The sequence below is a fragment of the Paenibacillus sp. 37 genome, assembly GCF_008386395.1.
Classification (GTDB): domain Bacteria; phylum Bacillota; class Bacilli; order Paenibacillales; family Paenibacillaceae; genus Paenibacillus; species Paenibacillus amylolyticus_B.
Window position 1 is genome coordinate 1,326,445 of record NZ_CP043761.1, and the last position, 115,343, is coordinate 1,441,787.

Consider the following 115,343-nt stretch of genomic DNA (forward strand, 5'->3'; position numbering starts at 1 on the left):
CTAAAAGCGTACTTATGCAAAATGGTTACGAACCGTTGTCTGGATTACTTGAAATCAACACGTAAAAAAAGAGAGGTATATATCGGACCATGGCTGCCCGAACCTCTAGTGCAAGACTACATGGTTGCTCCAGGATCGGCTTCAGCAGCGGGGCAGGATCCACTCCAAACGATTGAACTGGAAGATACGATCTCGTACGCCTTTCTTGTCATGCTTGATCGGCTAACTCCAATTGAGCGCGCGGTATTTGTTCTACGAGAAGCCTTCGAATTTGATTATTGCGATATTGCAAACTTCGTGAACAAGACGGAGCTGGGATGCCGCAAGATTTACAGTCGTCTCAAACGTAAAATCCAAGACGAGCCGGAAGTCGAGTTGACCCCCAGCGCACAGTCCGAGCAGCTTGCACTTCGTTTCCTCCAGGCCACCTCTACTGGTGATATGGAAGAGCTCTTCAGAATGCTTTCGGACGATATCGTGCTGTATAGTGATGGTGGCGGTAAAGTCATGGCAGCAATTAAACCCGTTACATCAAGCCAGCGAGTTCTTGCGTTCATTCAAGGGCTTGTATCCAAAAGTGACAGTAAGGGGGCTGTGCGGCTCGTCAAGATCAACGGACAACTTGGATTTGTATTAAGCAGCCCCTCCGAGGCATTCCCAACTGTTGTCAGTCTTGCGTTCAGAAACGACCGCGTTCAACGGATTTATCTCATGCGTAATCCAGATAAGCTGCGGCATTTGAATTTAGGGTAAGGTTCATTTGGGAGAGATGGCATTAGACAAACAAAACCCGGAGGATCGCCAATCTCTGGCGATTCTCCGGGTTATTTTATTGGAGTGAGTTTGCAACATGCTTATTTCATAAACCTGGAGAACAGACGATTGGCTTTCTTGGCGAGGTCGTCCATTTTGACGTTGGCATGATCAAGTTGATTGTACCCCCATTTGATCGTCTGCAGCATGCGCGGAGATATGGGCGTTCCTTTAATCCGCGGATAGATATTGTGATAAGCCCAGACGAGATGCTCCCAGCGATTGTCATTGCCGTCCTGAATATACTCGGATACGTCAATCACTTTCCCGCGCCCGTTCTGGAGAATTACATTTTTCAGATGAATGTCGCGAGGGTTCAGCCCACGGCTGCGAACGGCTTCTCGCGCTGCGTCCACATCAAGCATCACCTGCTCGGGGACGGGGATTCCCTTTTCCAAACATTCCAGCAAGGTATCCCCGGGTTCAAAACTGATCACAAGCACATTCCGGCCGCTGCCATAATAGGTAGGGAAGTATGGGAGACCTTTGAGCTGCTCGTATACCTGTTTTTCATTTTCGAGTTTGTCCAAGGCATGATCCGAGTACATCTTGAAGGCATACTGCGGCAAGCCGTCATACGTAAATACAGCCGCATCCGTACCGGTGCCAATGCAATTCAATCCTTCTACATCGCCGATGATGTTCACGAGCTCATTCCGGTCGCTTCCGATGACTTGGATCTGTTGTAGTGCTTCTTCCGCCTGGAACCAATCCGGTCGATTCATGGGTGGTGCCTCCTTTTAGGATATGCCTGTACAATTTTTTTTCATATAATCTTTTTCTAATTAGCTTGTCTGGGGTTCGTTAGATTCCGTAAAACCTCGTGATCCACGTGATAAGGTGTGTGAGATTCGTTAGCACTGGCCCCGGGCTATACCCGTACTAGCATCCAGGTCCCGGATTCGCTGCCCTCTATGAAGTATATTAAGCGTTCTGCTCCGCAATTTCATCTTTTGGTGATGTTACTATATAAACGATACGGATCGAATCGGAAACGGTTGCGTCTGAAGAAAATAACGGAAGCGCGCTTGCGGCAATGTTGCCCTGGCTTTATACTGTGAGCATTAAGGATCTCATGCGGATCCGGCATACAGAAAGGCAGATTTTTTATGGCACAATACCCGCAGTGGTCTTATTCGCAGTCGCGGGCGAGTATGTTCGATGAGTGCCTGCGCAAATATTATTATCATTATTACGGTGCCCATAACGGCTGGAAGACAGACTCTGCTGATGAGATGCAGGTTCGTCTGTACCGTTTGAAGCAGCTCAGCAATCTGTACCTTGTCTTCGGGGACCTCGCGCATCGGATGTGTGAGTCGGCAGTACGCAGCAGGGAAGAGGGCAAAGATAAACCGCGTGAACATTTCCTGGAACAGACGATACGCAAGCTGCTGAATCAGGCGTATGTGGAATCCATGGACACGGATCAGTGGCGGCTTAACCCCAAGAATCGCACGATGCTGTCCGAGATCTATTACGGCGATGATACGTTGAATGACCGGATCGCCACGATTAAGGAACGGGCTTCGGCCTGTGTCAGTAACCTGTACCAGACGCTTACATGGGAGGACTTGTCCCGGGCAAGTACGGACATTCTGGAGATTGAGAAATGGGATACCATGATGCTGCACGATACACGCGTTTATGTGAAGATGGACTTATTGTATCGGCGCAGTAACGGCAATATTGTCATTGTGGACTGGAAGACAGGCAAGGAAGATGACTTCTCGGATCAGCTAATGCTGTACGCATCCTATGTGAGAGAGCACTACCGGGTTCCTTTGGAGCAGATTGAGCTGCGAGTGGAGTACCTGTTAACCGGGAAGCACCGAGAGTTTACCGCAACGGAAGAGGATATACAGAAGGTAGAAGAGAACGTAGGGCGTTACATCGAGGAGATGCGATCCTGCGTGGAGGATGAGTATTATAACCGCCCCAAGGAGGTCACCTACTTCACAGCGATGCCATCGCACCGGTCTTGCCGGGATTGTAACTTCCGCGAAGTATGCAGTGAGCGAGCAGTCTGAAGCACCAAAACCGGAGACCAAAAGGCCTTATGCCAACCAACAAGCTATCCTATATGTGAAAAAAATCAAGAAGCGCCAGCCGGGTACATCATCTGCCCGACTCGCGCTTCTATTGCGTTCCACAGGCCTGGCGACTATACGCCGGGTGGAACGATCAGTTCAAGATTACTGGACGGCGGCGGCATTCTCCAGCGCCTGACCCGCAGGAACATAGGCATGCCCGAGATCCCGGGCAACCGCCTCATAAGTGATGTGTCCATTCAGCGCATTGACCGCGCTGCGAATGGACGAACTGCCGCGAATCGCGGCGGCTGCACCGTGGTTGGCCAGCTGCAGCGCATAAGGCATGGTGGCGTTGGTCAGCGCCACCGTAGATGTACGCGGCACAGCGCCTGGCATGTTCGCCACCGCGTAATGCACGACACCATGTTTCACATAGGTCGGTTCATCGTGGGTTGTGATATGATCAATGGTCTCAACGATCCCACCCTGATCAATCGCCACATCCACAATGACCGAACCCGGTGCCATCGTCTTAACCACTTGCTCGCTGACAAGTGTTGGCGCCTTGGCGCCCGGAATCAGCACCGCACAAATCAACAGATCTGCCGCCGCAACAGCTGTTGCAATGTTGGACGGGCTGGATACCAGCGTGTGGATCTGATTGCCAAAGATATCATCCAACTGGCGCAGACGATTCAGATTCAGATCAAGGATGGTTACATCCGCTCCAAGGCCAATGGCAATCTTGGCTGCATTTGTTCCCACCGTACCGCCGCCAATAATGACCACTTTCCCCCGACTGACACCGGGTACACCGGACAACAGAATACCCTTCCCACCTTCGGTCTTCTCCAGTAACTGTGCTCCGATCTGGGAGGCCATGCGGCCTGCAACTTCACTCATAGGGGTTAGCAGGGGAAGAGCACTGTTGACCTCCAACGTCTCATACGCAATAGCCGTTACCCGACTTTTAATAAGGGCTTTGGCAAGCTCCGGTTCCGCTGCGAGGTGCAGGTAGGTGAACAGAATCAGTCCCGGACGAAAATATCCATATTCACTGGCAAGTGGTTCTTTCACCTTGATGATCATATCGGCTTCGGTCCACACGGACTTGGCATCAATCCGAATCTCGGCGCCCGCAGTTTGATATTCATGATCCGTGAATCCACTGCCGATCCCGGCGCCTTGTTCAATCAGTACCTGGTGACCGGCTCTGATGAAATCAGCAGCCCCGGCTGGAGTCATTGCTACACGATTCTCATTATTCTTGATTTCTTTGGGAATTCCGATTCTCATCACCATGCACCTCGTCCATTTATTGGTTGTTAGCTTATACTACAAGTTTATGACTTGAATAATCGTTTTGCACCTTACTTGATGTCTAATTTTTAGGGATTGAACTCAACATATTGTCGAAAAAGACTGTCCAGGACATTTGTCCATGGATTATAATGTAAGAAAAAATAACACGAAGAGGGATCGCCATTGCGAAATGACCGTGTGTTTACGATCAAAGATATCCTTGCACGTCCGGTATTTGGCCGAGCACGACTAGCGGCAGGGAAGGATGGAGTGAACCGTCAGGTTGGCTGGGTTCATGTATTGGAGATTACGAATGTATCTCCATTCGTAAGCCCCCATGATCTTATTTTATCCACTGGACTGTGGCTTCAATCGGAAGAAGGGCGTGAAGAGTATCTGCTTCAGCTCATTGGCAGTGAGGCAGCGGGGTTATGTGTGGAGTTTGGTACCAGCATATACGGGATCCCGGAAGAACTGATTGAACTGGCGGACAGACACCAGTTTCCGCTGATCGTATTTGAGCAACCGGTCCGTTTTGTCGAGATTACACAGGATATTCACTCTCTGCTCATTAATCATCAACATCAACTGCTGAAAAGTCTCGAAGCATACTCCCGTCAGCTTCAGCAACGAACATTACAGAGTACGGATATGTCTGCTGTGCTGAACCTGCTACATGAGTATGCCGCCAAACCGGTGGTGTACATTTCGTCCATGGAGCCGGGCAGTTTTGTGCCCGAACTTCTTCCGGAGATGGAACAGGCCATCTATACCTGGTATGAGCAGGAGGTAGAACATCTGGATTTGAATGATTCAGATACCGAATTATGGTTCCACATAGACGAAGAGAAGGCTCTGTTGTGTCATCCGGTCGTCTGTTTTGGCCAGGTATTTTCGGCTGTAGGCATGATTGTACATCCCGCAGCTCCAGTAGAATATCTCAAGCTGTTGCTCGATTATACGGCGAAGGCGGCGGCAGCGCTCACGCTTCGTTCCCAGTTTCTTGAGGAGAAGATGGTCCGCAATCAGAATGAACTGATCCAGGATCTGATGAATGGCAACATCCATCAGGAGGAACAGGCTCAGACTCGAATGGGGCTTCGTTTGCTGGTGAAGGGGCAGTACTGGTTTGCAGGAGGGGTCATCGAGATTGAGCATCGATTGAAGGGTACAGGCCGGGAGCGAATGGAAGCGAATCATCAGGATGTTCTTGTCCTGCTGCGTTCCCTGCTCAAGAAGAATAATCTGCCTAGCTTGATTATGCTGAAGAACAACCTGGTATATCTGTGCTGTGCGAAGGAAGCGGTAACGGCCGCTGCACGTCATCAACTGCTGCGATTACTGGAAGGGATTGCCCAGGATGTAAAACGGTTTGCCAATCGTAACTTGAAACAGGTTATGATTCATGTGGGATTTGGCAAGTTACGCAACCGTTTGACCAGCCTGCCGGAGAGCCTTCAGGAGGCCTACCAGGTGATCGAAGTTTCGAGATCGGTAGATTCAATGGAACATGTTCACTTTTACGAACGTATGGGTATATATCAAATGTTAAAGGCGTTACCCCAATCCTTCCTGCAACCCTTTGTCCAGGATCACCTGGGTATGTTGATTGAACATGACCAAACGCATCACCTGCGATTGGTAGAGACGTTAGATGCTTACCTGCAGAACTTTGGTTCCAAGCGGGATGCGGCCGCCCAGTTATTTATTCATCGGCAAACGTTGTACAACAGACTGGAGAAGCTGGAAGAACTGATGGGTCCAGGTTACATGGATCAAGGGAGAAGAATCTGTCTGGAGATGGCGCTGCTCGCGCACGCGATGATTGAGAATGGACAGTGGCAATCCTCTTGATGAGGTGAAAGGGATGCAGGACAGACTGTGCATCGATCTTACACTACCTTGAGCACAGTCTAGCAGTTTTTACTAATTCGCCGGGTATGTCGTAATGAAGCAGGCAGGCGTTGCAGAGTGGAAGTGGAGCGTCGGCCCCGAAAAAGCTTCGTTTGACCGGAGGAAGGTGCCAGTGATAATGAAGAAGGAGCAGCCAGCCGATACGGGGGTGACGACCGGTCGGGACGTCCTTCCTGTTCTGCTTCATTGTCCTCCATTGAAATGCCACTTTGGTGCAGCCATTCATTAAGTCGTTTGGGATTGATTCCAAGTTGTCCGCTCAGATTACAGATATCGAGGTTTATTCTCACACAAATCCGCCTTTCCTGGAATATCGGGCTGGTAGTAGGGAATGAAAGGGAAGCATGAATTCGAGATCAGTAAATGCTCATATGCATGTTGGCTGTGTTTGATCGGCGGAATGATTCATTACGTTGAGAAGAAGCGTGGAGGCGTCTATATACCGTGTTAAACGTTTCCATGTCCGCTGTTTTGAATATTTCCTATAAATTGGCTTTTAACAAGATTCTATCACTTCACATGCAATTGCGCGTCTCAATATAGTCTCAATTTTGTGAGAAAAAAAAGTATATTAAAAGTACCAGTATCTAGTACGGAGGACATATATGGGAAACAGTACTGAGGCTCAATACGACAAATATGTTGAGGATGGCAAACGTTTCATTGGTCGAACCAAAGAACTGACGACACTGGAGCGGTGGTTCAATCATCCGGAAGCCCCATTAACCATATTTTCAATTACGGGCATGGGAGGCATTGGTAAATCTTCCTTGCTTTCAGAGATGTTATCTGTCTCTCGGGATCGAGGTGCGACGGCAATCTGGATGGATGGTCGATCATGTGGGGCGACTCCTTCCGTTTTTATGGATTATTTGTCCTCTACATTAGGCTTGGAAACAATGGATAGTGAAGGATACCCGCGACCACTCAGCTTGCTGAAAGACACTTCGGTCGATAAACGATTGGTTCTGGCCGTGGATAATTATGAAGAACTCGCACTGCTGGAAAGTTGGTTCATGGAAGTCTTTATATCCAAACTTCCGTTAAGAGGCATACTTGTCATTCTTGCATCACGCCCGGAACTGGCATCCACCTGGCGGACACATCCCCGATTACATCAGAGGTTTATACAGATGCGGCTTCAACATTTCACAATTGATGAGATTACGGAATATATCACGGTGGCAGGCTTTCTGAATCAGGGGATGGCAGGTACCATTACGAGAATGACCGATGGACATCCGCTGGGACTGGCCCTTGCTGTAGAAGCTGCGGATCAGAGGAGGAATCTTCCACAGTCCGAATGGGCTGAACTGTCGCATATGATCAGTGCTCGATTATTATTGGAGCTTACGACGCCCCGTCTGCATCCCGTAGTGGAGGTACTGACACTGCTTGAGACAGCCAATCAGGAATTATTATCATCCGTATTGGATATGACCGTGACAAAAGAAGAGTATCATATGTTGAGACAGATGTCGTTTATCCGTTCCGGCCCGGATGGTCTTGCCCTGCATGATATGGCCAGGGTGCATCTGTTGCGGGATTTCCGTCAACGTGAGCCACATCGGTTGCAGAGCATGCGTATCAAAATTGCGAAGTTACTGAAACAGCTGCATGAACAGGCAGGGTGCCATGAGCGTCGGCAAATAGCCCGTAAAATGCTGTTGCTCTGTCAGGAATCGATGCTTCAACACCGTAAATACGCGGATGTGTCTCGTGATTCCTTGTTCTCGCCTCTTGAACCGATGAGAAGCGAGGACCTGCCAGTTTTACAGAGTTTGTTACAGCAATGGTGCGATTACAGCGTGGAACCATGGCAGGCATTATCCTATGGCCCCTTCCTGGATGAACTGGCACAACGTTATCCCGAAGGGATCGTATTGATGCGTGACAAGCTCGGCGAGACGATCGCCATGTTTATCACAGTACTTGTACATAGGGATAGCAGTGAGCTGCTCCTGAAATATTTTCCAAATGAGATACATGAATGCTTCACACCACAGGAGCTTGAGAGTGATCCGGATCAGAGTGATACGCACTTTGCTTTGCTGGCTGCGGCAAGAGATGACGTGCCGGGTTATACACGAGAAGAACTGGTAGGATACATGGCACTAGACCGACTGTCTCTGCTGGGTGATGGTGCGCGAGCCATGCTCGTTGCAACGAACCCTCACCTAAAACTATTTTTGCAAAGTATTGGATTCCGGATGCGAAGAACCCGCACTCGTGTCTGTGACAGATATGAAGACCAAGCGGACGTACTTGATTTGGATTTGCGTAGTGGACAATTCGGAGAGTGGGTCATGTCTCTGCTTGATCCGGAATCAACAGAGAATCGGATACAGCCGGAAACAACGGAATTGGATGGTGTAATCTGGACTGAACAGGATGTTCGCAAGATGTTGGGGGATCTTCGTTCCCCGGGAGAATTGCATGAATATGCTGGCAGGGTTAGAGGAGTAAAGGATGGAATCCAGTTACAGCTGTATGTCATGGATCTGTTGGAAGGCAGAGTACATGGCCTTTCTCCACAGGATCAGATGCTGTTATACGCGGCCTACTGGACGCATGCTGGCAATCCAACTGCCGCAGCCCAGACGTGTTCCATGAGTCGGGCGACATTCTATCGCCATATCAGAACAGCGCTGACTCGCTTGGCGCGGATTTTGTAGGGTTCTATTCATTCATATACTTATAATAAAGACAAGAAGAGGCTGGTCATAGACCAAGCCTCTTCATGCGATTATAGAGCGTTGCCCTGGAGATGCCAAGTTGCTTGGCGAGTGTTCGTTTGTTGCCACCTGCTGCTTTCAGATATTGAATTAGAAGTTGGGCCTCATGGGTGTCCAATTTTTGCTGGTAGGTAACACCGGAGACAAGTTCGGAATCATCGGAGTGATCTAATTCGTCCACATTTGCAACCGCTCGAGGTTCTTTTTCTGCTCTTGCTCCCACCGAATCCTGACGTTGCTGATTTTCGCTCTTGGCATGTGAATGAAATCCAGATGTCAGTTGAACTTCGGACTGTTCTTGCATCGTGAGGGAAGTGAGGGTATCAGGCAGATATTCCTGCTTCACCTCACCATCTGTCGTCAGAATGGTCAGGCGTTCGATCACATTTCGTAATTCACGTACATTGCCTGGCCAATCATATTGGAACAGCAACTTGAACACTTCAGGTGGAACCAACTCAATATGACGGTTATAGAGCAATGAGAATTCTTGAAGGAACGTCTGGGTTAATTCATATATATCTTCCTTGCGCATACGCAGAGGAGGGATGACAAGGTTAATGACATTCAGTCGATAGTAGAGATCTTCTCGGAATTGATTGCGGGCAATCATACGCAGTAGATTCTGGTTGGTCGCAGCGATAATCCGGCAGTCGGCCTGTTTCACTCGTGTTCCCCCCACAGGAAAGTAACTCTTCTCCTGTAACACCCGAAGCAGCTTCACTTGCAATTCCAATGGCATCTCACCGATCTCATCCAGAAAAAGAGTACCCCCTTCGGCAAGCTCAATCTTGCCCTTTTTCCCTTTGGGATCCGCTCCGGAAAATGCACCTTTCTCGTAGCCGAATAATTCACTTTCAAACAATGATGCAGGGATTGCCCCGCAGTTAATAGCGATGAACGGTGCAGTCTGCAATTCACGGAGATCATGAATGGCTTTGGCGAATAACTCCTTGCCTGTGCCGCTCTCCCCGAGAATAAGTACGGTTGCTGAGGTGGTACTGATCTTGCGAATGGTCTCCATGCACTGCTTGATGACCGGGCTGCTGCCCTTGATTCTGGCAAATGGATCTAATTCGGGACGTAGCCGAGCAACGGCTTTCTCCAGATGCTGGACTTTGGAGGTCATATGTAATAGTTCCTGATGTAGTCGGATTTCAGTTGTTATATCCACTTCGGCAGCAACTGCACCCACAATATGTCCATCCAGTTGGACCGGACGAGCATTAATCAGGGCGAAGAGGTCGGGCCGTGGCTGATGCTGTTTGCGATAGACCGTTTCGCCGGTATACAACGTCTTGAGAGATTGTAACCGATCTGGAGGGAAAAAGTCCGCTGCGGGTTGTCCAATGATGTCTTTTTTGCTGATCGAAAAAACATGCTCCGCGCCAGTTGTCCAGTAGGCCACTTTGGCATCTTCATTAATTAATGTCAGAGCTGAACCCGCTGTCTCCAGTGTGGTCTCAAAATAAGCTTCTATCAGGCGATGCGCATGCATCATGGCATGCAAAACATCGGATACGGCGATATATCCCAATAGGGGTCCATCATCCTGAATGAATAAATAAGAAGATGTGTCGAATAAGCAGAAGGCATCTATCAACGATGTTGAGGACGGTATGGTAAGTGTGGAGAGGTCTGTATCCAGAACATCCATATCCGTACGCAGTAAAGACATTAAATCTGGAAGTAAATGTTTCATCGATATCACCTCAGTTAGGGCATAACTTTCAGAACTGTACCTATTACAAGGAACTCTTATGATCTGAGTAGATGGAAATATTTGAGTGAGATAGTTATCCATATTATAGCTTTCAAAGTGAAGTGTGTATAGATTTTTTGACATGAATCATACATAAGACAATCGGAAATAGTGGTTAATTTTGTTTTTGTAATGCTGAACTACGCGGTGTTTTTCATCGTGGCAGGTGTACAGGCGAACCAATTCACCCTTTATCAAAACGGAGCCCATTCATTACGGAATCATTCACTGCATCGGCAGTTGATCTGCAGACCCTAGCAGGCGGAATACAGATCAATGCGAATGCCTCTATCCTAATGCTACAATTAGGTTAACTTTTGAATAATAAATGGGTGTGTCCAGAAAATTAGACATTTAAAATTGTGGTTCTCTCTCTTTTAATTAGTGGTTGACAGTCTTCGGACGTAAATCATGGGAAGTTCTTAACTTTTCCTTATCTCATGTATGACTTGGTTACAGCCTCGGTTTAAATGTATCTTGATGCTCTCTCAGGAATGCATCGAGCGAGCGCGGCACTCTGCCAAGCAAGCGTTGAACGGTATCCGTCGGCTTCTCTGGCACAACTGTAGACATCGTCTGAATTTCCACAACGTGGTCTGCAAGCCAAGGAGGCATCTGTCCATGTTCGATCAGATCCGTTCGAAGCTCCTCGGGTTTGAGGTTGAGGAATCCGATCGGTCGATTGAACAGGGTGGACATTTTATCTGCAATCTGTGCATAAGTGAATGCTTCGGAACCCGTCAGCGTATAGATGCGGTTCGCTGGTTTGGCTCTAGTCAGCACTTCTGTGGCAATATCTGCGATGTCTCGGCAATCAATGAAGTTGCATGGGGAATCTCCAATGCAGCCGAAGAATACATCTTGGGTTGTAATGGTTGGTGCGAGTCGGAGCAGATTTTGCATAAAAGCATAGGGCCGCAGCATCGTATATGTCATCCCGGATTTCACTAGAGCTTGCTCGATTTGTTCATGCCAGCCTGCTACAGCTACTGGTGAACGTTCGTCATATGCTGGGCTGGATATTTTGACGACATGCTCCACTCCTTCTTGCACAGCCATCTGAATAATGGATGTCTCTAGTTCCACTTGTTTAGGGTCGTTGGATAATGCTAGAAATAGTTGACTGGTACCCGCCAAAGCTCTGCGCATCGATTCGGAATCATTTGCATCGGCAGCACAGGTTTCAATCCCGGACAATGCCAAGTCCGCCATTTGTTGACGAAGCTTATCCGGCTTTCTACTTACTGCCCGTACGGGAATACCTCTTTCCAGCAAACGTCTCAAAAGTGCATTTCCAATCATGCCTGTTGCTCCAATAATAGTAATCATGTTTCAATCTCTCCTTATAATGAACTTGTTTATTTGGTAATGTAAGTTCGCCAGCGCCATGACATGATCGTACAAGCTATTGCACCGGACAATGGAAAATCGAACCCAATATGATCCAACCAAGCCCATGAAGAACTCGGGTTTACGATCTGCAATACATTAGAAATCCCCCATGCCGCCACAAAGCCAAACCCCGCGCCTGCAAGTGCCAAGCAACCCACCACAATGACTCGGGGTGCTTTCGTCACCCACCGTGTGCGGTTCTCACGGTTGCGAAGCCAGAGTCCGGCCCATAGAGCCATAAGCAGAGACGCCCCTCCAATCGTTGTTAAAGCTCGTAACTGAAGGACTTTATCAGCGGTAACGATTCCCCCGATGCTTGCCATGATGGCAGGAGACAAGTAGGCCGGGATTAATTCACGCCACAGCACAAAAGGTTTTTGGGGAGGATTAGCGGCTTGGTTTGGATAAGCTTCCTCGGAATGAACGGGGTCATTAAGGTTAACCATATCACTACTCCTTTTTTTGTATAGAAATCACTAATTTGCTTTCATCTATATATAATTAGGTACCTAACTATATGGGGTGAAAATGGGCTAGTTGAACTAGCCCGGTTCCCTTTCTTCGTTATGCTCCTAGGATTTTGGTTCGAAGAAGTCACGTGACTCATCTGTAAGTGCAGCAATACCTTGTGTAACACGCCCCAGCAGGTTGAGAAACACACTCCTTTCCTCGATCGTAAGTAATCCGACCATCGCTTCCAGTCTGGCAAAATGTTCCGCAGCCATATCCGTTAGCTTCTTTGCACCTTTGGCGGTCAAAATGACTGACTTCTGACGACCATCAACGGAACTCGTCCGACGAGCAACCAGTCCGTCTCGTTCTAAAATCTCGATTAGACCAGTTACAGTAGCACGGGTTACACCCAGATTTTCCGCCAGTTGGGAGGGCAGTTCTTCCCCTTCGTGATCTTCAAGATCTGCCAACAGACGATATCGACCTGTAGATAAACCGAATCTGGAGAAATGGATTTCCGCAGCATGCCCAAGTTTGGCTCCTGCTACCATCAGTCTGGATGCGACAAGCACGGCTTGTGCATCCACGTCTAATTGATAGCGATCAACCTGACGCTTCGTTTGTACTAACGAAGGGATGAGGTACATATCAGTTGTTGATTTGTTTTGATTGTCCATAAATATAGTATGGTACCTAACTATATAGTTGTCAACTTTTGTTTAGACCATTCTATCCAGAAGCCAGGGATATATGAAGAAGCTTTATTTTGTTGATTTGGTCGATTTTCAGAATTTGGAGCCATTTTATGACGGAATAACGTTACTGAGGTTCCTAGGTTGGATGCTCTGGTAAAGTGTTCTTACTGAAAAAACCATGTGCCCAGAAAAAAAGAGGCAACATGGTTTTCTTTTGTCTTTTTTCATATATTGATCCAGATGGAGAATAATTATCGGAACATATTCTTAACGACCATCCAGAGATTAGCCGGTTTTTCGGCCAAACGGCGGGTATAGTACGGATACCACATGGTGCCATAAGGTACGTAACAGCGAATGCGATAACCTTCTTTGGCGAGACGTTCCTGTTCGCTCATGCGCAGACCATATAACATCTGGAATTCAAAGGCATCCGGCGAGATTCCCCGATCCTTGGCGTATTGTTTCGTCCAGTTAATGATGTGATCATCATGCGAGGCAACCGCAGTGTATACACCCTGATCGAGGTGATTACGAATCATCGTTTTGAATTGATGAATGACTTCAGAAGTATTCTGATAGGCGACTGATCCGGGTTCTTTGTAAGCACCTTTAACCAGTCGAAGCCGGATGCCTTCCCGAATCATATCGCGTGTATCTTCTTCGGTGCGATGCAGGTAGGCTTGCAATACTGTGCCCGTATTGTGCAGTCCTTCCGAGTGCAGTCTTCGAACAATATCCAGCGTTGCTTGAGTAAATGGACTATCCTCCATATCAATTCGGACAAATAGATCATGCAATTTGGCTTGTGCGGCAACGGCCCGGATATTTCGATAGCCCTCTTCCGGGTCCAGTGCGAGGCCCATCTGGGTTGGTTTCAGTGAGACGTTGGAGTCTACACCTTCACGTGCGATGCCTTCTACCAGTCGTACATACTCATCCCTGTACAATGCCGCTTCGCTCAGGCGGGTGATGCCTTCGCCAAGATGATCGAGCGTAGCCATAATGCCTTTATTATTGAGTATGCGGATCTCTTCGAGAGCTTCTTCCAAGGTGTTTCCTGCAATAAATTTGCCTGCCAGCTTCTTACCATATCTAATGGACAGGTTCTCTACAGCTTTGTTGCCTGCCACGGTTAATAAGGTTTTGCGATATATTTCCGTTCCCACACTCATTTTCGTCTCCTCCTTCAGCATTGTGCATCCTTAATTCAAGCAAGAAACGTGCCAGATTTGGCGATGGTCTACTATTTTTCATGGAGATTTTAACTTTATAAAAAGGAATCAAAAAATCTGGGGATAACAGCGATTGGAAGGTTGTTCTGTCATCGGAGTGGGCAGTGTGAACTTTCTTTAGTTAAATTTAATAAGAAAAATATTTCAGTTCCAACCGGAGTTGGCACGGATTTTGCTACATATATTTGGTGATGAGTACCATGCAAAAAAATTCAGGCGAGCAGCCAGCGAACCCCACATCCTGAAGGAGGAATCATTGATGAATATCCCTTTTGTTAACGAACCATTCACACCCTTTGCGGTCCAGGCGAACCAGGAAGCATTTGAAGACGCACTTCGTCAGGTAGAAGCTGAACTTGGGCAGGAATACCCGATTATTATTGGTGGGCAAAAAATAACAAGCAGCCGCACGTTAACGTCCGTGAACCCCGCGGCCAAGAATCAAGTTGTCGGTACGATCCATCAGGCAGATCAGGAATTGGCCGAAAAGGCCATTCAGACAGCAGCGGAGACATTCCACACTTGGAAATATACCGATCCGAATGAACGGGCTCGTTATCTGTACAAAGCAGCTGCCATTATGCGCCGTCGCAAGCATGAATTCTCCGCATGGATGGTCTATGAAGCCGGCAAGACCTGGCCTGAAGCCGATGCGGATACAGCGGAAGCCATTGATTTTATGGAATTCTATGCACGGGATATGCAGCGACTGAGTGAACCCCAGCCCCTCGTGCGGATTGCAGGGGAAGATAATGAACTGAGTTATATACCGCTGGGTGTTGGCATTGTTATTCCACCTTGGAATTTCCCGCTGGCGATTATGGCAGGCATGACCTCTGCTGCACTGGTCTCCGGCAACACGGTGGTGTTAAAGCCAGCAAGTACAACTCCTGTGATTGCGGCGAAGTTTATGGAACTGCTCGCAGAAGTGGGCTTGCCAGATGGCGTCGTCAACTTTTTACCAGGGCCAGGTAGTGAAGTTGGTGATTATCTCGTGGATCATGCGCTCACCCGGTTTATCAGTTTCACCGGTTCGAGAGATGTAGGACTGCGAATTAATGAACGTGCAGCACGTACAGCTCCAGGCCAGAAATGGATCAAACGGGTCATTGCAGAGATGGGCGGCAAGGATTCCATCGTTGTAGACAGTGACAGTGATCTGGAGCTTGCGGCAGAGTCCATTACCACTTCGGCATTTGGTTTCTCAGGACAGAAATGTTCGGCGTGTTCCCGTGCCATTATTCATAAGGATGTATATGATGAAGTATTGCAAAAAGTGATTGAACGGACACAGAAACTGACGATGGGCAGTCCACTTGAAGTTGGCAGTCAGGTCGGGCCGGTTATTGATGACAAGGCATATGCAAAGATCACGGAATATATTGAAATCGGCAAGGGTGAGGGGCGTCTTGTGCACGGTGGCGGGACAGGGAATGTTGAAGGTTATTTCATTGAACCAACCATAATTGCCGATGTTGACCCGAAAGCCCGGATTGCTCAAGATGAGATTTTTGGACCTGTGCTTGCGTTCATCAAAGCAGAATCTTTCCAGGATGCTTTGGATATCGCCAATAATACAGACTATGGTCTGACCGGCGCGGTGATCTCACGTAATCGTGAACATCTGGAACAGGCAAGACGCAAATACTTTGCGGGTAATCTGTATTTCAACCGGAAATGTACCGGAGCACTGGTGGGCACGCATCCATTTGGTGGATTTAACATGTCAGGTACGGATTCCAAGGCAGGTGGAAGAGACTATCTACTGCTGTTTACACAGGCGAAGCTGGTATCGGAGAAATACTAAACAGATTATCCATGATCCGACTGAAATCTGCTTACAATCGTTTGAATAGTATGCTATTATCCCTGCAAATCCTTTTGTTCGTATAAGAAACACAGATGCTTATTGCCGAAGGCATAAGGAGGGTAACGGATGTTAGGTGTTCAGTTGGTACAGGAACAACGTATTCGGCTGTCCATCACGCCGGAGATGAAACAATCCTTTCATTTGCTAACGATGTCCGGACAGGATCTGACTCGTTACTTGCTGGATGCGACGGAAGAAAATCCAGTTCTTGAACTGGAAGAACAAGCTGCGCCCCTCGCCCGGATTCCACGGCGAATGGACCAGCGCAGGTATGATTCCTACGATCCGCTGCTTCAGGTCAGAGGTGCAGAACCTACACTGGAAAAGTTGCTGATTGCCCAAATTCGAGTGATGACACTTCCAGTCGAAATGGAAAATATGGCAGTATATTTGGCAGGGTGCGTTAATGATGATGGTTATCTGACAGTTGAACTGGCAGAGGTGCAAGCAGCAATTGAGCAACCGATGAGCAAAATTGCAGCGGGACTGGAGGTTCTCCAATCACTGGACCCTGCTGGTGTAGGGGCCCGGAATTTGCAGGAATGTCTGTTGCTCCAGATTAGACGTGATTCATCGGCTGCGCTGTATGCGGAGTGGATGGTGGAAGCGGGATTGGAAGCGCTGGTTCCTTTTCACCCAGGTAAAACAGGGAGTCGATTAGGCATGACTTCACGGGAAGCTCAGACTGCCTATGACTATATTACACGTCTTGACCCCAAGCCCTGTCGATCCATCGGATGTACAGAAAGACCACATTACATTATTCCAGATGCCATCGTAGGGTTGCGTAACGGTGAGGCCCATTTTAGCCTGCATGTGGCAGGTAACCCTCGTGTATCGATGAATGAAGCGTGCATCCGCTGGATCAGGGAAGAGGCTCCGGACACAATCTGGTCTACCCGCGTGGCAGAGGCGAGGGCGATCATTCGGAGTGTACACCTGCGGCGCAGGACTTTAGTGCGTGTGCTGGCGGCAGTGATGGAAGAGCAGAAGCACTTTTTGGTCAAAGGCCCATCCGCGCTAAAACCACTTAATCTGGCTGTTATTGCAGAGAAGATTGGCATGCATGAATCAACGGTAAGTCGTGCGGTGAACGGTAAATACATTGAGACCCCGCACGGTGTATATGAACTCAGAGCTTTTTTTGCCTCGGGAATCCGTACAACGTCAGGGGATAAAACATCAGCATCAGCGGTGAAACGTAGATTAAAAGAAATCATTCGCACGGAACAGGCTCAGCGTCCATACTCGGATAGTCATTTAGCCACAGTGCTCGCCGAGGAGGGGATTGTCATCTCCCGCAGAACGGTTGCCAAGTACAGGGAGGAACTTCAGATTCTGCCTTCCCTTGAGCGTAAACAGTGGGCTTAATCGAATAGCTGGCGTCCTATCTTCTCTGAATAAAAGAACCCCCGCAAACCGGATGAACGGTCTGCGGGGGTTCTTGGTAATTATTCGTGTTTGGGTTGCTGCATCAGTTTTCCTGATTACCTACATACGTTCCATATTACGCAGGAAGTGTTCTCCGGCAATTCCTGGTGTAGTCATCTGTTCCGGATGAAGAATCTCTTCCAGTTCTTCCGGTGTCAGCAGTCCGCGTTCCAGAATGATTTCTTGCAAGGTAAGTCCAGTTTTGAGCGCTTCCTTCACAATGGAAGCCGCCACATTATAACCTAAGTGTGGGTTTAACGCCGTAACCACACTGAAACTTTGTTTCATGATTAATTCGCAGCGCTCTCGGTTAGCTTCCATCTCTTCAACCGCATAACGTGTGAAAACATCGATACCGTTATTCATAATTTTCAGGGATTGCAGCAAGTTGAACGCAATAACTGGGCCCATGACATTCAGCTCGAATTGACCGGCTTCACACGCCATACAGATCGTATGGTCGTTCCCCATCACCTGGAAGGATACCTGGTTAATGACTTCCGCCATAACCGGGTTGACTTTGCCTGGCATAATGGACGAACCTGGCTGACGCGGTGGCAAGAGCAATTCATTGAATCCTGCACGCGGACCTGAAGCCATCAAGCGAATATCATTACAGATTTTGGAAAGGCTAACCGCACATACCTTCAGCGCCGCTGAAAGTTCCAGATAGGCATCTGTGTTCTGCGTTGCATCCACGAGATCCTCAGCTGTTTGTAGTGGTAGTCCGGTAACATCAGACAGGTGCTCTGTAACCTTGACGATATATTCGGGTTTGGCATTGAGTCCTGTACCTACCGCAGTTGCACCCATGTTAATGGTAAGCAAGCGGCGATTGGCGAATTCAAGACGCTCAATATCCCGTCCGATTACACGGGCATAAGCTCCGAATTCTTGTCCAAGGCGAATAGGTACGGCATCCTGAAGATGGGTACGGCCAACCTTGACCACATCGTTGAATTCCACTTCTTTTTTACGGAACGCATCCTGTAGTCTCTTCATGGTAGCGAGTAACGTCTCCGACAGTTGGTACGCCGCAATGCGCAATGCTGTAGGTACCACGTCATTGGTGGACTGGGACATGTTCACATGATTATTGGGATTGCAATGGAAGTAGTCTCCCTTGCTTTTGGTTAACAGTTCCAGTCCGCGGTTGGCTAAAATTTCGTTCATATTCATATTCATGGAGGTGCCTGCACCGCCCTGAATGGAGTCTACAATAAAATGATCCAGATGATGGCCTTTCATCATTTCTTCAGCGGCCATGACAATCACATCGCCAATCTTGCTTGGCAGCATCTTCAACTCCATGTTGGTAATGGCTGCCGCCTTCTTCACCGCAGCCAGAGCCGTGATCAGCTCCCGGTGTACCGGAACGCCGGTAATCGGGAAGTTTTCCACGGCCCGTACCGTCTGAATTCCATAATAAGCATAAGCCGGGATTTCTTTTTCACCGATAAAATCTTTCTCCGTCCGTGTGGACATAGTAGACATCTCGTTCGCCTCCAGTGGCATCAATAAAAATAGTTCGGCTTCAGCATTGCTGAAGCGCACTCAGTATATCATTTAAGCAAAATGGATGCCAATCTAAATCATTTGGCCTCTTGTGCCGATAATAAATAAAATTAGGGATATTAAATGGAATATTATTCAATTTTCAAGAAAGGGGAGGAGTGTCCAAGCTTGTCTTATACATTATGCGCTTTATGGTAGAGAAGTCATGCATGAACGGCAAGTATGGGGGGAATAGAACGTTTTCAGTGATGTATATCACATGATATTTGGTACTTGATTGGTAAAATAGGAAAAAAGGACTACGGGGTGTGCACATGAAATGGACTTTAGGAGCAAAGACTGTCGCAGGTTTGGTACTGATTTCGATTATTACCTACGGAACTAGCGGCTTTTTTATATTTTTTGTCAAAGACTGGATTACATTTGATATTCCGAATTGGGTATACATATCGATCATTTTAATCATGGGAGTATGCTGGAACGGGATTCTGGGATGGTTTGCATCACGCTGGCTGACTCGTCCAATCGTTCATCTGTCCCGGGCTGCACAGCAGGTTTCAGCGGGGGATCTGACAACCGAAATTCCGCAGCGACGCACGCAGGATGAACTTACCGTATTATATGATGCTTTTCGCGCAATGGTTTCTAACCTTCGAAGCATTGTAAATGATATTGCAGACAGTACAAGAACGACTTCACAGAACGCACAGTCTCTGAGTGAAGCGATTACCCAGGCCGCTGAACAGATCGAAATGATGTCGGATGCGGTAGATCATATTGCGGTAGGCGTAGAAGAGCAGAAGGTCACTTCCCATCAATCTCTGATCACTGCGGATGAGATGCTGAACGATTTCCAGCGTATGCATAGCCAGTCCATGGACATGACAGAGATGTCGGGTCAGATGGAACGATCTGTGGATCATACAAAACAGACTTTCTCATCGTTGATGAAAGGGATGGACGAGCTGGCCGAGTCGCACAATCGTTCCCGCGATATTATGTTGCTGCTGGAGAAGGAAGCCTCCGATATCGAAGTAATTACCCAGTCTGTGAAAAACATCGCAGAGGAAACAGGGTTACTTGCCCTGAATGCTTCCATTGAGGCTGCACGAGCTGGCGAAGAAGGTTCTGGTTTTGCAGTCGTGGCGCAGCAGATCCGCAAGCTGGCAGACGAAAGTAAGGAATCGGTACACCGTATTAATGAGCTGATTAGTCGTGTGCAGCAGCGGATCAGGGAGACAGCCCAACTGTCTCATGAGCAGCATGGTCTCGTGGTTAATGAATCGGAGCGGACCGTCTCTGTGGATCAGACGTTGCATGAACTGACAGGAACAGTGGAAGTATTTATGAAGGGTGCGCATGATATCGGTTCCAAGATTGCAGAACAGACCGGTCGCGTGGAGCAAACGCATGGTCATGTGAAGAAGATCCAGGGGAAAGCCGGATCGTTCTCGGATGAGGCGAGACGAATTATGGATGCCGCACACGAAGAGACAGCCATTATGGAGGAGATTTCATCTTCGGCTGAAGAACTGAGACAATTAACCGATCGGTTATTGGACAAAACCAAAGCATTCCGGATGCAGCCTTAAGCTGTGTTCGGAATTTTTTTTGTTTTTGGAGAACAGTTTTGGCATGATAATTTGCTTATTCTGGTTAAAGCCGAACGTTCTTTCGTGAAAACGAAAATTTGTAAAGATTATTTTATGAAAGATTAACAAATTCGCAACTTGCAGGCGATAAATGAAGATATAATAGGATTATCACAACAGATAAAGGAGCCCAGTATATTGAAAACTTGGACAGGTATCCTGCTGATGATTATTTTGGCGGTAGCTACGATTAGTACAACTTCGGCTGCCAGAACCATGAATGAATCGCAAAAACAGCTTAACATAGATGATCAATCCAGCCAGACTGAAACGGTCGAGGCTTCCAATATAGATAAACTGCATGACACAGCGAAGACAACACAGGAATCCATTCCCGTGAAAGAGGAATACGTTTCGGTAGCTCCAGAGAATGAGAACGTCAGATTATACCCTATGAAAGTTGAGGGTTCAGGATATATATACAACGGAATGATTTTGGAAGTGGACGGCAAAGTGCAAGAATTTAGTGATTGGCAGGGAGAAGGTGGGTCTTACAAACCCGAAGTGCACGAGCTGGATCTGAATGGAGACGGCCAGAAAGAAATTATTGTTTTGTACACAGAAGGTCATGGAACAGGTATTTATTTGGGACAAGCACGTATCATTAATCCGGTAACGCTGGAAGAGATGAAGATGCAATCTCTGGATGAGATTGCGAAACAGCATGTGAAGTCAAAAGTTACGGTTAGATCAGACCGTGTGGATGTTGATGTCGCCGTTGATGGTGTTCAAGCAGAACCTTTACGGATCGAGGAAGATACGAGTGACGGCGTGTATAACAAAGAGTTGGGATTCGGTGGAGTAACCTATTACAGTGTGGAGGATGGCCAACTTGTCGTATCAGCAGCAGGATCTTACGGTGCGGCTTTGTATGCGGGTGATCTGACGTTCACTTATGAGTATCAAGATGGCGAGTGGAAGGCCGTAGATTTGAAGTACAGCATGGAAGTGTATGAAGAAGAATATTATGAATCTTTTGATTGATATCATCATGGTGATATCGTAGTGCAGCAGGATTTGGAAGTTCTCGAATGTGAAATGTAGTGAGCATCTGAACAGAATATCTCCTTATCTGCGTTTGCAGACAGTGGGAAACAGGGCGAGGCTGAAAAAAAATCGGGACATACAGCCTCGTTTTGTGCTGCCCACAGATAGGAACTATGTCCTAAAAATGCAGTAAACAATTGACATTATCACTTTAGTCGTTTAAATGTATAAAGGACAAATCATTTTACGTTCAGGAGGGATTTTGATGAAGAAAAAGGTTGTACTGGGTTTGATGGTAGGTACATTAACGCTTGGGATCGGGACGGGTGCGCTCGCAGCAACAGGGTTGGAGCAGATCAAAGCCTATCTAAACAGCAAAATTACGTTGAAACTGAATGGCGAGACCGTAACAGCGAAGGATGCTAACGGCAAGACCGTATTGCCGATCACGTATAACGGAACAACGTATTTGCCAGTTCGTGCGGTTGGAACACTGCTTGGAACTGAAATCAATTATGACGGTGCAACTTCTTCCGTCCTGATTGGCGGAACGAATGGATCTGCACCCGTAACCAACGGAAAAGTAACGCTGAGTGCACTTGGAACATCCGTACTGGGATCTACCGCTTGGCACACCAAAGATCCTAAGGATACCACATATAAAGGCAAGGATTACAAGGATGTTTATCTGCATAATGATCCTACGAAACAGGGGGATGATATTCAGATTAATACGGGTAAAAAGTATTCTTCTCTGCACTTGGAACTTGCCGCGCTGAAAGGGAATCAGGAGATTCATATCTATGATCAGGATCTCGCGACACTCAAAAAGTTCAATATCACTCCAGAAAGCGGTATGATGAGTCTGGATGTGGATGTTAAAGGTACAGACGCTGTCTATGTCGAGATTGTATCTGAAGATCCAGGTTCATCGCTGTTTGTGCCTCTTACCACATCTTACTTGGTTAAATAAAATAGACGTAATAAAAAAACGATTATCAACAATGAGGTAGCTGGATCAAGTCCAGAATACACATGGTGATAATCGTTTTTGGGTTTAACGAATGACGGTATCCAGCGGTTTGAGATTGGCTTCAATCTCGGCGCGGCGACCTTCGAGGAATGGAGGCAAAGCAAGCGATTCACCCAGATGCTCCATTTCTTCATCTGTATCAAATCCCGGACCATCGGTTGCAAGTTCGAACAGAATACCGTTTGCTTCACGGAAATACAGGGAGCGGAAGTAGAAGCGATCTACAAAACCGGAGTTAGGGAATTGGAAGTTACGACCCCGTTCCACCCATTGTTTCAGTTCTTCTTCGTTATCCACACGGAACGCAACATGGTGTACGCTGCCACGTCCAGGACGCTCTTGGGCAAGGTCATTCCGTTCCTCAACATGCACCTCGGAGCCGCTGCCACCTTCGCCGGATTCAAAAACGAGTACATCAGGTTGACCTGGAGTAAAGGCAGGGTAACTTCCTTTCGCTCTGAAACCGAGCAGTTCGGTAAGAACCGGAGCGGTAAGGGAAGCATCTTTTACCGTAAGATGGATAGGGCCAAGGCCAACAATGCCATACTCGGCAGGCACAGGGCTTTGATCCCAAGGTTTACCACCAGCGACACCTGTGTTGTTTTCATCCGAGACCAGAATCAGACGTTGTCCTTCAAAGTCTGTGAATGAGAGCGTCGCACGACCACCCCGTTCAACAATCTCTCCATGTGAGACATCGAATTCGTCAAAGCGCTGCTGCCAGTACGTAAGTGCCGCATCACTTGGAACGCGCAGTGACGTTGCCGAGATGCTGTTCACACCTTCACGAGTCTGTCCAGCCATCGGAATCTCGAAGAAGGTAAGTTCGGTACCCGGATTGCCTTTTTCATCGCCATAGAAGAGATGGTAGACGGATACGTCGTCCTGGTTGACCGTTTTTTTAATGAGGCGCAGACCCATGATGTTGGTGTAGAAACGATAGTTCTGATCGGCATGTGCTGTTAGAGCTGATACGTGGTGAAGACCTTTGATTTGCATAATAATTCCTCCTAGATGAAGTGGGATAGTGTAAATGTTCAGTTGAACATTTGTTGAGTGCTGTATTTGTATCATTTCGTTTAAGAAAGTTACTAACTTTTCGTTTGTTTTGGTTCTGAATTTATCTTAACATAAAGATATTTAAATTACAATGCTTATTTAGAATTCCAACTGGACAGCAATTTCATTCAATGGCAAAATGAAAAAGTTAACATTAAAGAGAGATACTGTTGGTGAGATCCTTGTAAAGGAGAGAAGAGATGCATGGCGTATCCACCATGGCTGGACCCTTATGATGCAGAGCCGTTTATCCTGTTCTCCACTTCACATATCGTTTCAATTAGCGTAATTACAGCATTGATTGTACTGATGTTTTTGCTTCGACACCATCTTCGATCATGGTCAGAGAGGGCACGCCGCATACTGCGAATTGTTCTGGCTTGTATGATGTTTGCCTGCGAAATCGTGCTGCAACTCTGGTATGTGTATGGAGGGATATGGAGTCTGCAGACGTCACTGCCACTCGAACTATGCAGTCTGTCTCTGCTATTATCGGCGTTGTTACTACTGACACGCAGTCGACTGTTACATTCTGCGCTGCTGTTTGCAGGCATTGCTGGAGCCCTTATGGCGATTCTGACTCCTAATCTGGGTTATGGTTATGCACATTTTCGATTTATTCAATTTTTCGTTGCTCATGTCTGTATCATTCTGGCTTTACTCTACATGACCTGGGTGGAACAGCTGCGACCTAGCTGGAGATCTGTAGCAGGTTCCATGATATTTGTGAATGTGGCGGCATTAATCGTATACGTTGTAGATGTCATGCTTGACGCGAATTACATGTTTCTAAGATATAAACCAAGTACACCCTCGGTGCTAGATATGTTAGGTCCGTATCCCATGTACATCCTTGGGGAAGAGATCCTGGCGCTAGTTTTGTTCTCGCTAATGTACGTTTTGCTCTTTGCCATTCCAGACTGGTTGAACCATCGTGTGAAAAAAGGTAAAAGCAATGCAGTTTAGCGGTAATCCTTGCATGCGCCCGCCCGTATTATAATTCTCAGCATTTTGCATAAATTCGAATCCTACCGCTCACTGGATTTATGCGAAATGCTCTTCACTATATATAAAACATCCCGCAGTAATCTGAACGGATCAGATCGCTTGCGGGATATTCGGGCGTTGTCCCTGAATGAGGCCGGGCCAACTTTTATTTATATGTTATCCACGGAGCAGAGATTCCGCACCATCCACATAGATTCGTGTACCTGTAACATGGGAGGCTTCATCGGAAGCGAGGAACAGAACGAGGTTTGCCACTTGCTTCGACGTTCCAGGTTCGCCCTTGAGCGGATGTTCGTGACCCTCAGGGAATTCAACAGGAATCTGTACTTCTTTCAGATCATCCGACGGGTAGGTGTTATCATCAATGTTGGTATCGATAGCTCCTGGGCAGACGGCGTTTACGCGAATCTTATAACGAGCCAGCTCCAGTGCAGCCATCTTTGTAAACGCAGTTTGTCCCGCTTTGCTGGAAGCGTATGCAGAGAATCCGATTCCTGAGAAGACCCGGTTACCGTTGATAGAACTGGTGATTATGATGCTGCCACCATGTTCTTTTAGATGGGGGATGGCATATTTGACGGTTGCAAAGGTTCCGCGCATGTTGATCTCCATCGTCTGGTCCCAGTCCTCCATTTCCATCGTTTCAATCGGCGCCATCGTTCCGTTAATGCCTGCATTTGCAAAAATGATATCCAGTTTACCCGCTTCAGCCGCAGCCTGATTGATCGCCTTCTGCACATTATCCGGTTTGGAGATATCACATTCGATCACATACGCTTCTCCGCCAGCCTTTTCAATAATCTGCTTTGTTTCCTCTGCAGTTTCGGGTGTACGATCCAGCATGTACACTTTGGCCCCATGCTCGGCGAAACGAATAGCCGTAGCCTGACCAATACCCGATCCACCTCCAGTTACTATTGCGACTTTGCCTTCCAAACGTTGTTCAGTCATCTCTGATCCCTCCGTATGGTTAGATTATCGTTGTACGCTCTACTTCTACATACCCGGCTCAAGACGGATGAATCATATGTATCTATATCAAAAAGAACAGGACCGCAATGCGGCCCTGTTCTGTGAGCAGATCAGCTTCATAATCTGTCTGCTGTAATATTATTTTGGCTTGTGTGATAGAAGACACCCTTAGGTCATGCCTTTGTTTACTTATGTTTCTTCCAGTCCATAGCGCTGTTATTCAGCAGATATTCGAAGTCGTTATCCCGGCGCTTCTGCTCCGCTTGGCGAGCTTCTTCTGCTTGCTGACGTTCCTGCTCCTTAAGTGCCGCTTCGGCAGCCTTCGCCTCATCTGCCTGAGCTTTCAGTTTCTCCAGCACATCACTGCTTAGCAGATCTTTCAGTGTTGTAGGTTTATCCTGTGCTGCTACTTTGGGAGCAGGGGGGCGTTTTTTGGATTTTGCCATAGGAAAATCTCCTTTCCAAACATGAATCAGGTTCCATTTATCGTACAGTAGTCATAGTATATCAGGTTCCCGTAAAGCATTCCATGAATCTGCGGAACAAAAGCAGGAAAACGAGGGTTGCGTGACGAATGAAAACGGGTATAAAATCATATACTATTACCGATACTGCGACTATTCCCTGGAGAAAGGAGTCGTTGTTCGTGGAAGTAAACCGTGGTTTACTGAAAGGGCTTGCATGGGGTGTTGCCTTTAGCTGCCCGTTATGGATTGCGATTATCGGCTGGTTACGTTTGATGGGATGGATGTATTGAGGATGATGCCGGAAGAGGTCATTTTTTATAAAGTCATATATGTAACCGTTATCATTAAAATCAATAAATAAAGCTCTGCCTTGCGTTTTCGCGCAGGACAGAGCTTTTGTTTGTTTAGACTTCATTAAGGCATTTTTACCGGTTCTGGATATTCCAGACCGTGGGTGTCTACCGTGACTTTTTTCATAACTTGATCCTTAACGGGTTTGTCACCTTCACCTATTTCCTGAGCAGCAATGTTATCCACAGTTTCTATGCCTTCCGTTACTTTACCAAAGGAAGCATAGGAATTATCCAAGTGATCGGCATCCGCGAGCATGATGAAGAACTGGGATCCGGCTGAATCCAGATTATCCCCACGCGCCATGGAGATAACTCCACGAGTATGCTTCAGGTGATTTTTGTGACCATTAGATGTAAATTCACCCTTAATCGCATATCCCGGGCCACCTCGACCATTGCCCTCTGGATCTCCACCCTGAATCATGAAACCTGGAATAACACGGTGAAAGATTGTGCCATCATAGAAACCCTGATTCGCTAGTGAAATAAAATTGTTCACCGTATTGGGTGCAATTTCGGGATATAGCTCAATGACGATCTTCTGTCCATCGGCCATTTCAATGGTAGCTATCGGATTTGGACCCGTTGGTTCAACTGGAGCTGGTGTTTCTGTAGCGCCACTCGAAGGGCGTCCACAACCACTAATGACGATAAGCAGCATCGCGAGAACCAGCGAAACTACTGTGTTTTTTTTCCACTGTAAAGACATGAAAACGTTCCTCCTTGCATCTCTGCATTATATATTTTCTCCAAATCATATTTGGATATTTACCCAACTATCATACCGTTTTTGTGGACAGGATGGCAATGTAATACATGTGTTTGTGGTAAACAAGGGATGGTCTTCGTGGAATGATGGGTGTAAAATAAGGAAAATGCTTCCGCATCGGGACGTACGGGTCTGTTCCGTCCGCTCCAATACACGGCAGTCCCGGCGTCAGTAACGGAAAGGGCGTGCGGGTATATGAACTTCTCGTGGAAGCGCAATCTGGTCATATTGTGGATTGGTGTATTTTTTTGTAGCACCGCGTATTCGATCTCGATTCCATTTCTGCCCCTGTTTCTAAGTGCTGACTTGGGGGTTCGTGATCACCTGGAGTTATGGTCAGGACTGGCATTTGGCATTACGTTTCTCGCGAGTGCACTCGTGTCTCCGTTCTGGGGATCCCTGGCTGATAAATACGGACGCAAGCCCATGCTGATCCGGTCGGGATACAGCCTTGCCGTCTTGTATTTAATCAATTATTTCGTGCAGGACCCGTATTCGCTGATTGTTGTTCGATTGTTTCAGGGTCTGCTTGCAGGGTTTGTTCCGGCAGCGATTGCTCTGGTAGGTACGAATACACCTGAAGAGAAGACTGGTTATGCCCTTGGTATTATGTCCACTGCAGGAGCCACTGGTGGTATTATTGGACCGTTAATTGGTGGCGTGGTAAGTCATTATTATGGCAACCGGAATGCATTTTTGTTTTCAGCTATTGTTGTGTTAGTATCAGCAATCATCGCAACCTTCTGGGTAAAAGAAGAGAACTTCAACCGGAACAAAGCTCGTTCCCACGTCATGGATGACATTCGTGAAGCGAGAGCGAATCGTTTGTTTATGACGGTGCTTGGCATGATGGGTATATGTACGTTCTCCGTCATGATTCTGGAGCCACTATTGACGGTATATGTGATGGAGATGGGCGTTCAGCCGGATCGTGCCTCACTCAGCTCGGGTATTATTTTCTCAGCGGTGGGGGTAGCAACCGTTATTATGGCGCCGCGGTGGGGCAAGATTGGTTCAAGGATTGGATACGGTAAAGTGTTGATTATTGGACTGGTTGGTGGGGCTGTAGGGAATCTTCTGCAGTTCTTTACAACAGGTTATATCGCATTCGGCATTTTACGATTTGTGTATGGTTTATTCTTTGCGGCTGTATTTCCGGCAATTAACGCCATGATTGTGCAGGCTACCGCATCGAGTTTCCGGGGCAGGGCCTTTAGCCTGAATCAGTCCGCTGCCCAGATCGGGACGATGGCAGGGCCGATCATTGGTGGTGTACTTGGGGGCTGGCTGCCGATACGCTGGATATTTATTATTAATGGAGTGGCATTGATCATCACTGCGATTGTAGCGAAGTGGTCAGGATTGGATCACAAACTGCCCGTGGCAAGTAAGGTTCCCGCTAAGCGATGATGCTGAATCACTAAGAGTAAGTGAACTTACAGGTAACAAAAAAGATGACGCTGTGAAATTACAGACGTCATCTTTTTTAAGTCTACTACGGATCTATATAAGTTAGTCATCCGTAGAGGGCTTACGAGAAGCCTTCTCTTTGGGAATGGCATGCTCGACCGCATCACGTTGATCCTCATCCTCAAGTGCTTCGGGGAAGGAGTCCTCAGTGAATAGTCCGAAGTCCGGGTCAATATCTCGTTCGGTCACGAGATTATCCGGTTCATGCACATGCTTTTGGCGATCTTCCTTCATCGTGTATGCACCTCCTCATTCAGGATGTCATAACAGCCGTTAATGGCGTGGTGGAATGTCGTTCTCTGGTTTGGCATCTGCACCAGCACCATTAAGCAAATCGGTACCATGCAACGCATCCGGATCGGGTGCAGCAGGATCAACCGGACTGTTCGGTTGCAGAAGATCTGCATCAGGTACAGATTCCAGCGGTGTCTCAGCCAAACGTGAATCCAATTCCGGCTCGTCCACAGCGGCTGCGGCTACGGGTGCCAGATCCGAATCTTCCGTTACAATCCGTCTGCCGGAAACTTCATCAAAGGTATCCATATCGCCTTCCGGGACTTCCGTCTCTGGGGGAATATCGCGGGACCTCTGATAACGGTCATAATAGCGGTCGCTCTCTTCGTTACTAATTGGTTTGTCAGACATGAGTAACACTTCCTTTCATTGTCGGTTGTCCAAAACTTCTTACCCCGTAGTTACCCAAAGCGCTAGTGTTGTAATCTTGCACAGGTTATTATCTCCGGGTGTTCACTACGATATGAATGCCTTAGAATTTGGGGAATACATATTTAACCAAGAAGTATAAGAATCCAAAAAAGATAATGATATATGCGGCATATTTAATAAATGTGGAAGCGACCATACTTGAATCCGATTTATGCTGAACATCCTTATGTTCCACCTCAACCGTACGATGTGGCTCATTCATTGTAATCATCTCCTTAGCGTGTTTGTTTGCTTTGAGAAACCATTACACCCGGAGCAAAGGATTGAATCGCAGCCACCGTTTTTACAGCTTTTCCTGTTTTGCCTATGTTATGATTAAGCTTGAATATGTAAGGGAGGAATTTCATGTGGACTGGTTCACACTGGGCAATATGATCACACGCATCCGTATCGGACAAAAGGCGTCCACACCCGGGTTCTCCCGTACCGTCATCCGTCGTCCGGATGGTTTGTTTTGGGTAGGCGGTATATGGTCCGGGCAAGTTGTACAGTTACGGGATTTCCTTTTTTCCGACATATGGACCATCTATGATGATGAGGAGACAGAGCAGTGGCTTGAATTTCGCAGTCAAGTTGAACAGAAAGAACGGGAAATGATAGTGAACCAGTTCGAAGACTTGCGTGATTAACCAGACAACTTTAACAATAAAATGGAAATAAGACTATAAATCGACTTAAATGTGAAATTTCATTTTATCTCAAGAAGGTGACGTGACAAACGGTGGCGAATGATAAATGAGAGAATCTAAGATAGGGAAAATTAGAACTTTGAGGTGCTGTGAATGAAAAATGTGCCCAAAGCTATCGTCATCTTATGGATGAGTGTATTGATTATTCTAGGCATGCCACATGGGATAGTCTTTGCAACTACAGGAGCGGTTCAGCAACCTGTATCCATTACAGGGTGGGAAGTAAAATGGGGGAACGTTGACGATCAAGGGTTCATCAGTGAGGTTAAGGGAGCAGACGAGATATGGGAAAAGCAAGGCAGCGATAAGTTAGAGTATAGCAATACGGATCGATCGAATTCTTTATGGACTCGCCTGACCATCCCTGAGTTGAGTGAGGAAAGTTCAGCCATTCGATTTGAGAACATTAAAGGCAATCATATTGTTGTTTATCTGGAAGACCGCAAGGTCTACGAAAACTATCATTACAATTATGATAATAATGCTGTGTTGCTGCCCTTATCCAGCGAAAATTCAGGTGACACGCTTTATGTATGGTCACAAAATGAAAAAGGCCGTCTGGGTATACAAGGTACTGTTCAGGTTGGACCTTATGCCGCGTTACAGGAGAAATATATTCATAACGGACTTATTGATGTGATTTTGGGCGCGACCTTTGTTTTCACAGCGATTACGATGCTGAGTTGTACGTTCTTCCTTGGCAAATTCCATAAGGGATTATGGATCTCGCTATGCATCGTGATGGGTTCCATCGGCACGATGATCATCACGTACTCGCAATTTTTGTATACGTTCTATCAGGTATATGGTGACTTGTATTCCGTAGTCTTTGATCTGGCGATGCTGCTGGGTATGCCAGCGCTATGTTATTTTTTTGAACAGATTATCGGGCCAGGACTGCATGGAATCTTCACCAAACTGCGAAAAATACTATTCATATATTCAGTTATCGCTGTGTTCTCTCTATTTATCTATGTTACTTCAGGTGGGCAATGGGAGATCCTATACAATCTGCTCGTGCAGCGTGTGGTTGGCATTGTGCTGGTCATTCTACTGACGATCCTGCTGGTTGGTACCATCGCCAAAGCGCTGCAACGAAATCGGGAAGCTATGCTGCTTGCGACGGGATTTGGTACATTTGCCTTGATCAGTGTGGCTGAACTGTTGTGGTATTATCAGCGGAGTGGGACGTATCATCTGTTATGGTGGAAATGGTCCATGGTTGCATTTGTGATCTCGTTGATTGCCATTCTCGGAAGTCGTTTTGCCGAAAAACATACTAAAGTTCTAGAGTATTCCAAGGAACTGGAGTTGTTCAACAATGAGTTGCAGCGATCCGAAAAGATGGAGATTATTAGCGAACTGGCTGCTTCCGTTGCCCATGAAGTACGTAATCCACTTCAGGTGACAAGAGGGTTCCTGCAACTTATGACGGAACAGGAAGACAACAAAAATAAGGGGTATGTGCGAATTGCACTGGAAGAACTTGATCGGGCTTCGGGCATCATAACGGATTTTCTTACCTTTGCCAAACCTGAGTTTGACCATATTATCTCGCTCAATATCTCGGATGAATTCAATCATATTGAAGGCATTCTTGTACCGATGGCTAATCTGGAGGGTGGTAAAATCACCACCGACATTCCGCCAGATCTATATATTCGAGGCAATTCCTCGAAGTTCAAGCAGGCTTTTATCAATATTATCAAGAACAGTATTGAAGCTTTTCAGGGACAAGGCCAGATTGATATCTGGGCGTACAAGCAGGATGGACTGATTAAGGTGCATGTCAGGGATAACGGAGAAGGGATGGACGAGGAAGCACTCTCCCGGTTGGGCGAGCCTTATTTCTCCAATAAAATCAAAGGCACAGGCCTGGGCATGATGGTGACATTCCGAATTGTTGAAGCGATGCAAGGACAGATCAGCTTTACAAGCACCAAAGGGGTAGGAACAGAAGCGGTTGTATCTTTTGCCGAGTTCGTCGAATGACGAACTCACAGAAGGATACTGCGGCTTTTTTGTTCCTACCCCTGATTTCTTACCTACAAGATTAGCTCACCCAAATTAACTTCTCCAAGGTCCGCAATTCACATCATAATTTACTTTGGAAGGATTGGGAGGTATGACAAGCACATAGTCATTTTGCTGCTCCTCAACAGTACGTACCTGAATGTGCTCCGGAATTACGATGCCGAACGCTTCACGAAGCGCCTGCTTCGGATTGGAATGCAATTGTTGTCTGAAGTGCTCGTCAGTCCAGGCCTTTTCAATAATATCCTCATGCAACGTTTTCTCTGATACCATCATCGTCAACATTCCCTTCATATTTAGAATTAAACTGAACCAGCTTAGTCCTTATGCTCAGAATCCCAACTGTTGCTCGCTAATCCAGTGATGAAACCCGCCTTGGAGGAGCCGTTTCTTCCGTTGTGTAATGTCCTGAATAGCTTGTACTAAAGTGCTAGATAAATAAGAATTAAACGCTTCGAGATGCGATATTCCTAAGTTAGACGATGTTAGTGTGCGATTATAGTGATAAGCAATGTCTACGTAAGAGTTCATGAGTTGTGTATTGTATACATTGTCATGTATACGGTCGCTTAGAGGATGAACTGGATAGTTGTGATTCAGTGCTGCGGATATGTGGGAGAGGTAGCTGTTGTAGTTTCCATGCACAGCATCTTGTTGCGTGTCTGTGAAGTCATCGGTCATCTGGAGGGTCATGAGTGTGATGTTGATGGCAGAACACACCGGGATGATCCGGTCGGACTGATTCAGCAGAAGCAGTGCACCAGTAGCTCCAATGAGCAGAGGGGCAGCCTTTTGCGCAATCAACAAAGGATTCTGTTGGAAAAAATCAATGGAATGCTCACCCGTAACACTCACGGCCCAATCCACTACATATTGTCTGAAATAGACCCAGAACGTGGAGGAAGGATCGAATAATTCCGAGTAAGATTGAAGTGCATCCATGTAGTATAGATTACCAAGAGATAACTTCAATGTGGCATTCTCCGGTTGTTCATCCATCACGTCGTCCTGATTCAGAAAATATAACATGTGAATGAGACAGGCTGTACTTAATTGGTGTGCTTTCTCTGCGGGTAGTTTATCTGAGTGTTGCATCCAAAGTGGAATGATGTACCCGATGTAACTGTGTCCCGAATCTCGTAACAGCGGATTAACCGAACGAAGCTGCTCTAATGCATGTCCTGACAAGGGTTCGGGATATTCCCGTACGAGTTGTTCCGCTGAAGCAAACACGACCTCCAGATCGGATCTAAACGGATCTAACCAATCTTTCTGCATTATTACATATCGTCCTTCCTGCGATAAGGTGACTAAGGACTGTTCGACTAGATCATGAAGTTACATTCATTATAGCGGAAGTGAAATGAAAAAAATAGGATTTTTTGTGATCAATTGTGAGAAAAATGATGACTTTTTGTATTTTATGGCATAAAAAAGTGGATTTTAGGCTCAAACTAGGAAGGCACAGGATTTCGACATCGGAAAGGCGGCAGAAAAATGATAATGAAATGGAAAACATGGATGGCAGCCGGATTGGCAGCCGTAGTCATAACAGCAGCAACAGGACTTGTGGCATTTGCTGATCCAGCACTTCGAGTTGAGGAACATGACGATGCGTCTAGCGCTACTTCCTCAGGCAAACAAGCGAAGCCATGCATGCAGGCAGGACACGGTTTGTTTATGATTGGTGAAACGGCAGACCTGCTTGGGATTGGCCTTCGGGATCTGAAATCACAGATGGAGCTGGGTAAGACGTTGTCCCAGATTGCCAAAGAGCGCAAGGGGCTTAGTGAGGAGCAGTTATTGCAGAAGTTGAAGCCTACATTGGCGCAACGTCTGGATCAAGCTGTAGACGAAGGTTGTCTCACCAAGGAACAAGCTGCAGCTACGAAGGCGGACATGGATACCAAGTTGAAAAAGGTCATCAATACCCCGCTGCGTGATTTGCGGCGTGAATTTGCCCACCATGGCAAACGTTCCATGGTAGATAAAGGTGAAATCGCCCGTTTTATTGGAGTCACACCCGCTCAACTGCACGAGCAGCTTCAGGGAGGGAAATCTCTGGCTGAGATTGCTCAGGCAAAAGGCATTAGCGAAACGCAGCTGGTGGACAAGCTGAAGGAACAATTAACGGGTGATCTGAAGAGATTTGTGAATCAGAAGGGCAACGTGCATCCTGCCCCGGGTCCCCAGGAACCTGTTCCTGGACGATCAACTTCGAGTGAAGTGAAATAAAGAAGAGCGTCTCCATAAGGGGACGCTCTTCTTTTATTTTAAAACGGCTTACTCGTTCCCGGACTGCGAGTTGCGCCGGGTGACGGAGTTCGCTCAGGTGAGTTTCTTTTGTCCACAGCAGCTGTTGGATTGGGGGTTGAACGTGGTTTGCGCATTAACCCTACCGTGAAACGTGAGCCAGGAAGCTTGGATAATACCCAACTGATTGCAAGAGCAATACCAACCGTTACAAGGAACGATAGCAACGTTACAGGCAGATGCCATCCACTGAGTTGAAGCGGTCTGGTTACATAAGCGATCGCGTAGATCACCAGTGCATGAACCAGATATCCACCAAATGAATAGCGGCCAATCCAGGCTAGCAATCGCTGAAACCGTGTATCTTTGCCCTGCATCAGTACAAGGAAACCATACATCATAAGCATCTGAGCCATAATGATCAGGAATGTGGTTGGTTTCAGATAGGTGGAGATATTCAGATTAACAACATCTCCGGACCCACGCAGCACATCGTAACCAAGCCATATATACATCCCTATAAACAGACAGATCGTCCATGGCAGCACCTTCGTGGTCCAACTCCTCCAGCTATCCACTGACCAGGCACATACGGCACCCAGTAAAAAGTAGAACCAGTACATCACCCATGAATAGGAGCGATATTGCAGTAACGTTGACCAAGGCTCAGACATGGATTCTGTCCAGCCCCCCATATTATAGTAGGACCATTTCATAAGCAGGCCGTAGAATGCAGCTGCCAAGACAATGAGTGCCACAATGATTTGCATGGGCGTGAAACGTGAGGCGTTCTGGATACGTCTCTGGATGGTTTTTGCTCCTGTCCAGAACAGGGGGAACAGAATATAGAACTGAAACACCATAATGACAAACCAGAGATGATATCCCGTCTGCGGGACAAACAGTTCACGAATCAGACTGCGAAAATCCGGTATGCCTGCAAGCCAGAACGCGGGGGTGAAGATACGGACAGACAGCCAGTAGATCAGTGTCCATACAACAAACGGCATATAGATATCGCCAAATCGCTTTCGAATGAAGCGAGGATATTCCGGTTTGGTGTTACGATGATGGTAAAACAACATTACACCCGATAGAAATACAAACGTTGGCGTACCAAATCGGGTCAGATGATAAATCATGGTCAGCATAATGGAATCCGGTTGTTCAATATCAGCGCGATAGATATACTCAGCGATACTATGCTGCATAACGATGGCCAGAAAGGCAATGCCCCGCAGTTCGGTCCATTCTGCTATTCGCGGTTTTTTCACACGTAATCCTCCCTCCAGGAACCGGAGTTCATCATATAAGGGTACCCGTTAAACATTAAGGCTGCATTAAATGGAGAAAATAGGTACCAAAAAAAGACGGCTTCAGCCGTCTTCTCTGTTGATATATCTCATGCTTGTTTTAGTTCTGTTCCCCTGATGATGGAGTCTCTGAGGACTCGGCATCTTCTTCAAAAAGTTGCTGAATGTAGGACTGGAGTTTGGTCACATCAACACCCAGCACCTGAGCTGAGCCGACCAGTTCATTGGTGAGTAGTTTGTTCGGTGGAATCTGCTGCTGATCGATATCGTTCGCATGGATATCGAAGCCAAGTGATGCGAGTTTTAACATCTGGGTTGGACTAAGGTCTGTCTCAATATAGGGAGCGATGGCTTCCAGGATATCCGGGATTTTGAAAAGCGAAGTGGTGCTCTGCATTTTCTTGGCCAGCTCGGTCATGAAGATCCGCTGCCGTTCGGTGCGGGTAAAATCCGAGGTGGCATCATGCCGGAACCGAACATATTGCAGGGCGGTTTTGCCGTCCATATGCTGCAACCCTTTTTTCAAGTCAATGTCGTACATATGTTTATCAGCTTTACTGGTGTAATACATGTCTTTCTCCACGTCAATCTCAATACCGCTTACCGCATCAACGAGTGCCATGAAACCTGTAAAGTCTGTGTAGACATAATGCTGAATGGGAATACCGAGCAGATCACTGACAGTTTGTTTGGTCAGCTCCGCACCCCCGTAGGAAAAGGCTGCATTAAGTCTGCTTTTGCCATGCCCTGGAATGGCTACATAGGTATCACGCAGTACGGAGAATAGATGGGCTTTCTTGGTGACCGGATCAATGGAAGCGACCATGACGGAATCTGAGCGTCCTGCATCGTCGCCTCTTGAGTCTCCACCAAGGAGCAGAATGTTCACCCGTTCCTGGCCCTCCCATCTGGGAATCGTTGTAGATGGTGTGTCTGAATCGCTGTCTGTGCCGGAAGAGGACGAGTTGGATGAAGTCCCGGAAGCCGTGGAGATGCTATTGGCAAAATGAACAATCGAATATCCGTAATATACAACGACACCTGTAATCGCAAGTGCCAGGGTCAGGGCTGTACCCCATAACCATTTTTTAAGCATAATCTTCACCTTTCTATGATTGAACTGATATGTAACCCAGACTAGTTTAACAAAAAGAAAGCAAAATGTCCCCTTTGATTTCGTAACTTCGGTCAATGTGAGGATTGTTTGACAAATAGTTAGTGTATATTTATTATGTAAAAAATAATCTTGTTTTGTGTAATGGGGGTATTGAAAGCCAGTTATGAATCAATCACTATTTAATTGGATTAATCAGTTTGCAGACCAAATACCGTTTCTGGACTGGTTTATGATCACATCATCCGAGTATGCGGTTTGGGTCATGATTGCACTGCTCGTTATCGTATGGTTTCTCGGCGATCCATCGAAACAACGCATTGTTTTTTATGCCTGTGTGGCTTCCATTGTAGCGCTAGTTCTGGCCAAATGGGGGATATCACCAGCGGTCGGTCATCCAAGACCTTTTGTAGAAGGGACTGTGCATCAGCTGGTTGCCCATGTACCTGATCCTTCTTTTCCAAGTAAACATGCTTCCTTTGTATTTGCTCTAGCGGCTGCTTCATTCTTTATTGGACGTCGCTTCGGGTTATGGATGTTGTTACTCGCTGTGTTGACAGGGGTGTCGCGTGTATATGTTGGTGTGCATTATCCAGGAGATATTCTGGGAGGATTCATGCTCGGAAGTCTGTTTAGTGTGGTTCTGATTACAACCCGCAATTATACCAAGTCGATTCCCGACTTCTTCATTAACATACACCGACGTGTTTTTCGTTAGCGATTGAAAGAAATGTCTAGTGAATTGATGGTAGTTATTATTAATGAAAGAAGCCTCATATCTCTGGTTCTGCCAAAGATGGGAGGCTTTTTTTTGCTTTATTTTCGAAGTTACATGAAATTTCTAGAAATTGAATTCTAACATCTACAATTCATGACTAGAGGTGACGATATATTATTCATATGCATTAGTTTATGCGCTAAGTTGAGGAGTGGGACACATGGAAGACACGCGGGGGAATAAGTTGGGGATATTCAAGTTAACGATTCGAGGCAAGTTACTGACTGGTTTTTTAATCGTGGTGGCTCTGCTGGTTGTTGTAAGCGTCTATGCGTTAGTCCAGATCCATCAAATGTCAAACAAAGCTAATGATGTGGATCAGACCTGGATGCCGAGTGTAAGCCTCTTGGGCTTGATGAATGGTGACGTATCAGACGTAGAACGATTGGCGCTGGCGATTATCGTTGAACAAAACGAAGAAGAAAACGTCAAGGTGAATGAAGCGTTAAAGTTGCTCCTCACGAAGATTGAAGATGAGCGTAAACAGTTGCTAACGTTCATTGAGAGCAATGATGAAGCGATGAAGCTCTACAATGATTTCAGTACGAATTATGATGCTTATGTGGAGAAAATGCCAGCATTCATAGAATTCGGTATTGCAAATAACTATGAAGAAGCAAGTAGACTGCACACTGAAGCCTATCCAATGTGGTACACAGCAAACGACTCTATCACCAAGTTAATCACTTTAGGTAATGAAGGATCGCAAGCCGCAACGGGTGAGTCTGTCGTGATGGCGGAGAATACATTTAATGTGATTTTGGCAGTGACGATTTTTGCCTTCCTGGTCGCGATATTCATTGCATTCTTCATTGCAAGCATCATCTCACGTCCAATCAAAAAGATGAATGAAGCGGCCATGGCTATTGCCAATGGTGATCTCACGGGTGAGACGATTGTGCTCAAGAACAAAGACGAATTGGGAATGCTGGCGGCTTCCTTCAATACCATGAGTGGCAATTTGCGCTCCATGATTGAATCAGTATCAATGACTTCGGAACAGGTAGCGGCTTCATCGGAGGAGCTTCTTGCAAGTGCAGAGCAAAATACTCAAGCCTCGGAACAGATTTCCCAAACGGTTGAGGAACTGGCTGTAGGCACGTCGGATCAGGTGGATATTGTGAAGCGCTCTTCACAGGCAATGAATGAGATGGCTCTCGGATCAGAGCAGATTGCCGAGCTTGCTCAGAGTGTATCCGTATCTGCTGTAGATGCGGCGAATCAATCTTCCGAAGGAAATATGATTATTCAGCAAGCGGTTGAACAGATGGGTTCTGTTCGAAATTCCATTGCTTCGCTTACAGAATTGGTTACAGGGCTGGGGGAACGTTCAGCAGAGATTGGTACCATCACCGAGGTAATCAACAACATTGCCCGGCAGACCAATCTGCTTGCACTGAATGCAGCCATTGAAGCCGCACGAGCAGGAGAGCATGGACGTGGTTTCGCCGTAGTTGCGGGAGAAGTGCGGAAGCTCGCTGAGGAATCTTCTACATCTGCGCAACGAATTACGGATCTGGTTCAATTGATTCAGAAAGATACGGATCATGCTGTTCAGGCAGTCAAAGTGAACAGCAGTGAGACAGAAGCAGGAATCGAGATGGTTACTGCGGCAGGACAAGCGTTTGAGCAGATCTCGGATGCGGTCAACAAAGTTGCGGGTGAAATCCAGGAAGTGTCTGCAGGTTCAGAGGAAATGTCGGCGAGTACAACTGAGGTTGTAGGATATGTAAGTCAAATTTCCAACATTGCTGGAGAGGCAGCGGGCGGGGTTCATAATGTATCTGCCGCAACTCAGCAGCAGTTGGCTTCGATGGAAGAGATTGCTTCATCCGCAGGTTCATTATCCAAAATGGCCGAAGAACTGCAGGAGCAGATTAACAAGTTCAAAGTGTAACCAATAAGATGTTCTGACACCTAAGGTGTACAGAAACATACTGATGAGATGGTCAGAATACCACTCGATCTGTGGTTTCGATTACAGCAAGGGCGAGAAGCTGTTTCTCTAACGCGCATATGCGTTAGAGAAACAGCTTTTTTTGTCGCATGACGCAGAGCAGGTCACAACAATGTTATTTCAGAAGTCACCAACGCTTATATAGCTGGTGAAACAAACGGCTATAATGGTAATTAATGGTGGAACTTACACTCAAATACACCATGGGGAGGAGAGATATAAACTTGCAGTCCAGAGTAATGCATACGGAATATTGATGAAGAGGAGATGAATAGTTGAACATGAAGGGGAGCTGGTGGAGACGAGTCGCTATGATCGCGTTATCGGCAGGACTACTGGCAGGAAGTTTATCGATGGGCACAGGAATTCGTAAGGCGGATGCGGCCGCCGGAAATCAGAACTATGCTGAAGCACTGCAAAAGGCCATTTATTTCTATGAGGCACAGCGTTCGGGTCCGTTGCCAGCCAGTAATCGGGTCGAATGGCGCGGTGATTCGGGCATGCAGGATGGAGCTGATGTAGGCGTTGATCTGACCGGAGGATGGTATGATGCCGGAGATCATGTGAAGTTTGGTTTTCCGATGGCTGCTTCCGCAACGATGCTCGCCTGGTCTGTCGTGGAATACAGTGACGGATATGATCAGGCCGGACAACTGGAGGAGATCAAGGATAATATCCGATGGGCGACCGACTATTTTATGAAAGCGCATACGAAACCAAATGAATTATGGGGACAAGTGGGGGCAGGCAATACCGACCATGCCTGGTGGGGACCCGCAGAAGTTATGCAGATGAACCGTCCTTCGTTCAAGATTGATGCTTCATGCCCGGGCAGTGATCTGGCGGCAGAAACAGCTGCAGCGCTGGCAGCGTCATCGATTGTATTTGCAGATGATGATCCGGCATATTCGGCCAGACTGCTTCAACATGCCAAAGAGCTGTACAACTTTGCAGATACGTATCGTGGGGAATACACCGATTGTATCACGGATGCCGCAGCGTTCTATAACTCGTGGACAGGATACGAAGACGAGCTGGCATGGGGTGGCGCATGGCTTTATTTAGCTACTAATGATAGCGCTTACTTGTCCAAAGCCATTGCAGCTACGGACCGTTGGTCTTCTAGCGGAGGCTCAGCCAATTGGCCGTATACCTGGACACAAGGTTGGGACAGTAAACATTATGGTGCCCAGATCCTGCTTGCCCGAATTACATCCAGTTTGAACATGCCGGAGGCGACGAGATTTATTCAGTCGACTGAGCGTAATCTGGATTATTGGACGGTTGGAGTCAATGGGACACGAGTCAAGTATACGCCAGGAGGTCTGGCGTGGCTGGATCAGTGGGGCTCGCTCCGATATGCAGCGAATGCATCCTTTATTTCTTTTGTATACTCCGACTGGGTCAGTGATCCTGTGAAAAAGTCAAGATATCAGGATTTTGCTGTCTCACAGATGAATTATATTCTGGGCGATAATCCGCGTCAGAGCAGTTATGTGGTCGGATATGGGCAAAATGCACCTCAACATCCGCATCATCGGACCGCTCACGGTTCATGGCTGAATAACGAAGATATCCCGGCTAACCATCGCCACATTCTGTATGGTGCCATGGTCGGTGGCCCGGATGCATCGGATGGATATACCGATGATATCGGGGATTACGTGAGTAATGAGGTCGCAACCGATTACAATGCTGGTTTTACCGGCGCACTGGCAAAGATGAATTTGCTATTTGGTCAGAATCATCAGCCCCTTGCGAACTTCCCTGCACCTGAGGTGAAGGGAGATGAGTTCTTTGTGGAGGCTGCGATCAAATCATCAGGTGCCAATTATACGGAAATCAGAGCACAGCTTAATAATCGTTCCGCTTGGCCTGCCCGAATGGGAGATCAACTGTCTTTTAAGTATTTCCTGGATTTGAGTGAAGTGTATGCTGCCGGACGTACGGTATCGGACGTGCAAGTGACAACCTCCTATACGGAGGGAGCGACGGTATCCCAACCCGTTGTGGTGAATGCAGCCCAGCATATCTATGCGATTACGGCGAACTTCGGTAATACGAAGATCTATCCAGGTGGGGAAGGGAATTATCGTAAAGAAGTACAGTTCCGCATTACAGGCCCACAGGGTGCATGGAATGCCAGCAATGATCATTCGTTCCAGACGCTGACCACAGGCACTCCTGTGAAGAGCACATACCTTCCAGTCTATGATGCAGGGGTGAAGGTGTATGGACAAGAACCTGGTGTTACACCAGTCACGGTTCCAGGCGCACCTGCTGGCGTGCAGGCTGTAGGGGGAAGCAGTCAGGTTAACCTGACTTGGGCCGCTGTATCCGGGGCCGAATCGTATACGGTGAAACGTTCCGAGGTGAGTGGAGGACCATATACAACTGTTGCGACAGGGGTTAATGGATTGACCTACACAAACACGGGACTGACCAACGGGACGACTTATTATTATGTAGTGACTGCTGTGAATTCAGCAGGGGAATCATCGGGTTCTGTGCAGGTGTCGGCTACCCCGCAAGCAGCTTCGACGGTGCCGGGAGCACTGACTTTAAGTGGGATAGCTGGTAATGCGCAGTCGGTCCTGACTTGGACAGCAGCCTCGGGCGCTACTAGCTATAAGGTACAACGTTCGGTGGCAGGTGGGACGTATGCAGATGTGGCAACCGGATTGTCCGTGTTGACTTACACCGATACAACAGCGCTGAATGGCACCACGTACAATTACCGGATTGCAGCCATGAATGCGAACGGACAGACACTGTCCAATGTCCTGGCACTGACGCCTTCTGCACCTCCGGTGACGAACGGTACACTCGAAGTGCAGTACCGCAGCGGAGGGTCCGGGAATTCAAGTAATGCGGTGACTCCGCAGTTCAACGTTAAGAATACCGGATCACAGGCGATTGATCTCAGTACCGTGAAGATCCGATATTATTTCACCAAGGATGGTGCGGATCAAATGACCTTCTGGTGTGATTATGCCGAGATGGGCACGGCCAATGTTGAAGGTACATTTGTCGCAGTGAATCCGGCGAAGGGTACCGCAGATACGTATCTGGAGATTAGCTTCAAGTCGGGAGCAGGCAGTTTGGCCGCTGGAGCAGAGACCGGCGTGATTCAGGCACGCTTTTCCAAAAATAACTGGAGCAATTTCGATCTAAGTAATGATTATTCCTATGATGCTTCCAAGACGGCTTTTGCCGCATGGAACAAGGTAACCGGGTATCAGGGAAACACCAAAGTATGGGGCTTGGAGCCGTAACTGGCTGAATCATCAGCCAAAGAGCAGCATGGGCAGACCAACAGCACTTATATTCAATTTCCATTATTCCAGGGAGGTATATATTCATGTTGAAATCAGCTGCGAAAAAAAGTTTAACAGCCATGCTGGCGGGAACCGTCATGTTGACCGGATACACCGGACTCTGGGCAGGGCCGCAAACAGCACATGCCGCAGATCAGGCCATTGAGATTCAGGCAGACAGCATTAATGAAGTTCGGTTTTTGCAATTATATGATCAGTTGAAAGATCCGGCGAACGGATATTTTTCGCCAGAGGGTCTACCGTATCATTCCATTGAGACACTGTTGAGTGAGGCCCCAGATTATGGTCATATGACGACGTCCGAGGCATACAGTTACTGGCTGTGGTTGGAAACCATGTATGGCCACTACACGGGAGATTGGTCCCAATTGGAAGCAGCTTGGGACAGTATGGAGAAATACATTATCCCGGTCAACGAAGGTGACGGCAAGGAAGAGCAGCCTACGATGAGCTCATATAACCCGAACAGTCCTGCTACGTATGCAGCGGAAAAACCTTTCCCTGATCAATATCCATCGCAACTTAATGGTCAGTATGCAGCGGGTAAAGACCCAATTGATGCTGAACTGAAGGCGACCTATGGTAACAATCAGACCTATCTCATGCACTGGCTGGTCGATGTGGATGACTGGTATGGGTATGGCAACCTGTTGAATCCATCACATACGGCTACCTATGTGAACACGTTCCAGCGTGGGGAGCAGGAGTCTGTGTGGGAAGCCATTCCGCATCCATCCCAGGATGATAAATCTTTTGGTAAGGCAAACGAAGGTTTCATGAGCTTGTTCACCAAGGAAACGCAGGTACCGTCAGCACAATGGCGTTACACTAACGCAACGGATGCCGATGCCCGTGCTGTACAGGTACTATATTGGGCGAAGGAGATGGGATACAACAATCCGGAATATCTGGATAAAGCGAAGAAGATGGGGGACTATCTGCGCTATGGCATGTATGATAAATACTTCCAGAAAATTGGAAGTGCAAAGAGCGGTACACCAACTCCGGGTACAGGAAAGGATTCCAACATGTATCTCATGGCTTGGTATACGTCTTGGGGCGGTGGATTGGGTCAAGGTGGGGATTGGGCTTGGCGCATTGGAGCGAGCCATACCCATCAGGCTTATCAAAACCCGGTTGCAGCGTATGCTTTGTCTGATCCGGCAGGCGGCCTGATTCCGAAATCAGCAACAGCGAAGGCAGATTGGAATGCTACGCTGAAACGTCAGTTGGAATTCTACACTTGGCTACAATCTCATGAAGGAGCTATCGGCGGGGGAGCAACGAACAGTCTGGATGGTTCCTACAAAGCCTATCCGGCAGGCGTAAGTACATTCTACGACATGGCTTATCAGGAGGCACCTGTATATCGTGATCCGGATTCCAACACCTGGTTTGGATTCCAGGCATGGCCGCTGGAGCGTGTAGCCGAGATGTACTATATTCTTGCGGAGAGCGGTGATTTGACCTCTGAGAACTTCCAGATGGCCAAGAAGGTAATCACGAAGTGGATCGACTGGAGTAAGGATTATGTATTTGTAGGTGAGCGTCCGGTGACGGATGCGCAAGGTTATTATCTGAATGCGGCTGGACAGCGCATTGTAGGTGGAACTAATGTTCAGGTAGCAACAACGCCGGCGCCGGGAGAGTTCTGGATTCCGGGTGGTCAGGAATGGCAGGGTCAACCGGACAAATGGAATGGATTCAGTTCGTTCACGGAAAATCCGAACTTCCGTGTAACGACCAAAGATCCAGTGCAGGACACAGGAGTTCTGGGAAGTTACGTTAAAGCTCTGACCTTCTTCGCAGCGGGAACACAGGCAGAGAACGGCACACTTAGCGCGGAAGGCCAAGAAGCCAAGGATTTGGCCGAGGCTCTGCTGGATACAGCTTGGGATTACAATGATGGTGTGGGGATTGTTACGGAAGAAGAGCGTAAAGACTACTTCCGCTTCTTTGCCAAAGAGATCTATATCCCGGCGAACTGGTCTGGAACCTTTGGTCAAGGCAATACGATTCCAGGTACAGCAGGTGTACCTTCCGATCCGGCGAAAGGTGGCAATGGCGTATACATTGGATACTCCGATCTGCGTCCGGCCATCAAGCAAGATCCGGCATGGGCTTACCTGGATAATCTGTACAAAACGTCATACAACACAACCACGAAACAGTGGGAAAACGGTGCACCTACCTTTACGTATCACCGGTTCTGGTCACAGGTGGATATGGCTACAGCGTACGGTGAGTATGATCGTCTCCTCGGAGATTCGGATAGTCCGGAAGTGGAAGTACCCGCTGCTCCTGCTGGCGTAACAGCAACTGGAGGAAGTGAGCAAGTGGTTCTGAATTGGAACGCAGCCGCTGGTGCAGCCTCGTATACCGTGAAACGTGCAGAGGTTAATGGTGGTCCTTATACGTCTGTAGCGACAGGGGTCACAGGATCAACATTCACGGATACAGGCTTGACCAACGGCACAACGTATTATTATGTCATCACTGCGGTGAATGCCGTAGGTGAGTCTGCACCGTCGACACAGGCATCTGCAACACCACTCGCAGGTATCGTTGTGCCAGGCGTATTCAACCTTACTGGAACGGCTGGCGATGCCCAGGCGGTACTGACATGGACTGCATCAACTGGAGCATCAAGTTATAAGGTACAACGTTCGGTAGGTACCGGGGCATATGCTGATCTGGCGACAGGTTTGACCGCACTAACGTATACCGATGCTACAGCGGTGAATGGTACGGCTTATAATTATAGAGTCGTAGCCGTTAATACGAGTGGTCAGACGAATTCAAATGTATTGGTGTTGACACCATTAGCACCTCCAATCACAACGGGAACGCTTGAAGTACAGTACCGTAATGGTAGTTCAGGAACTTCGGTCAATGCGATTACCCCACAATTTAATGTGAAGAATACAGGTACAACTGCTGTGGACTTGAGCAAAGTGAAGGTCCGGTATTATTTCACCAAGGATAGTGCCGCTGATCTGAGTTTCTGGTGTGATTATGCACAGATTGGCAGTGGTAATGTAGAAGGACATTTTGTTTCGATAGATCCGGCCAAGGGCACGGCAGATACGTATCTGGAGATTGAATTCAAAGCAGGTGCCGGCAGTTTGGCCGCAGGTGCCGAAACCGGAATCATCCAGGGACGTTTCTCGAAAAACAACTGGACGAATTTTGATCAAACGAATGATTATTCCTTTGATTCCACCCAAACGGCCTTCAGTGCCTGGACAAAAGTGACAGCTTATCAGGATGGCGCAAAGGTATGGGGAATTGAACCTTAAATGAGTTGATCGACCAGCTGTAGAGTGATGTTACTCATCATACAGGTTAAGCCGGGGAGAAATCCCTGGCTTTTCTTTTTTTTATGGAAAAGTAAAAATGAAATACGAAATAATCAAACGGACACTGCTGATAAATCGATCCGTATCGAGGCTGGAGGCCAAAATGTGAATTTGGGGAACGGTAATCGGCAAATGAATCATAGTAATGTTTACCATATTTGATATTTTAAACATTAAAATCTAGGCCATATGGCATATACCCTGAATGAGAAACGACCTAACTCTTTTATCACGGTAAAATGAAGCATATCAAATAGTTACAATAATTTAACCTTTCAAAAAGAAGGGATCAGCAGTGAATTTTTCCAGCAGGTTATGGACACACCCTAATACTTAGTGCTCAAGTTCGCCTATATCAATACAGGACTTTCGACTGATGAACGTTATGGATAGCCCGTTTACAATGGGGCAAGCCCGGGAGAACCAAGCCAGGTTAAAATTCTGTAACATCAGGGGGAACTCGACATCATGAACTGGAAAAAAACGATTATTACGGCAAGTGTCACAGCATCGATGCTGATGGGAAGTCTGACAACAGGAGCACTAACGGCACAGGTATCGGCAGCTGCTGTTAACAATTCACAAGTAAAAGTAATTTGGGGCGTAAACCTACGCACAACACCTTCTTCTTCTGCAAAGATTGTTCGCATGGTCGCTAAAGGGGAAACGGTAACGGTGCTTCAGCAATCCGGTTCGGATTGGTATAAGATTAAGGATTCTGCTAACCGGACAGGCTACATATCTTCTTCATCCAAATACACACAAGCGATTAGTGGCGGCACAAGCGGATCGGGTTCGAATAGTGGTACATCGGTGACCGGCAATGCATCTGTAGAAAAAGTGATTGCAGCGGGAATGAAATATTTGGGAACACCTTATGAGTTCGGAGCCAGTCGTAACAGCACAGCTACTTTTGACTGTTCCAGCTTTGTACGTCAAGCCTTCATTGATGCACTTGGCATCAAGCTTCCAGCGGATTCCCGCAAACAGGGAGACTATGTAAAAGCCAAGGGTACAGTTCAGACGAACTGGAAAAACCTGAAACGCGGCGATCTGATGTATTTCATGTCATATAAAGGCAGCTCTGCATCATCGTATTCGGGTGTGAATAAATCTACTGCAACGATTACTCATACAGGGATTTACCTGGGCGACGGCAAGGTATTACATACGTATTCCAACGCTGGCGGTGGTGTAACAACTAGTGATATCTCCGGCAAACACTGGGAGTATCGCTTCCTGTTTGGTGGCAGTGCGCTGTAGGTTAGAACAAGAATCTTCTTAAATAATCCACGCATGTTCATATGCATACAAAACACCTCCCATTCTGCCTTTGACAGGCGAGTAGGAGGTGTTTTGGTGTTATTTATTATTTTGAAGAACTCAATCGTGATAGTACAGTCGGAACAGGATATCCTGATTGTAGTTGCCGAATCCCTCGCCATATAAGGTAAGCCCGCCTACATGTTGAGCATCTTCCTCCACCGAAAGACGAAGAGTCCATTGGTTGCGTTCGACCGGGATATCTGCGAGTGTAATGTCGGATAGATGTTGTCCATCAATAAACGTACCCTCATGGGTAATTCGCAGTACCTTGAGCATGCCGTACTGATTGACACTGTCACTCCACCATTCCGGGGTGAACATGCCACGTCCGTTGCCTGAATCTCCAGGGCTTGTCCATTCCCCTAATCGGATGCCATTCAGCATGAATGTAATATCCGAGGGCCAATTTGGATTCACCGAAGGTGCTTCTGATCCGATCTCAAGGGACAATTCAATGGCATTGATCTGCTGTCCGGATAAGATATAGTTTGGAATTTTGTACTCCACAAACCCACGTCCAAACCATAAAATATGGGCATGCATCCGCTCAGGGTCGAGGAAATAACGAGGGTCATCATACTGACCGATAACATGATTGGACGTAGCCAGACCACATGTCGGATAGACGTCAAAGTGAGTATAGTGTCCCACAGGGACGGAAACCTCGTGCAGCTTGCGGGCAGTCCCGCTTTCCTGCGGCATGGAGATGCCAATCCAGTCTACAGCAAGGCTGTTCATTTTATGTGTACCGCCGTCTTTACGTATCATTTTGGACTGAATAATGCCCACATCCTGAAGTTTGCGGACATGCATGGTCACGATGGCACTACTCAGACCCAGTGAAGCAGCAAGGTCCTTCACATTCATCGGAGTCTCTGCAACAAGGCGGATGATCTGTAGACGGACTTCACTGGCAAGTGCTTCATATAGGGGTAGCCATTCGGCATCGGTATTTGCTCTGATCACAGTTGTTCCTCCATTTTATCTGTATAGAATTAAGTTAAACATAAATTCAGTAAAAAGAATAACATTTTGCAAAATTCAGGTTGAAATTAAGGCTATAATCGATTTTAATATAAATATGAACGTTGATCCATAGAATATCAATTAATTTTTATATTAATCTTAGGGAGTTGAAATTCATTATGGAAAAAGCAAAAATGACGGTAGATAAAGATTTTACAATTGGTGTAGTGGATAAGCGCTTGTACGGATCATTTATTGAGCATCTGGGACGTGCCGTCTACGGCGGGATTTACGAGCCGGGGCATCCATCAGCGAACGAACAGGGTTTCCGCACGGATGTGCTGGAGATGGTCAAAGAGTTGAATGTACCGATTGTACGTTATCCTGGAGGTAATTTTGTATCCGGTTACAATTGGGAAGATTCGGTTGGACCTGTGTCAGAACGCAAACGCAGACTGGAACTGGCCTGGAGAACGATTGAGACCAATGAATTTGGCTTCAACGAATTCGTGGACTGGGCGAAACAGGCTAATTCTGAAGTCATGATGGCCGTTAATCTGGGGACACGGGGTACGGATGCAGCTCGCAACATTGTGGAATACAGCAACCATCCAGAAGGTTCGTATTATAGTGATCTTCGCATCAAACATGGATACAAGCAGCCACATGCGATCAAAACATGGTGTCTGGGCAACGAGATGGATGGTCCTTGGCAAATTGGTCACAAAACGGCAGATGAGTATGGACGGTTAGCTGTTGAAGCAGCAAAAGTCATGAAGTGGACGGACCCGACGATTGAGCTGGTAGCCTGCGGAAGTTCGAATCTGAATATGCCATCATTCCCGGAATGGGAAGCAACGGTGCTGGATCATACGTATGATCACGTGGAGTATCTTTCCTTGCATCAATACTACGGCAATCAAGAGCAAGATACGCCAACGTTCCTGGCACGCTCGCTTGAAATGGATCGTTTTATCGATACCGTGAAGGCAACTTGTGATTATATCAAAGCGAAGAAACGCAGCAAAAAAACGATGTATCTGTCCTTTGATGAGTGGAATGTATGGTATCACTCCAATGAAAATGATTCGAAGATGGACCCTTGGCAGATTGCTCCGCCACAGCTGGAGGATATCTACAATCATGAGGATGCACTGCTTGTTGGATGTATGTTGATCAGTATGCTCAAACATGCGGATCGGGTTAAAATGGCATGTCTGGCACAACTCGTTAACGTAATTGCACCAATCATGACAGATACGGGCGGTGGCTCATGGAGACAGACAATTTTCTATCCATTTATGCATACGTCCCTCTTCGGGCGTGGAACAGCATTGGTGCCATTGATCCAGTCTCCAAAATACGATACAAAACAAATCACAGATGTTCCTTATCTGGAAGCTATTGCGGTCCATAACGAAGAGCAGGGTGAAGTGACTGTATTCGCAGTCAACCGTCATCTGGAAGAATCCCTTCCGCTCGAAGTGGATCTGCGCAGCTTCGGGAAGTGTACCGTGATCGAGCATATCGTGCTGGAGAGTGATGACCTCAAAGCATCTAATACGGCAGCACAACCAAACCGCGTTGCTCCTCATAATCGCGGAGGTGCAGTTGTATCTGATACTCTAATTACGGCGAGCTTGGCGAAAGCATCATGGAACGTAATCCGTTTGAAAGTCCAGTAATGGTCAGAGTGTTTCTTGAATCAAAAAAAGCTGAGTGCGAGTTCATCGCATCCAGCTTTTTTTCGTTGTATTTATAGGGAAAGGAATGCATCGGAGGTGCGTACGCGCTTTCGCTTTAAAACTCAAAACTTTCGCCATCACGCGGAATGAGCACCTGACCATCCATCTGCTCGGATGCCAGATAAGTCGCAAGATCCGTACGAGACATCATACAATGATTAATCGCATCCATGTGCACGGCGATGACATGAGCAGACGGCGCATGGCGCTTCACGGCTACAACGTCAGGCCCGTCCATTGTAATGGGATCACCCTCCAGGAAGCGTGCGCCTCCGGCATTCACAACAATGACATCAGGCGTATATTGACGAATGGCCTCAGCAGGTTCTTCACACCAGATGGTATCCCCAGCGATATAGGTGACGGGTTCCCCGTCTGCTTCAAGTACGAAACCGGACACGTTGCCCATACGTTCTCCGATTTCACCTGTACCATGATGCCCGGATGTACGGGCGAATCGGACAGAGTGATGCTCATGTTTTTCATCTACAGCTGTTACATTTGTGAATCCGGCACCCAAAAATACATTTTCATCCCCGGGCTGGCAGAACAGAGGAATGTCTTTATCAAGTTGTTTCGCTGCTGCTTCATCCCAGTGATCCGGATGGGTGTGTGTCACAATCAACAGATCCGGATTCAGGTAATCCGTTTCGGTTTCAGGCAGAGCTACTCTTGGATTACGTAACTCATTGGGTGTATTGGGGATTGCGGGGATGACTTCGGCGTCCATCAGCATTGGATCAACGAGAATGTTAAGCCCTCCGTATTCCAGCCACAGTGTTGCATTGCGAATCAATTGAATTTTCATTATATTTGCACTCCTTCGGGTTGTTTAATAGTATTACCCTATATGGTATACAACCCGTTTAACGTAGTACATAACATGATGAATGGAATTAGGCTATGCTAATTTCACCGTGAAAGGATTGCTGAAGCAAGATGAATGAAATGATAGATGACACGGATATCCGTATTTTGCAGATCCTGATTCAGGATGCCAAACGTTCTCACAAAGAGATCGGTGAACAGGTTCATCTCACGGGACAGGCCGTCGGTGCAAGAGTGCGGAAGCTGCAAGATCTGGGTGTGATTGAAGGGTATACGGTAAAATGGAACCCGGAACGCCTGGGCCTCGGCCTACAGGCATTTGTCACGGTTTTCTTGAACTCCGGTGACAGACATGCTGCCTTTCGTACATTCATTGCTGATCGTAAGGACATCGTTGAAGTCCATCGCGTCAGCGGGGAAGGCTGTTATCTGATGAGAGTGCAGACCGGCACCACAGAGCAGCTTGGCCAACTGCTTGAAGCATTGCTACCTTACGGCAATTACAAAGTCAGCCTGTCCATAGGTGTAGAGAAATCACAGTGATATGTGGGGAGCTTGTCCTCATCCATCCCGGTACTCAACGATCCTGCTTCTGTTCTTGCAAAGTCTCCTGAAGAAAAGTCACAGCCTGGTTCAGCTCTTTTTTGCTCAGCAGATGATCTGTCTGAATATGAGAACGTGTGCCGTCCTTCAGGAACAGAACGATCATGGGAGAAGCAGACAGGAGCCACTTGCTGCGGGCAGGTGAGGCGAGTTCAACTTTGCGAATCTGGCTCCAAGAAATCTTCCGTTTGCCCATGCTCAACACATCATCATTCCAGGATAACAACACGGCAGGGGTTCTGGTTAGTCGTGACACAAACATGAAGAATAGTGGTCCAATCAACCACATACCCAGTACGGCTGCGATGAAATAGTATATCGTCTCAAGTCTTTCGGCTTGTCCGTCCACGATGATCCATAATAAGCTCACGCACAAGAGAAGGAACAGGAAGCATAAACTTCCTTTCCATAGAGCTGTGCTGCGTCGGTAACGAATCTGCTGATGGTCACGCTTGGGTGTTTCGGGTTGATGCATAGATGTTCCTCCTAATTAACAATGCTGATCGATATGCCAAACGTGCCGCCTGCATAAGCAGAGCGGCATGTTCAACGTTATTGGCTATAACACAGAAGACAGACTCAGATGAATTCATTAGCCCGATCTATAGTTTAACACGAACTTAATTCAGGTCCATTACCCTGATATAGCTGAATTTTTACCTGCATCACGCGCATGCGTGTACAGATCGGCATATACGCCTTGAGCTTCAATCAGCTCCTGGTGTGGCCCTTCCTCCACAATCTCACCATTCTCCATCACCAGAATTCGATCGGCATGCATCACCGTGGACAGACGATGGGCAATGACAATGGTGGTGCGTCCCTGGGATACCGATTCCAGCGCCTGCTGCACAAGCTGTTCCGTGTGTGAGTCCAGATTGGCGGTTGCCTCATCCAAGATGAGCACTCGGGGCTGGAACACAACGATCCGGGCAAACGATATCAACTGCCGCTCCCCGGCGGACAGCCCGCTTCCGCGTTCAGACAGATGTGTATCATATCCTTGTGACAAACGCGAAATCATGGCATGTGCTCCGACAAAACGGCAGGCTTCAATTGCCTGCTCTCGCGTAATATCCTCACGAAACATTCTCACATTATCAATAATGGAACCGGAGAACAGGAATGGTTCCTGTTGAATTAGACCCACAATCCGATGAAGTTTGGCCTGCGGCAGATGCCTAATATCGGTACCATCAATTTCGATACTGCCCTTGTCTACATCGTAGAAGCGATTGAGCAGGGAGATCAGGGTGCTTTTGCCAGCGCCCGTTGTGCCCACAATACCTACCATTTCACCCGGATAGAGGTGCAGATTCATATGCTGGATCAGGGGCCGATCTGCCCGATAACCAAAAGACACATCATTAAAATCAATCTGGCCCATCACGTTCCGAGGTTCAAGCGAAGAGGCCATCATAGGCTCAGGATCGGCAACTTCAGGCCGCGTATTCAGAATGTTCCAGATGCGATCCATGGATACGGTGGTGGACTGGAATGTATTCCACTGCATCGTAATCTGGTTAATGGGTTGGAAGAACTGACGAATATAGCTGATAAACGCATACAATACCCCGACTTGCAGAGACTCACCCAGTACGGCGCGACCTCCAAGCCAGACCATCATGACCAGTGCCGCATTGCCAAGGATATCAAAGGTCCGGTTGAATATGACATTGGAGCGGGCTTGAGCAATGTTGGCTTTCAGATGGAGCGCATTTTGTTCCGAGAAACGTTTCTTCTGTTCTTCTTCCTGGTGAAAAGCCTGAATCAGGAACATGCCGGACAAGTTTTCCGCCGTAAATGCGATCAAACGGGAAAGACGGGTACGGGCATTCTGATAGGCTTTCCGCAGTCGGCTACGAAATAATACCGCAACCACAGCAATGACAGGCAGGACGATGAGGGAGTAACCCGCCAGCACAGGATCAAGTTGGAACATAAAGACGATAATGAGCACCAGCATCATACCATCTCGAATCAGACTGAGTAGGACTTGGGTGAAAAAGCTGCTGATGGTCTCCGTATCACTGGATACGTTCGTAACCAGACTCCCGATATGGAAACGGTCAAAGAAGGACATGGACATCTTGGAGATATGTTTGAACAGGTCCTTTCTAATCCGGGATACAATGTTCTGTCCCACATGCTGCAACAGATTATTCTGGATATAGGTAAAAATAAAACTGATGACAGCCAGCCCAAGAAAGATGGCTGCGAGCTGAACGAGAAAGCCCACGCTGGTCTGGCCTACGGCCAGATGATCATCGATGGCGATCTTCACCAGATAGGGTTGCAGCAGATCTGCCGATATGCCAAGCAGTGAGCAGAAGAAGATACCGGCAAAAGCCCATTTATGCGGTTTGGCGTATGCCATCATCGCTTTAAACGAAGTTCGTTTACTTTGATCGGCCTCTGCATCTGGGTGAAGTTCAGCGTTAGCGTTAGACATGATGTAATCCCTCCTCCTGCAAACGGTAGGTGGCCGCATATAACCCCTTGGCAGCCATCAACTGCGCATGTGTTCCCTGCTCAGCGACTCGCCCTTCATCCAGAACGATGATATCGTCTGCATGACGGACCGCGCTGATGCGATGAGAGATGATCAATGTGGTTTTGCCCTTGCCGATCTCGCGCAAACTGCGCAGAATACCACTCTCGGTGACAGCATCAACTGCGCTCATACTGTCATCCAGAATAAGTAACTGTGCTTGTTTGATCAGTCCTCTTGCAAGGCTGGTTCGCTGACGTTGTCCACCAGACAGGGTGAGTCCGCGTTCGCCAAGCCGTGTATCGAAGCGATCAGGAAAACGGACAATATTGTCATAGATCATGGCTTGACGTGCACTATGTTCCACCGTATCCAACGATACTTCCCGGTCGCTGAATGCGATGTTATCCCGGATGGTGGTGCTAAACAGGAAGCCATCCTGAGGGACATAGGCGATGCGCGATCTCAGACTTTCCAGCGACAGCTGCCGAATATCGGTGCCATTGATGCGGATTGTTCCTTCAGGTGGTTCATATGTACGCAGCAATAGCTTAACGAGGGTACTTTTACCTGAGCCGGTCTTGCCTACAATACCCACCGTTCGCCCGGCACGAATATGGAGTTGAATGTTTTTGAGAGCAGGAGATGAACTGCCAGGATAGGAGAAGGTTAGATTCTCCATGGTGATATCTTGTACGGTATGGAGCGCTGTGGCTTCGGGAAGTTCACGCACATCCGCTACTTCGCTGAGCAGGTCATTCACCCGCTCCAGTGATGCGCCTGAGCGCTGAACGGTATTAATAACATTGCCGATCTGTTGAAGCGGTCCCATGATCATGCGCAGATATAAGGTTAAGGCGACAAAACTCCCGAGTGTAATAGAATTCTGCATGGTCATAATACCTCCGACAAGCAGAGAAACGACCAATGAGATAGCTCCCAGCAGCGGGAGCAAAGCCTGAAACAACGAAGACAGACGAACCAGACGAAGCTGTTTGCTCTTAATTGCATCGACGGTGGTTCCAAAGCGTGCACGAGCACTGTCTTCGATGGCAAACGTCTTGGTTACGCGAATGCCACCCAGCTGCTCTTCTGCCGATTCCGTCATGGTAGCAAGAGCTTCCTGCACGTCGCGAGAGCGCTTGCGAATCCGTGGACCAAAAAACACGACCAGAAATGGAATCGCCAGCAAAGGAACAACACTGATTAGAATGAGCGTCAACGGAATCCCGCTAAGCAGCATCATGACAATGCAGGACAACAGCAGGAAGGTGGCATTGGTCATGAGCGTCACACCATTGGATATCGCTTCACGTACGGAAGTAACGTCATTCATGACATAACTCAGCAGTTTTCCGTTTCCTTGTTTGGAGAAATAATGTTCGCTAAGTTCGGAAAACTTACTGAATATACGCTCACGCGTCATGAATTCGAAGCGTCGACCGAGCTTCATAATCATGAATTGCCCGGTACCGAACAGCAGATTATACCCGATGGCAATAGCCAGAAGGGACAGGCTGTACTTTACGACTGTCTGCATCTGAAGTGTGTTCTGCATCAACTGATCCGTGAAGCTGCCGAGTATGCGGGGCAAGGATGCTTGCCCGACATTGGAGGCGATGATCAGAAGAACAGCAACCAGATAAACAGGCCAGTTCGACACAACATAACCGCGAAGTAATCCTTTCTTGGACATAAGCTTTGTTCTCCTTTTGTTATAGGTGAAGTCAGTTCAGCAGGTGGAGTCAAGAAAAGGGCCGACACCTGTTATTAGCGCGTCGTGCCCTCTTACTGTATGCGATCTAGTTCGTTGTTTATCCGTCATCCGATAGATTTCTCTATTCTTATTTTTGCGCTAATCCGATGGGATGTCAACGAAGCCAGTTAGCAAACCGTAGGTGAATCGGATTAGCTACGACGGAGAAGAGTTCTATGCCGTGTTCCCGTGTTGTATTCACCACATGTCGAAATTACTGAAACATTTTCTGAGGGTATCCCGTCTGTAGGAATGAAGAGGTAAAAAATAGGCTTTACTAATCATATGGAGGTGCCAGGAAATGAAACATAAAAAAGGATTGGCTGCAACGCTTGCACTCTGCGTTTCTTTGACAGCAGGAGGTGCATCGGTATTTGCTTTTACAGATGTGAAGGATGAAGGTCAGAAGTCGGTTGTGGATTCATTGAAATCAAAAGGCATTGTTAACGGAGTAACAGCGGATCTGTTCCGTCCAGATCTTGCATTGTCCGAGCCTCAGGGTGTTCAACTGATTGTGAACGCATTTGGTCTAAAAAATGAATTTGCGGAAGCATCCGCTCAGAATAAAATCAGTCCGGATACGTGGTATGCCGATGCGGTGCAGGCCGCTACTCAGAATGGACTGTCCATTCCGGTTGAAGTGAACCCACAGGGCAAGATGACGCGTGAACTGTTTGTCATTTTGCTACATGAAGGGATTAACACAACCGGGAATTATCCGGTCATCATGAAGTATAATCTTGTTAAGGACGAAAATAAAATCGGTAAGGACGCCATATCTGCAGTCCAGAACCTGCTGAACATGAACATCATTGAACTGGATAAGGACGGGAATTTCCGTCCAGATCAGTCGCTTACCCGTATGGAGGCTGCAAGCATGATCTTTAATGCACTCGAATTTGTGGATAAACACGGCAATGGCGGCTCAGCAGAGCCAACTCCAACCAATCCAGGTGAAGGCCAACAAGCGATTGTACCTGAAGTAACAACGACCAAGGTTGATGACAAAACAACCAAAGTTAAACTTAGTGCTGAAATGCCGCACCCTGGTTATGGATTGAAGATTGATGATGTGAAATTGGAGAAGGATGGACGCGCCATCGTGCTCTATTCCATTATTCAACCTGATCCAGACATGATGTATCCGATGGTTATCACAAATGTGACTGCAGAAACGGATATTCCAACAGGCTATACAGCAGAAGCTCAACCTTCTGGTAAGTAAATTCACTGCAAACCCTACAACTGAACATGGTTAAAACGGATGTGTATCTTCAAAACGACTCTCCATACATGTATGGAGAGTCGTTTTTTATTTGAATTGAAACTGTATCCAGGTTTTCATATGATCATTTATATTACATTTAGTGTGATTAATTCTGTCATTTTTTATGAATGAAATGGATATCTGCTTAGGATATAAAGCCAGTTCGTGTTAGCGGAATGGCTTTTTTTAATGGTCTTTTCCGAAATATCTACTGTTTTCAGATTCCAGACATTGTGCAAAATCTACATATATGATTCCATATTTCCAGTGTTTATAAGCGTTTATGTATCCTAAAGCCAAAGATAAAAACAACATATATACGAAAGAGGGAGGAGAAATATAGAATAAAGGCAAGCCATTACAGGCTTGTAATGTGCAAGAGGTTTATGATAGATAATATTACATTGTATCACGTCGGTAAAACCTTGAAACCTGCAAACCTTAGAATTCAGTATGAAGGCTGTAGACATCAATACCGTGTCCCATGCGTATATGTGGGTTTTGACTTTAAGGTCTGTTTTCTAACCTAAGTTCGGATCTGACATCTTTCAAGTTCATGTGATGAAACTTTCAATGACAACTACAGGAGGGAAATAGGTCAAATTCTACATGTTTTACAACCCTGAAATGACAATGACAAGCTGGCAACAAAAGTGTAAACCCCCGTTGTAACAGCATATTCCGTGATTTTAGAAGTGAAGATTGAAATGGCATATTTACGGATTAGGCAATGAACCATAAACTCGGTATGTAAGCGTTACCAAAAAAGGAGGAAACAACTGATGCAACCAGATGGGAAGTCCGCCTTATCGCAAAACTTATCGGTATACACCAATCCGAGCAGTAAGAAAAATAAATTATGGAGAAGGACGATTCGGAACTGGGAGTTGTATCTGTTTATCGCGCCAGCCTTTTTATACTTTCTGATATTCCATTATGGTCCGATGTACGGCATACAAATTGCATTTAAAAACTTTATCCCAACGCTTGGTGTCACAGGAAGCCCATGGGTCGGATTCGATCATTTCATCCGTTTCTTCAATTCGTATTATTTCTGGGATTTATTATGGAATACCCTTAGCATCAGCTTGTATGAGCTGGCTATAGGTTTTCCACTGCCGATTATTCTGGCGTTAGCGTTCAATGAAGTGAAGGATTCCTTCTTCAAGCGTACTGTGCAGACCGTCACGTATGCACCGCATTTCATTTCGGTCGTGGTGATGTCGGGCATGATCATTACCTTTTTATCACCCTCGTCAGGCATGATTGTCAATTTGGTACAGGCCCTTGGATTCCAGGCACCTCAATTCCTGACGGACCCTGCGTGGTTCAAGACAGTGTATGTACTGTCGGGAGTCTGGCAAAGTGCAGGCTGGGGCACCATTATATACCTTGCCGCTCTATCGGGTGTGGACCCGCAACTGCATGAAGCGGCTGTGGTGGATGGTGCGAGCCGGTTTAAACGAATTTTGCATATTAACATTCCAGCGATCATCCCTACGATCACGATCTTGTTAATTCTGAATATGGGCAGTATTCTGGGCGTCGGATTTGAGAAAATCCTGCTGCTGCAAAATCCGCTGAACATGGGCTCGTCCGATGTCATCTCAACTTTTGTCTATCGGTCCGGTCTGGTCGATGCACAGTACAGTTTCTCTACGGCGGTGGGATTGTTCAACTCCGTAGTTAATGCGATTCTGCTTATTACCGTGAATCAGATTGCACGCCGTACCAGTGAAAACAGCCTATGGTAAAAGGAGGGAATACACATGTCATCCGCAGTGAAAGAAAGCAGAAGCGATAAGGTGTTCTTAGTGTGCAACTACATCTATCTGACGGTAGCGCTCGTGATTGTGTTGTATCCGCTGCTATATATCATCAGTGCCTCAATTAGTGATCCCAAATACGTAAGCTCCGGGGAGATGTGGTTACTTCCGAAAGGAATTACATTTGAGGGCTATGCCCGGGTGTTTGAGAACACCAACATCTGGATCGGGTACAAAAATACAATTATCTATACGGTCGTAGGTACCATCGTTAACCTGATTGTCACGTTACCAGCAGCCTATGCGCTCAGCCGCTCGGATTTTGTGGGACGCGGATTCTTCATGGCGATGTTTATGGTAACGATGTTCTTCGGCGGAGGGCTTGTCCCAAGTTACCTGCTGGTCAAGGATCTTGGTATGGTGAATAGCATGTGGGCACTTATTCTGCCTGGAGCTGCATCCATCTGGAATATTATCGTATGCCGTACATTCTTCCAATCGACCATCCCCAAGGAGTTGCAGGAAGCGGCGCATATAGATGGCTGTACCAACACCCGGTTGTTCATCAAGATTGTGCTTCCGCTCTCCATGCCAATCATTGCAGTGATGGCACTCTTTTACGGAGTTGGACACTGGAACAGCTATTTTAGTGCGATGATCTATCTGAATGATTCCTCCAAGTACCCGTTGCAGCTCTTTCTGCGCCAGATTCTGGTGCTTCAGGAAATGGCGGCGCAGGGGGGAGGCGCTATCGATACATCTTCAGCAACGGCGATGAATACCAAAGCGGAGATTGCTGCACTGGTCAAATATGCTGTCATTATTGTTGCGACCCTACCGGTCATTGCAGTGTATCCATTCCTCCAGCGTTACTTTGTACAGGGTGTTATGATCGGTTCCGTTAAGGGCTGATCTTAATCCATATACCACATTAAACAAGGGGAGTTGTTGTCATGAAAAAGCTTCGCAAGGCTTCATCCATTACACTCTGTCTCACCTTATTCGCAACATTGCTTGCAGCTTGTGGTTCAACCAATGAAGACGGAAGCACGACCTCCAAAGTTGAGGGAGTCAAAAAAGAAGGCTTTCCTATTGTAGACAAAACGTTAACCTTGAAGGTCATGTCCCAGGATGCCGGCGTAGCCGACTGGAGCACAATGCCTGTGCTGCAAGAGATGGAGAAATTGTCGGGCATCAAGCTGGAATACCAGCTATCACCGATCGACAGCTTTGAAACGAAAAAAAATCTGGTATTTGCCAGCGGAGACTTGCCGGATATGTTCTATGCTGCGGACCTCAAGCCAGCCGAGCAGGTGACATATGGCAGCCAGGGCATCCTGATCCCGTTGGAGAAATACATTGACGAAGGTTACGCCCCGAATATCAAAAAGATTCTCGATGAGAACCCGGATGTCCGCAAATCATTCACAACACCTGATGGGCATATGTATGCCCTCCCATTCATTGATAAAGCGGCTGTGTGGTATAGAGGCCCAATGTGGTACAACGGGGAATTCCTAAAGGCGCTTAACGTAGAAGAGCCCAAGACCACGGAAGAATTGTATACGTATCTCAAGCGTGTCAAAGAAGAAGATCCGAATGGCAATGGCCAGCAAGATGAAATTCCGCTGACTTCTGTAAAACTGGATGATCTTCGCATGTTCTTCTTCGGCTTCTGGGGAATGTACAACGAAGGCATCTATTCTGATAAGGACGGAAAAGTTCACTACCCTTATCAAGAAGAAGGTTATAAAGGGTATCTGACATTCATGAATCGCTTGTGGAAGGAAGATTTGCTGGATCATGAGACCTTCTCTCAAACAGGCGATCAGAAAAAAGCTAAAGGTGAAAGCAACAAACTTGCACTGTTCAACGATTACCATCCATACTTCACGCTCGGTGGTGAACCTAGCACGGATCATCCGCTGATGACACCCGTGAAGAGTGAGGTAGCAGACTCTCCGGTATACGGCAAACACCCGGGTATGTCGGCTCGCGGTACCTTTGCTATTACGAGCAGTAACCCGTCACCTGAGGCGACGATGCGATGGATCGATTACTTGTACAGCTATGAAGGTGCGACTCTGTTCAATCAAGGTCCGGAAGGTGTGTTATGGCAATTCAAAGACAAGGAAAATCACGTAAAAGAGTGGCTTCCCGTTCCTGGGGGTGGGGATCGTGAGGAATACCGCGGTAAAATCACGCCGAACTTTGGTATCTTGACACCTGGCATTAATGATCCCGAAGTAGCGAAGGGTCTTCGCACCGAATTTGATGAGTGGATTGACCAGCAGAATCAAGAGAAGTTGGTACCTATCGGAAAAGCACCATTTCCTAACGTTTATTTGACGAATGAAGAGCAAAGCGAAGCAACCGCTCTATTGTCTGACCTGGATACGTACGTTAAACAGATGGAAGCGAAGTTTGTGACCGGCCAGGAACCACTTGAGAACTGGGATAAGTACATTGCACAGATGAAGAAAATGGGCAGTGACCGTATCATCGAACTGTATCAGGGGGCATATGACCGCTGGAATTCGGGGCAATAAAGCCCATCAAGGTACATCCCATGCAGAAAGACAGCAGTTAGCTTCAATAATGTTAGCTGCCTTAAATTTTTCGCATATAAGAATTCTCGGGGGAGGTGGACCGTTATGCAAAAATGGTTTGAAGAAGCCAAGCTGGGGATATTCATCCACTATGGCATCTATGCGGTAGACGGGGTTGCGGAGTCTTGGTCCTTCTATAATGGCAGGATGTCCCATGAAGAATATATGAAACAACTGGATGGGTTTACGGCTTCGGAATTCAACGCGGAGAAGTGGGCGGACCTGATTGAAAAGTCTGGAGCCCGGTATGCGGTGCTGACAACGAAGCATCATGATGGCGTTGCGTTATGGGATACGCAATATAGCGATCTCAATGTTGTCAAACAGACACCAGCGAATCGTGACATTGTGAAGGAATATGCGGAAGCGATTCGGGAAAAGGGCATTCATCTGGGGATGTATTTCTCGCTGATTGATTGGTCACACCCGGATTATCCTAGCGTGTATGAAGGTGGAAAAGTACCGGAGGATCTCAGTAGTGTCAACCGGCATTCAAGTCCTGTGGACGGCGTTCAGGATCAGGCAAAGTGGCAGGAGTTCCTGCAATTTAATAACCATCAACTGGGAGAGATTTTAACAAATTACGGAAAGGTGGATCTGCTGTGGTTTGATGGGGACTGGGAACGGAGCGCCCAACAGTGGAATCTGCCGGAGTTCAAGCATTATCTTCAATCTTTTAACCCGGATATCATCATCAACTCCCGCCTTCAAGGTTATGGGGATTACAAAACGCCTGAGCAGGGCATTCCGATTACAAGACCGGAGGGACCCTGGGAATTCTGCACCACAATCAATACATCTTGGGGTTATGTGCCAACAGATCATAAATACAAGTCGTTAAATCAGATCATTCGAATGTTCTGTGACTGCATTTCCATGGGCGGTAATATGTTGCTGGATATCGGTCCGCGTGAAGATGGCACCATCGATCAGAGGCAGGAGGATATTCTGCTTGGACTGGGAGCTTGGATCCGAACCCATGAAGAGGCCGTCTTCGGCACGGGTGAAGGCATTATGCCTCGCTATTATCTGGGGGGAAGCACCGTATCCGAGGATCGAAAGACGCTGTACCTGCTTGTGTATGACGATCCAAAAGAGAATGTGTGCATCAAAGGTCTCTGCAATCAGATCAAGAAAATTACCGTGCTGCATTCGGGCAAAGAACTCCATCATGAGATTCATGGAGGCGTGCCATGGTTCAATATTCCGGGAACAACGTGGATTAAGATGACCCCGGAGGACACACATGAACAGGTGACCGTTCTTAAGCTCGAATTCGATGAGGAGCTGGAAATGTACGGCGGCGCTGGAGCCGTTGTCACCCATAACTAACTATTAGGGGGAGGGCGTGTGCCGATAGATGCATGCCCTCCCTTACGAATTGGAGAGAGTGACATGAACAGAAGTGGAGTGCCAGAGCCCAAGATTGAGTATGCTCCCAAACATTATATATGCAATCGTGCGCAGGAACCGTTGGTATTAGACGGCCGTGTGGATAAGGCATTTTGGGATACGGCCCATTGGACAGATGATTTCGTTGATATCGAAGGTGATATTCGTCCAAAGCCAGAGAAACAGACGCAGGTAAAAATGCTGTGGGATGACGACTATTTCTACTTTGCTGCCGAGCTGATGGAAGATCAGATATGGGCTACCCTGACTGAGCGTGATTCCGTTATTTTTTATGATAATGACTTCGAGATTTTTATCGATCCCGACGGGGATTCCCATCAATATTATGAGTTTGAGATCAATGCGCTCAATACCGTATGGGACCTGTTATTAGTGAAGCCTTATCGGGATGGTGGGCCTCCGGTTAACGGTTGGGATATCAGCGGTCTCAAGACGGCCGTATATATCGATGGGGAACTGAACAATCCTGGTGCGGATAACCGAAAATGGAGCTTGGAAGTTGCGATTCCCTGGAACAGTCTAAAGGAATGCGCCGAAGAAAACCGTCCACCTGCACCAGGTGAGTTCTGGCGTGTCAACTTCTCACGTGTGGAGTGGCAGACCGAGGTACAGGGCGGTGAGTACCGCAAGGTGCTGAATCCGGAGACGGGCAAACCTTATCCAGAGGACAACTGGGTGTGGTCACCTATGGGTATTATCAACATGCATTACCCGGAGTTATGGGGTTATGTTGTATTCTCGGATGACGGAACGGATCAGTCGTTTGAGTTGCCGGAAGACGAACGAATCAAATGGGAGCTTCGCAAGCTCTACTACCGTGAACGCAATTATTATGAAACCCATGGTGAATTTACACAGGATGTGAAGCTGCTTATGGGTGAGGAATCATGGAGTTGTGAGCCTGTTATTGAAACGACTCGCAGCCTGTTCCAGATTACTGCGCCGTCTTCGGACGGAACGGCCTTGATCTGTATTCGGGAAGACGGAAAGCTGTGGAAGGAGTGAGAATGCAATGACCAGCCAAACCTTGGTATTTTCCCTTGATGCACAGTCATTGGAGAGAATCGAGCAGAAGTTCCAGGAGAAGGTACGTTTTGCAGAGGCCCGCAAATCGGAATTGTTTCATGTTTTTCAGCAGGAGCTAACGCATGAAGAGGCATGGGCGTTGAAGGTTGTCTATGCCTATATGCCGGTAAACGACATGGCTGATTATAACGGGGACTTGTTCTTAAGTCATGTGCGACGGGCTTTGGACACTCGCAAACGTGTGCCTTGGGGAGAACGAGTTCCTGATCATTTGTTCCTTCATTTTGTATTGCCTTATCGCATAAATACGGAAAATATTGAAGATTTCCGCGGTTTGATCTATGACGAATTAGCCGAGCGGACAGCGAAGTTATCCATGGCTGATGCCATTCTGGAGACCAATTACTGGTGTCATGAGAAAGCGACCTATATTGGTAGCGATCTGCGCACGATATCACCGCTGACGATGATCCGGAATGCTCGTGGTCGATGTGGCGAAGAATCCACGCTGGCGGTGGCCGCTCTTCGCAGCATCGGTATACCTGCCCGTCAGGTCTATACGCCGCGCTGGGCTCACTGCGACAGCAATCATGCTTGGGTAGAAGCCTGGGCAGATGGTCAATGGTATTACATCGGGGCATGTGAGCCGGAAGCCCGTCTGAACCAAGGATGGTTCAGCCCGCCAGCCCGCAGGGCCATGCTGATTAATACAAGGATCTATGCCGACTATCCCGGACCAGAGGATATTACGCTCTCGGAAAAGGGATTTACGGAAATTAATTTGCTTGAGAACTATGCGCCCACACGCAACATCTATGTGAAGGTGAAAAATGAACAGGGAGAGCCCGTACCCGGCGCGAGTGTTCGTTTTGAGCTGTACAATACGGCTGAATTCTATCCGATTGCCGAAATTAGGACGGATGCACAAGGGGAAGCGACCTTTAAGACTGGCTGTGGTGACCTTTTGATTCGTGCAGTTAGCGGCGGCAAGTGGAGTGAGATCCTATTCAAGGCTCAGGAAAACAAGGTTATCGAACTGGTGTTAGACTCGGCAGAGCAGCCTACAGGGAGTGCAGATTTCGATATGGTCCCTCCGCCTGAAGGGAAAGGAGAGGTCGGGACTGCGTTACCCGAAGAGAAGATGCAGGAACACAACCGTCGTCTGGAGGAAGGAGCGCAGATCCGTGGCAGGTACGAAGACACTTTCCTGAGTGAGGAGGAAGCTGTCTCGTTATCTAAAGGGGTTGGACTTCCCTCCGTACGTGTATGGGATATTCTCCGCAAGGCACGGGGGAACAGCCGGGTAATTGCAGCTTTCCTGGAGGAACGTTCCAATCCATACGGTGAGTGGCCGCTCCGGTTGCTGGAGTCGATGAATGAAAAAGATTTAATTGATACTTTTCGCCAGACGCTGGATGATCATCTGATTGGTGCACTCTCGCAGCAAGGATCATGGGCGGAAGATACGTTTGTGAGATACATCCTGTGTCCGCGGATTTCCTATGAGATGCTGGTCCCTTATCGAGGTGTATTCCACAATGCCTTTTCGGCAGATGAGGCGGCAGCGTTCAGGGAGAATCCCTCGACACTTGCCCGAATGCTGGAACAGCAATATGAATACTATGAAGATCTTCCTAATCTAAAAGGCAAAGGGAATCCAATAGGGACGTTTAGTCTAATGAAGGGAGACTCTCAGTCGCTGGATATTTTGTTTGTGGCTGTATGTCGCAGTTTGGGTATTCCAGCCCGATTACATCCGAGCGCACAGAAACCACAGTATCTAAGTGACAAAGGCTGGGAGGATGCAGTGTTTAGTCTCACCTCACCTCAAACTCAAAAGAGCACAAGCTGGGGAATGCTCCATCTTCATAGGGATATAAAAGTTCCGCAGGATACACCTGAAGCATCTTATTTCGAAAATTTCTCGTTTGCCCTTCTGGAAGATGGCGTCTACAAGACGTTGATTTATCCTTATGGCAGTACGGATGTCTATAGTGAGCCATATGAGGTTGAGGCAGGAGCTTATCGCTTAACGACAGGCATTCGGATGAAAGATGGAACGGCAAAAGTACGATTCGTTTACTTTACCGTGAACGCTGGAGATACCACTGAGGTTGTCTTGTCTTATCGCGAGACTGAGGTTGATATTCCTGTACTGGGTAAACTGGCACCAGGAAGTATACTGACCCGTCTGAATGGTACAGAGGTAGAACTGGAGGAACTTCTGGGATCGGAGGGTGCCATTGCTGCCTGGATTGAACCGGAGCGGGAACCGACCAAACATCTGATTCGTGAACTGTGCGAGCTGGCAGAGCCGCTGGATAAGTTGGGTATTCCAATCGTACTCATGATCGGAGATATGGAATGGAACGCTTCTTTTGACCCTGTTGGTTATCCAAAGCTGCCTGTACGTACGGTTTTTGTACAAGATTCCAGTTATGCTTCCTTGTCTGGCTTCATTTCGAAGCCTGCGGCTTATGAAGCGGGTTATCCACATCTGTTTGTGCTGGATACTCTGCATCAAGTTCGTTATTCGGCTTCCGGGTACAAGATTGGTACCGGGAAGGAAGCCTTGCAGATTGCTGCTGCGATATCTCAATCATCGATTGGATCGGAGTGAAGAGAGTGATGAAATATATTGCTGCGGGTTATGCCGTTGATTCAGTTCTTCCTGACATGACACATGAGGATCTGTCGAAGTTAACACATCTGAACATAGCCTTCGGACATGTCAAGAATGATGCAATCACTACCGAGCATTTAAAAAATGGCCATGTGATCCAGAACATCAAGCGGGAGCATCCAAATCTTAAAGTGCTGTTGTCTGTAGGCGGATGGAGCGCTGGCGGTTTTTCCGAAGCCGCCTCAACCCAGGCGGGGAGGGACAGCATGGCTGCATCGGCGTTTAGGGCGCTGGAGGAATATCCTTTTGACGGGATCGATCTGGACTGGGAATATCCTTGTTACGGTGAAGCTGGTATCGCATCCAGTCCTGATGATAAACGGAATTTTACCTTACTTCTCAAGACGATGCGGGAGGCACTGAGTGCCAAGGGAGAAGCGGATGGCCGTCATTATCTGCTCACCATTGCAGCAGGGGCTGATCAATACTACGTTGATGGCACAGAGATGGCCGAGGTGCAGCAGTACCTGGATTACGTGCAGTTGATGACCTATGATATGCGCGGCGGTTTTCAGGTTCTGACCGGACACCATACGAATCTGTACACGCCAACAGGAGATCTGTTTCGAATTAGTACGGATGCTTCCGTGGCCCTGTTTGTTCGAGCTGGTGTCCCGAAGGAGAAGATTGTGATCGGAGCTGCGTTCTATTCCCGGATCTGGAATGAGGTTCCTGACCGAAACCACGGGCTCCATCAAATGGCTGGTAGCACAGGCGGCTATGGTCCGTCATTTGCCGAGCTGGAAGCGAAGTACATTAACAAGAATGGCTTCACTCGTTATTGGGATGAAGAAGCCTGTGCACCGTTTCTGTTTAATGGGTCCAGCCTCATATCTTATGATGATGAAGAATCGATCCAATGCAAATGTGATTACGTAAAGGAGCAAGGTCTGGCCGGCATCATGTTCTGGGAGTACGGCTGTGATCCGACTCACCGTTTGCTGGATGCAGTGCATCAAGGACTTCAACATTTCCCGGCTGAGAAATAGGATCATTACACCGGTCGCCACGGATCGATATACGTATACGAACTGATCCCAATACCAAACCTCCCCTAACCATGTGGTCAGGGGAGGTTTCTATTTATTCAATAAGCCTTTTATCCAGTACATTCCTCGTCATCATCATCCGGGGAATCGGCGGAGCCGTTGGGACGGTGCAATTTACGGTATTGCCCTGGGGTATAACCCGTCTCTTTTTTGAATTTGCGGATGAAGTTTGGTGTATCCAGGTAACCGACACGCGTGATGATATCTTTTAACGGATCGGTAGTATGCAGCAGTAGTCGAATGACCTCATCCATCCGTTTCTGCCAGATATATTGGGTAAAGTTCATGCCGATCTTTTCTTTGAAAGAACGACTGAAATAGGATGAAGAGATCGTGAATTTCGATGAAATCGTACCTAAACTGAGATCATAATCAGAGAAATTGGCATCGATATAAGCAACGATTTCATCCATAAGAGAGCTTTCTTCCGTCTCACTCTTCGCCTCGACATGGGCGCAGATTTCGGCGGCGAGGCCTGTCAGTTTTTTCTCCAAATCCTCCAACGAGTCGTAGGAAGTGATCCTTGGAAGTTGATCAACCACATGATGGATTCCAAGCTCCGAAGCGGTTTTGAGCATGGTATTCAGAATATCAAAGCAGATGCAACGCAGCAGCGGTACAGACGGCATTTCGGATTTCAGGGTATTCAACGCAGTTGACACCATCTGAACCGCCACATCATAGCTGCCTTGTTTTAAGCTCTGAACCAGCTTTAATAACACATCCTTAGGGACCCAGAAGGAAGAATCCTGTACATCGGAACCGGAAAGGTTGTTAAAATATGTACTGGTGCCCTGTCCATGCAGCATCGATGCTTCCAGAGCGGTCGAGGCCTCAATGTAGGACTGATTCAGCTGTTTCGGATAAGTGTACCGATTGCCTATCCCGATTGCGGGCGCGACCCCGGTGTGTTCTGTCACCATCCATTGCAGTTTTTCAACGATAGGCTCCATACGGGTATTCAGGCTACCTTCATGCCCAATTTCGGCATCGAATCCCACGATAAGGGCCAATTGGTCTGCCTGTGGCAGCTCTACGCCGTAAGCATAAGCAGACAACTCGGGCAGCTCCACATCGTTCATCAGCTGCATGACAGTAGGTTGCTCGGGGTTATCACCGATAGGAAAAGCATGCATTTCCCAGCCCATGATCATGACAAAATAATGGGATCGGTTAAAGCGTATGCCAAGCTTATCCGTAAACTCAGAGGGAAAATCTCCGGTGTGACCGTGCTTCAGCAACATGAGCAAAATATGATTGCGAGCATAGGGCTCCTGAAGATCTACGCGCTGACTATAATCATGCAGTGTTTTTTTTATCCATTCCAGCTCGTTGGTGGTGGAGGATGGATCAGGATCATTCTTCAACCGAATGAACTCCATTAAGTCTGAAATCGGATGGTACTGTCTTCGGGCCAACATAATGGCGAGGAACGTGCCCATCACCACCATGAAGGAGAAAACAAGAACAACAAAGGTGCGAATATGAACGATTCGGCTAAAAAATTGGTTGCTGGGCATAGCGGTTACATAAGTCCAACCCGCATCCGATTTAACGGATACAACCGAATGTGGTTCTTGATTTAAGGAGATGCTGTGCGTTCCGGGTTCAAGAACAAACAGAGCGTTAACTTCCTGTTCGGATATGATTTCTCCCTTGTAATTGGCTGCCAGTACTTGCCCGAAATTATCGAAAATATAAGTCATCCCGTGATAGTCGCTGAGGATGGAATCAATTAGGCCCGTCAGATTGGACTCGTGAATCAGGTACATGACGGTTCCATGGGCGGGCGTATTGTTAGGTGCAATCGGTACAAGGTAGGCCAGCATGGAATTGGGTATTCTGGTTCCTTGGACGACCTGCTCCGCTGGACGTATCGTGGGGGACTGTACGCTATTCAAATCCCGGATCATGTCTGTTTTGTTCCACGTAGTAAATTTGTAGCGACCAGTGAATACATCCAGGTTCTCAGAACCTTGAGAAGAATAGATGTTATCATCTCCACGGAAGAACAGGAATAACTCATCGATAATGGAACTGGTGGCTTTGTATTTGACCAATGCGCCGATTGATTCCCGACTATAGTACGGATGGTGGGTCCAATATCGCGTTAACTGCTCATCGTAGGCGATGCGAAAAGCAATGTCTTGGAGTTCCTTCATGCGATCATCAATGACCGTTTTGGCTTGAGTGAGCTGATTGACATTGGTCTGTTCAATCTCTGAACGGAGCGTGTCCACAGCGTTGTGATAAATAATGATGGTTAAAATAACAAGAGGGATCAGGAAAATGGAGATATAGGATAGTGTGTACTTAAACAGAAGCTTGGACTTGAAGTGATTCCATTTCATATCTGCAACCTCCCGTTTTTCTTTCGTGCTGCAGCGATAGCGCTATCATATGGGCAGTGAAGGTATTGCCAAGATGGTAGCTGCTGGGGTGTTCCTTCTAAAAATACTAGGAGAACTTCTCTAATAAAGCAATGGTTCTTTTATAAATTCCAGTGCAATCCGTAAGAAAGATATAGTTATAGCAAAATCCCCTCAAAGTTCACTCATTTCCTTATGCTACCACACAAGGCTTTTCAAAGAGTATCTACTTTAAGGGGATAATTTTAGCTGATCATATATTATATTTTCTATTACTGAATATAGGAGTTAAAACGATTATTCGTTCAGAGGTTCATAGTCAAACCAATCGAAACTTGCAGGTGTAGACTCCTCCGATGGAGCATAAGCGTACATGGCGATCATCACACCAGTGAAACCACTCGCCACTTCGGTAGATAACAGATGTGTTTCTCCTGAACCCACTTCAATGGCATCGGATGAACCTTGCTGGTAGAGGAACGTGAAGTGATTACGGTCAGCCTTGATTTGTATTACAACAGGCCCCTTGTCACAGTCAAGCACCTGTTCGGTTCGCATAGAGCCGACGGTTCGTCGCAATACGATTTTCTTCTGCCCATCGACCTGTGTTACAGCCAAATCGTAATGATATTTATCATTCATAAATAAGGTTAATCCAGCTTCCTCACCGCTCGCATTTGGCTCATAATACAGCTCGGTGGCCGTATTGCATAAGAAATGGCTCAATCGACGCCCAACAAAGGCTGGATTTCTACCCTCATCGAGCGATACCGAATTCCCCCGCAGGATGAGTTGTCCGGGATTTTCTGTGAGTGTCCAACTATTCGGAGCCGGGTTCCGCAAGAAGATCCAGTTCATGTCCAAGGTTGGTTCGTCAAAATGATCCCGGGCAGCCTGAGGTGACCAAGGGTGCTGAGGCAATGAAGGTCCAGTCATCACCGGTTCAATATGTCCATCAACACCAATTGTCGGCCAATCGTTATCCGTCCATGTGACAGGTGCCAGGAACGTTTCACGTCCCAGATGGTGCCGCATGGGGTAACCTGCTGGACGGATGCCAAGACATACGGCCCACCAGCTTCCATCCTGGATCTGGATAAGGTCTGCATGTCCAGTTGCATGGATACTGGTTTTCATGCTTCGATTGGACAGAATTGGATTATGAGGACACGGATCAAATGGTCCGTATGGCTCTGTGCTTCGAGCAATGGTCTCCATATGACCATACTCGGTTCCACCTTCGGCGATCATCAGATAGTAGAGGTTATTTATTTTATACATGTGGGGAGCTTCGGGGGCTGCGCCTCCGGTTCCGGTCCAGATTAATCGGCTATCCGTTAGTCTGGCTCCGGTCATGATGTCTATCTCGCATTGATAGATGCCCTCGCCTTCATCGCCGTTACAGGCCGTTTGAAAATACACATGTCCATCTTCATCAAAGAGAAAAGAGGGATCAATGCCGCCCTGATCAACAAAAATCGGAGCAGACCATGGTCCCTCGGGCTGGGCACTACGTACATAAAAATTCCCGCCGCCGCTGACATTGGTTGTTGTCATATAGAACCAGCCATCATGGTACCGGAGAGTAGGGGCATAAATGCCGCCAGAGTTGCCCGCGTTTGCTAGAGGGAGTTGCTCCGTTGTTGTGAGGACATGGCCGATCTGTCGCCAGTTCACAAGGTCTTTGCTGTGGAAGATGGGCACACCAGGGAAATATTCAAAGGTACTGGTTACCAGATAATAGTCTTCATCTACACGGCAGATACTTGGATCTGGATAAAACCCCGGAATGACCGGATTGGTATATTTCATCATGTTATGCTCCTATTCATGTCGAAAGTGTAATATGGACCTGGACGTATGAGAGATATCCTTGCTACAAGGGGCATTATATCGTCTTCAATCATTTCCAACCTTGATTTTTCGGTCCTCGAATAGCATGATATAGACATTCAACCCAACATGGTTTGCGGAGGGGAATGCTTTTGAGTAATGCATATTTGAGATGGTTTACCTCGGATCATCAACAATTTCCGTTTTTTATTCAGTACGGTGGACATGTTGAGGACATGGAGCTTCATAATCATATGGATTTTACGGAACTTGTGATTGTTCTGAATGGTCATGCAACCCATGTGGTGAACACCGAAGAATTTTTTATTAAAAAAGGGAACGCATTTGTGATTAATGGTGACACCCATCATGCGTATAAAGACCCTCATGATTTTAGGATCTGTAATATTATGTTCAGTCCCGAGATGCTTGCTTCGGCCGGTCCCGATCTGAGAAAATCTAACGGCTTTCAGGCGTTGTTTGTTTTGGAACCGTTGTATCGTAATATTCACTCATTTCCGAGTAAACTTTCGTTATCCATTTCCAGTCTGGAGTATGTGGAATCACTGATATCGTTCATGATTGAGGAGTATCAGAGTAAACAGCAAGGGTATCAGACGATGTTGATCTCACGTCTTACGGAGATGGTTGTTTATTTATCGAGACAATATGATACGCAGGAGAAAGGGATTGAAGGTAATAATCTGATGCATCTGGCCAATGCCATTTCATTTATTGAAGATCATTATCTGGAGCCACTGTCGCTAGAGGATATTGCGGGGAAGTCGAATATCTCCATAAGGCATCTGAACCGGATTTTTCGATCCTATTATCAGATGACCCCGATCTCTTATCTGCAAAAGTTGCGTCTGGAGAAGGCTTGTCATTTGTTGAAAAACGGGAATCTGTCCATCACGGAAATTTCGTATGAATGTGGATTTAACGACAGTAATTATTTCACCCGCCAGTTCAAGAAAGCCTTTGGTAAGTCTCCCAAAACATACAGGCAGAATCATTAACACCCGAATGAATATGATGTGTGAGCCGGGAGAGGTGAACAGAAATTCTGGGCCGAGATTCGCCAACGTATAAATCCAAAAAAATAAGCAGGACCATCTTACGAGGAGGTCCTGCTTTCGTATTTTCAAGGGTTTTTAATAATCCAGAAGCCGTCCGTGATCATGCCACTGACCGTACATTTTATTTTCCTTTGTGTTGGTTATGAACTTATCTAATCTGCTCTGGAATAATGCTGGCTGATTCTTAACACTTTGGATCGTATCGATCCGAACGTTTTGATACAGGTTAGGGAAGGCCATGAAATTTGCATAAACCTGATGGTCTTCTTTCAGCCTTTGTTCGATCACACCATCAATTATGAAAGCATTTGGCTCCATAACAGGAAGAACCTCTCTACCCTCGTCATGCATGAAGCCCAACTTTTCAAGTCGACGGACACGTTCCTTGTTCAATTCTGTCCATGAGCTACGTTTGCTTCGGGGAGATAATCTCTGTGCCAATCGAGTCTCGGATATTTTCTTTTTGACCCCATCGATCCAGCCAAAGCATAGCGACTCCTCAACCACATCCAAATACAGTAGAGTATCCGGAGTGGGTTTCAAGCTAACCATGACCCAGCAAGATTTCTGGACTTTTCCATGCTCCTGCAACCAACTTCTCAATTCTTCCCTCGATGTCACGGGGATACAATGTACATTCTCCATCGCATCGTTGTCTATACTTGAGCCGGTTCTTGATACCAGAAGAGAGAATAGTCGTTCATGACGGAGGCATGCCCCAACTGACGCAGCATGGTAGACACATTGCCTCGGTGGTAGGTCCCGTGATTGACCAGATGGAATACCATTTCCGATAAGCTGGTTTCGCGGACGCCGGCAAATGGATTATCGAGCAGCACGGTTTGTTCAAGATTAGTTTGGCCTTGGAGCCATTCGCTGTATTGTGCCGACAGATCGGCAAACATTTGCATGTACTCATCTATTGAACCGTGAATTTCACCATTGAGAGGCATGCATGCCTGGAGTGCCTCGGGCATACCGGTGCCCGTTAACACCAGATACCACATCTTATCCACTGCGTAGATATGGCTGAGGGCATGGGCGATGGTTGGAAATGAACTGTTCACTTCCTGACTCAGCACAGAAGAGGGGAGTTCTTTGATTCTGTTCAGGATGGTTTGATTAGCCCATGCGTTGTAGTTATACATTTGTTCCGGATGATTCATGAATGATCGTCTCCTTTAATTTGGCGAGGGATGTGGTTACTTACTAAAATGATTATAAAAAAAGAAGTATGACAACAGCGTGTCATACTTCTTCATAGAATTTAAGTGCGTCTCGAAGCTGTTCTTTCAGAATACCTCGTAATTCAATCGGTTCAAGCACCTCAGCGCCACTTCCCAAACTAAGCAGAAACGACCATAACCACTTGGCTTGTAACGGTTGATAAACCGAGATGCGCATCGTCATACTTCCATCCTCGTGAAATTGCTTATCTGCCTGTTGAAAATGATCCATGGCTTCCGCTAGCGCTTCCGGGTTCACCCGAAATACAACATCACTTACCTGATCTTGCCATGATGGATCTGACACAACATTCTCTTGGGGAAGCTCAAGGTGGGGTTGGAAGTGTTCCGATGTCAGTTGCACGTTCATCATCCGGGACAGTCGGAACTCGCGATAATCCTGCCGTGTCTGGCAAAATCCGTATACATACCAATTACGATATTTAAAATGAAGTCTTAAAGGTTCCAGATGGCGGGGTGTATGTTCATTCTTTGTATTGATGTAGTCAAAACGGACAACCTGATGATCCGTAATCCCTTTACGCAGATGAGGAAGGGCGTCAGGTTCTGTTCGGCGAGTCTCCAGATCCACCGACAGACTTGAGGTTTGATGCTCCGGTCCAATCGTTTGCAGACGTTCAATCGTGCCTTGTGCACGTGCATCTTCGAATACTGTGGATAGACTGCTCAGGACCGTGATCAGGGAATCCACATCATAAGAACCGAGCAAGCTTTTATCCATCTTGTATCCGTCCATCATGCCGTAGCCGCCTTTGAGTCCCTGATGGGAGACGACCGGGAAGCCGGCGGCACAGATTACATCAATATCCCGATAGATCGTTCTTGGGGACACCTGAAACTCTTCCGCCAAGGTGGAAGCAGACAATACTTCGTGGTTCAGCAGTTTGTATATGATTGAGATTAATCGCTCCAATTTCAAAAGGTATCCCCGCCCGTTATTCCATTTTGTCATTACAGGCCATTATTATATCACAACAAAAAAAGAGTGCTGGATAGCACCCTTTCGAAGACACATGATTGTTGTTGTGTTGAACAGTTACGTTAGCAGATCGGTCGAACTTCATATCGAGTGAATAGTCAGAGATGACTCTACTCTTCTTGCACGTTATAGAGAACCCGAGCGAGCAGATTCTGTCCATAGTTTCCGAAGTTTTTGCCAAAGATCGTTAAGCCCCGTTTGTTCAAAGATCCGTCGGTAACCGCAATGCGGAAGTGAATATCGCTTTTGTAATCCAGCCCAATCTGGTCCAGCGTTACATCCGAGATACGACATCCGTCGATATAGCTGCCCTCTTGCGTAATCCGAATCAGCTTCAGCATACCGTACTGATTCAAGTGGGGAGGCCACCATTCCGGGTTGAAGGTCCCGCGTGTATTACCGAAATCCCCTGGGCTCGTCCAGCAACCAATCTCAATACCGTTGACATAGAAGTAAATATCCGAAGGGTAATTGTCACAAAAGCCAGGGGCCTCCGAACCCAGTTCCATCGACAACTGAATTTCGCTAAAGGACTGATTAGGTTTGAGATAGTTTGGAATCCGATACTCGAGATAACCCTCGGCCAGCCAGATCATCTCCGCATCAATTCGCAGTGGATCAGCAAAGTACCGCGGATCATCGAACTCTCCAACAATGCTGTCCCGGGTAGCGAGACCACATGTAGGTGCGGCCTGATAATCGCTGTAATGACCGACCTGAATTTCTACCTCATAACGATTGTTAATCTCTTGTGAACGCAGATCAACCATCAATTTTTCCTCATTGAGATAACATATCTTCTGGATTCCATGTTTGCCAACAGCGGTGTTGATCTCGATCAATCCGCTCTCTTCAAGCTTCTTGATGTGCATTGTGATGGCACCATTGCTCAGTCCCAGTTTGGTTGCGAGATCATTGAGATTAAGGCTTTGGTTCTTGGCCAGCAGCTCGATAATCTGAATCCGGATTTCCGAACTGAGCGCTTTGAAGATATTCACACCCGACATCAGATCTTTAATATAAATCATAGGTGGATTTCCTTTCCCCGTTCTGAACAAAGTCTTCGACACAGACATTTGCACATTTATATGTTTTATTTCAGATAATTATAAATCATTCCCTCATGGAAGGGAAGGGTGGAGAAATAGAAGCCAAAACCCTTGTGTATAGCGCAAATACGAATATATAATCTATATTTAGTTCACTATTCCGGTTAAAATAAGTGTTAATCAGTTCACATATATTTGAAATATACCATTGAAATGTCATGTAACCGCTTTTATAATCCTATTATACCTAAATTGATTCATTACTTCATGAACCTAATTAACCATTTGATCAGGAAAGGTGGAGTTTGGTTTGGAAAAGTTAAGCAATGTGAAGAGGGTTATGTGGAAACGGTTGGCGTTACCGGCATTACTTGTGATGGTATTACTGCTGGCAGGTCAGTCAAAGGCTTTGGCGGCGTTCTGGAATCTGACCGGAGATACCGCTGTTCATGATCCGTCGATTATCAAAGAGGGCAGTTCCTGGTACACCTTTTCAACCGGCCCGGGTATTCAAGTATTGAAATCCGATAATGGATCGTCCTGGTATCGTGTTCCACAAATCTTCTTAAGTAAGCCATCCTGGTGGGCTTCTGCCGTTCCGGGACAAAGCGGATTGGATGTATGGGCACCGGACGTAGAGCAGTATAACGGAAAAGTGTGGCTCTATTATTCGATCTCGACCTTTGGTTCTAATCGGTCTGCGATTGGTCTTGCCTCAGCCAATAGTATCGGTGCAGGGCAATGGAAGGACGAAGGATTGGTGCTTCAAACCACGACCGCCAATAATTATAATGCCATTGATCCGAATCTGGTCATTGATGCTTCAGGCAATCCATGGCTGGCTTTTGGTTCGTTTTGGAGCGGTCTGAAGATTGTCAAACTGGACAAAAATACGATGAAACCGACAGGAAACATAACTTCCATTGCGGCGCGCCCGAATAACGGAGGTGCTATTGAAGGACCAAGTATTGTATATCGTGGCGGCTATTATTACCTGTTTGCTTCCATCGATTCTTGCTGCCAAGGGGTGAACAGTACTTACAAAATGGTCTATGGGCGTTCAACCAGTATAACAGGCCCTTATGTGGACAAAAACGGAGTCAATATGCTGAATGGTGGCGGGACGGTACTGGATACAGGCAATGTGAAATGGAAAGGTCCAGGTGGTCAGGACGTGTACAACGGCAATGTCATTGCACGACACGCCTATGATGCAGAGGATAATGGCAATCCGAAATTGCTGATTAATGACTTGCTTTGGGACTCGAATGGCTGGCCGAAATATTGATTTATTTTAGATAAATATAAAATGTTTTATAAAAGTATTGACTAAAGTGATCTGGATTTGATAAATTTAACAACAGAAATCTTATTTCATCCAATTGAATACGGTTACAAGTCCAGATCAGGAGGGGTTCAGATGGTAAAGAAAAAGAGTTGGGTCACATTTATGCTTCTTATGCTGGTAAGTGCACTGGTACTTGCGGGCTGTGGAGGAGGCAGCAGCGGTGCAAATGGGGACAAGGAGTTAACGTTTATGTTCCGCGGTGGGACAGATGAGCAGAAAGCATACCAAGCGGTGGTCAAGAAATTCGAAGAAGATCATCCGGGTGTGAAAGTCAAAATTATCGTAACGGCTGCGGATCAATATGCAACCAAGCTGAGAGCGGCAATTACCGGCAACAGCTTGCCTGACGTATTTTATATCAATCCGGGCGACGTGAAGGCGTATGTGAACAGCAATGTGCTGATGAACCTCACTTCGTATATTGAAAACAATCCGGATGTGGATCTCGATAATATCTGGAAATACGGCGTGGACCTGTATCGTTCTGACGGCCAAATGGCAGGTCAAGGTGACATCTATGGTATGCCGAAGGATCTGGGGCCATTTGCACTGGGTTACAACAAAACGTTGTTTGAAAAAGAGGGCATCCCACTCCCTGACAAGGATAAACCATACACATGGGAAGAGTTCATCAAGGTGAACCAGCAAGCGACCAAGGATACCAATGGAGATGGTAAACCGGATGTATACGGTACTGGATTCAACGTACAGTGGGCCCTGCAATCCTTTGTATGGAGCAACGGTGGGGATTGGTTGGATGAGACCAAAACAAAGGTAACAATTGATGATCCAAAATTCGCTGAAGCCTTGCAATTCTTCGCGGATATGCAGAACGTATACAAAATTACACCTTCCATTGAGGAAGCGCAAACATTGGATACGTATCAACGCTGGATGAAAGGTGAAATGGCTTTCTTCCCAGTAGGCCCATGGGATATGAGTACATTTGAGAAATTACCTTTCGATTATGATTTGCTGCCGTTCCCTGCGGGATCTACTGGTAAATCGGCAACGTGGATCGGATCTCTGGGAATTGGAGTATCCGCGAAAACGAAACATCCGGAAGAGGCAGCAGCATTGGTGAACTACCTTACGGCTTCGAAGGAAGGCATGCAGCAACTGGTAGATGCCAAGGTACAGATTCCGAACTTGCTTGATATGGCAGACGAGTGGGCCAAAGATACATCCACGAAACCAGCCAACAAACAGGAATTCATTGATATCGTTGAGGATTACGGCCGGGCACTGCCAGGTAACTACACGTACAATGCGGAATGGTATGACCTGTTCTTTACGGACATCCAGCCGGTATTGGATGGCAAGATTACAGCCGCAGACTATGTGAAGCAGCAACAACCAAAAATGCAAAAACTGCTCGACAAAGCGGTTGAACAAGAAAAGAAATCTCAGAAATAGTAGATAGGAAAGGGTGATGCCGGCAGCCTGCAATCATGCTGCTGGCATCATTCGTATTGGAACTTATTGGATTCCATACGGGCATGTGGCATTCGTTGATCGGCAAGGTTCAATCGAAGAATGCCACATGCTGATACTAGAAACAGGGGTGAACGCCGTGATTACGAAATCGAGTTTGTATCGCAAAGAGATGCTGTACGGATATCTGTTTATTTTACCTCCGATTCTTGGATTGCTGATCTTTGTCATGTTCCCGTTCCTCTACTCCCTTTATGGTTCCTTTACGGATTGGGACGGACTGGGACAGATGAACTTTATCGGTTTGGCCAACTTCAAGGATTTGCTGACGGATGACCTCTTCTACAAAGCGATGTTTAATACATTCTTCCTGATGCTCGGTATTCCGATTGGATTGTTGCTCGCATTGTTGCTGGCAATGGGTCTGAATCGTAAAATTCCCGGCACCACGACATTCCGAGTAATCTATTACATCCCGGTCATTTCTTCCCTCGCTGCCGTGTCCATTATGTGGAACTGGGCTTATAACGGGGATTACGGTCTGGTGAACCAGTTCCTTGACCTGTTTGGGATTAAAGGGCCTAACTGGCTTGCGAACAAAGACACGGTCAAACCAGCTCTGATTATTATGACAGTGTGGAAGGGTCTGGGATACACGATGTTATTGTACTTGGCGGCACTGCAAAGTGTATCACGTACATACTACGAGGCGGCTGAGCTGGATGGAGCCAATGGGTTCCAAATCTTCCGCAATATCACCTGGCCTATGGTGAAGCCAGTTACCTTTTTCCTCATTGTTACAAATATTATTGGGGGTTCCCAGATCTTCACCGAGATGAACATTATGACACCTACGGGTGGTCCCGAATATTCTTCGGCATCGATCGTTTTCTACATCTGGCAGAAAGCCTTCAGTAACTTGCAGATGGGTTATGCCTCAGCGATGGCCATGATTCTTGGTATTTTCATTTTTGTCATTACCTTGGTGCAATTCAAAATGAACGAAAAATCAGCCTATGATGGGGATTGATTGTCAAGGAAAGGAGTGAACCGGAGATGTCTTACAGTCAAAAGAGGAAATTAACAAACTCGATCATTTTTATCGTACTCGCGATTGGTGCGATTGCGATGATTGCACCACTGATCTGGATGTTGTCCACGTCATTGAAGGAGAAGCAGGATGTGTTCGCGCTTCCGCCTGTATGGATACCTGAAGTATTCCAATTTGGAAAGTATAAAGAAATCTGGGAAGCAGGCCCGCTGCTCAGCGGGATCAAAAACAGCCTCATCGTTGCGGTGAGTGTAACTGTGGTGGGTACGTTTACGTCCAGTATCGCTGCCTTTGCTTTTGCCAAGTTAAGATTCCCGCACAAAAACAAACTGTTTCTCGCATTGCTGGCATCCATGATGATTCCTTATCCGACAGTCATGATCCCACAATTCATCATGTTTGCAAAGCTGGGCTGGGTGGATACGCTGTTACCACTGATTGTTCCTGGCCTGTTCGGTAACGTCATCATGATCTTTTTCCTGCGTCAATATCTGCTTAGTGTGCCTGATGCGATTATTGAAGCAGCCAAAATCGATGGAAGTTCCTACTTCCGGCTGTACTCCAGTATTACGTTTCCACTCATCAAACCGGCGATTGCTGCACAGCTGATTCTCTGGTTCATGGGCATCTGGAATGATTATCTGGCACCAATTATCTATCTGAATTCACCGGAGAAGCAGACGTTACAGCTCGTTATCGCGAACTTCAATGCCACGTATGCGATTCAAACCGATTACCCACTTATTATGGCGGCGTCGATTGTAGCCCTGTTACCGGTATTAATCATCTTCCTGATCTTCCAGAAACAGATTATTGAATCGGTTGCCATTTCGGGAGTCAAGGGATGAACCAGCGGAAGAAATTCCGGCGGTGGTCGAATTCAGGAAAAGGAGTGGTTGCTTCCATGTTGTTATTGATGGTTGTTGGAGCTACGGGTTGTTCAGGAGAAACGGTGTCCCGTCCGGTCTTTCCTAAAGCTCCTCAAGATACTCAGTTGTATGACACCTCCATTTTGGACGATGAATCACGCTGGACGGTGAACAATGCGCATGATCCGGCCATTATCAAAACAGACCAGGGATACTACGTCTATTCCACAGACGTTCGTGTAGCAGGAGAAGCGAAACCCGGCGTCATGGTACGCAAATCAGATGATCTGATCCACTGGAAGTGGGTAGGTCAGGCTCTGCCGGGTATTCCGCAAGAAGCGCTGGACTGGACAGGTGCAGTCAATCTGTGGGCACCCGATGTGATCCAAGTTGGCGATACCTATCGGATGTATTATTCGGCTTCTTCTTTTGGCAGTACCCAGTCGGCCATTGGTCTTCAGACATCCTTATCTCCCGAAGGTCCATGGACAGATGAAGGACTGGTTGTAAAAACTTCTGCGAATGAACAGGACAAATTAAATGCCATTGATGCCAATCCCATCGTAGATGCCGAGGGCAATTCGTGGATGGTATATGGTTCATTCTTTGACGGCATTTATATTGCGCCACTCGACCCCGACACCGGGAAATTCAAGGACGAGGGTTATGGTACTCGCATTGCTGCTCGGGATCGTGCAACTGAAGAGGGCGCAGTGGAAGGTCCCTACATTGTGTATAACCCGGAGTTCAAAAAGTATTATCTGTTCGTCTCCTATGATTCCTTATTCGAGGACTATAACGTGCGGGTTGCGCGTGCCGATTCAATCACAGGACCGTATACGGACATAAACGGCAATAACATGCTGGATACGGAGTATCTGCCGCAATATGAGATCGGCACCAAAATTCTCGGCGGTTATCGCTTCACAGAAGGTGAAGGCTGGGTTGCGCCTGGACATAACTCCGTGTTGAAGGACGGAGACGATTATTACATCGTGCATCATGCACGGGGTGAGACGGATAAAAACTGGCCATATCTGCATGTACGCAAAATGTTATGGACGAAGGACGGCTGGCCTGTCGTTTCACCTGAACGGTACGCAGGTGAGACCACACAGGATATTCCGAAGTCCATGATTGCCGGGGCGTGGGAAGGAATGGCACTTGATCCGTCCGTGGACGGGCAGATTCAAGCCGTGCCTTATACCCTAACAAGCAACGGTAAAATTAAAAGCGAAAAAGGTTCAGGAACCTGGACCCTTGATGACAAACAAACACTGACACTGAAGTGGAAAGAAAGCCCATGGGGCGGAGCCTCCACAGAAGAGCTGAAGCTGCTGCCGTCTTGGGACTGGGAGCGAAGCCAGCCGGCAATCGTAGTGACAGGCCTCAATGACCACGGCGTGGCAGTCTGGGGCAAGCAGATCAGCGCAGCTGAGGAGTAAGGGGACGCCCAGCGAGCGCGGAAAGAGCGAGCTACTGCTCTATGGGTGCACAAGCAGTGAGGGGGAGGAAGGAGCCGCAGGAGCGAGTTTGGCATCCGATTTCAACCGCCAGGAGCGGTGGGAAAAGAAATTGGAGGACAAGAGAGCTCCAAGGCCCTGCCACCCCCGAACGTCCGCTGTGCATGACAAAGTTGGCCTATGTCTGAGGCCAATAATGCACTAAATATGGGGAGAGTTGACCCTGCGAAGCGGTCAACCCCATAAGACCGAGCCAACAAAAAGGCTCGAAGTGAGGTTGTAACCCAGCGAGCGCGGTAAGAGCGAGCTGCCGCTCCGAGGGTGCACAAGCAGTGAGGGGGAGGAAGGAGCCGCAGGAGCGAGTTTGGCATCCGATTTCAACCGCCAAGAGCGGTGATAAAAAGAAATCGGAGGACAAGAGAGCACCAAGGCCCTGCCACCCCCGAACGCCCGCTGTGCATGCAAAGCTAGTCTATAGCTCTGCGGCTTGCCTTGCATTACATGCGGAGAGTTGACCCTGCGAAGCGGTCAACCCCATAAGACCGAGCCAACAAAAAGGCTCGAAGTGAGGTTGTAACCCAGCGAGCGCGGTAAGAGCCGAGCGGCCGCTCCGAGGGTGCACAAGCAGTGAGGGGGAGGAAGGAGCCGCAGGAGCGAGTTTGGCATCCGATTTCAACCGCCAGGAGCGGTGATAAAAAGAAATCGGAGGACAAGAGAGCACCAAGGCCCTGCCACCCCCGAACGTCCGCTGTGCACCACCCAAAAAGGTTTTCGCTTTTTTCGCAATTGGGTTACATTCCCCAACTTCGAGCCAAACAACATTTGAAAGGGGAGCATTCCCATGACTGATTCTATTACATTTACTAATCCCATCCTGGAGCAGCGCGCAGATCCGTGGGTGTACCGTCATACAGACGGTTACTATTATTTCTCCGCTTCCGTACCAGCCTTTGACCGGATCGAGATCCGGCGAGCAGAGACGTTGGAAGAGTTAAGAGATGCTGAGCCGGTAACGGCTTGGACCAAGCGTGACACGGGGCCGATGAGTGCCAACATCTGGGCACCGGAGATTCATTTTATCGATGGCAAATGGTACATACACTACGCTGCGGCTCACACCAGTGAGACCAACGAAGGACTGTTCGATCACCGGATGTATGTTCTGGAGAACGATTCCGCGAATCCACTCGAAGGAGATTGGGTAGAAAAGGGACAGATTTACACACGGTGGGAATCATTCGCACTGGATGCAACAACCTTTGAACATAAGGGGATTCGCTATCTGGTCTGGGCGCAGAAAGATCCTGATATTGTGGGCAACTCCAACCTGTACATTGCCGAAATGGAGAACCCATGGACGCTACGCGGCGAGCAGGTTATGATCTCTACGCCTGAGTACGATTGGGAAATCATCGGCTTTAAAGTGAATGAAGGAGCAGCCGTGATGCATCGGAATGGGCGGTTGTTTATCGGCTACTCGGCAAGCGCGACCGATTACAATTATTGTATGGGTCTGCTCACCGCAGATGAAAATGCCGACTTGCTTGATCCGGCTAGCTGGGTGAAATCACCCGAGCCTGTATTCCAGACTTGTGAAGGGAACGGCCAATACGGTCCGGGGCATAACAGCTTTACGGTGTCACCGGATGGCAAGACCGATATTCTGATTTATCATGCGCGTAATTACAAAGACATCGAGGGTGATCCCTTGTATGATCCGAACCGTCACGCCCGTGCTCAAGTGATTCATTGGCGTGAAGATGGCACACCTGATTTCGGTGTTCCGGTTCCAGATGGCAGCGCAGTAGCTGAAGCAAAATAAGAGGTAATGAAACCTTGAATACGAGAGCCCTTAGTTAGCGAGTGATGCTGATTAAGGGCTCTTTTGTATGTGAACGATAAGATGGAGTGCCTGAACATATGTATCCTGGACACAAAACAAAGCAACCACAACGATGATTTCTGCGTATGAGAAAGATACAGATTACGATGCAGAACCTATTAGGAGGATCACATATGGATTCACGCGAGACGTTGGACTTGGAGCTTGAACAGATTTTGAAATGGGAGAAACAACAGAAAGACTTGTTTATTTGGGATAAAATCGGGCGTTTGCCCTTTGCGATGTTGGATAAAGTGATGCCTAAAGCGCTGAAACAGAAGATCGGCGATTCCCTGAATGACGTGGGTCAGTATGTGCAGAATGGGGGCAAGTTCCTCGTACAGAAGAAAAAAGTAGCCAAGCTGCTGCAAGAGGAAGCCGAGAAGTCCGGTTATTCCATGATAGATACGTCCTATCGTCTGGAGCAGGAAGCTGAAGCGGAGGGGACAGCGAAGATTCATAGTGTGGAGAATCTGCCACTTAAAGTGCTGGACCAGGTGGCTGATAACATTACCGAGAGCCGAACCAAATTTGCTGCGGCGCAGGGAGCAGCTACAGGGTTTGGTGGCATTGTAACTATTGCAGCAGATATTCCGATGGTGATGGGGCTTTCTCTGAAGGTACTGCAGGAGATGGCTCTATGTTATGGTTATGATCCGGATGAACCGCTGGAGCGTATCTTTATCGTCAAATGTCTGCAATTCTCTTCCGCCGATATTGTAGGCAAGAAGGCGATCATTGAAGAACTGGCCGCCTACGACGATCCGGACAAGCCAATTGAAGTGGTATCGCAGATGCAGGGCTGGCGGGAAGTGTTTAACTCCTACAGTGAATCCTTTGGTTGGAAGAAGCTGTTCCAACTCGTGCCTATTGCCGGCATGGTATTTGGTTCAGTGAGCAACAAAAATACGATCCGTGATGTAGCCGAAGCAGGTAAAATGTTGTACAAAAAACGGCTGATCCTTCAGCGTTTGAAGTAACATTACAGAAGAAGTTATATTACAGAAGAATATTTATATTGAAAGAGTTGAATTTGATATGTTAAACAAACAGGGTTTCTATGATCTTTTGGATCGCAATAATATCGTTTACGAAAGTATTGAACATCCCGCAGTATACACGATGGAGGAAATATTCTCTTATCAAATTCCACATACAGAACGTATCGTTAAAAATCTGTTTCTGCGTGATGACAAGAAACGCAACTATTATCTGGTGACGATTGCTGGAACGAAGTCCGTTGATTTGAGAAGTTTAAGCGAAAAGATACCTAGCCGCAAATTAAGTTTTGCCAGTGAAAAGGATTTGTTGGAATTCCTCGGATTGGAAAAAGGGCACGTCAACCCTATGGGGGTTTTTAATAATATTCAGAAAAACGTGACCGTAGTTTTTGACAAGGATCTAGTTGGTCAGAAAATCGGAATTCATCCGATGGAGAATACGGCGACGGTATTCCTTGAATTTGAAGATGTGAAGGAACTAATTACAGCTCAAGGCAGCAACGTTGTCATGTGTGACGTGGAATAAACGGTTGAACTAAATACGAGAACAACAAATATAAAAAGGGGTTCCTGCCAGTCTGTGAATACAGAGTTGGCAAGAACCCTTTTGTTATGGTTCAAGCATTTTATTCATACTGCAAATGTAAATGACTAATGTGAAACCTAAAGAACTCAGCAGACGTTATTCGACGATATTTTACTAATTCCAATTGCTAAAGAATCTCAGACACGTTATTTCTGCATTTCACACGCACATTCCAAGGTTTTCGGCCTTTTTCTCTGGAATAGCGTTGCTTAGATTCTTTAGATTGCGAAACCAGCAGTAATCGTTCAAATAAGTGCTGTCAGGTTCGTTAGCGCAAGATAACGTCTTATAAGGACGATGCTGCCACGTAAGGATTGGATCTAGTATAGAATAAAAAGTGGACACCTGTTGATGTATTTTTTACTCTTCACTACCGTTTTCTTTCGCCCAGATATTGAGTAATTTATCGGATGGAAGCAAGAACGTGAAGATCCCGAGCAGGGGCAGGAAGCTGCACATCTGCATTACGGGTGATACACCGAAAACGTCAATCCAGTTGCCCAGCACGAGTGCGCCCAGGCCTCCCATACCAAATGCCAGACCTGTGATCAGACCGGAGACCGTTCCGATTTTGCCCGGAATCAGCATCTGTGCGTACACAACCGTAACCGAGAAGCTGGATAACATGATAAAACCAATAATGGTTAGTAGTACGCCTGTCCAGAACAGATTCGCATAGGGCAGCAACAGAGCCAGCGGAGCAGCTCCAGCCATGGACAGGAAGATCAGGTTACGTTTGCCGAATCGATCTGCCAGTGGGCCTCCGAAGAATGTACCAAGTGCTCCAGCAGCGAGGAACAAGAAGATATAGATCTGCGCGTCCTCTGTGGATAATCCAAAGGTATCTTTCAGATTAAACGCGTAGAAGCTGCCAATGGAAGCGATATACCAGGAACGAACAAAGACGAGCAAAATCAATAGCGTAATGGCGGCAGTAATCTTTTTGCGTAAAGCAGGATTGGGTGCACGACGAGCAGCAGCCTGTCTACGCAGATATCCTCCCGATTGCAGCATGCGTCCATACCAACGGGCTATGTAGATTTGGACTGCAATCCCCATGGCAGCAATGCCTGTAAATCCAATGGCACCGAACAGTCCAAACGGGATAAAGATCCAGCGTGTAAGCAATGGGGCAAGGGACTGCCCGGCGTTACCACCAACCTGGAAGATGGACTGTGCCAGCCCACGGCGCTGACCAGCAGCCATATGGGATACCCGTGAACCTTCCGGATGGAAAGCAGCAGAGCCTAGACCGACAAAAATAACGGAGATTAGGACAGCCATATAACTGTCAGCGAAGGCCAACAGCAACATGCCAGTAAATGTAAAACCCATGCCAATGGGCAGGATAGATGGCGTCGGTTTTTTATCTGCAAACCAGCCTACGACAGGCTGCATAATGGAAGCGGTAAAGTTGATAGCAAATGATATCCATCCGATTTGAGTATACGTGAGATGCATAGAGTCTTTCAAAATCGGAAAAATGGCTGGAATAACCGACTGGATCGAATCATTGAAGAGATGAACCAAACTGATGGCAATGAGTATCCGGTAAACGGTGCTTTGGGCATCCGATCCGGGTGGGGCTTTCGAACGCGCTGTGGCGTCCTTGGTTAAAGTGGATTGAGTAGACATGTACAATTCTCCTTTGGTCGCGGTCACGAGGGATCAGCGCCTGATGTTGTAATATATGCGTGTAAGCATATTGTTACATAATAGGATAGATTGATTGGACCGACAAGGGGAACAAGGGAAAACGTTGATGAATTCAACTCTATTTCCAAGGTGTTTATTAATAGCATTGCATTTACAAAATAAACGTATTACTTTAGCATCTACTGTAAGAAGACCCATATTTATGTGTAAGAAGGATAGAGGAGGGATGTATATGAAATCCTTATCACCTTATGAATCCGCCAAACGTGAGTTGGTGATGACTATTTTGTATATGGCTGTAATAACGTTTCAGGTTATCTATGTAGCACCGAAATCTCTATCTGCTGCTATCGTCATATTTATCATTTTTCAGTCAATTGGTGTGCTGATGTTGAGACATTACATCAAAAAAGTCAAAGAACTAAAGAAAGATCGATCTACTTGAAAGTGACTCCAAGCTTAGGGTAGAGACGGAGGTTCTGCAGGATTAAACTAAAAAGCCGAACTTCTTGAGCTATATAAGCTGAATTAATCATTTACAAGGTAACGGAGAGGACAGAAAAAACCTGAAAAAGCGAAGCGTACGCCTAAAAGCTTTCTGAAAGAAAGCTGCATCGGAAGCGTACGCCATCCCCGGATTTTCCCCTTTTAGAAAAGGGAATGTAAAAAATCTGGGGATAACAGCGATTGGAAGGTTGTTCTGTCATCGTAGTGTCAGTGTAAATAATCTTTAGTTCAAGTTATATAGCAGAGTTCGGCTTTTGGCATTCTATGATTCTATTTTATACAGAATGGATGAAACTGACGAATTAACGATTATCAATCGTCTCCGGATACATATCATGATTCATCATGCGATGGTCGGCCATCTGCTCGTACTTCGTTCCCGGTTTACCGTAGTTTGTATACGGGTCAATGGAAATACCGCCGCGCGGTGTGAATTTGCCCCATACTTCGATGTAGCGTGGGTCCATCAGCTTGATCAGGTCGTTCATGATGATGTTCACACAGTCCTCGTGGAAATCACCATGGTTACGGAAGCTGAACAGGTACAGCTTGAGTGATTTACTCTCGACCATTTTCACATCCGGAATGTAGCTGATATAGATCGTTGCAAAGTCCGGCTGACCCGTAATCGGGCACAGGCTGGTGAACTCCGGGCAGTTGAATTTTACAAAATAATCACGGTACGGATGTTTGTTATCAAAGCTCTCCAGAATGTCCGGATCATATTCAAACGTATATTTTACATTCTGGTTGCCCAGCAACGTCACATCTTGCATCTCATCAGGTTGTCTCATCGGTTATTAAACGCTCCTTGTTTCCGTCAAAGCCCAAAGCTTCGCGGGTTATATGAATAGGCCGTTTTGCCTGTTGAATTCTCTTCATTGTCTGAAGACATTTCGTTCTCATCCTTACATCATGCCGCCCATTTCACCCATACTGCCCATTAGACGCCGCGTTTGTTGCCCCATACCAACGTATGTAGCTGCGGAAGAACACGAACATCATTCAGGTCATCGGAGGCACTAACTTGGTCGATCAGCCACTCATAACGAGTAAGCAGCGAGGACGCCAGATCTGGCGTATCGGAGGAAGTCACATCCGGGTTCCCGGTTTGTAAAAATAAATCTGTGCCCGGATACCGCGCATGCACACTGCGTGCATAGTCCAGGTCTGTCTCATCGAAGATCACGATCTTCAGACTGTGACTTCGTTCTACCGGGCCAGATGCCAGCCTTCCGATCAGATCATCCAGCACGGACCAATCGGTGTCCATGGCGGAGCTGGGTGGCTTAGGCGAGACGGTGACTTCGTCAATGTCCGCCAGCCAAGGCTGCCAGCGAGAGCCCTGCGTCTCCACCGCGGTGCGGATGCCGTTCTCCCGCAGCAGGGCAACCAACCCGCCCAGCGAAGCAAGCAGGGCGGGATTACCGCCAGAGATGGTGACATGGGAGAAGCGGGTGCCGCCAAGGCGGCGCAATTCTTCCCATACATCCTCTGGCGTAATCATTCGAATCTGGTCCTTGCCACTGCCGTCCCAGGTAAAGGCCGAGTCGCACCAGGAGCAGCGATAATCGCAGCCCGCGGTGCGAACAAACATCGTTTTTTGCCCGATGACCATGCCTTCGCCTTGAACCGTCGGACCAAAAATCTCCATCACGGGAATACGAGCCTCTTTGCGAGATCCCGTCTCATTCACCTGCTGTGTCACACTACTCATGGATCATCCACTCCCGTCTCGCCTCCGCGTAACTGGTTGGTGTCTCGAAGAGTCGGACAAACTCCGTCCGCCCACCATCGGTCAGCCCGGCATAGGGCTCCGTCTGGAGCGCATGTTCCATCTGTTCGAACAGCCAAACGACCATATTTTCAGCCGTTGTATTCATTAAAGGAAGTGTCTCGTTGAGGTACTGATGATCCAGATATCCCTCAATTTGAGTTTTCCATATATCTTTGATATGTCCAAAATCAACCGTCAGCCCGGTCTCACCCGGATAACCGCTAATGCCAAAAATAACTTTATACGTATGACCGTGCAGGTTTTTACACTTGCCTTCATAACAATGCAGGTGATGTGCTGCGTCAAAGGTGAATTCTTTGCTTACAAGCACACGTTTGCGGTGATAGCGCAGCTGGGTGGGTAGAATATCTTCTCCGATGCGTTGCAGATGCTCTACAATACGGAATGTTCCCGGCTCTCTCATCGTACATCCACTCCCGTAGATCCGGTAGCACGTTGCTGTACATAACGATCCAATCCGGCTTTGCGCAGTTTGCAAGCAGGGCACTCTCCGCATCCATCGCCGATCACGCCGTTATAACAGGTCAGGGTACGCTCGCGTACATAATCAAAAGCACCGAGATCATCGGCCATCTTCCACGTTTGGGCTTTGTCCAGCCACATGAGCGGGGTGTGAATGACAAATGGATAGTCCATGGACAGGTTAAGCGTCACATTCATTGATTTCACAAATGAATCCCGGCAATCTGGGTATCCGCTGAAATCCGTCTCGCATACACCTGTAACCAGGTGACGTGCTCCTTTTTGCTTTGCCATAATGGCTGCAAAACTGAGGAACAGCAGATTTCGTCCATCTACAAATGTACTCGGCAGTTCGCCTTCTTCATGCGTAATCTCCACATCTGTGCGAGTGAGCGCATTGGGGGCAAGCTGATTTAACAGACTCATATCGAGTACCGTTTGCTGTACGCCCAGATCACGAGCGATCTCGGCTGCGCATTCAATCTCCAGCTTGTGGCGCTGACCGTAATCAAACGTAACAACCTCGACATCGGCAAACTGTTGTTTGGCCCAGAACAGACACGTGGTACTATCCTGACCGCCGCTGAATACAACGACTGCTTTTTCTTCGTTCAACATAAAAAAACCTCTCTATCTTCTTGAGATCAAACCATGCCCGTAGGCATAGAGTGTCGGAAGAACAGAGAAGTTCATGAACTGGCATCCATCAAAAAACACACCTTCTCGATAACCGCTTCAAAAAAGCAGGCAAGAGTAAGTGTCCTTAGTTTTTTACGTACATGATTGCATGGTGACCGCAACGTGTACGCAAGACGTATACTGACCATCACATGGTCAAGTCTAGTCTTATAGAGGGAGTTCGCGAACCTCTCCCATGCCACAGGCATGGATTTTCTTCTTCAATTGTCTGAACTATTATAACATGAAACCGCGCGGTGACCACCCCACTGGAGCATAGTGGCAGCTAATCGGTCGGCTCCATCAACTAACAGCTTATTTGATCAATACATTGCCGAAAGGGATAACTTCTTTCAGAATTCGTTTGAACAGTCCCTCATCGTTAAGATCCTGTTCCAAGCGGCGATTCTCACGTCCAGCCTGAAAGAGTACAGATCCATGTCCTGTCATCTTCCAATGATAATTCATATGCTGACTGGCAAGGTTGTTACCATATACGGTGAGTTCAAGATGTGCATTTTCGGGATAGGCAATAATGCTGCCAGCATCCACATAGAGCGGCGCTGTTGGATGAAGTTCCTGTTGGCAGACTTGGCCTTGGGTGAGCAATCCGATTTTGCCTTTGCCGGAAAATTTCATTTTCACTGCATCACGGGTGATCAGCATGTTTTTGATTTTCTGGATTTTGGTATGCATGGTTACACCATCCGAGTAGAAGAACAGGTGGCGGAAGTCGTAGAGCAGATCACTGTCCTCCGTGAGCTCCACTTCCTTCATCGTGAATCCGGGAGGCAGGGCAGCCACAAATTGGCAGGGTCCGGTGATTTCGGATTTAATCAGCTTTTTTTTGCGATATATGCCCGTGATATTCATGAATTTGTCATTGCGACTCCCACTTGGACCGCGGAAGGCCACAATTTGCTGCGGATGCAAAATATGAAGGCGGTCATCTTTAATCAGTGAAAATGTAACGACTTGTCCTGCTCCGCTTGCTTCAGCATTGTTCAGGTGTATGTTCATGCAGTTGCTCCTGTTCTTTTATACTCGGCCGGAACGGCGACGCATTCCCCAGCGCATCACACGAATCAGAACAAAGTAACCCAATATGAGCGAAACGACAGTGATGATCGTCGTCTGAATTCGTTTGGTAGTAGCTGCTTTGGCATCCTGGTCGTCCTGTAATTTACTTACCATTTCAGTGAGTTTCTGGTTCTGAGCCAGCAGTTGTTCGTTCTGGGTCTTAAATGCTTCGACATTGGCCTGGGCTTGTCCCAACTGAGCAGACGTTTGATTTAATTGCTCCATTGTTTGCTTATAACTTTCCTGCAGAGCGTTCACTTCTCCGGGCAATTCGGAGACTCGTTCCCATCCACTGTATATATCCGTAAAAATATTGGCACTGGCAGCACTTACTGTCGAAGCGATCGAAACGGTAAATAGAATGCATGTGGTGAATAACACCCGAATGAAATAACCCTGAATGGATTTTGGCATCGTTAACACCTCTTTCTTCGGTTAGATAGATCAAGCGCCGAATTCGTCGTCTATTGTTGAAATACGGCTCTTACATTATACGTCAAAACCGGGACGATGGGTTCAAGATGATATCGTTTTATTACCCGAAATATTTAAAATGATTTAGGAACAAGGCTGTTTAACTTACAAATCTGCCGGGTAATAGAACGATAGGCAAGCACACCGGACCGTTTAACAGATCTTTTACTTCAGTTCCGGGTGCATGCTATTCACAAATGCGCAATTTAATGAACGATACCAATATATCCGATTGAATATAAGATCGTGAACATGAAGGAGTAGAAACATATGTATACTGCAGATCAGAACACATCAACCAAAACGATTATGATCACTGTGAATGGAGAGCCAGTAGGGCGTAAGCTGGTCATTGACAGTGTCACCTATGCACCGGTAAACGAAGTAGATGGTGTACAATATTTACACAAAATGGGAAACGATCATCCTACTGTTTAATTTGGGACTTGTCATAGATAAGTGATTGATAAGCTTGGCCTAGTGCCAGGTTTTTTCGTCGTTTATTGTCGTATTGAGACGGATTTAGGGATATAAAACTAATATATTGGAAAAATTTAATGAGAACATGTGTTCCGTGACAATATAGTGTCCATTCACCCTGATAACTTAGAAGATAATACATATAAATCGGGGGAGAGACTACCAGTGAACTCAGTCTTTGAAGTATCTTATTCGTGGAATAAAGAGGCCATACCGACAGGGGGAGCCGACCCCGTATATATGATGGTAGAGTGGCGTAACGGTGCCCCTGCCAAAAGACTTAGGAAAATAGCACCCAAAATTGTATCAAGAGATTTGGAACTTTTGCTCAAACCGGAATATGGAGTACAGCTAAAAGGCATCTATGGATGTCGTTCCAAAGAAACGGATATTGGCTGGTTATTGAGGCTTGGGGATATGTACAAGGGAGAAAGTAAACAAATTTTGCTTGAATTCGTCATGGGACCCCGTGTATCAGGAAAAGCTGCCGTATGTTCAGCCTACTGGAGCACAAGGAAGTTGAAGCAAAGTCAACGTGTGTTGTTACGAAGAGAACAGTTGTATATTCAGTACACCAGTCATCTGGGCATGTTGCGACAGCCGGAAGATCCCAAGGTGGAGAAGACGATCAAATTAAGTGAAACCGTGCCCCTGATCAAACAAGCCCTGCGCGCCTACGAAAGAGGCCGGGTTCAGGAGGGAAGTAATATGTTACGTCGTCATGCTGATGCGTTGTTAATTGAAGCGGCGCGGAAGCAAGATTTGGACTATTACGCGGAAGCCGAGATCGTTGAAAAACTACGTTATCACTATGAGATAACGTTTACAACGGGATATCATGATCGTGAAAAAAAGATATTAGGAGAATAGGGTTGATTTCAGATGGTGACGGTATAGAGAGAGTCTACATATTTGAAGGTGAAGTTTAGGAGAAGGTCGAATGTATGTATCAATATCATATTAAACAATGGATGGAGTTGTATCAAATTTATTGAAACAACATCGTGGAGGGTCCGGCAAAATGACAGACCGACTAATCCGATTAATGCGCATTATCACACTGGTGCAGGCCAAGCCGGGTATACTGGCACGTGAGCTCGCCCAGCGATGCGAGACGACGGAAAGGACGATATACCGCGACATGGAGGCCCTCAGTGCAATGCATATCCCGATCGCCAATATGGGACACGGACAAGGGTACATGTTTATCAGCCAATTTGCCATGTATCCGCTAAATTGGTCTGATGAAGAAGCCCAAGCTTTCATGCATCTTGCTGAAGTTATGGAGAATATTCGTCCTTTGCTAAAACCTGCTTTTGAGAGCGCTTATGAGAAAGTGGTTGCTGCGAGTCAGAAAAACAAAACAGAACGAGTGGAATGGTCGGAGCAAATTAGTGGATTGTTCAAAGCGGGATTGCCAGCATGGCAAAATGAAAACAACGATTCGCAGAATCAATCCCTGATTACCCTGCTTCAGTCTGGCATTTCACAGAACACCATTGAAGGGGAGTATCTGTCTCAAGGTAAAAAAGGGATCGTACGTATAGATCCTTACTGTCTTATCCCTCGTGAATACAGATTTGAGCTGTTAGGGTATTGTCACCTGTCGGAGAAACTTCGAATATTTCAGGTGAGCCGGCTGCAAAGGATACGGATATTGCCACGCACGTTTCGCAAAGAGGATTATCTGATGCAATCGCACTTCCGCATTCCTTGGGCATACGAGGGAAGTGCGGAGTGGACTGCGTTCAAAATTCGATTTGCACCCCATGCTGTGGAGCGTGTGATGCAGGAGCAATTTTTTATGCGACCCATCCTAACCATTGAACCGGAAGGTAGCCTGTTATTTGAAGCCATATTAAGTGATGTTGACGAATTTCTTGTATGGATATCTAAATATGGACCTGATGCGGAAATTCTCGAACCTGAGATTTGCCGCATCAAGATGAAAGAACGCCTAAACTATTGGCAACAAATGTACAATAAAAGTTGAGATTAGAATGCCACCTATCCTAAGGCAAAACACGATTAAGTACTGTGCTGTGGACGGTTACTCTTTGGTTTTGAAAAGGCTTGCCAGATTGCCAAAAGGGGATTCTTTCTCTTCATCTTCTGTGGAGCTGGAATAGACAACCTTGGATGTAATGCCCTCATCATCGGCTGCACAGTTGTTTTCGAGAGTGAATCGGTCAAATTGATGCATAAACACCTTGGCTGTATTAATGGCATCATCCAAAGCACGGTGCTGGGTACCATCAAATTCAATTCCGCAGATTTCAAGAGCCTGAGCGAGACCGAGTTGACGGAACTTGCCTTCTTTGCGAACGGTACGGGACCATTGCTGCTGAAGATCGTTATGATTGGTGATCCAGGCCACATCAAGTTGATGGGTGCGACAATGAGAGATCAGTTTGCTGCGGTCATCGGGTCCCCAGGAACACATGTAATAGGGGTCACTTCCCATCCAGGCGATGAATTGATTCAGTGCTGCCGGAAAAAGGGGGGCTGCATCAATATCTTTCTGTGTGATACCTGTAAATTGAATTGTGTCAGTGGACAGAACAGACTTATTGGAAGGACGAACATACGTATGGAACGTATCCGTTACAACCAATCCATCCGCACTTTCCGTAACTTTGACGGCACCGATATCAATAATTTCAGAAGAATAGCGAGTATTGCGGCTTACCGTGAATTCAAGATCATATATGATATATGGCATAGGACAAGCTCCTTTATCGATTAATACCTGTGATAGATTTCTATTTCTCTATATTACAGGGAACGTGCTGCCATGTCAGCCATCGCCAGAGAATTCATTGTAGTCAGGATGAACGAACAGTCTGAGTGTTTAATGATCTTTCTGATGCATTTCCGGTTTTGGTAAGTCTTTACTTCGCAAAAAGTGGTCGTTATAATGAGGAAAGTTAGGGACTTTCCTATATTTTGTTTGTATGTATGGCAACATAAAAGTAGAATTTTCCGTCTTATTATCAAAACTTCCTAACACCGTTTGAAGTGTTGGGGAGTTTTTTTATTGTTTATAGCATACTCGTGTAGGAAAGGAGAAAAAGTTAGTCGGTTGTTGCTATAACATAGGAAAACTACTCACGAGTTAGTATTATTGAATTTAAAGTACATATGGAGGTTTGTGTCTTTGATTAGTAGAAAATTGAAAATAACAGCAATTACAGCTAGTGTGTTTATTGTTTTAATGAGCGCTGCATATGGTGCATTTTATATTTGGAACAAGAATTATAAATTTAATAATAATTATGTATGGCAGCCTTTGGAGGACGTGCAATCTACACTAAACCTGAAAGATTCCTATAACGTTATTGTAGCTGGAACGGATCCGGAAGGTATTACTGCAGCCTTATCAGCTGCTCGTAATGGGATGCGTGTATTGCTGGTGGAAGCAAGAGATCGCAACATGTTGGGAGGATTGTTGACCGAGGGAGGCCTTAATACGCTGGATCTAAATTATTCCCCTGAACAACCGCAGTTATTGAGTAGTTTGCGGCAGCCTGACTTTTTGAACAAAGGCATTTTCCAGGAATGGTTCGACCAGATCGAGGGAAGTTCATTTGATACCCATACAGCGGCTAACATATTCTATCGGATGGTTCGTTCTGAACCTAATATTGACCTGTTGATGAATGCGAAGGAATTAATTCCCCTTACTGAACAATCTACAGGAGATCACACGACAATAACGGGTATGAGCATTACTAAAGAAGATGGAACAACTGTTCAGATCTCAACCCGCTCCATCATTGATGCAACAGAAGATGCGGATATTGCAGCCGCTGCAGGAGTTCCATATTCCATAGGTAGACAAGATATTGGAGACGGTAAATCCAAAATGGTCTCTACGCTTGTATTCAAGCTAAGCGGTGTTACTGATGAAGTATGGCAAAAGTTTAGGGAAAGAGAGGGAACCGGGGTTGATAAGATGAGTGCTTGGGGGTACGGTGATGCTAGAAAATATGAATCCTCCAATCCACAACATATTAAGATTCGAAGTCTGAATATCGGAAGACAAAATGATGATACAATCTTGATTAATACGATGCAGATCTTTGGGGTAGATCCGTTAGATCCGATATCTGTGAAAAAAGGTCTGGAAATCGGGCGTAAAGAAGCCCCACTAATTGTTGATTTTCTGAAGAAAAATTATGATGAATTTGCAGGGCTGCAATATGCTGGAACAGCAGACGAGCTTTACGTGAGGGAGTCACGTCATATCTATGGCGAGTACCGATTAACATTAGCTGATGTCATGGAAAATCGTGATCATTGGGATGCCATTGGATACGGCTCATACGATATTGATATTCAGAGCACGAGTGTTGGAAATCCCGGCACGATTATGTTGAGTCCGATTCAATATGGTGTACCCTTTCGCTCGCTTGTACCGCTAAAGGTTGATGGTTTACTCGTCGTTGGACGTGCAGCAAGTTTTGATACAATCCCACACGGTAGTGCAAGAGTTGTCCCACTGGGAATGGCAGAGGGAGAAGCAGCAGGAGCGGCGGTCAAGCTGGCATATATCCATAAGGAGTCCTTCCGCGAACTCTCAGCTTCTGAAGAGCGAGCATCTGAACTACGTAAGATGCTGGAGAATCAGGGTATGGATCTGAAAGTTCATCGTTTCGAGCAGCCTGATTATATGGAACATAAGGATTACAAGGGATTGCTGGCTGCAGCGAGTATGTACATGACTTCAGGCAATTATAATAACGATGGTTGGGAACTGGATAAAGGAATGAATCCAGAACGATTTTTAAGTAAATTGAAGAGAATGCAAGCGATGTTTCCAGAAGCCTACACAGGCAGTGCCGACCAAGCTCTAGCAAATATGGAGAATGCCGTAACCCTACCTTTAACGTTGGATCAGGCTGCGTATATGTTATGTCTGGCAATGGGATCTTCAGAAACGGAAACTTCACTTGAACAGGCACTTGCTCAATTACAAACGCAAAACTTTATAAGTGCCGACACGCTTGCTGGCATTGCTGACAAGAACAATCTTACAAATGGGGATGCGTTTATGCTCATTCGTGATGTAGTGGAGTATTATTCTGGAGTTGTATTCGACTAATTGGTTGACAATTACTTGTAAATGAACTAATGTGGTCAAAAATGATAACAGCGTTATAACGAGGACATGATTGTGCAAGCCAGCTTCAACAGAGAGGGAACAGTGTGGTGCAAGGTTCCTGTAGCTGCTTCATAGATTCCTACCTCGCGAGCTGCGGAAGGAATGCCCATACAGGGTTGCAACCTCCGCCGGCAGGGCCCGTTATGCCCCGTAGGACTGCATGTTACAGATCGCATAGGTTGCGAACGGATTAATTTGCAGTTAAATAAGGGTGGTACCACGACACATTCGTCCCTTGACGGATGTGTCTTTTTGCTGTTTATGCGCCGTATTTGATAACAAAAAGGAAGATTAGGAGTGTGTTATGATGCGTCAAAGTGAAATGCTTGTCCCAACATTACGTGAAGCGCCAGCGGAGGCAGATGCAGCGGGACATCGTTGGTTACTGCGTTCCGGTATGATTCGCCAACTGGCTGCGGGAATTTACAGTTATCTGCCCCTCGGACGGCGTATATTGTTAAATGTTGAACGCATTGTTCGAGAAGAGATGGATCGTGCCGGGTGTCAGGAGGTGTTGCTGCCGATTATGCAGCCTGCGGAGTTGTGGGAAGAATCCGGAAGATACACACAGTATGGTCCCGAATTGATGCGTCTGAAGGATCGTCATGCACGGGAATTTGCTCTTGGACCAACACATGAAGAAGTTGTAACTGCGTTAGCGCGGGATGAGGTGAACTCGTATCGTAAGCTGCCATTCACGCTGTACCAGATCGGAACCAAATTCCGGGATGAACGCCGTCCACGATTTGGATTGCTGCGCGGCCGTGAATTTATCATGAAAGATGCGTACTCTTTTGCTTCCGATTGGGAAGAACTTGATCGTACCTATCAGGCGATGAATACAGCTTACAGTCGCATTTTGGAACGTTGTGGTCTGGACTATATCCGGGTCGAGGCGGACGCAGGAACGATTGGCGGTCAAGGGGAAACACACGAGTTCATGGCTCTTGCTGATGTGGGTGAGGATACGATTGTCACCTGCAAACATTGCGGATATGCTGCGAATCTGGAGAAAGCTGACTATCAGACCTCAGGAGATAGTGGTGAACTAAAATGGAAATCGGAAGTTCCTGATGTCTCTTCGAAAGCAGACTCCGCAGTTCAAACGGATGAGCAATCTGGGGTAGAAAGCGTAGTACGCATCTCTACACCAGGCGTTCGTACGATCGCAGAGTTAAGCGCCTTTGTGGGCGAAGCTGCTAATCATATGATCAAAACACTGCTTTATCTGGCAGACGGTCAGCTCGTTGTTGCCCTTGTACGTGGAGATCATGAATTGAATGACATCGCATTGAAGCAGGTGTTGGGGGCAGAGGAACTGATCCTTGCAGACGATGCAACCATTGCGGCACATCCAAATCTGAAGGTAGGATTCCTGGGTCCGATTGGACTAAATCTGCCGATGGTGGTGGACGCTGACGTGGCAGTGATGAAGAGTGCAATTACAGGAGCCAATGAAGTGGATGTGCATGTTTCCGGTGTACGCCCAGGCATTGATTTTGCATTGGAGCGAGTAGAACGAATCCGCTTTGCTGCGGAAGGGGATGCTTGTCCAACATGTGGATCACCACTTGTGTTTACCAAAGGCATCGAGGTTGGCCATATTTTCAAGTTGGGGACGAAATATAGTGATGCCATGGGCGCTTCATTCCTGGATCGTAATGGTCGCCAGTGTGCGCCCGTCATGGGGTGTTACGGCATTGGTGTATCCCGTCTGATGGCCGCTATAGCTGAGCAGTATGCAGGAGATGATGGCATAAAATGGCCTGCCGCTGTTGCACCTTATGATGTGCATCTGATTACAGTAAGTTGGAAGGATGAGCAGCAGCGTCATCTCACCCTCGAACTGGAAAAACAATTGATCGATGGCGGATTCACTGTATTGGTTGATGATCGGGATGAACGTCCAGGTGTGAAATTCAAGGATGCGGAGCTGATCGGATTGCCTGTGCAGATCGTTATTGGCCGAGGAGCAGCAGAAGGACAGGTCGAACTGGGATCACATGCACTTGCAGCATCAGGTGAATCGAAACGAATCGGGTTGACTGCACAGGAAGCTGTGCTTTATGTGAAGGAACAGCTCACTTTCTAAATTCAGGGGATTCGTTAATTATATGAGTTCATATAATAGTACCGAATATGATGCGGTAGCTGATTTTGATTGCTGAAATTCCAATATGAGCATGAAAAAGAGGGCTATAGGCATGCAATTTGGTAGGATTTTATGAGTGATATCATACGAAATAACTATATTTGGACATATGTCTTCAGTATACAAGTGATTTTATGATTAAGGATTTGAAGATGATCATACGCAGGTGGATCTATGTGCAAGTATGCAATGTTGAGAAGATAGAGATGTCGAAATAAAAGTACAATAACCGCATGAACACGGTCATTCCGGAGAGTTTTTATATAGTTCGGTGTGGAAGGCACATGATGAAGTTGGTCCGTAAAGGCCTGGCTGGGGTTTATTTTTGCCTCAGATGATTGTCAGGATCAGCAGGATATGTCCACAGGAAATGTTCAATTATCTGATGTGGATTGATGTTAAAGAACGGAGATACAAAAGGGTGTCCCCTTAACCAGTAATCTGGCTTTGGGGACACCCTTTTGGTTATGACAAGATTAATCCGTTATGTTGTTGCGCCTTATAAGTGATCATGCCTATATGCACTTTGCTTTGCTGAGCTTAAGAAGCTGCAGGCAATTTCAATTGTTGACCTGGATAAATCCAGTGTGGATTTTTAATATTGTTCAGCTTTTGCAATGCCTGCCAAGTTGTGCCGTATTGTTTGGAGATGGAGTACAGGGAATCTCCGGATTTCACAACATGCAGTTTGGCTGGAGCTGGTTTACTTGGTGTTGGTTTAGAAGGTTTTTCCGGTTTAGGCGTTTCTGGTTTTGGCTTGGTTGGAACTGGTGTTTCTGTTGCCGGAGTTTCCGGCTCTACTGCAGGTTTTACCGCTTCACTGATCCGACCATCTGTTTTGATGTCTACAGCGCCAAGCTTCTGCATGTAATTAATCAATGCTTCGTCCAGCGCGCCATACATACCCGTAATTGGATATTTGGCAAACATGGTGTATTCGTCACCACCAACAGCTGTGAAATCATTGGTTGCGAGTGTATACGTTGCTTCCGGATCAAGAACTTTATCGCCAACGGTTACGGAATGTACACGGCTACCTTCTGCAGCGGAAGTGTCGATTTTGAACTTGATACCAGATACTTGCGGGAATCCACCGCTTGGTTCCGGGTAGGAAGCTACACCGACTTCAAGGGCTGCCAGAATATCGGACCCTTTCACTTCTAGGGTTACCACTTGATTACCAAAAGGAAGCACTGTGATAACATCACCTTTGGTTACGATCCCTTTTTCGATGGAAGCACGGATACCACCACCGTTAGTCAGGGCGATATCGGCTTTGCTGACATCACGAATGGCATCTGCAAGCAGGTCACCCAGGTTAGTTTCACCTGCACGTACTTGTTCACGTTTACCATCCAGCAGAATAGCTGTATTTGCTACTTCTTCTTTCAAGATAGGTTCTTGTTCTTTTTGGATTGAGTTCACGAGAGTTGTAACTTTCTCATTTGGTTTGATGTCTTTTGCTTCGGTTTCATCAATTAATGTTGCTTGTTTCTTCGTTACTTTACCACTGTCTACCCACAGATCGATGACACCGACGTAGTTAGTGTATTCTCCTGCGCTTGCAATCAATGTTCCGTTATCGGATACAAGGCCATCTTGCAGTACAGTGTGGCTGTGACCATCGATGAATACATCGATGCCAGGGACTTCTTTAACAACTTTAAAGCTAGTATCCGTGCTGGATGCGTCTTGTCCAAGGTGTCCCAGGACAACAACAACATCGACTTTGCTGCGAATTTCGTTTACCAGAACTTTGGCTTCCGCAGATGGATCAGTAATATCAAGACCTTCTACGTTTTTGGGATTCGTTTTGTACAACGTTTCCGGTGTTGTCAAAGCGATGATACCAATTTTCACGCCATCTACTTCTTTAATGAGGTAAGGATCGAAGAGACGTGTTCCGTCTTTTTTCTTCACATTGGCACTCAGCATGGGGAAGTTCATCATGTCTGCCAGTTCGATCAGACGATCCGAACCATAGTTGAATTCGTGGTTACCCGGTACGATGGCTTGGTATCCCATTTCATTCATGACTTTCACGATGCTCTCACCATTCACAAGAGTGGCAAAAGTTGTACCATGTACAGCATCTCCAGCATCAAGCAAGAGTGTGTTCGGGTTTTCGCTACGATATTTGTCAGCGATTCCAGCTACTTTGGCAAAACCCATAGCAGGTGAAGATTCAACTGCACGGGCATGCGTATCATTCGTATGTAGAATGGTAATGTGTTTGCCTGTTCCCGGAGTGGTATCCGTTGCAGCCGCGGCAATACCTACACTGCCAAACAGCAAACAGACCGTTAGCAGAAGTGATACGTAATTCTTCCAGATTTTCATATGAATCCGAAACCTCCCATAATAATAATCTACTTGAGCGTTTACACAGCTCAAATAGTATTTTAACAGACTATTATTAGGAAATCTCGCGAATTACGTAAAAATAAGTAACCTGAAAGTGACATGTAATCTACTGTTGGAAAATATAATCTTTGGAAAGAACGTATGTTCTTAAAGAGTGTAAAAAAAATGCTGCGCTTCACGCGGCAGTCCGGTACGTAAACAAAATTTCTCCAAAGATTCATCCGGTTCAGGCATCACTCCGGAGGTCAGCAATTGAATGGCAAAACGGTTAGCCTGTCTTTCCAGCTTGCCTGGAGCAAAATAGGAATGTTCCTCCAGAAAGAATCGATTAATCCCTTTATGAAGCCGGTCATGACCAAGCTCATGGGCGCACACGAACCGTTGCCATTCCGGCGGCAAATCATTGTGTATGACGATAAACCTGCGCCGGAGCTTGCGAAAGTACAGTCCCTTAGTGGACTTCCCCAAATTGGTGAAACGAATCTGTATTCCAACCGCGCGGGCAATGCTGAACGGGCAGTTGGTCCGGTGTTTTCGAATCAGCTTTGTTACGATGTCATCCATATGATCTCACCTGCTGCCTCATTAAATTCAGTGGGTCATGCCTCATGGGCGATTGTCCGGTTCGTCTGTCTTTTTGCGTTTGTTCATCTGTTTGGCTTCCCAGAACAGACCTGTCAGTACATCCTTGATTCGTTTCTTGTCCTCTTCATCGAGTGGAATGCCGTCAAACATCAGATCATCATCGTCCTCCAACATCTTTTTGAAATCACGACGGTCTTTGTATGTAGCCCATTCCGGTACGTCCTGAAGTTCAGCAGTACTTCCTGGTTCAATATAACCAGCCTGCTTCATCATCTCTGTATAAGGCACTGAGAGTGCATCTGAAATCTTGCGGATGGTCGCTGGTTTCGGCACACCCCGGACCCCATTTTCAATACGTGAAATCTGTGAGTTGCTTATTCCGGCTGCTTCGGCGAGCTGATTGATGCTGTATCCCTGTTGCTCGCGCAGTTGTTTCATATAAGGACCAAAAGCGTGCTCCACCATGTATGCCAACTCCTTTGATTCGTACAAGTGCTTGAAATTAATATTAAGAAGGAAAGTTGAATGCGACAACCCTAAACCTTTGCGGGTGCGCCGTTCCGGATTCGGATCGTTCTTTTGATCGCTGTTATCCCCGGCTTTCCTGTTTCCCTTTCCTAAAGGGTGAAATCCGTTGATAAAGGCGAACGCTTTGCTTCTTCAGAATCGATTCCGTCTCCTTCACTACGTATGCGCGTGATATGTACCTTAGCGGCATCAAGGAGTTCAGGGGGAGCTTCTTAATATCAAAAATCAAATGACTTATACGGAAGTTCATTAATTAAACAGTACTATAACGTATATATACCATTAGGTAAAGGGATATGAAACAATTATGCCAAAAGGCATAGGAAATGAGAGCGAAGGTTTTATTTTATCGTCAAAATGAACCAAAATGAAGGTTTACTCCGATCTCCAGAAAGTGGTATCCTCAAATAGAAATACGAACAATATACGAACAAAATGTAACATTGACACAGGTTGGAGTTTAAGAAATCACCCTTTGAAGAAGGGAATTCCCCGGACTATACCGATTTGGAGTGATTCCAAAAGGCAACAGCGGGAAATTGGAGACATGTCGTTATTTATTTTGGAAACTGGACAACTCTATGAATAAGAGCGTTTTGCCATCGTGCAAAGTACGATGGCAAAACAACATGACGTGAACGATAGAGTGAGAGATATGAATGGAGTAAAGAACACTAAAGGAGGAAGATAAATATGGAATTGATGCTGCCCGAATTGGACCGACGTAAAACGCAAACAGCTGTTGAGGCTGCGCTGGAAAAATACCGCATTTATAAGACCATTGCATTTGAAGAACGAGAGGTTATGGTGACGGCAAGTTATGCCGAGCGTTTCCACGGTGCAACCAATGTGACGGGGGATTCCACGGCCAGAACGGCGATTTACAATGTTGATGTGCAGCGTGCGCGTCAGGCATACTGCGATACGATTGATTTTGTGGTGTCCCGCCTGAGTGAAAAGGAACGTGTACTCGTCTGTGAACGATATCTGAAAGACGATGATGTGTTTGACTATAAAGTGTATAACCATGTGTTTGATCCGCCTGTCAGCAAGGATACGTATACGAAGATTCGTACACGTGCTTTCTACAAAATGGCGCTAGCTTTGTCAGATCGAGGTCTGATTAATATGGAGCCTTTGTCTGTGTCCCGCAAAGAGCGACAGAAGCTGGGCTGAGTGAGCGATTGAAGAAGTTGATCCTTTAATATCCAAGGTGGATTGGTTACAATAGTTGAACAAACCACAGTTGGCATCAGCCAAAGGAGAGAAGTCTGCCATGACGGAAGAAGTCGGAATGCAGGAAATGGTCACGTTGAAGACAATCGCGGAAACGCTCAATACCTCCAATGATCTGAACTTAATGCTGGATACCGTGGTCGGCAAATTACTGGAGTTGACCGGATTAACGGCAGGCTGGATGTTTCTGATTAATGAACGTGGAGACTATACCTGTGTTTCGGATTACAATCTGCCTCCGGCATTACTGCGTAAAGATAAGGAGCCCATGCGAACGGGGACCTGCTGGTGTGTGAACCGCTTTAAGGACGGTGAACTCAATCATGCGGTCAACATCATTAACTGTAAACGGTTGGAGGATGCGGTGGAATTCCAATGGGGAGATACCCATGATATTACCCACCATGCAACCGTCCCGTTAAGGTCAGGTGAGAAGATGCTCGGCCTGCTCAACGTGGCTGCGCCAGCCAAGGAACATTTCAGCGACAGTGAACTGGCGCTGTTACAGGGCGTGGCGTACCAGATTGGTAGTGCGGTAGAGCGGATGAGATTGTATCGCGCGGAGCAGCGACGAGCTGATCTGTATGCCAAGCTGGGGGAGTTCAGCACAGCTTTGGGTCTTGCAGTGAACGAATGCAGCAATTCGGATGCTTTTTCTTTAAAAGTTGTACAGCTGCTTGGGCAGCATTATGATTGGCCTTTTGCTACAATTATTCAGCAGAAAAACGGAATGTTCGTCTTGCAGGCAGCCTATGCGGATGATAAGGTTCGAACGTTATCAATTGCGCTGGGCTCTTCAGAAGCGGCGAGCCACATTAACCAACTAATCAATTGTCATCGTGTAACATCACTGTCTGGGACAGAGATCGCTGAGATATTTAACCTATGCAAGCCTGACGAGGCTATGAATTCCATTGCCTCGGGAATTGCTGCTCCCCTTCCATACCATACGCCAGGGGAAATGGGAATTCTGGTGATCGGAATAGGAACATCAGGTCCTGCGCAGGAGGACCGTGAAGTGCTGGAGGCATTGGCCGAACATATTGCTGCCTCATGGGAGAGTCTGAAGCTGGCGGAGAATCGCCGCGAACTTGCACGAATGGAAGAGAGAAACCGTTTGGCTCGCGATCTGCATGATTCGGTTAATCAGATTTTATTTTCACTATCGTTAACTGCTAAAGGCGCGGAAAGTATGTTATCCGGCTCTGAGCAGTTGCACCCGGCAACGGAAGCGATGAAGGATATTCGGGCTTTGTCTCAGGAGGCGCTCAAGGAAATGCGCGCATTGATTATGCAGCTCCGTCCCGCGGGACTGGAAGCAGGGTTGCTCCATGCGCTACAGGAATACGGCACCAGCCAGGGGCTTCAAGTGGTGATGAATCGGACGGGAATGCGGTCTTTACCGCGTAATATAGAAGAAGCATTGTGGCGAATCGGACAGGAAGCGCTGAATAATGTACGGAAACACGCTGATGTTCCTTCTGCTGAGGTCACCCTCAAGTTAAGTAATCATGAAGTGGTGTTCACCGTCACAGATCAGGGAAAAGGTGGTGCGAACAGGCCAAAAGCGTCGTCTGGAAGCTCCCTGGGCCTGTCCATTATGAAGGAACGGGCTCAATCGCTCGGAGGCAGCTTAGAAATAGTGAGTTCTTCCCGTAAGGGAACAACGGTAACGGCAGTCATTCCACTTCCGTTCGAATCTGTATAAAGTCAGGGGGAAGAAGAGATGCCGATTACGATTTTGCTCGCAGATGATCATGCGATGGTGAGAAGAGGTTTGCACGTTTTTTTGACCACACAGCAAGACATGAAGGTTGTGGGCGAAGCATCGAACGGGCAGGAAGCACTATCGCAGGCGGAAGCGTTAAAACCTGACGTGGTATTAATGGATCTGCATATGCCGATTATGGACGGAATCGAAACAGCCAGACGACTGCGCACATTAATGCCAGCAACGCGAATTATTGTACTCACATCGTTTTCCGATCAGGATCATGTGGTTCCTGCTGTGCGTGCAGGGGTGAAGGGGTATCTGCTCAAAGATATTGAACCGGAGGATCTGGCTGTGGCCATTCGCAATGTGCATGCAGGTCGGGTAGAATTGCATCCCGCCGCAGCAGGTCAATTGATGCATGTGATGGCTTCATCCGATTGGTCTATAAATGAACAGCAACCACAGTATATACCGACAGATCGGTCAGCAGATAGTCAATTCCAAGAGCTTAAGCAGACGAAGAAATCCACTGAAGCATCCCTAGGTGGTCTGGATATGCTCACTCGCCGTGAACAAGAGGTTTTGGGACTGATTGCTCAAGGGCTGAGCAACAAGGAAATTGCGGTTCAATTGGTCATTACCGAAAAAACGGTCAAAACCCATGTTAGTCATCTGCTCGACAAACTGGGTCTGGCGGATCGGACGCAAGCGGCTCTTCACGCCGTAAGAAACGGTTGGGTCGTCTGACCATTTCCGCCATATCTTCATACTTAAGTCGTATAAACTCAACCTAAAGGTTGAGTTTTTTGGTATTTCAAGTTAAGTCTATCTGCTGACGATTTGGATGCAAAAGAAAGGTAAGATAAGAGTAGAAATAACAGATCGGTTGAAACATGAGAGTTTGAATTATTAAAAACCAAGGAGAGTGACATGAATGAATATTGTTATTTTGGCAGGAAGCAATCGGAACAATGCAACCAGTACACGTCTGGGAGAGTATGCTGTGGAGATTATTCGAGGTCAGGGACATCAGGCCAGCCTGTTTGATCTGTATCAGACACCACTTCCATTCTACGCGCCAGATGAAAAACAAGCGGATCATGAACATCTGGCAGATTTGAATACACGTATGCTCGCGGCTGATGCAATCATCCTGTCTACACCAGAGTATCACGGCAGTATAAGTGGTGTGCTCAAAAATGCACTGGATCACCTGAGTCAGGCTCATTTCAGCGGTAAGCCGGTCCTGTCCATCAGCTCCTCTGGTGGAGCGGTGGGGGTAAGTTCCCTTTTACAACTGCAGGCAATTGTTCGCAATCTGCATGGCATTAATGCCCAGGAGTGGATATCCATTGGTGGTGCGCAACGCAGACGATTCGAAGCGACCTTTGACGGATACGAAGAGTACGAAGGCAGTCAGGATATAGAGGACCGGGTGCAACGGGTCATTGGATCGTTTTTAAATCTGGCCCAGACGTTAACGAATGCGCGGAATTCAACCATGAGTTGAGAACAAACGAAGATGAAAAATCGGAAAAGGAAAAGAGGTTGAGCATGATGATTACAGGCATATTTGAAACACATCTAAACGTGACGGATCTGGAGAGATCCCATCATTTCTATGAAACGGTCCTGGGTTTACGCCATGCCTATGGGCAGAAAGAACGCGGAAACTCCTTCTACTGGATTGGTGGAAAAGGCAACGCCATGCTGGGATTGTGGCAAAAGGAACCTTCCGAGGTGAAACGTCAACACTTTGCTTTTCATGTATCTCTGGAGGATATGAAACATGCGGTGGCTCACTTGGAGAACAAAGGGATCAAGACACAGAACTTCCTGAATGATGATATCGGTGAACTGTACGTCTTCGGCTGGATGCCTGCGGTATCTGTATATTTTAACGATCCGGATGGTCATTTGCTTGAATTCATCGCCATGCTCCCGGATGAAGCGAAGCCTGAACTTGGCATGGTGCCGTGGAGTCAGTGGGAGGAGATGCAGGAGAAGACTGTATGATGATTGAAGAATTACAGTTATATACAACACGGCTGGAGGACCTCAAGCATTTTTATCGTGATACGTTGGGAATGGAGGTGTCCAATGCGACAGATCAGGCTTTCAACCTGGAGGTTGGAGGGACAAAGATGATTTTCAAACCGTGTGAAACAGATCGTGAGCCCTTTTATCATGTGGCCTGGTCGATTCCGACGAATCGGTTCAAGCAAGCGAAGCAGTGGGCTGCATCACGTGTTGTTTTAAGCAGAGAAGGAGATCGGGATGAGACGTACTCTACTAACTGGAACTCTCATTCTCTCTATTTCGAAGATCCGGCAGGCAATATTATTGAGCTGATTGCTCATCATCGTATTCAAAACGAGAGTGACCATGACTTCTCGACTCAAGATATATTACAGGTGTGTGAGATTGGCCTAGTGACGGAGGATGTTCTGTCTACGGTGAATGAGCTTCAGCGGATTGGACTCACGCGCTGGGGTGAGGTTAGTGATACCTTTGCTCCTGTAGGAGATGTACATGGTTTATTTATTGTGGTGAAGAAGGATCGGACGTGGTTTTTCTCTACGCAAAAAGCAGAGATTTATCCGCTGGAAGTATCCATCCGTGGGGTGGGCAAGCTTCGAATTGGCTAAACTTTGCATTCCGGGGCAAAACGGGCATATGTGGAGCAATTCCATCATGTTATAGAAGTAAACGCTTTATTTATTCATTCCAGGGTAGTTTCTCTGATGGGCTTACATATGATGAAGGGTGGTGGCAAGCTTGGATCGACGTTTGTTGGAAGATGGACTTGCGATTATCGTTTCCAGTCGGGAACGTACAGGAGATCTGTGGCACGCCCATTATGGAGCGGGTGCAATTGCGGCATATTTTTGGGTACGGGAAAATCGTCTCACTGCCCTTGCCGCTGGCAGTGTTACGGCCGAAGCAAAAGCCATGCTTCGCCAGCATGGAATCAGCCCTGGTCAGACCTCTCCGATTGGTGAGATGATGCCCAAGAAAGATGCCGAAGCGCGTATTACGGACGCATTGGATCGAACGATTGGAGAACTGCACTGGATTGGACACCAGGCCATCTACGGGGCAATCAGTCTGAAAGCTATTCGCGAACTGGATGGATGGGGCACTGCGGAGGATATTGGTCGGCTGGTTGAACTGATCGATTCATTCGATCGAACCATCCCGGGAAGATCTTGGATGAACACAACGATGAAAGAAATTCGCAGTCTCAAGCCGGAAAAAAGCGATGGTTTCCCTGATATTGAAGATCCAGTTCAGTTGTCACGTCTGATTCTGGATGAGCTTGTTGCTTTCCAGACTATCTATCACGCGGAAGCGCATCATGATCTGATCGGTCATATGCTGACCTATGGACATGCGCTTAACATATTATATGAATTGGGTTATCCGGCATTATTCCACAAAGGCATTCCGCCTTTCCTTACCATGGTGAAGGCACTACGCTTAAGCCGAGATGTGGATATTGAACAGGCGATGCCGACATTGCAATCACCCGTAGACCTGCTTCCACTGGAACGGGCGGAACGATCAGTGGCGCTCCCTCATGAACTGGAATACTGGCTCACCGACAGACGTTCCCGTGACTGGAACGGAGGTCATGTGTTCAAATTCCCGTTCAGCTTCTATCATCATGCCAAGAACGGGGAGCCCGTACCAGAAACATGGGAGAACTTTCGTTATATCATCGCGTGAGATAAAACATACATTTCAGAAGGGGTGTCCGTCATGACGGACACCCCTTCTAGACATTATTCTGGTCTACCGAATTGTGGGCATCCTGTACCTGTTTAACGGGGCCAAATTTCAAGGATAAACAGGATCAGCATGACTCTGGACACCAGCATGTATGGTGATTTTCGTACGGGCTGACGCGCTGCCCATATTCCCCAGGAGCTCATAAGTGCAATACTCCCCCAGAACATCCATAAGGAGATGCCTTCGGGTGTAAATAGAAAGGACAGCTTGGGCAGTCCCCTGTTGCCAGCCCCAAGAAGAACAGTGGTCATATAGACGAGCACAAGGAAAAACAACTCGAAGAGCAGGGTTTGCAGCCAGAAATAATAGATGTTGAACACTCGTAGCATGATGACTGTGATCAGGATAAACAGGATACCCACAGATAAGAATGTTGCCGCGGTCCACCCAATGAGAGATGTTGTTATAACATCTGTTTCCTGATATAAGATGTACATCGCCAACGCATACATAGCGGGGCCCGCCATATAACTGGTGACAGCAATCCAAAGATAGAAGAAATACCTCTTTTTCATGGTCATATCCATCCTTTATTGTTTGTAGGATTTGAAAGCTACTTATGTCATATAAACATCATCAGGATGGGTTTGGTTGGACTATCGATAGGAGTTTCTCGCGAGAAATCGGCATTTAACCGCCATAGAGACGACCACATTCAGGCGTAATTCATCCCGTTTACCATCAGCACGAGTGGGCAAAGGAGGTAAAATGGTATTATCGGATCAGCAGCAAGGCAGACACACCGACAGCTCATACGCTAACGTACAGCCGGCCAGGGGACCGGTTTTTTAATTCGGTGATTGCATCCTTGCCCTGATCGGGTATTAAAGACTAAACAGATAACAGGAGGCTACGTGATATGAAAACAGTATTGTATGTTCCACTGGATGATCGTCCAGCGAATCTGGATGATGTGATTGTGCAAGGGAAAGCAGCCGGTATCCATATCGTTACACCGAACCTGAGTGATATTAAGAATCGTCTGGATTCGGAGAAAACCGTAGATGGCACAACGCTGCTCGGCACCTCCGCGCCGGTTTATGGCAAACCGTCCAAGATTCACGACTTTATTCTGAAACATGCTGCCAAGGTCGACGGATTCATTATCTCATCCGATATGCTAGCTTATGGCGGTCTGATTGGCAGTCGTCAACTCCGCGAAGATGGAGGAGGCGCCTATCCTGAATATGATGATGAGACCACTCGTTTGCTGGACGTGATCCGCGTGATCAAGCAAAAATATCCACGCAAACCCGTATTTGTAATGGATACCATCATGCGTTTGGCTACAACCTCGTTTGCAGATGGCTTGGCGCTCGACGCATATAATGAGTCCCGTGCGTTGATGCAGCAGCCGCGTCAGACATACACCGAATTTGAAGATATTATTCAAGGATATAACCTGTCCCCGGATGGAGTGGAGTATGGGATAACGACCTATTTTGATAAAGAACAGTATTACAACACAAGACAGCATAAATTCAAAACAAATCTGTACATTTTGGAGCAGCTGGCTCGCACAGGTTATATCGATTTCCTTGCAGTTGGTGTTGACGATGCCAACACGCAGGGGGTTCAGATCAATGAAATCAAATATGTAGAAGCGCGGATCAATGACTGGTTGGGTGGAACCAATGGGCAAAATCCGGATCGTGCTATCATTCTGCCGGATGCAGATGGTCTGGGGCACGCTTTGGTTGCTCGCATGGCTAACCAGTTGTTCCGAGGTGGGGCGAAGACACGTTACGGCGTGAAATATTTTGGTCCTCACGGCAATACCATCATTAACACGTATGAGTACATGGATGTACACGAGAATGTGGTTCGTCACGTGGATATTGTGGGCGGTGTGCTTGTGGTGGATTCGGCATATCCTGAACCGGAGGTGGTGACGGATCCGATGACTAGTGTGGATAATGAACAGCTGGTGGCTGTATCAGTCGAGCAAGTTGTTCCATTTGATATGGCTTCCGAACTGGATCGTATGACCAAGGGTCACCCGGGTAATTCCGGGGAGAACACAAGCATCGACATTGAGATTATTGCGATTACGGCTCTGGATCAGGTGCAGGCTGCGTTGGAACAATTGACGCTGAATGGGGAACAAGGCCTGCCTTCGGTGTTGATTGATTTTGTGGGGAAAGGACCAGCCAATGTTGATGTTGCTGAAGCGTTGCTCAACAGTCCATATACCGGACGGGTTCTGGGTTACAGTGCTTGGAATACACCAGGTAACAAAATCGGTATTGCTGTAGGCATGGGACAGTCGAGGTACGCGTTGATCACAACAGAGAAGCATGAGCATAAGTTGCGTGATGCAATGAATGCACATGGCTCACTGTTGTTTAAGCGTTTCCTGAAGGATTATTACTACAAAGCGGTAGCGATTGCGGAGATCCGCACGTATTCCCGAGCCCATGCGCTGTATACCAACGTGGCTACCCTTTCGGATCAAAATATGTTGCTGTTTAACTCAGAGGAAGACTATGCCCATTTGCAAACATTGCTGCGTGATTTGATGCAGACGTATACCACGGCGCTTGCGAATAAAACAGCCTTCCAGTCAGGCAATGTGGCGATTAAGCAGATCTGTAATGACGAATTGTCCTATGCCACATATGGCAGTGCGCTGTTGGAATATGCGAATCCGGATTTCATCTGGGGCCGTGCATTTGAGATCACATTGAATCCGAAGGTTACGCTGAACTAAACTGTTATCTCACCATGGGCTCCTCATGTTTGGGATCATCACTGGTATGACTGTACTGCTTAATCTCGCCGTTGTTATAAATGATGTATTGGTACTTCGCTTCGAGTTCATCTGCGAATGTTACTGAGGCACCGTAAGGTGCTTCAGAACTTTTTGAGGAGTAAGTCCCTTTTACTTCGATAAGCTGTTCGGGAGAGTAACCTTTCTGTTCGATCAGGTAAGTGGTTACCTGTTGTTCAGCATCATTTTTCTTGAGCGGATTACCAAGCAGTCCGAAATAAGCCCAGCAGGATATCCCGAGTATAAATGATAAGACGACAAGTGAAGTGATCTTGAATGTTTTACTCATTGGCATTCCTCTCTGTTTTAAGTAAGTGGCAACGAATTTGATAATGAAATATTAATATATTTGGATAAATTTATCAATTATTTGTTCTTAATTTTAATGCTTACTTAGGTATCCTTTTAAGGATGATTCCAGAATCGTCTTTTTTCCACCCGAACGACTCCCTTAATCGCACCGAAGTCGTACGGAACACCATCCGCGCTAGGGATGAAAGGGTGTAAGATTGTATTATCGGATCAATAACAAGGGACGCACCGAAAGCACATACGCTAATGTACAGACCGGCCAAATGGCCGGTCTTTTTGATGCGGTGAAGTAGTCCCGGTAATGGTTCGATAGCATACAGACTCTGAGTTAAAAGGGGGAGTCTACTGCTGCTGCACTGTCGCTGCATCGTGTGGGCAGATCTCAAACTTGCAGCCAAAGGGGGCGAAATGAATGTGTCTATGAGAAATGAAATTAGCACTGCCGTGAGTACTAGTAAAGTGAGTACGCTCATTAAAAAAACGCTGAAACAGAAGCTCGCGGTACTTGTTCCAGATTGGGATGGTCGTGTGCTGGATGTACCTGCGTCAGGCGAAGTGTTGGCGGGCCCTTGTGCAGTGGTTGCGTTTGCTGAAGAAGTGCCGAAGTCTGCCTGGGCGGGATATCGACGGATCATTAAAATTTCACCATACGTTCGTCCGGAAGATGGCGGCGCAGAACAAGTGGAAGCTTGGTCAGCCCAGTTAATCGAAGGGTTGCATCAGGTAAGGTGGATTGACGAAGAAGGTGGAGCCTTCACTTGCATCTATCTGGGTTCTTCAGATAGCGATCGGGTGGATGCAGGATCTGGCATGCTTACGCGTAGTCTGCGATTCGGAGTGTATGTTCCCGAAGACTCGGGAAATACTCTCGTTGAAACAGAGGACGCGTGGTTAGCTACGCTTCAACGATGGACACAGCACGAGCTTGGCTCGGACTGGTCGGTATATGGTGATGTCTGGCCCGGTGGATACGATACGCCGTCTGTATTATGGCGATTGGCCGGATGCAGCACGTCTGTGGCGGGCACTTCAGCATTGGAGGTTCGGCAACAGTGGATTGGGCATGTGCTCACCGATCATCCAGTACTAACACGTCAGACCGTTACTCGGTTGGCCCGGCAACTTGCAGTGCAATCTCGTCTTGCCATCACTGAAAAGGATGGCGAAGAGCACGAAGGTAACACACGATATATCACAGTGGATGAAGTCACAGCAGATTTACAGGCGGATGCCTATCTGAACGGACAGATTCGTCTGACACTACAGCAGCGGATTCGTCGTCCGGGTACAAATGTGCCTTTGATTCGTGAGATTCACCATACCAAAGGCATGGAGTAAAAGTTGAGCCCAGAGGAACCGTCTATTAAACGTGGTTTCAGATTATAGCTTTGAGAT

The 115,343-nt window shown here is 47.0% G+C and carries 98 protein-coding genes (1 of these 98 running past the window's edge); 54 read left to right on the forward strand and 44 right to left on the reverse strand.

The genetic code is table 11. From position 1 onward, the window contains the following. Nucleotides 1–753 carry the 3' portion of an RNA polymerase sigma-70 factor gene (locus F0220_RS05835; protein WP_105600834.1) on the forward strand. Its footprint begins 159 nt before the window's first position, so only the last 753 of its 912 coding nucleotides appear in the window; the start codon falls outside the window, past its left edge; it ends in the stop codon at nucleotides 751–753. 101 nt (nucleotides 754–854) lie between these two features. Here the strand turns inward: F0220_RS05835 and F0220_RS05840 are convergent, their stop codons facing one another. Then, nucleotides 855–1,538, reverse strand: coding sequence for a serine/threonine protein kinase (locus F0220_RS05840; protein ID WP_105600832.1), 684 nt, complete (start codon nucleotides 1,536–1,538; stop codon nucleotides 855–857). 384 nt (nucleotides 1,539–1,922) lie between these two features. Here F0220_RS05840 and F0220_RS05845 point away from each other — a divergent pair, with 384 nt between their 5' ends. Together F0220_RS05845 and F0220_RS05850 are read left to right on the forward strand one after the other, a co-directional pair. Beyond that, nucleotides 1,923–2,840, forward strand: coding sequence for a PD-(D/E)XK nuclease family protein (locus F0220_RS05845; RefSeq protein WP_091015629.1), 918 nt, complete (start codon nucleotides 1,923–1,925; stop codon nucleotides 2,838–2,840). Continuing rightward, complete coding sequence (locus F0220_RS05850; protein WP_146117097.1) at nucleotides 2,824–3,039, forward strand: hypothetical protein; 216 nt, start codon at nucleotides 2,824–2,826, stop codon at nucleotides 3,037–3,039. Before F0220_RS05845 ends, F0220_RS05850 begins: the two co-directional genes overlap by 17 nt. Here F0220_RS05850 and ald read toward each other — a convergent pair. Next, the gene (gene ald / locus F0220_RS05855) at nucleotides 3,006–4,139 is read right to left on the reverse strand and encodes an alanine dehydrogenase (RefSeq protein WP_091015628.1); all 1,134 of its coding nucleotides are present in this window, start codon (nucleotides 4,137–4,139) and stop codon (nucleotides 3,006–3,008) included. The genes F0220_RS05850 and ald overlap by 34 nt on opposite strands. A gap of 189 nt (nucleotides 4,140–4,328) precedes the next feature. Between ald and F0220_RS05860 the strand changes: the two genes are divergently transcribed. Then, the gene (locus F0220_RS05860) at nucleotides 4,329–5,999 is read left to right on the forward strand and encodes a PucR family transcriptional regulator (RefSeq protein WP_105600831.1); all 1,671 of its coding nucleotides are present in this window, start codon (nucleotides 4,329–4,331) and stop codon (nucleotides 5,997–5,999) included. Between the two features lie 59 nt (nucleotides 6,000–6,058). Here the strand turns inward: F0220_RS05860 and F0220_RS05865 are convergent, their stop codons facing one another. Continuing rightward, on the reverse strand, nucleotides 6,059–6,349 hold the full coding sequence (locus F0220_RS05865) for a hypothetical protein (RefSeq protein WP_143786504.1): 291 nt from the start codon (nucleotides 6,347–6,349) through the stop codon (nucleotides 6,059–6,061). Nucleotides 6,350–6,664: 315 nt separating this feature from the next. Between F0220_RS05865 and F0220_RS05870 the strand changes: the two genes are divergently transcribed. After that, nucleotides 6,665–8,734 carry an nSTAND1 domain-containing NTPase gene (locus tag F0220_RS05870; RefSeq protein WP_105600829.1) on the forward strand — a complete coding sequence of 690 codons (2,070 nt, stop codon included), beginning with the start codon at nucleotides 6,665–6,667 and terminating at the stop codon, nucleotides 8,732–8,734. Nucleotides 8,735–8,780: 46 nt separating this feature from the next. On the opposite strand, the gene F0220_RS05875 is transcribed toward F0220_RS05870, so the two are convergent. The 5 genes from F0220_RS05875 to F0220_RS05895 all read right to left on the reverse strand — a co-directional run bounded on the left by F0220_RS05875 (nucleotide 8,781) and on the right by F0220_RS05895 (nucleotide 14,271). After that, nucleotides 8,781–10,496 carry a sigma-54 interaction domain-containing protein gene (locus F0220_RS05875; protein ID WP_105600828.1) on the reverse strand — a complete coding sequence of 572 codons (1,716 nt, stop codon included), beginning with the start codon at nucleotides 10,494–10,496 and terminating at the stop codon, nucleotides 8,781–8,783. A 513-nt stretch (nucleotides 10,497–11,009) separates the two neighbouring features. Next, nucleotides 11,010–11,885: an SDR family oxidoreductase gene (locus F0220_RS05880; RefSeq protein ID WP_091015619.1), complete on the reverse strand. Its 876-nt coding sequence runs from the start codon at nucleotides 11,883–11,885 to the stop codon at nucleotides 11,010–11,012. Nucleotides 11,886–11,914: 29 nt separating this feature from the next. Then, nucleotides 11,915–12,394 carry a hypothetical protein gene (locus tag F0220_RS05885; protein WP_105600826.1) on the reverse strand — a complete coding sequence of 160 codons (480 nt, stop codon included), beginning with the start codon at nucleotides 12,392–12,394 and terminating at the stop codon, nucleotides 11,915–11,917. Between the two features lie 126 nt (nucleotides 12,395–12,520). Then, complete coding sequence (locus F0220_RS05890) at nucleotides 12,521–13,078, reverse strand: MarR family winged helix-turn-helix transcriptional regulator (RefSeq protein ID WP_091015616.1); 558 nt, start codon at nucleotides 13,076–13,078, stop codon at nucleotides 12,521–12,523. 269 nt (nucleotides 13,079–13,347) lie between these two features. Further along, complete coding sequence (locus tag F0220_RS05895; RefSeq protein WP_091015614.1) at nucleotides 13,348–14,271, reverse strand: proline dehydrogenase family protein; 924 nt, start codon at nucleotides 14,269–14,271, stop codon at nucleotides 13,348–13,350. Between the two features lie 319 nt (nucleotides 14,272–14,590). On the opposite strand from F0220_RS05895, the gene pruA reads away from it, so the two are divergent. Together pruA and rpoN are read left to right on the forward strand one after the other, a co-directional pair. Further along, nucleotides 14,591–16,138 (forward strand): L-glutamate gamma-semialdehyde dehydrogenase, encoded by a 1,548-nt coding sequence (pruA, locus tag F0220_RS05900; RefSeq protein ID WP_105600824.1) that lies wholly within the window; start codon nucleotides 14,591–14,593, stop codon nucleotides 16,136–16,138. A gap of 129 nt (nucleotides 16,139–16,267) precedes the next feature. After that, nucleotides 16,268–17,572, forward strand: a complete 1,305-nt coding sequence (gene rpoN / locus F0220_RS05905; protein WP_105600823.1) for an RNA polymerase factor sigma-54 — start codon at nucleotides 16,268–16,270, stop codon at nucleotides 17,570–17,572. 120 nt (nucleotides 17,573–17,692) lie between these two features. Here the strand turns inward: rpoN and F0220_RS05910 are convergent, their stop codons facing one another. Next, a complete protein-coding gene (locus F0220_RS05910; RefSeq protein ID WP_105600821.1) occupies nucleotides 17,693–19,126 on the reverse strand; it encodes an aspartate ammonia-lyase in 1,434 nt (477 codons plus the stop codon). A gap of 335 nt (nucleotides 19,127–19,461) precedes the next feature. Between F0220_RS05910 and F0220_RS05915 the strand changes: the two genes are divergently transcribed. The 3 genes from F0220_RS05915 to F0220_RS05925 all read left to right on the forward strand — a co-directional run bounded on the left by F0220_RS05915 (nucleotide 19,462) and on the right by F0220_RS05925 (nucleotide 22,759). After that, on the forward strand, nucleotides 19,462–20,739 hold the full coding sequence (locus F0220_RS05915) for a methyl-accepting chemotaxis protein (protein ID WP_105600820.1): 1,278 nt from the start codon (nucleotides 19,462–19,464) through the stop codon (nucleotides 20,737–20,739). A 198-nt stretch (nucleotides 20,740–20,937) separates the two neighbouring features. Beyond that, nucleotides 20,938–21,783, forward strand: coding sequence for a hypothetical protein (locus F0220_RS05920; RefSeq protein WP_105600816.1), 846 nt, complete (start codon nucleotides 20,938–20,940; stop codon nucleotides 21,781–21,783). A gap of 268 nt (nucleotides 21,784–22,051) precedes the next feature. Then, nucleotides 22,052–22,759, forward strand: coding sequence for a stalk domain-containing protein (locus F0220_RS05925; protein WP_105600810.1), 708 nt, complete (start codon nucleotides 22,052–22,054; stop codon nucleotides 22,757–22,759). Between the two features lie 84 nt (nucleotides 22,760–22,843). On the opposite strand, the gene F0220_RS05930 is transcribed toward F0220_RS05925, so the two are convergent. Next, complete coding sequence (locus tag F0220_RS05930; protein WP_149846357.1) at nucleotides 22,844–23,818, reverse strand: ring-cleaving dioxygenase; 975 nt, start codon at nucleotides 23,816–23,818, stop codon at nucleotides 22,844–22,846. A 264-nt stretch (nucleotides 23,819–24,082) separates the two neighbouring features. On the opposite strand from F0220_RS05930, the gene F0220_RS05935 reads away from it, so the two are divergent. Next, complete coding sequence (locus F0220_RS05935; RefSeq protein WP_105600806.1) at nucleotides 24,083–24,844, forward strand: YwaF family protein; 762 nt, start codon at nucleotides 24,083–24,085, stop codon at nucleotides 24,842–24,844. A gap of 198 nt (nucleotides 24,845–25,042) precedes the next feature. Here F0220_RS05935 and F0220_RS05940 read toward each other — a convergent pair whose 3' ends face one another. The 3 genes from F0220_RS05940 to F0220_RS05950 all read right to left on the reverse strand — a co-directional run bounded on the left by F0220_RS05940 (nucleotide 25,043) and on the right by F0220_RS05950 (nucleotide 27,387). Beyond that, nucleotides 25,043–25,837 carry an SDR family oxidoreductase gene (locus tag F0220_RS05940; protein ID WP_105600805.1) on the reverse strand — a complete coding sequence of 265 codons (795 nt, stop codon included), beginning with the start codon at nucleotides 25,835–25,837 and terminating at the stop codon, nucleotides 25,043–25,045. A gap of 206 nt (nucleotides 25,838–26,043) precedes the next feature. After that, nucleotides 26,044–26,304: a YqkE family protein gene (locus F0220_RS05945; RefSeq protein WP_091015600.1), complete on the reverse strand. Its 261-nt coding sequence runs from the start codon at nucleotides 26,302–26,304 to the stop codon at nucleotides 26,044–26,046. Nucleotides 26,305–26,739: 435 nt separating this feature from the next. After that, the gene (locus F0220_RS05950; RefSeq protein WP_091015598.1) at nucleotides 26,740–27,387 is read right to left on the reverse strand and encodes a peptidylprolyl isomerase; all 648 of its coding nucleotides are present in this window, start codon (nucleotides 27,385–27,387) and stop codon (nucleotides 26,740–26,742) included. A gap of 255 nt (nucleotides 27,388–27,642) precedes the next feature. On the opposite strand from F0220_RS05950, the gene F0220_RS05955 reads away from it, so the two are divergent. Next, a complete protein-coding gene (locus F0220_RS05955) occupies nucleotides 27,643–28,857 on the forward strand; it encodes an MFS transporter (RefSeq protein ID WP_091015596.1) in 1,215 nt (404 codons plus the stop codon). Nucleotides 28,858–28,959: 102 nt separating this feature from the next. On the opposite strand, the gene F0220_RS05960 is transcribed toward F0220_RS05955, so the two are convergent. From F0220_RS05960 to F0220_RS32400, 3 genes are all read right to left on the reverse strand, one after another. Then, nucleotides 28,960–29,151 carry a hypothetical protein gene (locus F0220_RS05960; protein ID WP_091015594.1) on the reverse strand — a complete coding sequence of 64 codons (192 nt, stop codon included), beginning with the start codon at nucleotides 29,149–29,151 and terminating at the stop codon, nucleotides 28,960–28,962. A 39-nt stretch (nucleotides 29,152–29,190) separates the two neighbouring features. Beyond that, a complete protein-coding gene (locus F0220_RS05965; RefSeq protein WP_091015592.1) occupies nucleotides 29,191–29,562 on the reverse strand; it encodes a hypothetical protein in 372 nt (123 codons plus the stop codon). A 121-nt stretch (nucleotides 29,563–29,683) separates the two neighbouring features. Continuing rightward, a complete protein-coding gene (locus F0220_RS32400) occupies nucleotides 29,684–29,845 on the reverse strand; it encodes a hypothetical protein (RefSeq protein WP_017690239.1) in 162 nt (53 codons plus the stop codon). A gap of 145 nt (nucleotides 29,846–29,990) precedes the next feature. On the opposite strand from F0220_RS32400, the gene F0220_RS05970 reads away from it, so the two are divergent. Then, entirely contained in the window at nucleotides 29,991–30,272 is a 282-nt protein-coding gene (locus tag F0220_RS05970) for a hypothetical protein (RefSeq protein WP_017690238.1), read from the forward strand. 189 nt (nucleotides 30,273–30,461) lie between these two features. Further along, on the forward strand, nucleotides 30,462–32,324 hold the full coding sequence (locus tag F0220_RS05975) for a sensor histidine kinase (protein ID WP_223199857.1): 1,863 nt from the start codon (nucleotides 30,462–30,464) through the stop codon (nucleotides 32,322–32,324). A 75-nt stretch (nucleotides 32,325–32,399) separates the two neighbouring features. Here the strand turns inward: F0220_RS05975 and F0220_RS05980 are convergent, their stop codons facing one another. Together F0220_RS05980 and F0220_RS05985 are read right to left on the reverse strand one after the other, a co-directional pair. Beyond that, nucleotides 32,400–32,660, reverse strand: a complete 261-nt coding sequence (locus tag F0220_RS05980) for an NHLP leader peptide family RiPP precursor (RefSeq protein WP_223199858.1) — start codon at nucleotides 32,658–32,660, stop codon at nucleotides 32,400–32,402. A gap of 36 nt (nucleotides 32,661–32,696) precedes the next feature. Beyond that, a complete protein-coding gene (locus F0220_RS05985; RefSeq protein WP_105600802.1) occupies nucleotides 32,697–33,644 on the reverse strand; it encodes a hypothetical protein in 948 nt (315 codons plus the stop codon). A 219-nt stretch (nucleotides 33,645–33,863) separates the two neighbouring features. Between F0220_RS05985 and F0220_RS05990 the strand changes: the two genes are divergently transcribed. Further along, nucleotides 33,864–34,601, forward strand: a complete 738-nt coding sequence (locus F0220_RS05990; protein ID WP_105600800.1) for a hypothetical protein — start codon at nucleotides 33,864–33,866, stop codon at nucleotides 34,599–34,601. A gap of 38 nt (nucleotides 34,602–34,639) precedes the next feature. Here F0220_RS05990 and F0220_RS05995 read toward each other — a convergent pair whose 3' ends face one another. After that, a complete protein-coding gene (locus tag F0220_RS05995) occupies nucleotides 34,640–35,893 on the reverse strand; it encodes an acyltransferase (RefSeq protein WP_105600799.1) in 1,254 nt (417 codons plus the stop codon). A 139-nt stretch (nucleotides 35,894–36,032) separates the two neighbouring features. After that, entirely contained in the window at nucleotides 36,033–37,028 is a 996-nt protein-coding gene (locus tag F0220_RS06000; RefSeq protein ID WP_105600797.1) for an LCP family protein, read from the reverse strand. Nucleotides 37,029–37,212: 184 nt separating this feature from the next. Between F0220_RS06000 and F0220_RS06005 the strand changes: the two genes are divergently transcribed. From F0220_RS06005 to F0220_RS06025, 5 genes are all read left to right on the forward strand, one after another. Further along, on the forward strand, nucleotides 37,213–37,764 hold the full coding sequence (locus F0220_RS06005; RefSeq protein ID WP_105600796.1) for an undecaprenyl-diphosphatase: 552 nt from the start codon (nucleotides 37,213–37,215) through the stop codon (nucleotides 37,762–37,764). Between the two features lie 220 nt (nucleotides 37,765–37,984). Continuing rightward, nucleotides 37,985–39,721, forward strand: coding sequence for a methyl-accepting chemotaxis protein (locus tag F0220_RS06010; RefSeq protein ID WP_091015581.1), 1,737 nt, complete (start codon nucleotides 37,985–37,987; stop codon nucleotides 39,719–39,721). Nucleotides 39,722–40,062: 341 nt separating this feature from the next. Further along, on the forward strand, nucleotides 40,063–43,056 hold the full coding sequence (locus F0220_RS06015) for a glycoside hydrolase family 9 protein (RefSeq protein ID WP_223199969.1): 2,994 nt from the start codon (nucleotides 40,063–40,065) through the stop codon (nucleotides 43,054–43,056). Nucleotides 43,057–43,142: 86 nt separating this feature from the next. Next, nucleotides 43,143–46,418, forward strand: coding sequence for a glycoside hydrolase family 48 protein (locus tag F0220_RS06020; protein WP_105600793.1), 3,276 nt, complete (start codon nucleotides 43,143–43,145; stop codon nucleotides 46,416–46,418). Between the two features lie 528 nt (nucleotides 46,419–46,946). Beyond that, nucleotides 46,947–47,741, forward strand: coding sequence for a C40 family peptidase (locus tag F0220_RS06025; RefSeq protein ID WP_105600791.1), 795 nt, complete (start codon nucleotides 46,947–46,949; stop codon nucleotides 47,739–47,741). Nucleotides 47,742–47,861: 120 nt separating this feature from the next. Here F0220_RS06025 and F0220_RS06030 read toward each other — a convergent pair whose 3' ends face one another. Then, nucleotides 47,862–48,770, reverse strand: a complete 909-nt coding sequence (locus F0220_RS06030) for an ArsR/SmtB family transcription factor (RefSeq protein ID WP_105600789.1) — start codon at nucleotides 48,768–48,770, stop codon at nucleotides 47,862–47,864. 179 nt (nucleotides 48,771–48,949) lie between these two features. Between F0220_RS06030 and F0220_RS06035 the strand changes: the two genes are divergently transcribed. Beyond that, a complete protein-coding gene (locus F0220_RS06035; protein ID WP_100526926.1) occupies nucleotides 48,950–50,455 on the forward strand; it encodes an arabinosylfuranosidase ArfA in 1,506 nt (501 codons plus the stop codon). 115 nt (nucleotides 50,456–50,570) lie between these two features. Here the strand turns inward: F0220_RS06035 and F0220_RS06040 are convergent, their stop codons facing one another. Further along, nucleotides 50,571–51,323 carry an MBL fold metallo-hydrolase gene (locus F0220_RS06040; protein ID WP_105600788.1) on the reverse strand — a complete coding sequence of 251 codons (753 nt, stop codon included), beginning with the start codon at nucleotides 51,321–51,323 and terminating at the stop codon, nucleotides 50,571–50,573. A 131-nt stretch (nucleotides 51,324–51,454) separates the two neighbouring features. Between F0220_RS06040 and F0220_RS06045 the strand changes: the two genes are divergently transcribed. Beyond that, nucleotides 51,455–51,886, forward strand: a complete 432-nt coding sequence (locus tag F0220_RS06045; RefSeq protein WP_091015568.1) for an Lrp/AsnC family transcriptional regulator — start codon at nucleotides 51,455–51,457, stop codon at nucleotides 51,884–51,886. A gap of 34 nt (nucleotides 51,887–51,920) precedes the next feature. Here F0220_RS06045 and F0220_RS06050 read toward each other — a convergent pair whose 3' ends face one another. The 3 genes from F0220_RS06050 to F0220_RS06060 all read right to left on the reverse strand — a co-directional run bounded on the left by F0220_RS06050 (nucleotide 51,921) and on the right by F0220_RS06060 (nucleotide 56,133). Then, on the reverse strand, nucleotides 51,921–52,421 hold the full coding sequence (locus F0220_RS06050; protein ID WP_105600786.1) for a DUF5381 family protein: 501 nt from the start codon (nucleotides 52,419–52,421) through the stop codon (nucleotides 51,921–51,923). A 159-nt stretch (nucleotides 52,422–52,580) separates the two neighbouring features. Beyond that, nucleotides 52,581–54,398 (reverse strand): ABC transporter ATP-binding protein, encoded by a 1,818-nt coding sequence (locus F0220_RS06055; RefSeq protein WP_091015565.1) that lies wholly within the window; start codon nucleotides 54,396–54,398, stop codon nucleotides 52,581–52,583. Continuing rightward, nucleotides 54,391–56,133 (reverse strand): ABC transporter ATP-binding protein, encoded by a 1,743-nt coding sequence (locus F0220_RS06060; protein WP_091015563.1) that lies wholly within the window; start codon nucleotides 56,131–56,133, stop codon nucleotides 54,391–54,393. The genes F0220_RS06055 and F0220_RS06060 overlap by 8 nt, the downstream gene beginning before the upstream one ends. Before the next feature lie 361 nt (nucleotides 56,134–56,494). Here F0220_RS06060 and F0220_RS06065 point away from each other — a divergent pair, with 361 nt between their 5' ends. The 8 genes from F0220_RS06065 (at nucleotide 56,495) to F0220_RS06100 (ending at nucleotide 67,946) form a co-directional block, all read left to right on the forward strand. After that, nucleotides 56,495–57,418 carry an S-layer homology domain-containing protein gene (locus F0220_RS06065; RefSeq protein WP_091015562.1) on the forward strand — a complete coding sequence of 308 codons (924 nt, stop codon included), beginning with the start codon at nucleotides 56,495–56,497 and terminating at the stop codon, nucleotides 57,416–57,418. Between the two features lie 824 nt (nucleotides 57,419–58,242). Then, complete coding sequence (locus F0220_RS06070; RefSeq protein ID WP_036668763.1) at nucleotides 58,243–59,214, forward strand: ABC transporter permease; 972 nt, start codon at nucleotides 58,243–58,245, stop codon at nucleotides 59,212–59,214. A 15-nt stretch (nucleotides 59,215–59,229) separates the two neighbouring features. Then, nucleotides 59,230–60,138, forward strand: a complete 909-nt coding sequence (locus F0220_RS06075) for a carbohydrate ABC transporter permease (RefSeq protein ID WP_105600785.1) — start codon at nucleotides 59,230–59,232, stop codon at nucleotides 60,136–60,138. Between the two features lie 41 nt (nucleotides 60,139–60,179). Further along, entirely contained in the window at nucleotides 60,180–61,775 is a 1,596-nt protein-coding gene (locus tag F0220_RS06080) for an extracellular solute-binding protein (RefSeq protein WP_091015558.1), read from the forward strand. A gap of 105 nt (nucleotides 61,776–61,880) precedes the next feature. Further along, a complete protein-coding gene (locus F0220_RS06085; RefSeq protein WP_105600783.1) occupies nucleotides 61,881–63,167 on the forward strand; it encodes an alpha-L-fucosidase in 1,287 nt (428 codons plus the stop codon). A 63-nt stretch (nucleotides 63,168–63,230) separates the two neighbouring features. Continuing rightward, nucleotides 63,231–64,253, forward strand: coding sequence for a carbohydrate-binding family 9-like protein (locus F0220_RS06090; RefSeq protein ID WP_105600782.1), 1,023 nt, complete (start codon nucleotides 63,231–63,233; stop codon nucleotides 64,251–64,253). A gap of 7 nt (nucleotides 64,254–64,260) precedes the next feature. Beyond that, nucleotides 64,261–66,894, forward strand: coding sequence for a transglutaminase domain-containing protein (locus tag F0220_RS06095; protein ID WP_105600780.1), 2,634 nt, complete (start codon nucleotides 64,261–64,263; stop codon nucleotides 66,892–66,894). A gap of 5 nt (nucleotides 66,895–66,899) precedes the next feature. After that, a complete protein-coding gene (locus tag F0220_RS06100) occupies nucleotides 66,900–67,946 on the forward strand; it encodes a glycoside hydrolase family 18 protein (protein WP_105600779.1) in 1,047 nt (348 codons plus the stop codon). A gap of 110 nt (nucleotides 67,947–68,056) precedes the next feature. Here F0220_RS06100 and F0220_RS06105 read toward each other — a convergent pair whose 3' ends face one another. Together F0220_RS06105 and F0220_RS06110 are read right to left on the reverse strand one after the other, a co-directional pair. Next, nucleotides 68,057–70,357 carry a helix-turn-helix domain-containing protein gene (locus F0220_RS06105; protein ID WP_105600777.1) on the reverse strand — a complete coding sequence of 767 codons (2,301 nt, stop codon included), beginning with the start codon at nucleotides 70,355–70,357 and terminating at the stop codon, nucleotides 68,057–68,059. Nucleotides 70,358–70,672: 315 nt separating this feature from the next. Further along, on the reverse strand, nucleotides 70,673–72,187 hold the full coding sequence (locus F0220_RS06110) for a glycoside hydrolase family 43 protein (protein WP_105600775.1): 1,515 nt from the start codon (nucleotides 72,185–72,187) through the stop codon (nucleotides 70,673–70,675). A 173-nt stretch (nucleotides 72,188–72,360) separates the two neighbouring features. Between F0220_RS06110 and F0220_RS06115 the strand changes: the two genes are divergently transcribed. After that, nucleotides 72,361–73,227: a helix-turn-helix domain-containing protein gene (locus F0220_RS06115; RefSeq protein ID WP_105600774.1), complete on the forward strand. Its 867-nt coding sequence runs from the start codon at nucleotides 72,361–72,363 to the stop codon at nucleotides 73,225–73,227. A 135-nt stretch (nucleotides 73,228–73,362) separates the two neighbouring features. Here F0220_RS06115 and F0220_RS06120 read toward each other — a convergent pair whose 3' ends face one another. The 4 genes from F0220_RS06120 to F0220_RS06135 all read right to left on the reverse strand — a co-directional run bounded on the left by F0220_RS06120 (nucleotide 73,363) and on the right by F0220_RS06135 (nucleotide 76,541). Then, a complete protein-coding gene (locus F0220_RS06120) occupies nucleotides 73,363–73,932 on the reverse strand; it encodes a YdeI/OmpD-associated family protein (protein WP_105600772.1) in 570 nt (189 codons plus the stop codon). A gap of 11 nt (nucleotides 73,933–73,943) precedes the next feature. Next, nucleotides 73,944–74,453 (reverse strand): DinB family protein, encoded by a 510-nt coding sequence (locus F0220_RS06125; protein ID WP_105600771.1) that lies wholly within the window; start codon nucleotides 74,451–74,453, stop codon nucleotides 73,944–73,946. Between the two features lie 82 nt (nucleotides 74,454–74,535). After that, the gene (locus F0220_RS06130) at nucleotides 74,536–75,453 is read right to left on the reverse strand and encodes a helix-turn-helix transcriptional regulator (RefSeq protein ID WP_105600769.1); all 918 of its coding nucleotides are present in this window, start codon (nucleotides 75,451–75,453) and stop codon (nucleotides 74,536–74,538) included. 170 nt (nucleotides 75,454–75,623) lie between these two features. Then, entirely contained in the window at nucleotides 75,624–76,541 is a 918-nt protein-coding gene (locus F0220_RS06135; RefSeq protein ID WP_105600767.1) for an ArsR/SmtB family transcription factor, read from the reverse strand. 361 nt (nucleotides 76,542–76,902) lie between these two features. Between F0220_RS06135 and F0220_RS06140 the strand changes: the two genes are divergently transcribed. The 8 genes from F0220_RS06140 (at nucleotide 76,903) to F0220_RS06175 (ending at nucleotide 86,136) form a co-directional block, all read left to right on the forward strand. Next, complete coding sequence (locus F0220_RS06140; RefSeq protein WP_181155541.1) at nucleotides 76,903–77,850, forward strand: arabinan endo-1,5-alpha-L-arabinosidase AbnA; 948 nt, start codon at nucleotides 76,903–76,905, stop codon at nucleotides 77,848–77,850. A gap of 132 nt (nucleotides 77,851–77,982) precedes the next feature. Next, on the forward strand, nucleotides 77,983–79,326 hold the full coding sequence (locus F0220_RS06145) for an ABC transporter substrate-binding protein (protein WP_105600765.1): 1,344 nt from the start codon (nucleotides 77,983–77,985) through the stop codon (nucleotides 79,324–79,326). Nucleotides 79,327–79,483: 157 nt separating this feature from the next. After that, entirely contained in the window at nucleotides 79,484–80,374 is an 891-nt protein-coding gene (locus F0220_RS06150) for a carbohydrate ABC transporter permease (RefSeq protein WP_036611613.1), read from the forward strand. Between the two features lie 26 nt (nucleotides 80,375–80,400). Next, a complete protein-coding gene (locus F0220_RS06155) occupies nucleotides 80,401–81,243 on the forward strand; it encodes a carbohydrate ABC transporter permease (RefSeq protein ID WP_036611483.1) in 843 nt (280 codons plus the stop codon). Nucleotides 81,244–81,299: 56 nt separating this feature from the next. After that, nucleotides 81,300–82,709 carry an arabinan endo-1,5-alpha-L-arabinosidase gene (locus F0220_RS06160; RefSeq protein ID WP_105601092.1) on the forward strand — a complete coding sequence of 470 codons (1,410 nt, stop codon included), beginning with the start codon at nucleotides 81,300–81,302 and terminating at the stop codon, nucleotides 82,707–82,709. Nucleotides 82,710–83,568: 859 nt separating this feature from the next. Further along, nucleotides 83,569–84,549: a glycoside hydrolase family 43 protein gene (locus tag F0220_RS06165; RefSeq protein ID WP_105600763.1), complete on the forward strand. Its 981-nt coding sequence runs from the start codon at nucleotides 83,569–83,571 to the stop codon at nucleotides 84,547–84,549. A 194-nt stretch (nucleotides 84,550–84,743) separates the two neighbouring features. Beyond that, nucleotides 84,744–85,589: an EcsC family protein gene (locus tag F0220_RS06170; RefSeq protein WP_105600762.1), complete on the forward strand. Its 846-nt coding sequence runs from the start codon at nucleotides 84,744–84,746 to the stop codon at nucleotides 85,587–85,589. Between the two features lie 58 nt (nucleotides 85,590–85,647). Next, nucleotides 85,648–86,136 carry a prolyl-tRNA synthetase associated domain-containing protein gene (locus F0220_RS06175; protein ID WP_105600759.1) on the forward strand — a complete coding sequence of 163 codons (489 nt, stop codon included), beginning with the start codon at nucleotides 85,648–85,650 and terminating at the stop codon, nucleotides 86,134–86,136. Between the two features lie 420 nt (nucleotides 86,137–86,556). Here F0220_RS06175 and F0220_RS06180 read toward each other — a convergent pair whose 3' ends face one another. Continuing rightward, the gene (locus tag F0220_RS06180) at nucleotides 86,557–87,831 is read right to left on the reverse strand and encodes an MFS transporter (RefSeq protein ID WP_036668794.1); all 1,275 of its coding nucleotides are present in this window, start codon (nucleotides 87,829–87,831) and stop codon (nucleotides 86,557–86,559) included. Between the two features lie 253 nt (nucleotides 87,832–88,084). Here F0220_RS06180 and F0220_RS06185 point away from each other — a divergent pair, with 253 nt between their 5' ends. Next, nucleotides 88,085–88,297, forward strand: a complete 213-nt coding sequence (locus F0220_RS06185) for a hypothetical protein (protein WP_105600758.1) — start codon at nucleotides 88,085–88,087, stop codon at nucleotides 88,295–88,297. A 364-nt stretch (nucleotides 88,298–88,661) separates the two neighbouring features. Here F0220_RS06185 and queF read toward each other — a convergent pair whose 3' ends face one another. The 6 genes from queF to F0220_RS06215 form a co-directional block, all read right to left on the reverse strand. After that, nucleotides 88,662–89,153 (reverse strand): preQ(1) synthase, encoded by a 492-nt coding sequence (gene queF, locus F0220_RS06190; RefSeq protein ID WP_105600756.1) that lies wholly within the window; start codon nucleotides 89,151–89,153, stop codon nucleotides 88,662–88,664. A 149-nt stretch (nucleotides 89,154–89,302) separates the two neighbouring features. Beyond that, nucleotides 89,303–90,076, reverse strand: coding sequence for a 7-carboxy-7-deazaguanine synthase QueE (gene queE / locus F0220_RS06195; protein WP_105600754.1), 774 nt, complete (start codon nucleotides 90,074–90,076; stop codon nucleotides 89,303–89,305). Then, nucleotides 90,069–90,560, reverse strand: coding sequence for a 6-carboxytetrahydropterin synthase QueD (gene queD / locus F0220_RS06200; protein ID WP_100530025.1), 492 nt, complete (start codon nucleotides 90,558–90,560; stop codon nucleotides 90,069–90,071). Before queD ends, queE begins: the two co-directional genes overlap by 8 nt. Beyond that, the gene (gene queC / locus F0220_RS06205) at nucleotides 90,557–91,234 is read right to left on the reverse strand and encodes a 7-cyano-7-deazaguanine synthase QueC (RefSeq protein WP_105601091.1); all 678 of its coding nucleotides are present in this window, start codon (nucleotides 91,232–91,234) and stop codon (nucleotides 90,557–90,559) included. The genes queD and queC overlap by 4 nt, the downstream gene beginning before the upstream one ends. A gap of 378 nt (nucleotides 91,235–91,612) precedes the next feature. Next, on the reverse strand, nucleotides 91,613–92,317 hold the full coding sequence (locus tag F0220_RS06210) for an AIM24 family protein (protein ID WP_105600752.1): 705 nt from the start codon (nucleotides 92,315–92,317) through the stop codon (nucleotides 91,613–91,615). Nucleotides 92,318–92,335: 18 nt separating this feature from the next. Further along, complete coding sequence (locus tag F0220_RS06215) at nucleotides 92,336–92,791, reverse strand: hypothetical protein (RefSeq protein ID WP_105600751.1); 456 nt, start codon at nucleotides 92,789–92,791, stop codon at nucleotides 92,336–92,338. Nucleotides 92,792–93,121: 330 nt separating this feature from the next. On the opposite strand from F0220_RS06215, the gene F0220_RS32405 reads away from it, so the two are divergent. From F0220_RS32405 to F0220_RS06225, 3 genes are all read left to right on the forward strand, one after another. After that, nucleotides 93,122–93,289, forward strand: coding sequence for a hypothetical protein (locus F0220_RS32405; protein WP_165790126.1), 168 nt, complete (start codon nucleotides 93,122–93,124; stop codon nucleotides 93,287–93,289). A gap of 207 nt (nucleotides 93,290–93,496) precedes the next feature. Next, entirely contained in the window at nucleotides 93,497–94,201 is a 705-nt protein-coding gene (locus F0220_RS06220; RefSeq protein WP_017690195.1) for a hypothetical protein, read from the forward strand. 121 nt (nucleotides 94,202–94,322) lie between these two features. Continuing rightward, complete coding sequence (locus F0220_RS06225) at nucleotides 94,323–95,324, forward strand: helix-turn-helix transcriptional regulator (protein ID WP_223199859.1); 1,002 nt, start codon at nucleotides 94,323–94,325, stop codon at nucleotides 95,322–95,324. Between the two features lie 57 nt (nucleotides 95,325–95,381). Here the strand turns inward: F0220_RS06225 and F0220_RS06230 are convergent, their stop codons facing one another. Then, entirely contained in the window at nucleotides 95,382–96,053 is a 672-nt protein-coding gene (locus tag F0220_RS06230) for a 3'-5' exonuclease (RefSeq protein WP_017690193.1), read from the reverse strand. Between the two features lie 435 nt (nucleotides 96,054–96,488). Between F0220_RS06230 and F0220_RS06235 the strand changes: the two genes are divergently transcribed. Together F0220_RS06235 and F0220_RS06240 are read left to right on the forward strand one after the other, a co-directional pair. Beyond that, nucleotides 96,489–98,435 carry an FAD-dependent oxidoreductase gene (locus F0220_RS06235; RefSeq protein WP_223199860.1) on the forward strand — a complete coding sequence of 649 codons (1,947 nt, stop codon included), beginning with the start codon at nucleotides 96,489–96,491 and terminating at the stop codon, nucleotides 98,433–98,435. A 367-nt stretch (nucleotides 98,436–98,802) separates the two neighbouring features. Beyond that, nucleotides 98,803–100,587, forward strand: coding sequence for a proline--tRNA ligase (locus tag F0220_RS06240; protein WP_091015523.1), 1,785 nt, complete (start codon nucleotides 98,803–98,805; stop codon nucleotides 100,585–100,587). A 600-nt stretch (nucleotides 100,588–101,187) separates the two neighbouring features. Here F0220_RS06240 and F0220_RS06245 read toward each other — a convergent pair. The 3 genes from F0220_RS06245 to F0220_RS06255 all read right to left on the reverse strand — a co-directional run bounded on the left by F0220_RS06245 (nucleotide 101,188) and on the right by F0220_RS06255 (nucleotide 104,061). After that, on the reverse strand, nucleotides 101,188–102,987 hold the full coding sequence (locus tag F0220_RS06245; protein ID WP_105600748.1) for a 5'-nucleotidase C-terminal domain-containing protein: 1,800 nt from the start codon (nucleotides 102,985–102,987) through the stop codon (nucleotides 101,188–101,190). A 171-nt stretch (nucleotides 102,988–103,158) separates the two neighbouring features. Next, nucleotides 103,159–103,575 carry an ImmA/IrrE family metallo-endopeptidase gene (locus tag F0220_RS06250; protein ID WP_017690190.1) on the reverse strand — a complete coding sequence of 139 codons (417 nt, stop codon included), beginning with the start codon at nucleotides 103,573–103,575 and terminating at the stop codon, nucleotides 103,159–103,161. Nucleotides 103,576–103,617: 42 nt separating this feature from the next. Further along, a complete protein-coding gene (locus F0220_RS06255; RefSeq protein WP_105600746.1) occupies nucleotides 103,618–104,061 on the reverse strand; it encodes a helix-turn-helix domain-containing protein in 444 nt (147 codons plus the stop codon). Nucleotides 104,062–104,817: 756 nt separating this feature from the next. Between F0220_RS06255 and F0220_RS06260 the strand changes: the two genes are divergently transcribed. From F0220_RS06260 to F0220_RS06290, 7 genes are all read left to right on the forward strand, one after another. After that, nucleotides 104,818–105,300, forward strand: a complete 483-nt coding sequence (locus F0220_RS06260; RefSeq protein WP_017690187.1) for an ArpU family phage packaging/lysis transcriptional regulator — start codon at nucleotides 104,818–104,820, stop codon at nucleotides 105,298–105,300. 55 nt (nucleotides 105,301–105,355) lie between these two features. Beyond that, a complete protein-coding gene (locus F0220_RS06265) occupies nucleotides 105,356–107,068 on the forward strand; it encodes a GAF domain-containing sensor histidine kinase (protein WP_223199861.1) in 1,713 nt (570 codons plus the stop codon). Nucleotides 107,069–107,086: 18 nt separating this feature from the next. After that, on the forward strand, nucleotides 107,087–107,821 hold the full coding sequence (locus tag F0220_RS06270) for a response regulator (RefSeq protein ID WP_091015515.1): 735 nt from the start codon (nucleotides 107,087–107,089) through the stop codon (nucleotides 107,819–107,821). A 187-nt stretch (nucleotides 107,822–108,008) separates the two neighbouring features. Then, on the forward strand, nucleotides 108,009–108,584 hold the full coding sequence (locus F0220_RS06275; protein WP_036611439.1) for an NADPH-dependent FMN reductase: 576 nt from the start codon (nucleotides 108,009–108,011) through the stop codon (nucleotides 108,582–108,584). Between the two features lie 44 nt (nucleotides 108,585–108,628). Continuing rightward, the gene (locus tag F0220_RS06280) at nucleotides 108,629–109,090 is read left to right on the forward strand and encodes a VOC family protein (protein WP_223199862.1); all 462 of its coding nucleotides are present in this window, start codon (nucleotides 108,629–108,631) and stop codon (nucleotides 109,088–109,090) included. Further along, a complete protein-coding gene (locus F0220_RS06285) occupies nucleotides 109,087–109,722 on the forward strand; it encodes a VOC family protein (protein WP_105600743.1) in 636 nt (211 codons plus the stop codon). Before F0220_RS06280 ends, F0220_RS06285 begins: the two co-directional genes overlap by 4 nt. Nucleotides 109,723–109,843: 121 nt before the next feature. Then, nucleotides 109,844–110,803 carry a hypothetical protein gene (locus tag F0220_RS06290; RefSeq protein WP_105600741.1) on the forward strand — a complete coding sequence of 320 codons (960 nt, stop codon included), beginning with the start codon at nucleotides 109,844–109,846 and terminating at the stop codon, nucleotides 110,801–110,803. 95 nt (nucleotides 110,804–110,898) lie between these two features. On the opposite strand, the gene F0220_RS06295 is transcribed toward F0220_RS06290, so the two are convergent. Continuing rightward, nucleotides 110,899–111,381 (reverse strand): hypothetical protein, encoded by a 483-nt coding sequence (locus F0220_RS06295; protein WP_091015510.1) that lies wholly within the window; start codon nucleotides 111,379–111,381, stop codon nucleotides 110,899–110,901. 344 nt (nucleotides 111,382–111,725) lie between these two features. On the opposite strand from F0220_RS06295, the gene F0220_RS06300 reads away from it, so the two are divergent. Further along, nucleotides 111,726–113,576 (forward strand): DUF4127 family protein, encoded by a 1,851-nt coding sequence (locus tag F0220_RS06300; RefSeq protein WP_105600739.1) that lies wholly within the window; start codon nucleotides 111,726–111,728, stop codon nucleotides 113,574–113,576. Nucleotides 113,577–113,580: 4 nt separating this feature from the next. Here F0220_RS06300 and F0220_RS06305 read toward each other — a convergent pair whose 3' ends face one another. After that, nucleotides 113,581–113,925 (reverse strand): YfjL-like protein, encoded by a 345-nt coding sequence (locus F0220_RS06305; RefSeq protein WP_181155530.1) that lies wholly within the window; start codon nucleotides 113,923–113,925, stop codon nucleotides 113,581–113,583. A gap of 437 nt (nucleotides 113,926–114,362) precedes the next feature. On the opposite strand from F0220_RS06305, the gene F0220_RS06310 reads away from it, so the two are divergent. Then, complete coding sequence (locus tag F0220_RS06310) at nucleotides 114,363–115,286, forward strand: hypothetical protein (protein ID WP_146117096.1); 924 nt, start codon at nucleotides 114,363–114,365, stop codon at nucleotides 115,284–115,286. Nucleotides 115,287–115,343: the final 57 nt, after the last annotated feature.

Excerpts from the sequence above, each read along its gene's own strand:
- F0220_RS05840 (WP_105600832.1), bottom strand. The coding sequence starts at position 1,538 with ATGAATCGACCGGATTGGTTCCAGGCGGAAGAAGCACTACAACAGATC.
- F0220_RS05845 (WP_091015629.1), top strand. The coding sequence starts at position 1,923 with ATGGCACAATACCCGCAGTGGTCTTATTCGCAGTCGCGGGCGAGTATG.
- ald (WP_091015628.1), bottom strand. The coding sequence starts at position 4,139 with ATGAGAATCGGAATTCCCAAAGAAATCAAGAATAATGAGAATCGTGTA.
- F0220_RS05870 (WP_105600829.1), top strand. The coding sequence starts at position 6,665 with ATGGGAAACAGTACTGAGGCTCAATACGACAAATATGTTGAGGATGGC.
- F0220_RS05875 (WP_105600828.1), bottom strand. The coding sequence starts at position 10,496 with ATGAAACATTTACTTCCAGATTTAATGTCTTTACTGCGTACGGATATG.
- F0220_RS05880 (WP_091015619.1), bottom strand. The coding sequence starts at position 11,885 with ATGATTACTATTATTGGAGCAACAGGCATGATTGGAAATGCACTTTTG.
- F0220_RS05885 (WP_105600826.1), bottom strand. The coding sequence starts at position 12,394 with ATGGTTAACCTTAATGACCCCGTTCATTCCGAGGAAGCTTATCCAAAC.
- F0220_RS05890 (WP_091015616.1), bottom strand. The coding sequence starts at position 13,078 with ATGGACAATCAAAACAAATCAACAACTGATATGTACCTCATCCCTTCG.
- F0220_RS05895 (WP_091015614.1), bottom strand. The coding sequence starts at position 14,271 with ATGAGTGTGGGAACGGAAATATATCGCAAAACCTTATTAACCGTGGCA.
- pruA (WP_105600824.1), top strand. The coding sequence starts at position 14,591 with ATGAATATCCCTTTTGTTAACGAACCATTCACACCCTTTGCGGTCCAG.
- rpoN (WP_105600823.1), top strand. The coding sequence starts at position 16,268 with ATGTTAGGTGTTCAGTTGGTACAGGAACAACGTATTCGGCTGTCCATC.
- F0220_RS05910 (WP_105600821.1), bottom strand. The coding sequence starts at position 19,126 with ATGTCTACTATGTCCACACGGACGGAGAAAGATTTTATCGGTGAAAAA.
- F0220_RS05915 (WP_105600820.1), top strand. The coding sequence starts at position 19,462 with ATGAAATGGACTTTAGGAGCAAAGACTGTCGCAGGTTTGGTACTGATT.
- F0220_RS05925 (WP_105600810.1), top strand. The coding sequence starts at position 22,052 with ATGAAGAAAAAGGTTGTACTGGGTTTGATGGTAGGTACATTAACGCTT.
- F0220_RS05930 (WP_149846357.1), bottom strand. The coding sequence starts at position 23,818 with ATGCAAATCAAAGGTCTTCACCACGTATCAGCTCTAACAGCACATGCC.
- F0220_RS05935 (WP_105600806.1), top strand. The coding sequence starts at position 24,083 with ATGGCGTATCCACCATGGCTGGACCCTTATGATGCAGAGCCGTTTATC.
- F0220_RS05940 (WP_105600805.1), bottom strand. The coding sequence starts at position 25,837 with ATGACTGAACAACGTTTGGAAGGCAAAGTCGCAATAGTAACTGGAGGT.
- F0220_RS05945 (WP_091015600.1), bottom strand. The coding sequence starts at position 26,304 with ATGGCAAAATCCAAAAAACGCCCCCCTGCTCCCAAAGTAGCAGCACAG.
- F0220_RS05950 (WP_091015598.1), bottom strand. The coding sequence starts at position 27,387 with ATGTCTTTACAGTGGAAAAAAAACACAGTAGTTTCGCTGGTTCTCGCG.
- F0220_RS05955 (WP_091015596.1), top strand. The coding sequence starts at position 27,643 with ATGAACTTCTCGTGGAAGCGCAATCTGGTCATATTGTGGATTGGTGTA.
- F0220_RS05960 (WP_091015594.1), bottom strand. The coding sequence starts at position 29,151 with ATGAAGGAAGATCGCCAAAAGCATGTGCATGAACCGGATAATCTCGTG.
- F0220_RS05965 (WP_091015592.1), bottom strand. The coding sequence starts at position 29,562 with ATGTCTGACAAACCAATTAGTAACGAAGAGAGCGACCGCTATTATGAC.
- F0220_RS32400 (WP_017690239.1), bottom strand. The coding sequence starts at position 29,845 with ATGAATGAGCCACATCGTACGGTTGAGGTGGAACATAAGGATGTTCAG.
- F0220_RS05975 (WP_223199857.1), top strand. The coding sequence starts at position 30,462 with ATGAGTGTATTGATTATTCTAGGCATGCCACATGGGATAGTCTTTGCA.
- F0220_RS05980 (WP_223199858.1), bottom strand. The coding sequence starts at position 32,660 with ATGAAGGGAATGTTGACGATGATGGTATCAGAGAAAACGTTGCATGAG.
- F0220_RS05985 (WP_105600802.1), bottom strand. The coding sequence starts at position 33,644 with ATGCAGAAAGATTGGTTAGATCCGTTTAGATCCGATCTGGAGGTCGTG.
- F0220_RS05990 (WP_105600800.1), top strand. The coding sequence starts at position 33,864 with ATGATAATGAAATGGAAAACATGGATGGCAGCCGGATTGGCAGCCGTA.
- F0220_RS06000 (WP_105600797.1), bottom strand. The coding sequence starts at position 37,028 with ATGCTTAAAAAATGGTTATGGGGTACAGCCCTGACCCTGGCACTTGCG.
- F0220_RS06005 (WP_105600796.1), top strand. The coding sequence starts at position 37,213 with ATGAATCAATCACTATTTAATTGGATTAATCAGTTTGCAGACCAAATA.
- F0220_RS06010 (WP_091015581.1), top strand. The coding sequence starts at position 37,985 with ATGGAAGACACGCGGGGGAATAAGTTGGGGATATTCAAGTTAACGATT.
- F0220_RS06015 (WP_223199969.1), top strand. The coding sequence starts at position 40,063 with ATGAAGGGGAGCTGGTGGAGACGAGTCGCTATGATCGCGTTATCGGCA.
- F0220_RS06020 (WP_105600793.1), top strand. The coding sequence starts at position 43,143 with ATGTTGAAATCAGCTGCGAAAAAAAGTTTAACAGCCATGCTGGCGGGA.
- F0220_RS06025 (WP_105600791.1), top strand. The coding sequence starts at position 46,947 with ATGAACTGGAAAAAAACGATTATTACGGCAAGTGTCACAGCATCGATG.
- F0220_RS06035 (WP_100526926.1), top strand. The coding sequence starts at position 48,950 with ATGGAAAAAGCAAAAATGACGGTAGATAAAGATTTTACAATTGGTGTA.
- F0220_RS06040 (WP_105600788.1), bottom strand. The coding sequence starts at position 51,323 with ATGAAAATTCAATTGATTCGCAATGCAACACTGTGGCTGGAATACGGA.
- F0220_RS06045 (WP_091015568.1), top strand. The coding sequence starts at position 51,455 with ATGAATGAAATGATAGATGACACGGATATCCGTATTTTGCAGATCCTG.
- F0220_RS06050 (WP_105600786.1), bottom strand. The coding sequence starts at position 52,421 with ATGCATCAACCCGAAACACCCAAGCGTGACCATCAGCAGATTCGTTAC.
- F0220_RS06055 (WP_091015565.1), bottom strand. The coding sequence starts at position 54,398 with ATGTCTAACGCTAACGCTGAACTTCACCCAGATGCAGAGGCCGATCAA.
- F0220_RS06060 (WP_091015563.1), bottom strand. The coding sequence starts at position 56,133 with ATGTCCAAGAAAGGATTACTTCGCGGTTATGTTGTGTCGAACTGGCCT.
- F0220_RS06065 (WP_091015562.1), top strand. The coding sequence starts at position 56,495 with ATGAAACATAAAAAAGGATTGGCTGCAACGCTTGCACTCTGCGTTTCT.
- F0220_RS06070 (WP_036668763.1), top strand. The coding sequence starts at position 58,243 with ATGCAACCAGATGGGAAGTCCGCCTTATCGCAAAACTTATCGGTATAC.
- F0220_RS06075 (WP_105600785.1), top strand. The coding sequence starts at position 59,230 with ATGTCATCCGCAGTGAAAGAAAGCAGAAGCGATAAGGTGTTCTTAGTG.
- F0220_RS06080 (WP_091015558.1), top strand. The coding sequence starts at position 60,180 with ATGAAAAAGCTTCGCAAGGCTTCATCCATTACACTCTGTCTCACCTTA.
- F0220_RS06085 (WP_105600783.1), top strand. The coding sequence starts at position 61,881 with ATGCAAAAATGGTTTGAAGAAGCCAAGCTGGGGATATTCATCCACTAT.
- F0220_RS06090 (WP_105600782.1), top strand. The coding sequence starts at position 63,231 with ATGAACAGAAGTGGAGTGCCAGAGCCCAAGATTGAGTATGCTCCCAAA.
- F0220_RS06095 (WP_105600780.1), top strand. The coding sequence starts at position 64,261 with ATGACCAGCCAAACCTTGGTATTTTCCCTTGATGCACAGTCATTGGAG.
- F0220_RS06105 (WP_105600777.1), bottom strand. The coding sequence starts at position 70,357 with ATGAAATGGAATCACTTCAAGTCCAAGCTTCTGTTTAAGTACACACTA.
- F0220_RS06110 (WP_105600775.1), bottom strand. The coding sequence starts at position 72,187 with ATGAAATATACCAATCCGGTCATTCCGGGGTTTTATCCAGATCCAAGT.
- F0220_RS06120 (WP_105600772.1), bottom strand. The coding sequence starts at position 73,932 with ATGGAGAATGTACATTGTATCCCCGTGACATCGAGGGAAGAATTGAGA.
- F0220_RS06125 (WP_105600771.1), bottom strand. The coding sequence starts at position 74,453 with ATGAATCATCCGGAACAAATGTATAACTACAACGCATGGGCTAATCAA.
- F0220_RS06135 (WP_105600767.1), bottom strand. The coding sequence starts at position 76,541 with ATGATTTATATTAAAGATCTGATGTCGGGTGTGAATATCTTCAAAGCG.
- F0220_RS06140 (WP_181155541.1), top strand. The coding sequence starts at position 76,903 with ATGTGGAAACGGTTGGCGTTACCGGCATTACTTGTGATGGTATTACTG.
- F0220_RS06145 (WP_105600765.1), top strand. The coding sequence starts at position 77,983 with ATGGTAAAGAAAAAGAGTTGGGTCACATTTATGCTTCTTATGCTGGTA.
- F0220_RS06155 (WP_036611483.1), top strand. The coding sequence starts at position 80,401 with ATGTCTTACAGTCAAAAGAGGAAATTAACAAACTCGATCATTTTTATC.
- F0220_RS06160 (WP_105601092.1), top strand. The coding sequence starts at position 81,300 with ATGTTGTTATTGATGGTTGTTGGAGCTACGGGTTGTTCAGGAGAAACG.
- F0220_RS06165 (WP_105600763.1), top strand. The coding sequence starts at position 83,569 with ATGACTGATTCTATTACATTTACTAATCCCATCCTGGAGCAGCGCGCA.
- F0220_RS06170 (WP_105600762.1), top strand. The coding sequence starts at position 84,744 with ATGGATTCACGCGAGACGTTGGACTTGGAGCTTGAACAGATTTTGAAA.
- F0220_RS06175 (WP_105600759.1), top strand. The coding sequence starts at position 85,648 with ATGTTAAACAAACAGGGTTTCTATGATCTTTTGGATCGCAATAATATC.
- F0220_RS06180 (WP_036668794.1), bottom strand. The coding sequence starts at position 87,831 with ATGTCTACTCAATCCACTTTAACCAAGGACGCCACAGCGCGTTCGAAA.
- F0220_RS06185 (WP_105600758.1), top strand. The coding sequence starts at position 88,085 with ATGAAATCCTTATCACCTTATGAATCCGCCAAACGTGAGTTGGTGATG.
- queF (WP_105600756.1), bottom strand. The coding sequence starts at position 89,153 with ATGAGACAACCTGATGAGATGCAAGATGTGACGTTGCTGGGCAACCAG.
- queE (WP_105600754.1), bottom strand. The coding sequence starts at position 90,076 with ATGAGTAGTGTGACACAGCAGGTGAATGAGACGGGATCTCGCAAAGAG.
- queD (WP_100530025.1), bottom strand. The coding sequence starts at position 90,560 with ATGAGAGAGCCGGGAACATTCCGTATTGTAGAGCATCTGCAACGCATC.
- F0220_RS06210 (WP_105600752.1), bottom strand. The coding sequence starts at position 92,317 with ATGAACATACACCTGAACAATGCTGAAGCAAGCGGAGCAGGACAAGTC.
- F0220_RS06215 (WP_105600751.1), bottom strand. The coding sequence starts at position 92,791 with ATGCCAAAATCCATTCAGGGTTATTTCATTCGGGTGTTATTCACCACA.
- F0220_RS32405 (WP_165790126.1), top strand. The coding sequence starts at position 93,122 with ATGTATACTGCAGATCAGAACACATCAACCAAAACGATTATGATCACT.
- F0220_RS06230 (WP_017690193.1), bottom strand. The coding sequence starts at position 96,053 with ATGCCATATATCATATATGATCTTGAATTCACGGTAAGCCGCAATACT.
- F0220_RS06240 (WP_091015523.1), top strand. The coding sequence starts at position 98,803 with ATGCGTCAAAGTGAAATGCTTGTCCCAACATTACGTGAAGCGCCAGCG.
- F0220_RS06245 (WP_105600748.1), bottom strand. The coding sequence starts at position 102,987 with ATGAAAATCTGGAAGAATTACGTATCACTTCTGCTAACGGTCTGTTTG.
- F0220_RS06250 (WP_017690190.1), bottom strand. The coding sequence starts at position 103,575 with ATGGATGACATCGTAACAAAGCTGATTCGAAAACACCGGACCAACTGC.
- F0220_RS06255 (WP_105600746.1), bottom strand. The coding sequence starts at position 104,061 with ATGGTGGAGCACGCTTTTGGTCCTTATATGAAACAACTGCGCGAGCAA.
- F0220_RS06260 (WP_017690187.1), top strand. The coding sequence starts at position 104,818 with ATGGAATTGATGCTGCCCGAATTGGACCGACGTAAAACGCAAACAGCT.
- F0220_RS06270 (WP_091015515.1), top strand. The coding sequence starts at position 107,087 with ATGCCGATTACGATTTTGCTCGCAGATGATCATGCGATGGTGAGAAGA.
- F0220_RS06275 (WP_036611439.1), top strand. The coding sequence starts at position 108,009 with ATGAATATTGTTATTTTGGCAGGAAGCAATCGGAACAATGCAACCAGT.
- F0220_RS06280 (WP_223199862.1), top strand. The coding sequence starts at position 108,629 with ATGATGATTACAGGCATATTTGAAACACATCTAAACGTGACGGATCTG.
- F0220_RS06285 (WP_105600743.1), top strand. The coding sequence starts at position 109,087 with ATGATGATTGAAGAATTACAGTTATATACAACACGGCTGGAGGACCTC.
- F0220_RS06295 (WP_091015510.1), bottom strand. The coding sequence starts at position 111,381 with ATGAAAAAGAGGTATTTCTTCTATCTTTGGATTGCTGTCACCAGTTAT.
- F0220_RS06300 (WP_105600739.1), top strand. The coding sequence starts at position 111,726 with ATGAAAACAGTATTGTATGTTCCACTGGATGATCGTCCAGCGAATCTG.
- F0220_RS06305 (WP_181155530.1), bottom strand. The coding sequence starts at position 113,925 with ATGAGTAAAACATTCAAGATCACTTCACTTGTCGTCTTATCATTTATA.